At 57.9% G+C, this 115,343-nt stretch carries 91 protein-coding genes, 4 tRNA genes and 1 pseudogene (1 of these 96 running past the window's edge); 61 read left to right on the top strand and 35 right to left on the bottom strand.

Features of this window, described 5'->3' with window-relative positions; all coding sequences use genetic code 11:
• Positions 1 to 91: 91 nt before the first annotated feature.
• The 32 genes and pseudogenes from rpsJ to rplQ form a co-directional block, all read left to right on the top strand.
• Positions 92 to 409 carry a 30S ribosomal protein S10 gene (rpsJ, locus tag HB393_RS09085; RefSeq protein WP_013581294.1) on the top strand — a complete coding sequence of 106 codons (318 nt, stop codon included), beginning with the start codon at positions 92 to 94 and terminating at the stop codon, positions 407 to 409.
• A 66-nt stretch (positions 410 to 475) separates the two neighbouring features.
• Entirely contained in the window at positions 476 to 1,213 is a 738-nt protein-coding gene (gene rplC / locus HB393_RS09090) for a 50S ribosomal protein L3 (RefSeq protein ID WP_213804866.1), read from the top strand.
• 97 nt (positions 1,214 to 1,310) lie between these two features.
• Positions 1,311 to 1,988, top strand: a complete 678-nt coding sequence (gene rplD / locus HB393_RS09095) for a 50S ribosomal protein L4 (protein ID WP_213804867.1) — start codon at positions 1,311 to 1,313, stop codon at positions 1,986 to 1,988.
• Complete coding sequence (locus tag HB393_RS09100) at positions 1,988 to 2,281, top strand: 50S ribosomal protein L23 (protein WP_213804868.1); 294 nt, start codon at positions 1,988 to 1,990, stop codon at positions 2,279 to 2,281. The genes rplD and HB393_RS09100 overlap by 1 nt, the downstream gene beginning before the upstream one ends.
• A gap of 92 nt (positions 2,282 to 2,373) precedes the next feature.
• Positions 2,374 to 3,198, top strand: a complete 825-nt coding sequence (gene rplB, locus HB393_RS09105; protein ID WP_213804869.1) for a 50S ribosomal protein L2 — start codon at positions 2,374 to 2,376, stop codon at positions 3,196 to 3,198.
• A 113-nt stretch (positions 3,199 to 3,311) separates the two neighbouring features.
• On the top strand, positions 3,312 to 3,599 hold the full coding sequence (gene rpsS / locus HB393_RS09110; protein ID WP_213804870.1) for a 30S ribosomal protein S19: 288 nt from the start codon (positions 3,312 to 3,314) through the stop codon (positions 3,597 to 3,599).
• 49 nt (positions 3,600 to 3,648) lie between these two features.
• Entirely contained in the window at positions 3,649 to 4,161 is a 513-nt protein-coding gene (gene rplV / locus HB393_RS09115) for a 50S ribosomal protein L22 (protein WP_213804871.1), read from the top strand.
• Positions 4,162 to 4,240: 79 nt separating this feature from the next.
• The gene (gene rpsC / locus HB393_RS09120) at positions 4,241 to 4,915 is read left to right on the top strand and encodes a 30S ribosomal protein S3 (RefSeq protein WP_213804872.1); all 675 of its coding nucleotides are present in this window, start codon (positions 4,241 to 4,243) and stop codon (positions 4,913 to 4,915) included.
• Positions 4,916 to 4,984: 69 nt separating this feature from the next.
• Complete coding sequence (rplP, locus tag HB393_RS09125) at positions 4,985 to 5,419, top strand: 50S ribosomal protein L16 (protein WP_213804873.1); 435 nt, start codon at positions 4,985 to 4,987, stop codon at positions 5,417 to 5,419.
• A gap of 27 nt (positions 5,420 to 5,446) precedes the next feature.
• Positions 5,447 to 5,722 (top strand): 50S ribosomal protein L29, encoded by a 276-nt coding sequence (rpmC, locus tag HB393_RS09130; RefSeq protein ID WP_213804874.1) that lies wholly within the window; start codon positions 5,447 to 5,449, stop codon positions 5,720 to 5,722.
• 2 nt (positions 5,723 to 5,724) lie between these two features.
• Positions 5,725 to 6,069 carry a 30S ribosomal protein S17 gene (gene rpsQ / locus HB393_RS09135; RefSeq protein ID WP_213804875.1) on the top strand — a complete coding sequence of 115 codons (345 nt, stop codon included), beginning with the start codon at positions 5,725 to 5,727 and terminating at the stop codon, positions 6,067 to 6,069.
• Positions 6,070 to 6,161: 92 nt separating this feature from the next.
• On the top strand, positions 6,162 to 6,533 hold the full coding sequence (gene rplN / locus HB393_RS09140; RefSeq protein ID WP_158790617.1) for a 50S ribosomal protein L14: 372 nt from the start codon (positions 6,162 to 6,164) through the stop codon (positions 6,531 to 6,533).
• Positions 6,534 to 6,640: 107 nt separating this feature from the next.
• Positions 6,641 to 6,970 carry a 50S ribosomal protein L24 gene (gene rplX / locus HB393_RS09145; protein ID WP_213804876.1) on the top strand — a complete coding sequence of 110 codons (330 nt, stop codon included), beginning with the start codon at positions 6,641 to 6,643 and terminating at the stop codon, positions 6,968 to 6,970.
• A 128-nt stretch (positions 6,971 to 7,098) separates the two neighbouring features.
• A complete protein-coding gene (gene rplE, locus HB393_RS09150; protein WP_213804877.1) occupies positions 7,099 to 7,647 on the top strand; it encodes a 50S ribosomal protein L5 in 549 nt (182 codons plus the stop codon).
• Positions 7,648 to 7,691: 44 nt separating this feature from the next.
• Complete coding sequence (locus tag HB393_RS09155) at positions 7,692 to 7,877, top strand: type Z 30S ribosomal protein S14 (RefSeq protein WP_213804878.1); 186 nt, start codon at positions 7,692 to 7,694, stop codon at positions 7,875 to 7,877.
• Between the two features lie 178 nt (positions 7,878 to 8,055).
• Complete coding sequence (gene rpsH, locus HB393_RS09160; RefSeq protein WP_158790620.1) at positions 8,056 to 8,454, top strand: 30S ribosomal protein S8; 399 nt, start codon at positions 8,056 to 8,058, stop codon at positions 8,452 to 8,454.
• 156 nt (positions 8,455 to 8,610) lie between these two features.
• Positions 8,611 to 9,156 carry a 50S ribosomal protein L6 gene (rplF, locus tag HB393_RS09165; protein WP_213804879.1) on the top strand — a complete coding sequence of 182 codons (546 nt, stop codon included), beginning with the start codon at positions 8,611 to 8,613 and terminating at the stop codon, positions 9,154 to 9,156.
• Between the two features lie 119 nt (positions 9,157 to 9,275).
• Positions 9,276 to 9,641 carry a 50S ribosomal protein L18 gene (gene rplR, locus HB393_RS09170; protein WP_213804880.1) on the top strand — a complete coding sequence of 122 codons (366 nt, stop codon included), beginning with the start codon at positions 9,276 to 9,278 and terminating at the stop codon, positions 9,639 to 9,641.
• Between the two features lie 62 nt (positions 9,642 to 9,703).
• Positions 9,704 to 10,210, top strand: a complete 507-nt coding sequence (gene rpsE, locus HB393_RS09175) for a 30S ribosomal protein S5 (RefSeq protein WP_213804881.1) — start codon at positions 9,704 to 9,706, stop codon at positions 10,208 to 10,210.
• 56 nt (positions 10,211 to 10,266) lie between these two features.
• Positions 10,267 to 10,443, top strand: coding sequence for a 50S ribosomal protein L30 (rpmD, locus tag HB393_RS09180; RefSeq protein ID WP_345945136.1), 177 nt, complete (start codon positions 10,267 to 10,269; stop codon positions 10,441 to 10,443).
• Between the two features lie 84 nt (positions 10,444 to 10,527).
• Positions 10,528 to 11,010 carry a 50S ribosomal protein L15 gene (gene rplO / locus HB393_RS09185; protein ID WP_213804883.1) on the top strand — a complete coding sequence of 161 codons (483 nt, stop codon included), beginning with the start codon at positions 10,528 to 10,530 and terminating at the stop codon, positions 11,008 to 11,010.
• Positions 11,011 to 11,112: 102 nt separating this feature from the next.
• Positions 11,113 to 12,525 (top strand): preprotein translocase subunit SecY, encoded by a 1,413-nt coding sequence (gene secY / locus HB393_RS09190; protein ID WP_213804884.1) that lies wholly within the window; start codon positions 11,113 to 11,115, stop codon positions 12,523 to 12,525.
• Positions 12,526 to 12,575: 50 nt separating this feature from the next.
• Positions 12,576 to 13,292, top strand: a complete 717-nt coding sequence (locus HB393_RS09195) for an adenylate kinase (RefSeq protein ID WP_213804885.1) — start codon at positions 12,576 to 12,578, stop codon at positions 13,290 to 13,292.
• Positions 13,293 to 13,329: 37 nt separating this feature from the next.
• Positions 13,330 to 14,079 (top strand): type I methionyl aminopeptidase, encoded by a 750-nt coding sequence (map, locus tag HB393_RS09200; protein ID WP_213804886.1) that lies wholly within the window; start codon positions 13,330 to 13,332, stop codon positions 14,077 to 14,079.
• Between the two features lie 122 nt (positions 14,080 to 14,201).
• Positions 14,202 to 14,420 (top strand): translation initiation factor IF-1, encoded by a 219-nt coding sequence (gene infA, locus HB393_RS09205; RefSeq protein WP_013581270.1) that lies wholly within the window; start codon positions 14,202 to 14,204, stop codon positions 14,418 to 14,420.
• A 180-nt stretch (positions 14,421 to 14,600) separates the two neighbouring features.
• Positions 14,601 to 14,714 (top strand): 50S ribosomal protein L36, encoded by a 114-nt coding sequence (gene rpmJ, locus HB393_RS09210; protein ID WP_013581269.1) that lies wholly within the window; start codon positions 14,601 to 14,603, stop codon positions 14,712 to 14,714.
• A gap of 131 nt (positions 14,715 to 14,845) precedes the next feature.
• Positions 14,846 to 15,226 carry a 30S ribosomal protein S13 gene (gene rpsM / locus HB393_RS09215; protein ID WP_213804887.1) on the top strand — a complete coding sequence of 127 codons (381 nt, stop codon included), beginning with the start codon at positions 14,846 to 14,848 and terminating at the stop codon, positions 15,224 to 15,226.
• A 3-nt stretch (positions 15,227 to 15,229) separates the two neighbouring features.
• Positions 15,230 to 15,652 (top strand): 30S ribosomal protein S11, encoded by a 423-nt coding sequence (gene rpsK, locus HB393_RS09220; RefSeq protein ID WP_179585612.1) that lies wholly within the window; start codon positions 15,230 to 15,232, stop codon positions 15,650 to 15,652.
• A 135-nt stretch (positions 15,653 to 15,787) separates the two neighbouring features.
• Entirely contained in the window at positions 15,788 to 16,420 is a 633-nt protein-coding gene (gene rpsD, locus HB393_RS09225; protein ID WP_213804888.1) for a 30S ribosomal protein S4, read from the top strand.
• A gap of 202 nt (positions 16,421 to 16,622) precedes the next feature.
• Positions 16,623 to 17,726 (top strand): DNA-directed RNA polymerase subunit alpha, encoded by a 1,104-nt coding sequence (locus tag HB393_RS09230; RefSeq protein WP_213804889.1) that lies wholly within the window; start codon positions 16,623 to 16,625, stop codon positions 17,724 to 17,726.
• A 56-nt stretch (positions 17,727 to 17,782) separates the two neighbouring features.
• Complete coding sequence (locus HB393_RS09235) at positions 17,783 to 18,133, top strand: four helix bundle protein (RefSeq protein ID WP_213804890.1); 351 nt, start codon at positions 17,783 to 17,785, stop codon at positions 18,131 to 18,133.
• Between the two features lie 88 nt (positions 18,134 to 18,221).
• Positions 18,222 to 18,569 (top strand): annotated as a pseudogene (rplQ, locus tag HB393_RS09240) (50S ribosomal protein L17); the annotation flags it as partial.
• 215 nt (positions 18,570 to 18,784) lie between these two features.
• Here rplQ and HB393_RS09245 read toward each other — a convergent pair.
• Positions 18,785 to 20,248, bottom strand: coding sequence for a diguanylate cyclase (locus tag HB393_RS09245; RefSeq protein WP_213804892.1), 1,464 nt, complete (start codon positions 20,246 to 20,248; stop codon positions 18,785 to 18,787).
• 712 nt (positions 20,249 to 20,960) lie between these two features.
• Between HB393_RS09245 and HB393_RS09250 the strand changes: the two genes are divergently transcribed.
• On the top strand, positions 20,961 to 21,764 hold the full coding sequence (locus tag HB393_RS09250; protein WP_213804893.1) for an SDR family oxidoreductase: 804 nt from the start codon (positions 20,961 to 20,963) through the stop codon (positions 21,762 to 21,764).
• 89 nt (positions 21,765 to 21,853) lie between these two features.
• Here the strand turns inward: HB393_RS09250 and HB393_RS09255 are convergent, their stop codons facing one another.
• The 6 genes from HB393_RS09255 to rimP all read right to left on the bottom strand — a co-directional run bounded on the left by HB393_RS09255 (position 21,854) and on the right by rimP (position 29,513).
• Positions 21,854 to 22,030, bottom strand: a complete 177-nt coding sequence (locus HB393_RS09255; protein ID WP_213804894.1) for a hypothetical protein — start codon at positions 22,028 to 22,030, stop codon at positions 21,854 to 21,856.
• Complete coding sequence (locus HB393_RS09260; protein ID WP_213804895.1) at positions 22,027 to 22,443, bottom strand: DUF6677 family protein; 417 nt, start codon at positions 22,441 to 22,443, stop codon at positions 22,027 to 22,029. Before HB393_RS09260 ends, HB393_RS09255 begins: the two co-directional genes overlap by 4 nt.
• A 47-nt stretch (positions 22,444 to 22,490) precedes the next feature.
• Positions 22,491 to 23,669, bottom strand: coding sequence for a M24 family metallopeptidase (locus HB393_RS09265; RefSeq protein WP_213804896.1), 1,179 nt, complete (start codon positions 23,667 to 23,669; stop codon positions 22,491 to 22,493).
• A gap of 89 nt (positions 23,670 to 23,758) precedes the next feature.
• On the bottom strand, positions 23,759 to 27,040 hold the full coding sequence (gene infB / locus HB393_RS09270; RefSeq protein WP_213804897.1) for a translation initiation factor IF-2: 3,282 nt from the start codon (positions 27,038 to 27,040) through the stop codon (positions 23,759 to 23,761).
• A 137-nt stretch (positions 27,041 to 27,177) separates the two neighbouring features.
• Positions 27,178 to 28,800 (bottom strand): transcription termination factor NusA, encoded by a 1,623-nt coding sequence (nusA, locus tag HB393_RS09275; protein ID WP_213804898.1) that lies wholly within the window; start codon positions 28,798 to 28,800, stop codon positions 27,178 to 27,180.
• Between the two features lie 131 nt (positions 28,801 to 28,931).
• Positions 28,932 to 29,513: a ribosome maturation factor RimP gene (gene rimP / locus HB393_RS09280; RefSeq protein ID WP_213804899.1), complete on the bottom strand. Its 582-nt coding sequence runs from the start codon at positions 29,511 to 29,513 to the stop codon at positions 28,932 to 28,934.
• 998 nt (positions 29,514 to 30,511) lie between these two features.
• Between rimP and guaB the strand changes: the two genes are divergently transcribed.
• Positions 30,512 to 32,038, top strand: coding sequence for an IMP dehydrogenase (gene guaB, locus HB393_RS09285; protein WP_213804900.1), 1,527 nt, complete (start codon positions 30,512 to 30,514; stop codon positions 32,036 to 32,038).
• On the opposite strand, the gene HB393_RS09290 is transcribed toward guaB, so the two are convergent.
• The 5 genes from HB393_RS09290 to HB393_RS09310 all read right to left on the bottom strand — a co-directional run bounded on the left by HB393_RS09290 (position 32,004) and on the right by HB393_RS09310 (position 36,683).
• The gene (locus HB393_RS09290) at positions 32,004 to 33,014 is read right to left on the bottom strand and encodes a GNAT family N-acetyltransferase (protein ID WP_213804901.1); all 1,011 of its coding nucleotides are present in this window, start codon (positions 33,012 to 33,014) and stop codon (positions 32,004 to 32,006) included. The two genes, guaB and HB393_RS09290, sit on opposite strands and share 35 nt — an antisense overlap.
• Before the next feature lie 75 nt (positions 33,015 to 33,089).
• Entirely contained in the window at positions 33,090 to 34,814 is a 1,725-nt protein-coding gene (locus HB393_RS09295) for a glycosyltransferase family 39 protein (RefSeq protein ID WP_255550940.1), read from the bottom strand.
• A 109-nt stretch (positions 34,815 to 34,923) separates the two neighbouring features.
• On the bottom strand, positions 34,924 to 35,883 hold the full coding sequence (locus HB393_RS09300; protein ID WP_213804903.1) for a bifunctional oligoribonuclease/PAP phosphatase NrnA: 960 nt from the start codon (positions 35,881 to 35,883) through the stop codon (positions 34,924 to 34,926).
• The gene (gene rbfA, locus HB393_RS09305) at positions 35,880 to 36,296 is read right to left on the bottom strand and encodes a 30S ribosome-binding factor RbfA (RefSeq protein WP_213804904.1); all 417 of its coding nucleotides are present in this window, start codon (positions 36,294 to 36,296) and stop codon (positions 35,880 to 35,882) included. Before rbfA ends, HB393_RS09300 begins: the two co-directional genes overlap by 4 nt.
• A 90-nt stretch (positions 36,297 to 36,386) precedes the next feature.
• On the bottom strand, positions 36,387 to 36,683 hold the full coding sequence (locus tag HB393_RS09310; protein ID WP_213804905.1) for a DUF503 domain-containing protein: 297 nt from the start codon (positions 36,681 to 36,683) through the stop codon (positions 36,387 to 36,389).
• Positions 36,684 to 36,996: 313 nt separating this feature from the next.
• Between HB393_RS09310 and HB393_RS09315 the strand changes: the two genes are divergently transcribed.
• Positions 36,997 to 38,226: an acetate/propionate family kinase gene (locus HB393_RS09315; protein ID WP_213804906.1), complete on the top strand. Its 1,230-nt coding sequence runs from the start codon at positions 36,997 to 36,999 to the stop codon at positions 38,224 to 38,226.
• A gap of 49 nt (positions 38,227 to 38,275) precedes the next feature.
• Here the strand turns inward: HB393_RS09315 and HB393_RS09320 are convergent, their stop codons facing one another.
• Together HB393_RS09320 and HB393_RS09325 are read right to left on the bottom strand one after the other, a co-directional pair.
• Entirely contained in the window at positions 38,276 to 40,729 is a 2,454-nt protein-coding gene (locus HB393_RS09320) for an ABC transporter permease (protein ID WP_213804907.1), read from the bottom strand.
• A gap of 201 nt (positions 40,730 to 40,930) precedes the next feature.
• Entirely contained in the window at positions 40,931 to 43,354 is a 2,424-nt protein-coding gene (locus HB393_RS09325; RefSeq protein WP_213804908.1) for an ABC transporter permease, read from the bottom strand.
• 396 nt (positions 43,355 to 43,750) lie between these two features.
• On the opposite strand from HB393_RS09325, the gene HB393_RS09330 reads away from it, so the two are divergent.
• Positions 43,751 to 46,165 carry a phosphoketolase family protein gene (locus tag HB393_RS09330; protein ID WP_213804909.1) on the top strand — a complete coding sequence of 805 codons (2,415 nt, stop codon included), beginning with the start codon at positions 43,751 to 43,753 and terminating at the stop codon, positions 46,163 to 46,165.
• Between the two features lie 108 nt (positions 46,166 to 46,273).
• On the opposite strand, the gene eutC is transcribed toward HB393_RS09330, so the two are convergent.
• The 8 genes from eutC to HB393_RS09370 form a co-directional block, all read right to left on the bottom strand.
• A complete protein-coding gene (gene eutC / locus HB393_RS09335; RefSeq protein WP_213804910.1) occupies positions 46,274 to 47,032 on the bottom strand; it encodes an ethanolamine ammonia-lyase subunit EutC in 759 nt (252 codons plus the stop codon).
• Positions 47,033 to 47,126: 94 nt separating this feature from the next.
• The gene (locus HB393_RS09340; RefSeq protein WP_213804911.1) at positions 47,127 to 48,749 is read right to left on the bottom strand and encodes a DHA2 family efflux MFS transporter permease subunit; all 1,623 of its coding nucleotides are present in this window, start codon (positions 48,747 to 48,749) and stop codon (positions 47,127 to 47,129) included.
• An 87-nt stretch (positions 48,750 to 48,836) separates the two neighbouring features.
• Positions 48,837 to 49,460, bottom strand: coding sequence for a TetR/AcrR family transcriptional regulator (locus HB393_RS09345; RefSeq protein WP_213804912.1), 624 nt, complete (start codon positions 49,458 to 49,460; stop codon positions 48,837 to 48,839).
• Between the two features lie 79 nt (positions 49,461 to 49,539).
• Positions 49,540 to 50,916: an ethanolamine ammonia-lyase subunit EutB gene (locus HB393_RS09350; RefSeq protein WP_213804913.1), complete on the bottom strand. Its 1,377-nt coding sequence runs from the start codon at positions 50,914 to 50,916 to the stop codon at positions 49,540 to 49,542.
• A gap of 64 nt (positions 50,917 to 50,980) precedes the next feature.
• Positions 50,981 to 51,667, bottom strand: a complete 687-nt coding sequence (locus HB393_RS09355; RefSeq protein WP_213804914.1) for a hypothetical protein — start codon at positions 51,665 to 51,667, stop codon at positions 50,981 to 50,983.
• Between the two features lie 153 nt (positions 51,668 to 51,820).
• Positions 51,821 to 51,894 (bottom strand) — tRNA-OTHER (locus tag HB393_RS09360).
• Positions 51,874 to 52,716, bottom strand: coding sequence for a prolipoprotein diacylglyceryl transferase (gene lgt / locus HB393_RS09365; protein WP_213804915.1), 843 nt, complete (start codon positions 52,714 to 52,716; stop codon positions 51,874 to 51,876). Before lgt ends, HB393_RS09360 begins: the two co-directional genes overlap by 21 nt.
• A 45-nt stretch (positions 52,717 to 52,761) precedes the next feature.
• Positions 52,762 to 53,481: a hypothetical protein gene (locus HB393_RS09370; RefSeq protein WP_213804916.1), complete on the bottom strand. Its 720-nt coding sequence runs from the start codon at positions 53,479 to 53,481 to the stop codon at positions 52,762 to 52,764.
• Positions 53,482 to 54,268: 787 nt separating this feature from the next.
• Between HB393_RS09370 and HB393_RS09375 the strand changes: the two genes are divergently transcribed.
• The 5 genes from HB393_RS09375 (at position 54,269) to HB393_RS09400 (ending at position 63,500) form a co-directional block, all read left to right on the top strand.
• Positions 54,269 to 55,627 (top strand): GTP-binding protein, encoded by a 1,359-nt coding sequence (locus HB393_RS09375; RefSeq protein ID WP_213804917.1) that lies wholly within the window; start codon positions 54,269 to 54,271, stop codon positions 55,625 to 55,627.
• 1,528 nt (positions 55,628 to 57,155) lie between these two features.
• Entirely contained in the window at positions 57,156 to 59,906 is a 2,751-nt protein-coding gene (locus HB393_RS09385) for a TonB-dependent receptor (protein ID WP_213804919.1), read from the top strand.
• Between the two features lie 278 nt (positions 59,907 to 60,184).
• On the top strand, positions 60,185 to 60,583 hold the full coding sequence (locus tag HB393_RS09390) for a BlaI/MecI/CopY family transcriptional regulator (protein ID WP_213804920.1): 399 nt from the start codon (positions 60,185 to 60,187) through the stop codon (positions 60,581 to 60,583).
• A gap of 16 nt (positions 60,584 to 60,599) precedes the next feature.
• Entirely contained in the window at positions 60,600 to 61,934 is a 1,335-nt protein-coding gene (locus tag HB393_RS09395) for a M56 family metallopeptidase (protein WP_213804921.1), read from the top strand.
• A 27-nt stretch (positions 61,935 to 61,961) separates the two neighbouring features.
• Complete coding sequence (locus HB393_RS09400) at positions 61,962 to 63,500, top strand: Do family serine endopeptidase (protein ID WP_213804922.1); 1,539 nt, start codon at positions 61,962 to 61,964, stop codon at positions 63,498 to 63,500.
• Positions 63,501 to 63,553: 53 nt separating this feature from the next.
• Here the strand turns inward: HB393_RS09400 and HB393_RS09405 are convergent, their stop codons facing one another.
• Positions 63,554 to 66,268 (bottom strand): TonB-dependent receptor, encoded by a 2,715-nt coding sequence (locus HB393_RS09405; RefSeq protein ID WP_213804923.1) that lies wholly within the window; start codon positions 66,266 to 66,268, stop codon positions 63,554 to 63,556.
• Positions 66,269 to 66,706: 438 nt separating this feature from the next.
• Here HB393_RS09405 and gnd point away from each other — a divergent pair, with 438 nt between their 5' ends.
• Both gnd and zwf read left to right on the top strand, forming a co-directional pair.
• Positions 66,707 to 67,729, top strand: a complete 1,023-nt coding sequence (gene gnd, locus HB393_RS09410) for a phosphogluconate dehydrogenase (NAD(+)-dependent, decarboxylating) (protein ID WP_213804924.1) — start codon at positions 66,707 to 66,709, stop codon at positions 67,727 to 67,729.
• 24 nt (positions 67,730 to 67,753) lie between these two features.
• On the top strand, positions 67,754 to 69,160 hold the full coding sequence (gene zwf / locus HB393_RS09415) for a glucose-6-phosphate dehydrogenase (RefSeq protein ID WP_213804925.1): 1,407 nt from the start codon (positions 67,754 to 67,756) through the stop codon (positions 69,158 to 69,160).
• A gap of 80 nt (positions 69,161 to 69,240) precedes the next feature.
• On the opposite strand, the gene HB393_RS09420 is transcribed toward zwf, so the two are convergent.
• The 4 genes from HB393_RS09420 to HB393_RS09435 all read right to left on the bottom strand — a co-directional run bounded on the left by HB393_RS09420 (position 69,241) and on the right by HB393_RS09435 (position 72,811).
• Positions 69,241 to 69,325, bottom strand: a tRNA-Leu gene (locus HB393_RS09420).
• A 1,030-nt stretch (positions 69,326 to 70,355) separates the two neighbouring features.
• Positions 70,356 to 71,477 (bottom strand): uridine diphosphate-N-acetylglucosamine-binding protein YvcK, encoded by a 1,122-nt coding sequence (gene yvcK, locus HB393_RS09425; protein ID WP_213804926.1) that lies wholly within the window; start codon positions 71,475 to 71,477, stop codon positions 70,356 to 70,358.
• 48 nt (positions 71,478 to 71,525) lie between these two features.
• Positions 71,526 to 72,089 (bottom strand): tetratricopeptide repeat protein, encoded by a 564-nt coding sequence (locus tag HB393_RS09430; RefSeq protein ID WP_213804927.1) that lies wholly within the window; start codon positions 72,087 to 72,089, stop codon positions 71,526 to 71,528.
• 101 nt (positions 72,090 to 72,190) lie between these two features.
• Positions 72,191 to 72,811 carry a DUF4254 domain-containing protein gene (locus HB393_RS09435; RefSeq protein ID WP_213804928.1) on the bottom strand — a complete coding sequence of 207 codons (621 nt, stop codon included), beginning with the start codon at positions 72,809 to 72,811 and terminating at the stop codon, positions 72,191 to 72,193.
• A 260-nt stretch (positions 72,812 to 73,071) separates the two neighbouring features.
• On the opposite strand from HB393_RS09435, the gene HB393_RS09440 reads away from it, so the two are divergent.
• Entirely contained in the window at positions 73,072 to 74,283 is a 1,212-nt protein-coding gene (locus tag HB393_RS09440) for an ATPase (RefSeq protein WP_213804929.1), read from the top strand.
• Between the two features lie 135 nt (positions 74,284 to 74,418).
• Here the strand turns inward: HB393_RS09440 and HB393_RS09445 are convergent.
• Positions 74,419 to 74,494: transfer RNA gene (locus tag HB393_RS09445), tRNA-Lys, on the bottom strand.
• A gap of 443 nt (positions 74,495 to 74,937) precedes the next feature.
• Here HB393_RS09445 and HB393_RS09450 point away from each other — a divergent pair.
• The 4 genes from HB393_RS09450 to HB393_RS09465 all read left to right on the top strand — a co-directional run bounded on the left by HB393_RS09450 (position 74,938) and on the right by HB393_RS09465 (position 88,263).
• Positions 74,938 to 77,292, top strand: a complete 2,355-nt coding sequence (locus HB393_RS09450; RefSeq protein ID WP_213804930.1) for a cellulose synthase operon protein YhjQ/BcsQ — start codon at positions 74,938 to 74,940, stop codon at positions 77,290 to 77,292.
• On the top strand, positions 77,289 to 81,863 hold the full coding sequence (gene bcsA, locus HB393_RS09455; RefSeq protein WP_213804931.1) for a UDP-forming cellulose synthase catalytic subunit: 4,575 nt from the start codon (positions 77,289 to 77,291) through the stop codon (positions 81,861 to 81,863). Before HB393_RS09450 ends, bcsA begins: the two co-directional genes overlap by 4 nt.
• Positions 81,864 to 81,868: 5 nt before the next feature.
• Positions 81,869 to 83,077: a cellulose synthase complex periplasmic endoglucanase BcsZ gene (gene bcsZ / locus HB393_RS09460; protein ID WP_255550945.1), complete on the top strand. Its 1,209-nt coding sequence runs from the start codon at positions 81,869 to 81,871 to the stop codon at positions 83,075 to 83,077.
• 200 nt (positions 83,078 to 83,277) lie between these two features.
• A complete protein-coding gene (locus HB393_RS09465) occupies positions 83,278 to 88,263 on the top strand; it encodes a cellulose biosynthesis protein BcsC (RefSeq protein ID WP_213804932.1) in 4,986 nt (1,661 codons plus the stop codon).
• A 556-nt stretch (positions 88,264 to 88,819) separates the two neighbouring features.
• Here HB393_RS09465 and HB393_RS09470 read toward each other — a convergent pair.
• Positions 88,820 to 90,418 (bottom strand): hypothetical protein, encoded by a 1,599-nt coding sequence (locus HB393_RS09470; protein WP_213804933.1) that lies wholly within the window; start codon positions 90,416 to 90,418, stop codon positions 88,820 to 88,822.
• 284 nt (positions 90,419 to 90,702) lie between these two features.
• On the opposite strand from HB393_RS09470, the gene HB393_RS09475 reads away from it, so the two are divergent.
• Together HB393_RS09475 and argS are read left to right on the top strand one after the other, a co-directional pair.
• The gene (locus tag HB393_RS09475; RefSeq protein ID WP_213804934.1) at positions 90,703 to 91,767 is read left to right on the top strand and encodes a lysylphosphatidylglycerol synthase transmembrane domain-containing protein; all 1,065 of its coding nucleotides are present in this window, start codon (positions 90,703 to 90,705) and stop codon (positions 91,765 to 91,767) included.
• 41 nt (positions 91,768 to 91,808) lie between these two features.
• On the top strand, positions 91,809 to 93,842 hold the full coding sequence (gene argS, locus HB393_RS09480) for an arginine--tRNA ligase (RefSeq protein WP_213804935.1): 2,034 nt from the start codon (positions 91,809 to 91,811) through the stop codon (positions 93,840 to 93,842).
• A 29-nt stretch (positions 93,843 to 93,871) separates the two neighbouring features.
• Here argS and HB393_RS09485 read toward each other — a convergent pair whose 3' ends face one another.
• Together HB393_RS09485 and smpB are read right to left on the bottom strand one after the other, a co-directional pair.
• The gene (locus HB393_RS09485) at positions 93,872 to 95,416 is read right to left on the bottom strand and encodes a leucyl aminopeptidase (protein WP_213804936.1); all 1,545 of its coding nucleotides are present in this window, start codon (positions 95,414 to 95,416) and stop codon (positions 93,872 to 93,874) included.
• Between the two features lie 92 nt (positions 95,417 to 95,508).
• Entirely contained in the window at positions 95,509 to 96,048 is a 540-nt protein-coding gene (gene smpB, locus HB393_RS09490) for an SsrA-binding protein SmpB (RefSeq protein ID WP_213804937.1), read from the bottom strand.
• A 388-nt stretch (positions 96,049 to 96,436) separates the two neighbouring features.
• On the opposite strand from smpB, the gene HB393_RS09495 reads away from it, so the two are divergent.
• From HB393_RS09495 to HB393_RS09525, 8 genes are all read left to right on the top strand, one after another.
• Entirely contained in the window at positions 96,437 to 98,809 is a 2,373-nt protein-coding gene (locus tag HB393_RS09495) for a cohesin domain-containing protein (RefSeq protein ID WP_345945114.1), read from the top strand.
• Positions 98,809 to 99,279: a type II secretion system protein gene (locus HB393_RS09500; protein ID WP_213804939.1), complete on the top strand. Its 471-nt coding sequence runs from the start codon at positions 98,809 to 98,811 to the stop codon at positions 99,277 to 99,279. The genes HB393_RS09495 and HB393_RS09500 overlap by 1 nt, the downstream gene beginning before the upstream one ends.
• Before the next feature lie 2 nt (positions 99,280 to 99,281).
• Positions 99,282 to 99,698 carry a prepilin-type N-terminal cleavage/methylation domain-containing protein gene (locus HB393_RS09505; RefSeq protein WP_255550946.1) on the top strand — a complete coding sequence of 139 codons (417 nt, stop codon included), beginning with the start codon at positions 99,282 to 99,284 and terminating at the stop codon, positions 99,696 to 99,698.
• A gap of 71 nt (positions 99,699 to 99,769) precedes the next feature.
• Positions 99,770 to 100,006: a hypothetical protein gene (locus HB393_RS25645; protein ID WP_345945141.1), complete on the top strand. Its 237-nt coding sequence runs from the start codon at positions 99,770 to 99,772 to the stop codon at positions 100,004 to 100,006.
• The gene (locus HB393_RS09510; RefSeq protein WP_345945137.1) at positions 99,951 to 101,051 is read left to right on the top strand and encodes a M48 family metallopeptidase; all 1,101 of its coding nucleotides are present in this window, start codon (positions 99,951 to 99,953) and stop codon (positions 101,049 to 101,051) included. The genes HB393_RS25645 and HB393_RS09510 overlap by 56 nt, the downstream gene beginning before the upstream one ends.
• A 697-nt stretch (positions 101,052 to 101,748) precedes the next feature.
• Entirely contained in the window at positions 101,749 to 102,180 is a 432-nt protein-coding gene (gene queF, locus HB393_RS09515) for a preQ(1) synthase (protein WP_255550947.1), read from the top strand.
• A 274-nt stretch (positions 102,181 to 102,454) separates the two neighbouring features.
• Positions 102,455 to 103,726 (top strand): MFS transporter, encoded by a 1,272-nt coding sequence (locus tag HB393_RS09520; RefSeq protein WP_213804942.1) that lies wholly within the window; start codon positions 102,455 to 102,457, stop codon positions 103,724 to 103,726.
• An 85-nt stretch (positions 103,727 to 103,811) separates the two neighbouring features.
• Positions 103,812 to 104,978 carry a glycosyltransferase gene (locus tag HB393_RS09525; RefSeq protein WP_255550948.1) on the top strand — a complete coding sequence of 389 codons (1,167 nt, stop codon included), beginning with the start codon at positions 103,812 to 103,814 and terminating at the stop codon, positions 104,976 to 104,978.
• A 17-nt stretch (positions 104,979 to 104,995) separates the two neighbouring features.
• Here HB393_RS09525 and ispG read toward each other — a convergent pair whose 3' ends face one another.
• Complete coding sequence (ispG, locus tag HB393_RS09530; protein ID WP_213804943.1) at positions 104,996 to 106,228, bottom strand: flavodoxin-dependent (E)-4-hydroxy-3-methylbut-2-enyl-diphosphate synthase; 1,233 nt, start codon at positions 106,226 to 106,228, stop codon at positions 104,996 to 104,998.
• A 96-nt stretch (positions 106,229 to 106,324) separates the two neighbouring features.
• On the opposite strand from ispG, the gene HB393_RS09535 reads away from it, so the two are divergent.
• From HB393_RS09535 to HB393_RS09545, 3 genes are all read left to right on the top strand, one after another.
• Positions 106,325 to 106,401, top strand: a tRNA-Arg gene (locus HB393_RS09535).
• A 230-nt stretch (positions 106,402 to 106,631) separates the two neighbouring features.
• Positions 106,632 to 107,363, top strand: coding sequence for a DUF6088 family protein (locus tag HB393_RS09540; protein ID WP_213804944.1), 732 nt, complete (start codon positions 106,632 to 106,634; stop codon positions 107,361 to 107,363).
• On the top strand, positions 107,356 to 108,414 hold the full coding sequence (locus tag HB393_RS09545) for a nucleotidyl transferase AbiEii/AbiGii toxin family protein (protein ID WP_213804945.1): 1,059 nt from the start codon (positions 107,356 to 107,358) through the stop codon (positions 108,412 to 108,414). Before HB393_RS09540 ends, HB393_RS09545 begins: the two co-directional genes overlap by 8 nt.
• A gap of 365 nt (positions 108,415 to 108,779) precedes the next feature.
• Here HB393_RS09545 and HB393_RS09555 read toward each other — a convergent pair whose 3' ends face one another.
• From HB393_RS09555 to HB393_RS09565, 3 genes are all read right to left on the bottom strand, one after another.
• Positions 108,780 to 109,232, bottom strand: coding sequence for a hypothetical protein (locus tag HB393_RS09555; RefSeq protein ID WP_213805145.1), 453 nt, complete (start codon positions 109,230 to 109,232; stop codon positions 108,780 to 108,782).
• 941 nt (positions 109,233 to 110,173) lie between these two features.
• Positions 110,174 to 110,458 carry a hypothetical protein gene (locus HB393_RS09560; RefSeq protein ID WP_213804947.1) on the bottom strand — a complete coding sequence of 95 codons (285 nt, stop codon included), beginning with the start codon at positions 110,456 to 110,458 and terminating at the stop codon, positions 110,174 to 110,176.
• An 8-nt stretch (positions 110,459 to 110,466) separates the two neighbouring features.
• Positions 110,467 to 115,343 carry the 3' portion of an RHS repeat-associated core domain-containing protein gene (locus tag HB393_RS09565; protein WP_213804948.1) on the bottom strand. The gene runs 559 nt beyond the window's last position, so only the last 4,877 of its 5,436 coding nucleotides appear in the window; its start codon lies beyond the right edge, outside the window; its stop codon occupies positions 110,467 to 110,469.

The following is a 115,343-nucleotide window of genomic DNA, read 5'->3' on the forward strand; positions in this document are numbered from 1 at the left end:
GTATTGAGACTCACGAGGGCTGCCGGCAGGTGTAGAGGTTCATCGCCGGCAGTCACTCCAAACGATCTTTGCACTACGAAAGAGACACACCATGGCTGGACAAAGAATCAGAATTCGTTTGAAGGCGTATGACTACCGCGTGCTGGACACGTCTACCGGCGAGATCGTCGAGACGGCAAAGCGCACCGGAGCTCAGGTCGCCGGACCCATTCCTCTGCCGACGATGAAGAACAAGTACTGCGTTCTGCGCTCGCCCCACGTCGACAAGAAATCCCGTGAGGCATTTGAGATTCGCACCCACAAACGTCTCATCGACATCCTTGAGCCGACCCAGCAGACCGTAGACGCGCTGATGAAGCTCGATCTGCCTGCGGGCGTCGACGTCGAGATTAAGACCGTTCAGAAGTAGTTCACGCACGACTAACCCGGCAGTGCTGCTGCAGTCCGAACAGCATGATGAGGAAAGGAAATTGAAATGTCAGTAGTCGGAATTCTCGGTAAAAAAATTGGCATGACCCAGTTGTTCGATGACCGCGGCGACGTTCACCCGGTTACCGTGCTCAAGGCTGGCCCCTGCGTCATCACTCAGCTCAAGACTCTTGCGAAGGACGGCTACGAGGCTGCTCAGATCGGCTACGTCGACTTCATCAAGGCCTCCAAGGTGAACAAGGCCATGACCGGCCACTTCGCAAAGTCAAACGTTCCCCCTGTTCGGATGATCAAGGAAGTCGGCCTCGAGGCCGTCAAGACGGTCGAAGGCGAAGAGAAGGTCGTCGCCAAGGCTGGCGATCGCATCCTCGTAGACATCTTCTCCGACGAGAAGTTCGTTGACGTCATCGGCACCTCCAAGGGTCGCGGCTTCGCTGGTGTTATTCGCCGCCACGGCTTCGGCGGTGGACCCAAGTCTCACGGACACATGTTCCAGGTGCAGGGTTCGATCGGGGCCTCGTCCTTCCCGTCTCGCGTATTCCCCGGTCAGCGTATGCCTGGCCATATGGGTCACGCGCAGATCACGGTTCGCAACCTTCGCATCCGCGGCATCGATCTGGAAGATAACCTCCTCCTCGTCGAAGGCGCAGTTCCGGGACCACGGGATGGATACGTCCTCATTTCTAAGGCTAAGGCTCCGCCGCGTGAGCGTCGTGGCTTCGCTGGAAGCACCACTCTCGATCCGTTGAAGGCTTCGAAGAAGGCTGCTCCGAAGAAGAAGTAAAGAAACCAAACAGAGCGGCTCTAGTTTTGGCCTCGAACCGCCTGTAAACAAAGTTTTGGCCCGCCGCATCGATGGCGGGCACGAAGAGAGAAGGACGATGGCAAACATCAACGTAGTAAATCTCGGTGGAACCAAGGTCGGTGAGTTCGAACTCGTCGACGAGATCTTCGCCGGTGAAATCAACGATGCGCTCCTCTGGGAGTCGGTCAAGCACTATCGTGCTGCCCTCCGTCAGGGAACCGCCGCCACCAAGACCCGTAAGAACGTCTCCGGCGCTGGCAAGAAGCTCTGGAAGCAGAAGGGAACCGGTCGCGCTCGCGTCGGCTCCATCCGTACTCCACTCTGGCGCGGCGGCGGTACGGTCCACGGACCTCAGCCTCGCAGCTACGAGTATGCCTTCCCGCAGAAGAAGCTGATGGGCGCCCTGCGCTCTGCTATCGCAGCTAAGATCGCCGACGGTAAGTTCACCATTGTCGACTCGTTCGAAGTAGCCGAAGCAAAGACCAAGCTCTTCCGCACCGCACTCAACAAGCTCGAAGCCGGCAAGACCACTCTGCTTGTCGAGTCCAGCCGCAAGCTGGACGAGAAGCTCTACCTTGGTTCGCGCAATCTTGACGGTGTCGAGCTTGTGCTCAGCTCTGAGGTTCACCCCTACGATCTGCTCCGCTACGAGCATGCCATCTTCTCGAAGGATGCGATCGAGGCCCTGCAGGATACGCTCAAGAAGTTCGTTTCCAAGCGCAGCAAAGCCGCCGCGCAGAAGGAGGTTGCGTAATGCCAACTCTCTATACCGTCATTCGTCGCCCCCTCATCACCGAGAAGGGCATGACCGTCAAGGAGACGCAGAACACCCTCGTCTTCGAGGTCGCCCTCAAGGCTACCAAGACCGAAGTCAAGCAGGCCGTCGAGACGCTCTTCAAGGTCAAGGTCACCGGTGTTCGCACCGCGACCGTCGAAGGCAAGGAGCGTCGCCGTGGAAAGTTCTCCGGCTACCGCCCCGACTGGAAGAAGGCTTACGTTCGCCTCAAAGAGGGCGAGAAGATGCCGGAATACCTCAACAGCCTGTAACCGCGAGCAGCCACTAGACTCAGCCGCACGTATCAGATATCAGGAACCGAAGCGCAGCAGGGAAGCCAGCCGCGCGGGCAAGGAATAAGACGATGCCGATCAAATCATTTCGACCGATTACACCATCCCTCCGCTTCGCGACGAAGCTCGTCAACGACGACATCACGACGGATACGCCGTACAAGCCTCTGCTCGCGGTCAAGCAGCGTACCGGCGGACGTAATAACGCCGGTGGCATGACCATGCGTCACCACGGTGGCGGTCACAAACAGAAGCTTCGCCTCATCGACTTCAAGCGCGATAAGTTCGGCATCCCCGGCACTGTTGCTACCATCGAGTACGATCCCAACCGCAGCTCCCGCATCGCGCTCATCAACTACGCGGACGGCGAGAAGCGCTACATTATCCAGCCGGTTGGCCTCACCGTCGGCCAGTCGATCATGAGCGGTCCGGACGCTGACATCCTCGTCGGCAATGCCCTTCCTCTGAAGAGCATCCCCTCCGGTACGACCGTGCACAACATCGAGCTTCGTCCTGGTAAGGGCGCGCAGATGGCCCGCTCCGCTGGCGCCGCTGTTCAGCTCGTCGCCAAGGAAGGTGACTACGCTCTGCTCAAGCTGCCCTCGGGCGAGACCCGTAAGGTGCTCGTCGAGTGCATGGCCACTATCGGTCAGGTCGGCAACACCGACCACGAGAACGTCACCATTGGTAAGGCGGGACGTAATCGTTGGAAGGGTATTCGTCCTTCTAACCGGGGTGTCTCGATGAACCCTGTCGATCACCCGCACGGTGGTGGTGAAGGTAAGACCTCGGGCGGACGTCACCCGGTTACCCCCTGGGGTCAGCCGACTCGTGGTTACAAGACTCGTAACAACAAGCGCACCGATGTATTTATCGTCAAGCGCCGCACCAAGTAAGAAGAAGCAATTCGGCAAAGTTTTAGTTTTCGGATCTTTAGCAACACCAAGTCTCGCAAGCAAGAGATTCGTCGTATCCAGCATCGCAACAAAGAAAGTCGGAGCTCAGCACAATGTCACGTTCAGCGAAAAAAGGTCCTTTCATCGACGAGCACCTCATGTCCAAGATCACCGGCATGAACCAGATCAACGAGAAGAAGGTCCTGCGCACTTGGTCCCGCCGGTCCACGATCCACCCGGACTTCGTCGGTCACACCATCGCCGTTCACAATGGCCGCAAGTTCATCCCGGTCTACGTGACGGAGAACATGGTCGGCCACAAGCTCGGCGAGTTCTCGGCCACCCGCACCTTCAAGGGCCACTCCGCACGCGCTGCTGAGACCTCCGCGAAGCCAAAATAAGAGCTTCATAACAAGATCTTTGCATTTTCGATTTTAGGAAGAAGAAGTCATGGCTAAGACAGTAGAAAAAATTCGAGAGTTCCGCGCCGAGGCGAAGTTCCAGCGCACCAGCCCGCAGAAGGCCAAGCTCGTCCTCGACCTCATCAAGGGCCTCCGCGTGGAGCAGGCGCTCAACACCGTCCACTTCAGCACCAAGAAGATGGCTCCGGTCATCGAGAAGGTCCTCCGTTCCGCGATTCAGAACGCCAACTACGTCTCGCAGGAGCAGGGTCTGGATGTCGATGTCGACAACCTCTACGTCCGCACCGCGATCGCGAACGAAGGCCCGCGCATGAAGCGTATCCGTCCTGCCCCAATGGGTCGCGCGTTCCGCTATCAGCGCAGGATGGCTCACATCATCGTGACGGTCGCGGAAAAGACCTCAGAAGCCTCGCAGAGCGCCTCGAAGGCAGATACTACCGCCGCCCCGGTCGCGAAGAAGGCCGCCAAGAAAACTGCCGTCAAGTCCGCAGCCAAGAATCCGGCCGCGAAGAAGGCAGCCTCCAAGAAAGCCGCGAAGTAAGCGGAGTTCTTGTAAACTTAAAGTTTTGCAATACTGCCCGCCGGCTCAACCGGTATCGGGCACGGAGTAAAGGGAAGCTATGGGACAGAAAGTCCATCCGTATGGGTTTCGCCTCGGCATCAATAAGCCGTGGAAGTCACGCTGGTTCGTAGAGCGCGGCTATGACAAGCTGCTGGTCGAGGACGTCAAGCTCAAGGCTGAGCTACGCGAGAAGCTGAAGGCAGCCGGCGTCAGCTCCGTCGAGGTCGAGCGTCCAGGCAACAAGCTGCGTCTGATCATCCGTACCGCACGTCCGGGAATCATCATCGGCCGTAAGGGCGCCGAGATCGACAAGCTCAAGGCCGACATTCAGAAGCGTACCAGCCGTGAGGTCTTCATCGATATTCTCGAAGTCAACAAGCCTGAGCTCGATGCCCAGCTTGTCTCCGAGAACATCGCCCTCCAGCTCGAGAAGCGCGTCAGCTTCCGCCGGGCCATGCGCAAGTCGGTCGACTCCGCTCTCCGCTTCGGCTGCAAGGGAATCAAGGTCCGCGTCTCCGGCCGTCTCAACGGCAACGAGATCGCTCGCTCAGAGTGGTACTTGCAGGGCCGTCTGCCGTTGCACACGCTGCGCGCCGACATCGACTACGGCTTCTCTGAGGCTCACACCACCTACGGGATCATCGGCGTCAAGACATGGGTCTATCGCGGCGACATCTACGAGCAGAAGAAGCGTCGCGACCAGGGCGTTCCTACCAGCGCGTTCGCATCGTAATTTTTCCCCGGCCTTGCCGGAGTTTTCAGGGGAGCCAAGCCTCCCCGATAGAGTGAAGAGGGTTTTCTTATGTTGATGCCAAAGAAGGTCAAGTATCGCAAGCAACAACGCGGTCGTATGTGCGGCAAGGCGTGGCGCGGATCCGATCTCTCGTTCGGCGACTTCGGCCTCAAGGTCATGGAGTGCGGTTACATCACCGACCGCCAGATCGAGGCCAGCCGTATCGCCATGACACGTTTCATTAAGCGTGGCGGAAAGGTATGGCTGCGTCTCTTCCCGGACAAGCCCATCACCAAGAAGCCTGCCGAAACCCGTATGGGTAAGGGTAAAGGCGCTCCGGATCACTGGGTCGCCGTTGTTCGACCCGGCAAGATCCTGTTCGAGATGGAAGGCGTTACGCCCGAGTTGGCTCGTGAGGCCATGCGTCTCGCGTCCCACAAGCTCCCGCTTAAGACCAGCTTCGTTATGCGCCACGACGTCAAGGCGACCGTTGCTGCCAAGTAGTATCTACAAGTTTGAAGGAAGATAACCATGGAACTCGAAAAGATCCGCAATCTCAGTGACGAAGAGCTCATCAAGCAGCAGGCCGTAGCCGGCGAGCAGCTCTTCCGTATCCGTTTTCAGAAGTCGCTCGGCAATACCGAGGGTCTTAAGAAGCTGCGCACTCTGAAGCTCGATATCGCACGCATTCAGACCGTCGCCCGCCAGCGCACCCTCGCAGCCGACAAGGCAGCGAATCCGGTCGTTGCTAACGTCGCCCCGGCCAAGAGCACACGCACCGCCCGCAAGAAAGCGAAGAAGGTCTAATTATGGCAGACACTACCAACACCCCCGTAGCTGCGTCCTCCGAGACTCCAGCCTCCCGTCGTAACGAGAAGGTCGGGCTCGTCGTCTCCACCAAGATGCAGAAGACCATCGTGGTCGAGATCGAGATGCGCAAGGCTCACCCGAAGTACAAACGCGTGCTCAAGTCCAACAAGAAGTTCTATGCCCACGACGAGCAAAACTCCGCTCGCGTCGGTGACGTCGTCCGCATTCGCGAGGCCCGTCCGCTCTCCAAGCTCAAGCGCTGGTCGCTTGAGGAGATCGTTCGCCGCTCCTCGCTCTCGCTCGCCGACGACAAGAAGGCAGCCGCTGCGGCGGAAGCCAAGTAATTCGGTCGGTGCCATGCAGTTCGGCACCAGCCAGGTAACACCCAGATTTCACGCCGGGCCCATGCCCAGGCCGCATTACCAGGAGAATAACGATGTCAGTACAAATGAGAACGATGCTTGACGTGGCCGACAACTCCGGCGCCCGCAAGTTGCAGGTGATCCTGCCTCTCGGTGGTGGACTTGGCAAGAAGGCCGGCCTCGGCGACGTCGTCACCGCCGCGGTCAAGGAAGCCTCCCCCGATGGCACTGTAAAAAAGGGTAAAGTAGTAAAGGCTGTCATCGTCCGTACCCGCAAGGAATACCGTCGCCGGGACGGCACCTACATCCGCTTCGACCAGAACGCCGCTGTCGTGATCAACGATGCGAACGAGCCGGTCGGAACCCGTGTCTTTGGACCGGTCGCCCGTGAGCTTCGCGAGAAGAAGTTTCTCAAGATCGTCTCCCTCGCCCCCGAAGTCATCTAGTCTTTCGCCGTCGCCCTCGGGCGGCGCCAAACCGGAGTCCGGCTCCGTGGTCGCTTATTAGAGGACATCCTCTGCTGCTACCGGTTCGTCGAGAAAAAGAGAGAATCATGGCAAGCTTCAAGATCAAGCGCAACGATAAAGTCGAAGTCATCGCAGGCAAAGACAAGGGCAAGCAGGGTCGCGTTCTCCGCGTCATCGCGGAGAAAGACCGTCTCCTGGTTGAAGGCGTCATGATGGTCAAAAAGCACGTCAAGCCCAACCCTCAGCGCAACATCAAGGGTGGCATCGCCGAGCAGGAATCGACGATCCATATCTCGAACGTGATGTTGCTCGACGCCGAAGGTAATAAAACTCGCGTCGGCTTCCGCATCGAAGGCGACAAGAAGGTTCGTTTCGCGAAGTCCAGCGGCAACTCGATCGCTGAGAAAAAGAAGTAAGGCTTCAAAGAGTATACGGATGAGGTTTTGTTAGCTAAGACCTAATCCCTAACCTCTAATCCCTGAATAAAGGTTCACCCCACGAAACGGTACCCACTCCGGAACCGTGGAGAAAGCGAAGAGCAATCATGGCAGCACGTTTTAGAGAGAAGTACGACACTGAGATCAAGCAGTCTCTGGCCAAGGAACTCAACATCACGAATACGATGGCGATTCCCAAGCTGGAAAAGATCGTCATTAACATGGGCCTCGGCGAAGCCACCCAGAACGTCAAGATCATGGATCCCCTGGTCGCCGACCTTGCTGCGATCGCCGGTCAGAAGCCTGTAACCACCAAGGCCAAGAAGTCCATCGCCGCTTTCAAGGTCCGCGAAGGTATGCCGATCGGCGCCATGGTTACCTTGCGTGGCGACAAGATGTATGAGTTCCTCGACCGCCTCATCTCGATCGCTCTTCCTCGCGTTCGCGACTTCCGTGGTGTCTCCTCGAAGAGCTTCGATGGCCGCGGCAACTACACCTTGGGCCTGCGCGACCAGCTCATCTTCGCCGAAATCGATTACGCCAAGGTGGACAAGCTCAAGGGTATGAACGTCACCATCGTTACCACCGCGAAGGACGATAACGGTGCCCGCGCTCTCCTCAAGGGATTTGGTATGCCCTTCCGCGTCGGCGCATAAAGAATTCAAATAGAATTAAGACTTACAGATAGCGAGCACAAAACATGGCAACTACCGCAAAACGCGTCAAAGATGCAAGACCCCCGAAGTTCAAGTCCCGCCAGCACAACCGTTGCCAGCTCTGCGGTCGTCCTCGCGCGTTCCTGCGCAAGTTCGGCTGCTGCCGTCTTTGCTTCCGTTCTCTCGCGCTCAAGGGCGAGATTCCGGGCGTCGTCAAATCGAGCTGGTAAGACTTTAGCTACGTCTGCTGATAGGATAGAGCTACCAATCGGCTACTCCAGAGACCTCATTCGAGCTCACGCTTAGGATGCAGCAGTCTGGAAGCACCGCAACAGCATCACCGCAGTAACATCCCCGCTGGTTCTCTCGAGAGATACTCGTGAGCGAACGGGGGATGAAGGAGAATGAATGAACCTCACCGATCCTGTAGCAGACTTCCTGACCCGCATCCGTAACTCTATCCGCGCCCGTCACCAGAAACTCGACGTGCCTGCCTCCAAGCTGAAGGCCGAGATCGCCCGTATCCTCAAAGAAGAGGGCTACATTGCGAACTACAAGCCCACGGAAGAGAACGGCATGAAGGTCATTCGCGTCTACCTCAAGTACGGCCCGAACAACGAAGCCGTAATCCGCGACCTGCAGCGCGTCTCTCGTCCCGGCTGCCGCGTATACCTCGGCCGCGATGAGATTCGCCGCGTACAGGGCGGTCTCGGCATCTCCATCATGACCACCCCCAAGGGCGTCATGACCGGCCGTCAGGCCCGCCGCGAAGGTGTTGGCGGCGAGATCCTCTGCGAAGTCTGGTAGTTCGATCCTGGAATTTGAACTCGAACTGATTCGTGGTGCCTTGGCTCTACGAATCAGTCGCAATAAAAAGGGGCTTTGCCCCGGGCGCTAACCCGCCAGGCTGCAGTGGAACAGGTCTCAACCCTGCGACTCGCAAGCCATAGAAAAGGATTCATCATGTCCCGTATTGGCAAAAAGCCGATCCCCATGCCTGCCGGCGTCAAGTACACCGTAAGCGAGAACGGCAACACTGTCCTGGTCGAAGGGCCGAAGGGCAAGGTCACTGCCATGCTCCCCGGCGGAATCACGCTGGTCCAGAAGGACGGCCATCTCATCGCCGAGCGCGAGACCGATAAACAGGCAGCCTTCCACGGCCTCGCCCGCGCACTGGTCTTCAACGCCGTTACCGGAGTGACCACCGGCTGGACGAAGGATCTCGACATCGTCGGTATTGGTTACCGCGCGGAGCTCAAGGGCAAGGGAATGGTCGTCTTCACCCTCGGCTACTCTCATCCCATCGAGTTTCCCCTGCCTACCGGCATTGACGTTACCATCGATCCCAAGCAGACCCACCTGACTATCTCCGGTATCGACCGGCAGAAGGTGGGCCAGGTCGCCGCCGACATGCGTTCGCTTCGCAAGCCCGATCCCTACAAGAACAAGGGCGTCCGTTACACCGGCGAGAAGCTCAAGAAGAAGGTCGGAAAGACCGGAGCCAAGTAATCAATCTGCGGGGCAGAGTTTTGAGGATCTTGGTATCCTTAATTCTCCGCCCCGCACAACGTATCAATCACCGAACGTCGTCAGCACTCTGGCGACGCCACTAGGAAGGAAAGCGAACCATGATCAATCCCCGTCAACGCAATGTCATCCGCCAGCGCGTTCACACGCGCATCCGCGAGAAGATGTCCGGCACCGCCGAGCGTCCCCGCCTCAACGTCTATCGCTCGCTCAACCACATCTACACCCAGCTCATCGACGATCTCAACGGGGTAACCATCGCCTCCGCCTCGTCTTTCGGCAAAAAGGGTGTAGAGAAGGTCTACGGCGGCAACGTCGCGGCAGCCGCTGAAGTCGGCAAGCTCATCGCTCAGCGCGCTCAGGAAAAGGGCATCAAGAAGGTCGTATTCGATCGTGGCGGCTATCTCTACCACGGTCGCGTCAAGGCTCTCGCCGACGCCGCCCGCGAAGCGGGTCTCGACTTCTAGTCCAGCCTTACCAAGATTCTCCCGGCGCCCGGAGCGGGTAGCCAGAAAGCGACACAAAGATTATGGTCACCAAGAAAAAGATCGACGCGAATCGCCTCAACCTCAAGGACGAGGTTGTCTCCATCAATCGCGTCACCAAGGTCGTCAAGGGCGGTAAGAACATGTCCTTCGCCGCGCTCGTCGTCATCGGAGATCCCGGTGAAGGCATCGTCGGCTACGGCTCGGGCAAGGCCAAGGAAGTTCCCCAGGCCATCCGCAAGGGCATCGAAGCTGCCAAGAAGAACCTGCACAAGGTCAACCTCACTGAGACCACCATTCCGCACCAAGTACTTGGTCACTTCGGCGCCGGTCAGGTTATGCTCAAGCCCGCTGCAGAGGGTACTGGAGTCATCGCCGGCAAGACGGTTCGCGCCGTCATGACCGCCGCTGGCATCCAGAACGTGTTGACCAAGTCTCTTGGCACCGCGAACCCCCACAACGTTATCAAGGCCACCTTCGACGCTCTCATTCAGCTTCGCAACAAGGCCGAAGTAGCCGCCCTGCGCGGTAAAGCAGTGGAAGAGCTCTAAGCTCAACCCTGTTCCAAAAGATCCAGAGGAGCTCTATCATGGCTGACACCAACGCTATCGCCAAAATCAAGCTGCAGTACTTCCGTTCCAAGATCTGCACCCCGGTCAAGCACAAGCTCGTCATCAAGGGCCTCGGCTTCACCCGTCTCAACCAGATCGTCGAGCGCGAAGACACCCCTTCCGTCCGCGGCATGGTCGCCAAGGTGCCGCACTTGGTCCGCGTCGTAAACTAATCTCTGTGCCAGGGCGTAACCTTAGCCCACTAAAATGCGAGTCGCTGGACCAACGAGTCCACCGGCGTTAAGCGAGGAAACACAATGGCAATTCGTAATCTCTCCAACCTCCGCGCCCCCAAGAAGGCGAACGAAAACAAGAAGCGTGTCGGCCGCGGTATGGGCTCCGGCATGGGTAAGACCTCTACCCGCGGTCACAAGGGCCAGGGTTCGCGTTCGGGCTCTAGCCTCATGCGTGGCTTCGAAGGCGGCCAGATGCCCCTTCACCGCCGTCTGCCCAAGCGCGGCTTCACCAATATCTTCCGCGTCGAGTACCAGGTCCTCGGTCTCGACCGCATCGCCGAAGTCGTAGAGGCTGATTCCGCAAACTCCGAACTGACGCTGGAAAAGATCGTCTCCCTCGGCCTGCTTCGCAAGAAGAATGGTTTGGTCAAGGTCCTCAACAACGGCGAACTCAAGTCCGCTGTTACCGTCCATGCACACAAGTTCTCCGCTTCCGCGAAGGAAGCCATCGAGAAGGCTGGCGGCAAAGCCATCCTCATCGGCGGCGAATCAGTAGCAGCCTAGCTCGCTCCTCTGGGACCGGATGGAGTACAGTCTCCATCCGGTCCTCTCTAGCATCAGGGGCTCCGGCCCTGGTCTCACCGATTTCGATCGAGGTCTACACCGATGTTCGAGAAATTCGCCAACATCTTCCGCATCCCCGACCTCCGCAAGCGCGTCCTCTTTACGCTTGGGTTGCTGGCTGTGTACCGTCTGGGCTCCTTCATTCCCACCCCAGGCATCAACGCCGATCTGCTCGCGCAGTTCTTCAATCAGAACTCCAGTTCGTTGCTCGGCCTCGGCGACCTCTTCACCGGCGGAAACCTTCGCCGCCTCACCATCTTCGCTCTCGGCATCATGCCGTACATCACCGCCTCCATCATCTTCCAGCTGCTCACCGTCATCTATGAGCCGCTCGCGAAGCTCCAGAAGGAGGGCGAGCTCGGCCGCCGCAAGATCACCCAGTGGACCCGTTACGTCACGGTCCTGCTTGCCATTGTCCAGTCCTTCGCCATCGCGCTGACCCTTACGAACACCGCCACCGGCTCGCCGATGGTCACCATCCCTCGCGGCGCCTTCATCCCCATGTGCGTCCTGACCCTCACCACCGGTACGGCCTTCATCATGTGGCTGGGTGAGCAGATCACCGAGCGCGGTATCGGCAACGGTATGTCGTTGCTCATCTTCACCGGTATCGTCGTAGGTCTACCACGCGGTATCCGCGAGCTCTACGACAAGGCCACCACCGCTGCATGGGGTGCCTTCACCCCCGTCGCCATCGTTCTGCTGGTCGCTGGTATGGTCGCCGTCGTTGCCTTCATCGTCTACGTCGAGCGCTCAGAGCGTCGCATCCCTGTTCAGTACGCCAAGCGAATCGTCGGCCGCAAGATGATGGGTGGTCAGTCGACCCATCTGCCCCTCAAGGTCAACTCCGGTGGCGTCATGCCGGTCATCTTCGCCAGCTCGATCCTCTCTGCGCCCTTGCTGCTCTCTGGCATGACCTTCTTCGGCAGCCCCAAGCTCTCCGACACCACCTTCTTCGGCCCGATCCTTCGTGCCATCGCCCCCGGTGAGCCCTGGTACGAGATCCTCCAGATCGCCGCGATCATCTTCTTCGCCTACTTTTACATCTCCATCGTCTTCCGTCCCGACGACATCGCCGACAACATGCGCAAGTACGGCGGCTTCATCCCGGGTATTCGCCCCGGCAAGCGTACCGCTGACTTCATCAACGACGTCCTCACCCGCATCACCCTCGTCGGCGCGGCTTACCTTATCATCATCACCATCATCCCCACCTTCCTCATCAGCGGTATTCATTTCAATCACCTCCCGCTGATCGGTGGGATCTTCGATAAGCTGCCGACCTGGACCACCAATGGCCTTGGCGTAAACTTCTACTTCGGTGGAACCTCGCTCCTGATCGTCGTCGGCGTTGCCATGGACACCGTCCAGCAGATCGAGTCACAGCTCATCATGCGCCATTACGACGGCTTCTCTCCCAAATCTGGCCGCATCCGCGGTCGTAAGAGCTGGTAAAGAAGTCCTCCAACAAGATTCTGCTTCATGCTTCACTTGGAATTGATACATTGACCAACTCCGCAGCACAGACGCAACCGGCCCCGGCAGACACCACCTTCCTGCCCGGGCCGGTTCTCCTTCTCGGAGCCCCCGGTGTCGGCAAAGGCACCCAGGCTCAACTCCTGATGGGACGCTTCCGTATCCCCCAGATCTCCACCGGCGACATCCTCCGCAGCAACATCGCGAAGGGAACCAAGCTCGGGAAAGCCGCAAAAGACCTCGTCGACGCCGGACAACTAGTCTCCGACGATCTGGTCAATGAGATGGTCGCCGACCGCCTGGCCGAATCCGACACCGAATCTGGCTACATCCTCGATGGCTTCCCCCGGACGCTCAATCAAGCCATCTGGATCGATAATCATCTGGCCGGCGCCAAGATCGCGCTTCCCATTGTTGCCGTTCACATCACGGTCAGCTATGACGAGCTTCTCCACCGAATCACCGGCCGGCGTACCTGTCCGGGCTGCAAAAGCATCTATAACGTTTTCTCGAACCCTCCTAAGTTGGAAGGGAAGTGTGATATCGAGGGCGCGGAACTCGTTCAACGTCCAGATGATACCGAGCCAGTCTTCATCGAACGGATGAAGACCTTTGAGGCCCAGACCGCCCCCGTCATCGAACACTACCGCTCTCAGGGCCGATTTCGGGAAATAGACGGCGATCAACCCGTAGAATCGGTAACAGGGGCCATCACCGCCGCCCTTCGATCCCTTCGAGCCACCTAACAGTTTGCTTTCTAACCCTAGACCCTATCACTGCTAAATGGCTATTCTCATCAAATCCGCCGCCGAGATCGAAAAGATGCGCATCTCTGGCGCTATTCTCCGCCAGGTCCACAACACCATCGCGCCTCACGTCGTGCCGGGTGCCTCCACAATGGACCTGGAGCGCATTGCCGTCGCCAAGATAGCCGAACTTGGTGCTATCGCCGCATTCAAGGGCTACCACGGCTTTCCCGCCGCTCTCTGCACCTCGGTCAACAACGAGGTCGTCCACGGCATGCCCAACGAGAAGCGCATCCTCAAAGAGGGCGACATTCTCTCCATCGACTGTGGCTGTATCGTCGACGGCTTCTACTCCGACGCTGCCGTCACCTATCCCATCGGCAAGGTCAGCCACGCCACCCAGAAACTCCTTTCCGTCACCCAGGCCTCCCTCGAAGCCGCCATCGAGCAATGCCAGGTAGGCGGCCGCCTCGGAGACATCTCCGCCGCCGTCCAGGATCTCTGCGAGGCCCAGGGCTTCGGAGTCGTCCGTGAGTTCGTCGGTCACGGCATCGGCCGCGCCATGCACGAAGATCCCCAGGTCCCCAACTTCGGACCCGCCGGCAAAGGCCCCCGCCTCAAGGCCGGAATGGTCCTCGCCATCGAGCCCATGATCAACGCTGGCAAGCCCGAAGTTCGTGTTCTTCCCGACGGTTGGACCGCCGTAACTGTGGATGGAAGTTACAGTGCCCACTTCGAGCACACCGTCGCCATCACGAAAGATGGGCCCCAGGTTCTCACTCGCTAGGAATTTACCGCAAAAGTGGGTTATGATAAGAGGTACTCTGCGCTCAGCGTGCAGAGTTTTTTAAGGAAAAGGTTTTATCGGAATAAGGGGTCTAAAGACCCTGGACCTCCAAAGGAGAGCGTTTGTCGAAGGAAGATGCAATTGAAGTAATGGCGGTCGTCGTTGAGACCCTGCCGAATGCCATGTTCAAGGTCGAGCTTGAGAACAAGCACCAGGCCCTCGCTCACGTCTCCGGGCGCATGCGCAAAAACTTCATTCGCATTCTCCCCGGCGACCGTGTCGCGATTGAGCTCAGCCCATACGACCTCAACCGTGGCCGCATCGTCTACCGGTACAAATAAGCAAAAGCTTTAGCTTTTGTTCTTATTTCCGTTGTAGACGCCTCATCTCAAACGATTTGTCATCCTGAGCGCTATCAAAGGGCTGATATCGCCTTTGTCGTGCAATGAATGCCATGTAGCAGCATCAAGCTGAGCCTCGGGCCATGAGCCCTTGGCCTGGCAGTCCAGAAGGGAATCACCATGAAGGTCCGTGCCTCAGTAAAGAAGATCTGCGACAAGTGCAAGGTGATTCATCGCCGTGGCGTCGTTCGCGTCATCTGTGAAAACGCCAAGCACAAGCAGCGCCAGGGCTAAAGAGTCCCGGTCATTTCGGCCCCACCGGGCTAGTTAGCCGAAGTCAAGGCTTGCGTTGAACCCGGCGGAATCACCGTAAACCTTTCACCCGCTTCCCGGCCAGTCCCAGAAGCCCAACACAAAGGAACCCCATGGCACGTATTGCTGGAGTCGATGTCCCTAACAACAAACAGGCGCGCATCGGACTCACCTACATCTTTGGTATCGGCGACTCTCGCGCCGCCAAGATCCTCGCGAAGGCGGACATCGATCCCATCGTGAAGATCGGCACGCTCGACGAAGAGCAGTTGAACCGCATCCGTCAGGTCATCGAAGCTGAGGGCCAGATCGAAGGCGATCTCCGCAAGGACATCTCGCTCAACATCAAGCGCCTCATCGAAATTCAGTCCTACCGTGGCCTTCGTCATCGTCGTTCGCTTCCCGTCCGCGGCCAGCGCACCCACACTAACGCTCGTACCCGCAAAGGCCCCCGCAAGGGAACCGTCGCCGGTAAGAAGAAAGCGACGAAATAAGCCATGGCCAAGACTCAGAACACCAAGGGCGCAGCAAAGCCCGGCAAGAATAAGAAGTTCAAGAAGCGCGAGCGCAAGAATGTTCCATTCGGCCTCGTCTTCATCCAGGCTTCTTTCAATAACACCATCGTCACCATCACCGATCAGGTTGGCAACACGCTCTCCTGGAAGTCCTCCGGCTCGCTCGGCTTCCGCGGCTCCCGTAAGGGAACCCCGTTTGCGGCGCAGCAGGCGGCCGTCGGCGCTGCCAACGCAGCGCGCGACCATGGCGTTCGTTCGGTCGATGTGCGTGTCTCCGGTCCCGGCTCCGGCCGCGAGTCCGCGATCCGCGCCCTCGCCACCACCGGCATCGAGGTTCGCAGCATCCGGGACGTTACGCCGATGCCGCACAACGGCTGCCGTCCTCCCAAGCGCCGTCGCGTCTGACGTCTTCTCTTTCGGCTTCCCCTCCAGTGGTCGTCTCACTGGAGGGATTCGCCTGTAACCGCAACAGGATCGCGACTGAAGCGCTGCCAGCGTGTAAAACGATCGTCACCCGAAGTTGGATTTAGGAGCAATACCATGGCACGTTACACCGGACCCGTCTGCCGCCTCTGCCGCCGCGACGGAACAAAACTCTTCCTCAAGGGAGCCAAGTGCTTCTCCGAGAAATGCCCCGTAGAGAAGCGCAACTTCCCACCAGGCCAGCACGGTCAGTCCAAGAAGGTAAAGAAGGTCGTAGGCTACGGTCTGCAGCTCCGCGAGAAGCAGAAGGCCAAGCGCATCTACTTCACCCTTGAGACTCAGTTCCGCGCCTACTACCAGAAGGCCTCCAACAAGACCGGTGTCACCGGCGAACTCCTGCTCCAGCAGCTTGAGACCCGCCTCGACAACGTTGCCTACCGCCTCGGCTTCGCACTCAGCCGCCGCCAGTCCCGCCAGGTCGTCCGTCACGGTCACATCACCGTCAACGGCCGCAAGGTAAACATCCCCTCCTTCCAGGTCAAGGTCGGCGACGAGATCGCCATCCGCGAAGGCTCCAAGGCCCTCGTCCTCCTCGAAGAGGCCAAGAACTTCGCCGCCGGTCAGAGCTCTGTTCAGTGGCTCGACATCAATCGCGACAACCTCTCCGGCAAGGTCATTGCTCTGCCGAAGCGTGAGGACGTCAACCTGCCCGTCAACGAGCAGCTCATCGTCGAACTCTACTCGAAGTAATCGTAGCGTTCCTCGAGACAAAGATTTGTCATCCAGGTGCAGCGGAGATATCTTTCCTCTGCACCGAAGATGTCAAAGCACCAAGAGGTTTGCTGGTCCCGGATCCTTAGGCTCTAGTCCTTCCTCTCTACAACTTAACCGCAACCGATTCACCCGCCAGTCCGCAGAATGCATCGCGGCTAGGACGGATAAGGAGAAACACATGCTTTGGAGAGGTTTTCAAAAGCCCAAGCGTCTTGCAGTCGACAACGAAACACTCACCGAAAACTACGGTAAGTTCAGCGCGCAGCCCTTTGAGCGCGGCTTTGGTACCACCATCGGCAACGCCCTTCGCCGCACTCTGCTCTCCTCGATCGAAGGCGCTGCTGTAACCGCCGTCCGTATCGAAGGCGTGCTGCACGAGTTCCAATCCATCACTGGCATCGTTGAAGACGCGACCGACATCATCCTCAACCTCAAGCAGATCCCGTTCAAGCTCAACGGCGAAGGCCCCAAGGCCCTCTACCTCCGCGCCGACCAGGCCGGCGTCATCACCTCCGGCTCCATCGAGGCGGATGGCGACGTTGAGATTCTCGACAAGAACGTCTACATCTGCACCGTCTCCGAGGGTGGCAAGATCGACATGGAGATGCGCCTCAAGCGCGGCCGCGGCTACATCTCCGCCGACAAGAACTTCGATGCCGATCTCGGCCTCGGCTTCATCCCCGTGGACTCCGTTCACTCGCCCGTCCGCAAGGTCAACTACCTCGTTGAGGCCGCTCGTCTCGGTCAGATCACCGACTACGACAAGCTCACCATCGAGATCTGGACCAACGGCACCGTACTCCCGGCAGACGCGCTCGGCCTCTCCGCCAAGCTCCTCAAAGACCACATGACCATTTTCATCAACTTCGAAGAAGAGATGGAAGCCGGTCACGATGGCAGCCACGACGGTCCCGCCCTGCGCAACGAGAACCTCAACCGCTCCGTCGAAGAGCTCGAGCTCTCCGTACGCAGCTACAACTGCCTGAAGAACGCCAACATCGCCACCATCGGCGAGCTCATCCAGAAGACCGAAGCCGAGATGTTGAAGACCAAGAACTTCGGCCGCAAGTCCCTGAACGAGATCAAGGAAATCCTCGCGCAGATGGGCTTCTCCCTCGGTATGAAGATCGACGAGAACGGCAACCCCGTCCCAGGACCCACCTCGGTCCTGCCGGCAGCCACTCTCGCCGCCAGCTTCGGCAACTTCGACGACGACGATGAGGACGAAGACGAGGACGAAGATGACCTCGACCTCGCCGCCACCGAACCCGAGAACTTCTAGTCCAAAGGTGAGGGGTTGGTTAGAGATAACGAATTCTTCACCTTTAGCTTTGCATTATGGCAGAGTCTTATCGCGACCTTCTTGTCTGGCAACGTTCGATCCAGCTTTCTTTAGCGATCTACAGGCTCACCATAGGTTTTCCGAAAGAAGAGCTGTTCGGCCTCACGAGTCAGATCCGTCGGGCCGGCGTATCGGTAGCAAGCAATATCGCAGAGGGGCATGGGCGCCTATCTACCGGGGAGTACAGGCAGTTCCTCGGAATGGCCCGTGGTTCGAATGCAGAAATTGAAACACAGCTAGTAATAGCTAAGGAATTGGGCTACGGAAACACCCAAGTGCTGAACGAAGCAGAAGGTTTGGCGGGAGAAGTAGGAAAGATGTTAAACGCTCTCCTCAAACGCCTCTAGCTCGTCATCGCTTGCTAATCCCTAACCACTAATCCCTAATCCCTGTAGTTCCGATGCGCCACAAGGCGTCATCGAAGGAGATTACACCATGCGTCACCGTAATGCAGGATTCAAACTAGGCCGCAACACCAGCCATCGCCGCGCCATGCTGCGCAACCTCGTCACCTCCGTCATCCTTATGGACCGCGTGGAGACTACCATCACCAAGTGCAAGGCCACCCGGCCCATCATCGAGAAGATGATCACCCTCGGCAAGCGCGGCACCGTCCACGCCCGTCGCCAGGCTGCTGCCTATCTCATGACGCCCGAGTCCGTCGATCGTCTCTTCGGCACCGTCGCACCCCGTTACAGCGACCGCCAGGGCGGCTACCTCCGCATCACCCGCACCGGCCCCCGCAAGGGTGACGCCGCCGAGATGGCCTTCATCGAACTCCTCGGAGCCGAGCACGAACTCAACGAGAAGGCACAGAAACGCGCCGAAGCCCGCACCAAGAAGCGCGAAGAGCTCGCCAAGCAGTTGGAAGAGCGCAACCCCGGCGAAGCGCCGGATCCCAACGCCGAAGCATAGACCTCACAGCATCGCATCAGTCAAAAAGGTACGGCGCAAGCCGTACCTTTTCTTTGTTCCATCCGAAACCGAAATGCTACGCCTTAACCCGAAATCTCAACTCCACCATGCAGCATCGCGCGATTCTTACCCGCCCGCTTCGCCGCATACAAAGCCTCATCTGCCAGCGCGACCAGCTGCAGCCCATTCACGAGCGACTCGTTCATAGCCGCCATCCCAATACTGACCGTCATCCGCTCGTTGTTCCACTGCTCTTCCGCCACCCGTTCCATAAGGCGCCGCGCCAGCCCCAGAGCACCCTCTTCGCCGCTCTCCGGAAGCAACACGATAAACTCTTCCCCACCATATCGGGCGGGCAGATCCGGCAGCCTCACCGTCGTCCGCAACAGCATTCCTAGCTTCTGCAGCACATCGTCGCCTGCGGCATGCCCGTACCGGTCGTTGATCTGTTTGAAGTTGTCGACGTCCAGCAGCAGCACGGCCAGCTCCCGCCTCCGCCGTCGTGCCATGGAGAACTCCGTCACCAGCCGCTCCTCAAACGCCCGCCGGTTCTTCAGCCCGGTAAGCACGTCCGTCACCGCCAGCTTGCGAAGCTTCTCGTTAGCCCCCTCCAGCTCCAGGTGGTAGCGCTCCAGCTCAGATTTGCGGGCTACCTCTTCCGTCACGTCCACCGCAACTCCGGCCAGCATGACGTTCCCCGCCGAATCGTGACAGGGAAACTTGAACGATCGCCACGTCGAGCTCGTTCCATCCGCCCCGCGAATCCGCTCCTCGGTCTCTACCATGCGCCCGCCCGCCATCACCTCCAGGTCGTGCGATCGCGCCGAACGCGACAGGTTCGGCGACCACAGCCGCTCGTCCGTCCGTCCCAGCCACGTATACTCGCCCACGCCAAACCGCTTCGCAAAGCTCTTGTTGTAGAACAGCAGCCGCCCCGCCGCGTCTTTGATGTAGCTCAGGAAAGGACTAGCGTTCATGAACGCTCGGAACAGCTCCTCGCTGGCGTTCAGGCTCGCAATCGCCTTCTCCTTCTCCTTCAGGGCCTCTTCGAGTTGTCTCCGCTGCATTCGCAGCTCAAGCCGAGCACTCGCCTGGCGCCCCAGCACCTGCAGCGCACCCTCTTGCTCCACGCTCAACATGCGCGGCACGATATCCATCACGCACAGCGTCCCCACCGGCTGACCCTCCGCGGTATGCAGTGGCATCCCCGCAAAAAATCGGATCGAAGGTTCGGCGGCTACCAATGGATTCGTTGAAAATCGAATATCGATGAGCGCATCTTGGACGACAAACAACTCCGTCTGCCGGATCGTGTAGGCGCAAAAGGCAACCTCTCGGGGAGTCTCTTCCAGCTTGAATCCGTCCGACACCCGGAACCACTGCTGCCGCTCATCCAGAAGAGTCAGGAAGCCCACCGGCGTTCCACAGATCGTCGCTGCAAGACGAACGATTTCGTCGCACTCCGCCTCCGGCGCAGGATCTAGCCCCCCGTGGGTCCACTGCGATCTAAACCTCGCATCTTCACTCTCTACCCGGCGTAAAGTCATCAAGCACCATCAATCGTTACAGTTAGAACATCCTTGAGGATATCCTGTCACTTCTATGTTTGTGAAATTGCAATAATCATACTCCGTGCACGCACTATACACAGATCTATCGTCGCTGTCCTTTATTTTCTGAAACTTGCGGCCTTACTTGAGCGATTTTTCCCGTTGCGCCGAATCTTCCATTCCCAAAACGACACAAAATCGCCTCAGTTCGATCGGTCCTCAAGACTCATGTCTGTAGCGCCACTGACGCTACTTTTGTTCCTGCTGGAAGTCCTTGGCGTTTCCAATCGTGCCTGAAGGGGTCTGCACTTTCTGCCACACGTCCCATCTGAATGGTCCAGGTCTCAGGAGAAAAATACTGTCTCTCTGTGAGACGAACGCCGTCATCAAACGAAGCAATAAGAGGCTTTTTATCTTTATAGATAGATGCCAAACAGAGCCCCATCTTTGCTTACTGGGTTATCTTTCCTTTGTCTCCGCCGGGACTTTCTAAGCCAAATCATTATTTTCATAACTCTTAAAGCCATCCTGAACCTGCGGTACTTCTCGCCTATTTCAGCAGCGACAGCCCTGATAACAATCTCCTTGCCCTCACCGCGTGGCCCGCAAAGTTAGGAATAAAGCAAGGGCTGGGGATTTACTCTTTGGAAAGACAGACCCAAGCCATAGGGCTTTGATAGGCATCCCCAAGAGAGCAGAGTAATCGACGATGAGCAAGACTCTATTGATCACTGGCGCAGCCGGCACGATCGGTACAACGACGGCACAATACTTCCTTCAGCAAGGTTGGAACGTGGTGGCAACGGCACGAAATTCAGACAAGCTAGGCACATGGGCCCAATCGCCAAATGTTGCGGTATTGAGCCTTGATGTGACGAATGAACAGTCCGTCGCCTCGGCGGTCCGCGAAGCAGAACGAAGCTTCGGTTCGATCGACGTGCTCCTCAACTGTGCTGGAGTGGGCTTCGGTGGCCCCCTTGAGGCGACCTCTACCCAGCAGTTCGAGCAGCACTTTCAGACGAACGTATTTGGATTGGCACGCGTCATTCGAACCATGCTGCCGCTGTTTCGCAGACAGAGGCACGGCACGATTATCAATATGTCTAGTGTCTCGGGCCGCTTCGGTCTTCCTTTTTTATCGCCCTACAACGCCGGAAAGTTTGCGGTAGAAGGTTTGAGCGAATCACTTCGCTTTGAGCTGCGTCCATTAGGCATCAAGGTAAAGTTGATAGAGCCTGGCGGCATTAGGAGCACGTTCAGCCCGGTATTTGTACGCCACGAAGCTTACGAACCGGATCTCTCGGCCGTAATAGAACGTGTAAGGCGACCCGACCCCACATTGCCTGGACCAGAGCCAGTCGCCAAGCTTATATGGCGGGCTGCTACCGACGGTTCACAACGGCTCCGCTATAAGGCTGTGACGAAAGGGGCTCTTGCCATCAACAGAATTCTCTCAGAGGAGCTCTGGTACCGCTTAATCCAGAAATCGTTCAATCTGAAAAAGAGCAAATAGGAATGCGTACGCGGAGGGAAGGCCAAACCAAATCGGTGAAATCCGTGTAGATCGGTGTTAAGCCTTCTCCGACCGGCAGCACATCACCATCAATGCTTGATCAGCCACATCAGCCAACTCGCCGCAATCGTCCCCCCGACGAATAAGGCGAAGCAGAACGCACCGAACCGGATCATCATCCGCGGCTCGGACCGCTGTGTAATTCCAAATACGACTGAGGTAAACAAAGAGAACAGCAGCACAGCCCCAAAATGCGAAATCGTCACGAGCGCTTCCTCCCTGTTGCAAGAGAGTGCGCATCCACCGCGGAGATGACGTTCAACAACCCGGCCACCACGATAAACTTCGTCCCATAGTCGGCAATGGCAATCTGCACCGTACCCTGACCTAGATCGAAGGCCTTGGCCAGCCCATAGAGAAGGCCGTTCCCCAGATCACCGGCAAAGTTAAGAATATCCAGCAGGTCGCCGGTGTTGGGCGAATAGATCTTGCCCTTGAGCGCCAGCCCGATACAAAACATCGTCACAATCGAGATCAGCAGCAGGGAACCGCGAATCCACTTCTTCAACAGAAAGTGGCCTCCGCCGGGGATCAGCCACCCAGCCAACAGAACTGCCACGGCAGGTACCGTCGAAATATTACCGGCGGTCTGCGCCGATGCTTGTACTTTGGTCGTCATCCAGTTGTGATGATATCAGGTGAAATAGCGAGTCGCGGCCAGCTTCATCAAATCCGGACCAGCTCCGTCTGCATCCGTCCCGTCACCTCGGCCCGCCCCTTCGCCGTCATCATATTCACCTCGTTCCGAACCCCGAACTCACCCGGGAAGTAAAGCCCCGGCTCCACCGAAAAGCACGTATTCGGCAAAATCAGGCGTTCGTCATGCGTCTCCAGATTGTCCAGATGCGCCCCGCTGCCATGCAGCTCCGTCCCGATATTGTGCCCGGTCCGATGCGTAAAGAACTCCCCCAGCCCCGCTGCCGCAATTACGCCCCGGGCAGCATCATCCGCCTGCCACCCCGCAATAGGAGTCCCCGCTGCAAACGCATCCTTCACGGCCGCAATCGAAGCGTCCCTGGCCTCCCGCACCGTGTCGAACACGCTTCGCTCCCGCTCCGTAGGCTCCCGATCCACCACTCCGGTCCAGGTAATGTCATACCAGACCGCCTCCGGCCTGCCCGCCAACTTCGCCCAGATATCGATCAGCACAAAATCCCCCCGCCGTATCGCCCGCGACGACTCCCGCGTCGGCTCATAGTGCGAATCCGCCGAATTCGGCCCCACACTCACATTCGGTCCATGCTCGGTCACCATACCCTCTCGCTCAATCGCCTCCGCGAGAAACTGCACCATGCTGAACTCATCGGCCCCCGCCCCGCCCCCACGCGCCCGCCGTCCCATCTCCTTCCATCCCTCCGCCAGAATCCCATCCAGCCGACGCTGCGCCTCATAGTGCGTCGCAATCTGCGCCTCGCTGAGGACCGCCTCGAACTGGCTCACCAGATCCGCCGACGAGACAATCTCCTTCCCCAACCCACGCAGCAGCTCCACCGTACCCGCATCCACCATCGAGACATACATAATCGCGTTCCGTGGAGAGTACTGCATCGCCAAGCGCACCTTCCCCTCCAGCATGCCCGCCAGCTTCGCCTCCAACTCCTGCCACGACGAATACTCCTCCTTCACCCCCGGCAGGGAATCGAGCCGCCCCCCCTCGATCCGATGCACCAGCTTCCGCGCCTCACCCTCTGCCGGAACAAAGTAGTACCAACGCCGCGTAACATGCCCATCCAACGGCAACCCCAAAATCCGCAACCCCAGCGGATCCCGATTGTGATGGTCATAGAACAGCCATCCATCCAGCCCCTGCTCCCGCAACGCCAACTGCACATCTCCAAGATTCATCCGCCCATCTTATCCTCTTGCCCTAGCGCAAAAAAGAGGGACCGGAAATCTCCGGCCCCTCTGATGTTCCTGTTCTCGGATGAAAGAAGCTAAGCGTTAGCAGCCTCGCTGGCAGCCGTCGCCGCCGCAGCAGCGGCAGCCGCCTCCTTCTCCTTCTCAGCCTTCTCTGCCTTGCGTGCAGCTGCCGAGTTCTGTCCCAGCTCAGCAGCCAGAGTCTCCGTGGTGAACGACTCAATCACATCGCCAACCCGAATATCCTTATGGCCTGCCAGATCGATACCGCACTCGACGCCCTGCCGTACCTCGGACACGTCGTCCTTGAAGCGCTTCAGCGAGCTGATACGCCCTCTCCAGACCTCCGTGCCCTCACGCAGCAACCGTACCTGCGCATCGCGCTTGATCAGTCCATCCGTCACGCGGCAACCGGCAATCTGGCCGACCTTCGTGATCTTGAAGACGTTGAGCACTTCGGCGCGGCCCGCATAGTTCTCCTTGAAGACCGGCTCCAGCAACCCGTACATCGCCTTGGTGATCTCGTCCTGCAGCTCGTAGATGATCGAGTGCAGCCGGATCTCGACATTCTCGCGCTCCGCGATCTCAGCCGACTTGCGGTCAGGCCGCACGTTGAAGCCGATAACCACCGCATTCGAAGCCGAAGCCAGCAGCACGTCCGACTCTGTAATCGCGCCGACGCCCGAGTGCAGTACCCGTACGCGAACCTTCTCGGTCGACATCCTCTGCAGCGAATCGGCCAGCACCTCGACCGAGCCCTGCACGTCGCCCTTCAGGATCAGGTTCAGGTCCTTCATTCCGGCCTGCTTGATCTGCTCCGCCAGGCCTTCCAGCGACACGCGCGAGCTCTTCGCCAGCTGTGCCTCGCGCTCCTTCATCTTGCGATACTGCGCAATGCCCTTGGCCTTGTCGCGGTCCGCCATCACCAGGAACGTATCGCCGGCATCCGGCATTCCCTCCAGTCCCAGGATCTCAACCGGTGTCGAAGGTCCAGCCTCCGTAATCGCCCGTCCACGATCGTCGAACATGGCGCGGATCTTGCCGAACGTATTGCCCACGATGTAGCTGTCGCCCAGCTTCAACGTACCGTTCTGCACCAGGATGCTCGCCACCGCACCGCGGCCGCGATCCAGCTTGGCTTCGATCACCGTTCCAACCGCAGGCCGATCCGGCTGCGCCTTCGGAGAAGCAATATCCGCCACGAGACAGATCATCTCCTCCAACAGGTCGAGGTTGATCCGCTTCTTCGCCGAAACCTCGACGAACTCGGTATCTCCGCCCTGGTTCGAAGGCTGCAACCCGCGTGCCGCAAGTTGCTGAATCACCTTCTGCGGATCTGCGCCCGGCTTGTCGATCTTGTTTACCGCTACGATGATCGGCACCTTCGCCGCATTCGCGTGGTCGATCGCTTCGAGCGTCTGTGGCATCACGCCGTCGTCCGCAGCTACTACGATGACGACGATATCCGTCACCTTCGCACCGCGTGCCCGCATCCGTGTAAACGCCTCGTGACCCGGGGTATCCAGGAACACGATCTCGCGCCCGAATGCCGGAGAGTCCGGCTTCGTCACATGGACCTTGTAGGCTCCGATGTGCTGCGTGATTCCGCCCGCCTCGCCCGCCGCCACGTCCGTCATCCGGATCGCGTCCAGCAGCGAAGTCTTACCGTGGTCGACGTGGCCCATAATCGTCACGACCGGCGCTCGTACGATCTCGACCATTCCGGTCGTATCTTCCAGGAAGCCTTCGATCGCCTCGTTCTCCAACTGCTCTTCGACCGAGATGACCTGTGCGTCCGCGCCAAACTGACGTGCCACATCCTTTACCAGCTCGCCCTCGAGCGACTGGTTCACGGTCACGAACACGCCCTTCATCAGCAGCGTGGCGATCAGGTCCTTACCGCGAACATCCAGCTTCTCCGCCAGATCCTTCACGCTGATACCTTCCGTCACCGTAATCGTCTTGGTGATCGGCAAGGGCTCACGCGAAAGCTGCTGCCCGCCATAACGCGGTGGCGGCTGGAAGCCCTTCATCGGGCCTTCCTTGGTCTTCTCGTAGCGCTGTCCGCCACGGCGCGAAGCCGGACGTGCAGCGGGACGCATTCCAGGCTTCTCGCCCGGTCCCGGCATCACGCCAGGAGCGCCTCCCGGACCACCAGCCGGACGCGCACCGAACCCTGGCCGTGGTGGGAATCCCGGACGTGCTCCCGGAGTAAACCCAGGACGCGCTCCCGGACCACCAGGTCCACCCGGCCCGCCTCCCGGTCCACCCGGGAACGTACGTGTCGGATGCATCGGACGCCGTGCGCCCGGAGCCATCGAGCCGCCCATCCCTGGCCGTGAGCCCGGAGCACCCGGTGCGCCTGGCCTTGGACGCTCGAAGATCGGACGGCTGCGTGCCGGCGCCCCTGGAGCGACCGGAGGAGCCGTATAGATCGGACGTGGTCCCGTCTGCGGCATGATCACACGCCGCGCCGGAGGTCCCGGAGGAGGAGGCGGAGCCACAGGAGCTGCAACTGCCTCAACCTGTGCCACAACGCCCTCGACAGGCGCAGCCGCAGGAGCGCTCTCCACAGGAGCGGAGACCGTCGCCGCAGGCGCACTCTCAGCAGGAGGAGGCGCAACCGGAGCCGCAGCCGCTGGAGCAGCAACCGCAGGTGCGGCAGCAGCCTCAACCATAGGCTTCGCAGCCGTAGGCGGAGGAGGAACGGCAGTCGCCGGCGCGGCCACAACCACAGGCCGCTGTGGAGCAACTGGAGCTACCCCAACAGCCGTCACAGGAGGCCGTGCAATCACCGGACCTGTCGGGGTACGGCTCGCAATCGCAGGAGCGGGAGGAGGAGCCACAATATTTGCACCTTGCCGGGGCAGGGGAACGATCCGTCGCGGAGCAGTAACCTCCGGAGCAGCAGGAGGTGTCGCAACTGCGGTCGGTGTCGGAGCAGCCGAAGCCACAACGGGCCTGGGCGCACCAGCAGGAGGAGGCGTAACAACCACGCCCGAAGGAGGAGCCGCCGCCACCGCGGGCGGTGCGGCTACCACAGCCTGTGGCCGCGGAGGAGGCATCGACCGCGCCGTCGCCTCTGCTTGCTTGCGCTCCAGAATTGCCTTCAACGCGTCGCCCGGCTTGGACACCTTGGACAAGTCGAACTTCGGCCTCGCCGCTTCGGCGGCCTGTCTGCTCGTCGACGTACCTCGGCTTCCGCCGTTGAAGTAGTCGCGTACACGCTCGGCTTGGTCGGCCTCGATCGAACTGGAGTGCGTCTTCCCCGTTACGCCAATCGCTTCGAGCGCGTCGAGAATCGGTCTGCTCTTTACTTCCAGTTCTCGTGCCAAATCATTGATTCGAACTTTGCTCATCCGTCCCTTTTCAGTTGCTCCCTGCGCCTTAGCTGTTCATATCAGCCTCATCCACGTAGGAATCTCTATTGTAAGTATTATCCCCGAAATCGCGGCGTTCGCGACTCCGGGGGGTGAGGTCTTCTTGGCCCGTGCAGCTAGCCACGATCATGGTCGTCCGTATCGGGGCCTTCGTCCGCGGTGTCCTGGGCCTGTTCGACCAGTTCATCCACCGCATCGTTATTCAATTCAATCTGTTCTTCCCGCGTGTCCGCATCGCTGAACCCGTCGCTGTCCGAATCGATGTCCTCCGCCGCTTCGATATCTTCGGTGGAAACCTCGCTCACCTCTTCGGCCTCGCCAATCCCAGCCTGCTCCGCCAGCAATCCTTCCGGTGTCTTTGCCACAGTGTCTCCTCCCTCTACAGCACCTTCTGATGCTGTTTCACCCGCCTCGGGCTCAGTCGTTGGCGCTGCGGCAGCAACCACCGGACGCTCCTCGCCCTCTTCGTACTGCCCAAAGTAGTGACGAACCGCAACCGAGATCTTTTCGACCGTCTTCTCGCCGATCCCCGGAACCTCTTCCAACTGTTCCGGAGTCATATCCGCCAGCTCTTCCACAGTTGTAATACCGGCCGCGATAAGCTTCTCAAGAATAGCCTCGCCCAGCTCCGAAACCTGCTCGATAGCCGTCGTCGGACCGCCGCCCATAGCCTGCATCTGCTGCTCGACCTCTTGGCGCTTCTCTTCCTCGCTCTTGATGTCGATCTTCCACTGCAGCAGCTTCGCCGCCAGCCGTACATTCTGGCCCTTCTTGCCGATCGCCAGCGACAACTGCGTATCGTCGACGATCACCTCGATCTGCTTATCCGCCAGGTCCGTAATCGATACCCGGCTTACCTTCGCGGGCTGCAAAGCCTTCTCGGCAAAGGTTGTGATCTCTTCCGAGTACTCGATAATGTCGATCTTCTCTCCGCGCAGCTCGCGGATAATTGACTGCACGCGCATGCCCTTCATACCGACGCACGCTCCCACCGGATCGACGTCCTTGTCGCGGCTCATCACCGCAATCTTGGTCCGCTCTCCGGCCTCACGCGCAATCGCCCGGATCGTCACCGTTCCGTCGTAGATCTCCGGAACCTCGCTTTGGAACAAGTTCTGTACCAGTCCCGGCGCTGCCCGCGAGACGATCACCTGCGGGCCCTTCGCCGCACGGTCCACGCGCAACAGGACCACCCGAACGCGCTCGCCCACGGCAAACTGCTCCAACCGGCTCTGCTCGCGCTTCGGCATCCGCGCCTCGGCCTTGCCCAGGTCGAAGATCACATCCATCGGCTCCAGCCGCTTCACGGTGGCGGTCAGCACCTCGCCCGCGCGGTGGTTGTACTCGTTGAAGACCGTATCGCGCTCAGCCTCGCGCACCTTCTGGAAGATCACCTGCTTCGCCATCTGCGCGGCGATGCGGCCCAGCGGGGAGGTGTCCTTGTAGAACCGTAACTCGCCGCCTACCTCGACCTCAGGAGCCAGCTCTCGCGCCGCCTGCAGCGTCATCTGGTTGATCTCGTCCTCGACCTGCTCCGGCGTCTCGACGACGGTCTTGTACACGTACGCGCGAATCTCGCCCGTCTCGCGGTCCATCTCGGCGCGCATATTCTCCTGCGTCTTGTAATATTTGCGGGTCGCCAGCGCAATCGCGTCTTCCACGGCGCCCACAACAACCTCGGGCTCGATTCCTTTGTCCCGGCTTAACGTCTCAATCGATTGGTACAAAACACTCGCCATGCTTCACACATCCTTCATAGTCAAATACTCAGCGAAGCCAAAACCCCGCCGCTCAAAAAAACAACAACCAAAAACTCCCAACCAACAAACAACAATCGCTGAACCCTAAACCGCCTGCTAATCCCTAACCCCTAAATCTCGGCCACGAGATTAGCCTTCTCCACATTCAGCAAAGCAATCTCGACCGTCTGTTCCGTAACAGCCTTCTTTGCCTTGCCCTTCTGCTTCACTGCCGTCAGGTCCAGCGTCAGAACACCGTCGGCAAACTTCGTCAACCGGCCTTGCCAGTGGCGGTTGTTATTCACTGTGGTAAACGTCTGCAGCTTTACCAGGCTTCCCAGAAAGCGTGTGTAATCCTCCGCCTTCGAGAGCTTCCGTTCCAATCCTGGCGACGAGACCTCCAGCGTATACTCCGCGCCGGGAATCAGGTCTTCGACATCCAGCACCGTGCCAATATCCTGCGCAAACTTCGCGCAATCCTCATGTGTCACGCCAGAGAGCAGCTCTGCCGGAACGCCCTTGGGCAAATCTTCAACCTCACCCGTCGCGGCGGCCTCAGCCAGCTTCGCCCGCTCGACGGCGTTCTTCTCGATGTAGATCCGCAAAGTACGAAACTTAACGCCGCCTTGGAACTCCAGATCGACGACATCCAGGTCATGAGACGCCGCGACCCGTTGCGCGGTACTCCGAATTGCATCGAGTTGAACTGCCATATCCGAACCCCAACAACCTAAAAAGGTAAAAAATCGTAACGTTTGGCCCGAAAGCGGTGTTTTTCTGCCGCCGCGGCGGAGAAACTCGCTTCTTTTGACGACGAATCGTCCAGCTACTCCGCCGTCGCAATAACTCTACTAACGGACGAACCACATAAAACCTTTGGAGCAAATAAAAAGTGGGCTCTCGCCCACTCATTCCCTCCGTCAACCTGCCGGTGCGCTCACGGCTCCTACTGAACGACGGAACAAAATCGCCTGCAACCCATATCTTACATCCAATCCCCTAGTTTCAGAAACCCCTCCCAGCCACCAATCCGGGTGCCCCACCCTTTTTGCAGTCTCATCGCAAATAGGGTGGGGTATCGCGCAACGCGCGACCGCCTTCCTCCCTCAATCGACAAAATCCAAGGTTCCACATCCGTGGCCCAGTCAAAGGAACCCATCGCTCACCCTGACTTCGATTACGGTTCTTCGGCCATCTCAAAAGACCAGCAAAAACACATGTCAAGCCCCCAAAGCGGTCCCAACTGGCCCAGATCGTCTGCAAGACAAAGAAACCAAATCATTTACCAAACAAAAATAACCTCAACCAAAGTGGCATTTTAGTTATGCCCCAATCCATAAAATAAAAGAAGAGAACAAATCAAGGAGGAACGCGCCAGATTGGGAAAGCAGTTGAAGTAAGAAGCAAGAGAAGACCAAAATGAGCCCAGCAGCCATCCCGAGCCAATCAAACTGCCCGTAACTCAAGCTGGCTCTCGTATTTGGACACAACACGTTTAGAATCACGATTTTGGCGCGGGTTAGTGCCTGTAACTGAAGCTGGATCAGCCGCTTAGCCCCAAATAAGGGGGAGGGGTCCCCGGCAGGGAAGGGAGAAACGCCGCAAGGGGACACGGGCTGCATTTGCTCTCCCTACGGCCCGACTCTACAATCGATCAACCGCCGCCTCCAGACGCTTCACACTGGTTCTGAGCACCCGGCCACATAAATCTATGATCGTTTCTCCTATTCCTGAAGCATTGACCTTTGACGATGTTCTCCTCGTCCCCGCATACAGCGACGTAGTACCAACCCAGGTCAGCACGCAGACACGCCTCACCCGCAACATCACCCTCAACACCCCGCTCATGTCCGCCGCCATGGACACCGTAACCGAGTCCCGCCTAGCCATCGCCATGGCGCAGCAAGGCGGACTAGGCGTGGTCCATCGCAACCTCTCCATCGAACAGCAGGCTGGAGAGATCGACAAGGTAAAGCGCTCTGAGAGCGGGATGATCGTAGACCCCGTCACGATCTCGCCCGAGCAGCCGATAGCCGACGCCCTGGACGTCATGCGCCGCTACAAGATCTCCGGCGTTCCCGTCACCAAAAACAAGAAACTCGTCGGAATCCTCACCAATCGCGACCTTCGCTTCGTCTCCCGAACCGATCTCTCCATCGACTCGGTAATGACCAAGACCAACCTCATCACGGTTCCCGTCGGAACCACTTTGGAACAAGCCGAGCAGATCCTCCATCAGCACCGCGTAGAGAAGCTCCTCGTCGTAAACGACGAATACGAGCTGAAAGGTCTCATCACGGTCAAGGACATCCAGAAGAAGCTCAAGTATCCGAATGCCTCCAAGGACTCGCAAGGTCGCCTCCGCGTCGCTGGAGCCATCGGAGCAACCGGAGACTTCCTGGAGCGCGCTGCGGAGCTCATAGCAGCCCGCGTAGACGCTCTGGCCATCGACTCCGCTCACGGTCACTCCTCCCGCGTCCTGGAAGCGGTCCGCGAGTGCAAAGCCCGCTTTCCGCACATCGACCTCCTCGCCGGAAACGTCGCCACCTACGAAGGCGCGATGGCCCTCATCGACGCCGGAGCAGACGCCATCAAGGTCGGCATCGGACCTGGCTCCATCTGCACCACGCGCATGGTCACAGGAGCTGGAATGCCGCAGATCACCGCCATCGCCGAGGCCTATCGCGCTGCCAACGAGCGCGGCATATCGGTCATCGCCGACGGAGGCATCAAGTACTCCGGAGACGTCACCAAGGCCATCGCCGCCGGCGCCAGCGCGGTGATGCTTGGCTCCCTCTTCGCCGGTGTCGACGAGAGTCCAGGCGAGACCATCCTGTATCAAGGCCGCTCCTTCAAGGCCTACCGCGGAATGGGCTCTCTCTCTGCCATGGCACAGGGCTCAGGCGAGCGCTACTTCCAGGGCAAGGAGGATATGAACGAGATCTCCGCCGGAGAGCGTCCCTCCCTCACCGCCCGCGAAGGAGCTACACCGAACCGCTTGGCCAAGTTCGTCCCCGAGGGCATCGAAGGCCGTGTTCCTCACCGCGGACCGCTCGAAGCCATGGTCTACCAGCTCGTCGGCGGCCTTCGCTCTGGAATGGGCTATCTGGGATGCAGCTCGATCACCGAACTCCAAACCAACGCTCGATTCATCCGAATCTCCAACGCCGGTCTTCGTGAGAGCCATGTTCACGACGTGATCATCACCCGAGAAGCCCCAAACTATCACGTCGAGTAGGGCTCGCATCCTTCACCATCGCGTCGAAACGGTGGTGAACGGTGAAGCCCAGGCTCTCGTATAGCTTCACCGCCAATGCGTTCGCCTCCGTCACAGTAAGCGTGATGGCCGAGAATCCGTCTCCGGACAGGTTCTCAATGCAATGCTCCATCAGGATTCGGCCCAGCCCATGTCGCCGGTAAGGAGCAGCGACGCAGAGCTGCGTGATATGCGCCACATCCGGCGCGACACGCGAGCACAGCAGCATGCCAGCCAGCATGTCGATGCGCTTGTCGCGCAGCACCCACGACGAGTTCGCTTCAAAGACACCGCATCCTGGGAACCGCACAATATTGTGCAAAAAACGCAGCGATCCATGCAGCGTTCGATACTGATCGTTGATGCTGGCATCGATATGGTTTGCATAAGCAGCATGGATCAACTCAGCCGCAGGCTGATAGGAAGTAGAAGTCCAGCGGCTCAGCTCCATGTACTCAGGCAGGATCCTTGGAGTTCGCGGCGGTGAAGTAGGCACTGACTCAGGCTGGTCAAACTCCATAAAGAGCCGAGGATGAATACTGAATCCTTCCTCGAGGAAGCTCTTCGACATCGATCCTGTCTCATACAGAAGCATCTGCGACTCAATTCGGTCCACATCCGGAGAGTGCCGAAGAAGCTCCAGCAAATGCCGGAGCAACCTCTCAGTAATCTGCTGCGAATGTACCGGATCGCTGCCGACAGCGTAGACATCGCCGACGACAGCCTTATGCCCTTCGTAGACGCAAAAGGTAAAGCCACAGACGCGGCCGCGATCGAGAGCGACAAAGCCAGGCAAGATGCGGGAGTCGAGATACTGCAGCAGGAGCTCAATGGAACTCTCATAGTTCCAACGCAGCCGCATCTTCCAGAGCCGTGCCTCGTCTTCCAGCAGCGGCCGAAGTTGCCGCGCCGAAAAATGACGTAGATCAAGGATCTCGAGTTGGTTCGCGACAGTCATCCGTACCGAAGTCTTCGTAGAGCTTATAGGAACTTGGGACAAAGAGCGCGTTTCGGGTCTATCTGGAGGATATCCTCAGCGTTCAGCGTAGACTCGGTAGACCTCAAGCCCCTGCGAGTCATACAGGAACAACGGCTCGTAAACCCTTCCAGCGAGCCAGCGGTCCAGCCCTTCCGTATCGTTGGTCCGGATGACTAGGAGATGCTGCTGCTTCGGAACTCCGTCGGTACCGTAGTGAACCAATGGCTCATTCCGGTAAAAGGCAAGTCCATAGTCCATGTCTCGTTTGACGTCCTGGACTGCAACCACCTTGATCTCCGGTGCTAGACGAGCGATCTGCGCAGCAAGCGGACGAGCCGAATAGTTCAGGTCAAGATCCTTGCCGTGAAAGCCGAGCAAAAAGATGAGAGATGCCAGGATAGGCAGAAGAGTAGCGTTTCGTGTTTGGGAGATTCCCCAGCGGCGAATGATGAACCACACGATCGCGCCCATTCCGCCCGCGGATACGATGGCAGCGATCATCCACCCTGTAGAAGGCACCAGAGTCTCGTACTTCATGTGCTGAGGCGCAAGAACCAGGACAAATACCAGCAGCGCGCACAGAAGTGAGTGGGACCACAGCAGCCACGAAGGCATGCCATCTCGTCGAATGCGATTCAAGTAATCTGCAGTCAGAATCGTCAATGGAGGAACGGAGGGGAGAATATAACCCGGCAGCTTTGATCCTGAGAGCGAGAAGAAGAAGATCGGAAAGATAGCCCACAGGACTAGAAACTCTGGAAAGGCATCTCCGGCTCGAGAATGGCCTACATAGCGTTGTGGATCGTGGCGAACCTTCCACTCCGCAATCGAGATCTGGATAGAGTCAATCAAAGCCCGAAGAGCAATGACAGTCCATGGCATCAACGCCAAAAGCCCTACCGCCAGGTAGTACCACACAGGCTGATGGTGTTGAAAGCGGTTCGTTGCGAAGCGCTCCAGATTGTGTTCGAGAAAAAATAACCGGTAGAAGGTCGGGTTCTTTTTTTGGACCGCGATGTACCAGGGCAGGACGATCGCAAAATACAGCAAGACTCCAGGCAGCCAAATCGTTCGCCGAAGCGCCGTCCACTCTCTTCGTAATCCGACAAACGACACGATGATGCAGAGGGCAAGGAACGGTGCGATGGGCCCTTTTGCGAGAGTTGCAATCGCTCCGAAAAAATACAAATCAAAGAGCCAGAACTTCTTGCCTGTCTCGTACCAGGCATACCATCCCAGCATCCCAATGCAGAATGGCGCGGCAAGCTGCATATCGGTGGAGGCGCCTCGCGCAAAGCTGACGACACCGACACAGGATGCCGTGATCAGCGCGGCGTCCAGGTGACCGCCGGGTCGAAAGCGGCGCATATGGAGGAATACGAGAATAATGAGGGCGAAGGTGGCGGAGCTTGAAGGAAGCCGAGCGGACCAATCCGAAACCCCAAATTCCTTGAAGAAGCTCATGGCTCGCCAGTAGTAAAGAGCAGGCTTCTCCAACCATGGTTGCCCGTAGAGGATGGGCGTTACGGTGCCTCCTACAATGCAATGGTAGGAGCGGCGCAGATCCTCCATGTGGAGACTCTTAGGGAGCATGTTGGCTCCGACCTCTGCGCATGCGTGTGCGTGTGCGGCAAGCATCTCGCGAGCGACCTGGGCGTAGCGCGGTTCGTCGGCTCCTACAAGACCTAACTGGTCACCACCAAAGATAGGAACTAAACCGTACAACAGCAGGAAGATCGTCACTGTGAGGAGAATGATGAATTCGCGGGCTGCTGACATGTCCGTGAGCGAACAAAGCCAAGCGGTTAGCTTGAACCGTTTGGCTGGCCGGGAGATAGAAGTTTGTGATGTCTCGTTCATTGATTGAAGAGGCTTAAGCGAGTCAAGGCTAACAGAGTCCGTCTCGAAGCTGGTTTAGGATTCGTTCGGTTGCAACCGCGAGGGGACCATCCAGAGTGCAGCCACTCGCGCTACGGTGGCCTCCTCCTCCCAAAGATTCGGCGATTCGTGCGACATCGACCCTTCCTTTGCTGCGGATGCTCAACCGAAACTCTCCACCGGGCGATACTTCGCGAAGGAAGACTGCTGACTCGACACCAGAGATTCCGATGAGGTAGTTCACTATGCCTTCGCAGTCTTCAGCGGAGGCGCCTGCACGTTCCATTTCGGCATCTGTCACCCAGCTCCATGCAACGGGACCTTCGCACTGCATATTGGAAAGGGCGACTGCCAGTAGTCTGATTTTACTTTCTGGATTGGTGAAGTAGAGATTTCGTGCAATCTGGCTCGGACTCGCTCCATGGGCGGCCAAATCGTGGGCGAGCTTGAAGGTTGTGGCACTGGTGGTGGGATAGGTAAACGAGCCTGTATCGGATAGAACGGCTGCGTAGAGGCAGGTTGCCATGGAGGCCGTGATCTCTACTTCCGCGGCGACGGCGATGCTGTAGACCATCTCCGCCACGGCACAGGCGTGTTCGTCGATCCAGTTGATGTCTGCGTAGTGGCGGCCGCTGGCATGATGGTCGACGTTGATTAGGAAGCGATCGTTTAAATCCTTCAGCCCGGTGCGCTCGGTGCTGTCACACTCGAGGACGATTACGGGAACACCGAGCTCGCCAGCGGTAGAGGCTACTCGGATATTGGCTACGCCGGGAAGGCTCTCATAGATGCAGGGAGGCGGATCGGCGAGGACGATCTGGGTCTTGCAGCCTAGTTGCTCGAGGATCTCGGCCATAGCGAGGACGGAGCCAACAGCATCGCCGTCGGGACGCGCATGCGAGGTGATGATGAAGCGGCTGGTGGAGCGGAAGCTCTTTAGCAGCGCGGCGATGGAGGCTTCGTTCGTCATGCTTTGGAAGGCTTCTCCACGGTTTCAGCGAGTTGCGATGCTGTGCGCTTCGCGTCGCGTTTGCGCATGCGGCCGAGCAACTCGTCCATGCGACCTGTCATTTTTTCGGAGCGGTCGATGGCGAAGGAGAGTTCGGGGACGTGTCGAACTCCCATGCGATCGCGGAGTTGGGAGCGGATGTAGGCGCGGGCGGTGGTGAGACCTTCCAGGGTGGACTGTTCCTCGGCTTCGGAGCCGTGGACGGCGACGAAGATGCGGGCGGATTTGCCGCCTGGCGCGAGCACTACCTCGGTGACGTAGCTGGGGGCGATGCGAGGGTCGGAGAGTTCGCCCTCAAGCATGGCGCCGATCTCTTCGGAGAAGGTGTTGGCGACTCGGTTCCGGTGGTAAGTTCTGGCTCTTTGTTCAGGCATATCGTTTCTTGACGCGGATTCACTAGAGTATCAAAGTCCGGAGCTTTCCGCGCATTCCCTGTGGTTTGACGCCTGGAGGTTCCGTTGTGGCTATTCGGGGAGGATTTCGGACCAGGAGTCGAGGATTTCGGCGGATAATCCGTTGGCTATGCGATGAGCGGCTGAGTCGATCTGCTCCATTTGACAGACTAAGTAACTGGTGGAGTTGGAGATAGCTACTATTCCCAAAGTGGCGCGATTCCAAACGAGAGCTTCGTCGAGTTCGGCGATGGAGAGGTTGAAGCCATGACGGAGTTTGTCTTTCATGGAGCGTACGACTTGACGTCGATCTTTTAATGATTGGGCGTGGGCGATTTCTATCTCTAATGTGAGCTTTGCTATCGGCATTTTGGGATTTGGGACCCTACCCCCCCCAGGGGGGGGGTTGGGCTAAGTGGTTTATTTAGTTGCAGATGTGTCTATGGCGTCTCCGTAAGTCGCTCAAACTAAGTGGCTTATGCCTAAATATGTGATACGGATTCAGTTACGAGGGCAAATCACCCTTCCCGGATGTTTATGGGACTCCTTGGGTGGGGCGCCGTCAAGAGTGTACCTGTTCTGGAGGGAAGATTTGTCAAGTCTAAGGCGCGTGTCCTAGTAGGGCTCTCCGTCTTTGCTGTCTGCTTAGGATGTAGGTGTAAGGTGGCTCTTGGTGGTGAGAATGAATGTCCTGGTGATGAATAGCGGGTCGTCTTCGATCAAGTTTTCTGTCTTTGCGGTGGGTGGAGCGGGACCGCGTTCGTTGTTCGAGGGAGAGTTAAGTGGAGTGGGTGGGGAGACCGCGCACCTGACGTTGCGGGATGCCGAGGGAAAGAATGTGGCGGGGGAGCATCGAGGAGCGGTGGGGGCTGGGAGTACCCAAGAGGCTATTCATGCGGTGATGGATGTGGTCTTTGGCGGTACGCTGCCGAAGATCGGCGCTGTGGGATACCGCGTGGTGCATCCCGGGGCCAAGCTGAAGGCGCATTGCAGGATTACGGAGACGGTCCTGCAGGATCTGGTGGAGGCGGCGGTGTTTGCGCCGCTGCACGATCCGACGGCGCTGGAGGTGATTCGAGCGGTGATGGGGCGGATGCCGCAGGTGCCTCACTTTGCGTGTTTCGACACGATCTTTCACGAGTCGATGAGCAAGGCCGCGATGACGTATGCGTTGCCCGAGGAGGTACGCGCGCAGGGGGTGCGGCGGTATGGGTTCCATGGATTAAGTTGCGAGTCGATTGTGAGGCAGATGCTGGATGCGGCGGATCGCGGCGAGATCGTCTTTCCCAAGCGGATGGTGATTGCGCATCTTGGGAGCGGATGTAGTGTCACGGCGGTGGTGCGGGGGCGGTCGGTAGACACGACGATGGGGCTTACGCCGACGGGTGGGGTGGTGATGGGGACTCGGCCCGGAGATCTGGATCCTGGGGTGATGTTGTATCTGCTCAGACAGGGGCCGGGGGGCAAGGCCGAGGGGTCAGAGAGCCATGAGGAGCAGGTAGCGGCGGTTGAGGAGATGGTGAATCACAGGGCGGGGATAGTGGCGTTGTCGGGGATGGCGAACGATATGAAGGCGGTGCGAGAGGCGGCGGGGAAGGGCGATGAGCGGGCGCTGCTGGCGGTGGAGGTCTTTACGAGGAGTATCCGGAAGGCGATAGGCGGGTTTTGCTGGCTGATGGGTGGTCTGGATGCGATTGTGTTTGCGGGCGGGATTGGAGAGCACGATGCAGCTTCGCGGGCAGAGATCTTGCGGGGGCTTGAGGGGCTGGGAGTGGAGTTGGATCACGCGGCGAATGAAGCGCATGGGGATGGAGTGCGGCGCGTGAGCGGAACTTTTCCTATTGCGGTTTACGTGGTGCCTGCGGAGGAGGACCTGATGATCGCCGTGCATGTGGCGGAGATGATGGGATAAGGTCGGCTGCCGTTCCAAACAGCTATCGACCAACGAATTCTGTCTTCTATTATTCTGCTCTCAACGCTTCCATCGGTTCGATGCTTGCGGCTCGTCTGCATGGAAGGAAGGTTGCTACAATCGCGGCAAAGGCGAAGGTGAAGATTACAGCGATCGATACCAGGGCATTGACCGCTGCGCTTCCATAGAGGAGAGCCGCGATGCTCTTGCCGACGCCGACGCTTGCGAGCCAACCCAGTCCAAGTCCTATTCCAATCGGAGCGACGACCTCCTTCAACGTGACTAGATACACGTTGTTCCGGGTCGCGCCCAGTGCCATTCGGACGCCGATCTCCTGCGTCCGTGCCTCCACGGAGTAGGTGAGCGTCCCATAGATGCCCAGAAGGGCCAGCAGAAAAGCCGCACTACCAAAGGCCGCGAGAAGCATGGTCTCCATGCGTTCCCGGGACAGGGAATCGTTTACCTGCGAGTCGAGGGTGCGGATGTCCGCAATCGTGACCTCCGGGTTATAGCTCCAGATGGCTTTGCGTACCGCGTCCGCGAGCAAGGCGGTATCCTGCGTGCTGCGTACGAGGAAGAAGGTGCCATAGGGTGGCATATCCCAGTAGGGTAGATAGACCATATTGACTGGTGCGGCACGCAGCGAGTTGTTCCTTGCGTCGGCAACGACGCCCACGACTGTGTAGAGCGTTTCGTTGCGTTTGAATTGCCGTCCCAACGCGCTTTGGTTGGGCCATACTGCATTTGCTGTCGTCTGGGAGATGACGGCGTTCTTCTGGGTGCGATCACGAGCATCGAGGTCGCGGCCCTCTATCATGTGCTGCTGAAGCGTAGTGAAGTAGCCCGGACTGATCCAGCGATAGTTCGCGAGGGTATGCTCCTTCTTCGGCTGATCCAAGCGAATCACTCCATCGATCCAACTCTCGCCTTGCAATAACATCGCACTCACCATGGATGCCGACTCGACACCGGGTAAGGCGCGCAACTTGTCGAGTACGCCGTCGTCGAAGTTGCTGCGCTTATCTTCCGTGAAGGCCTTGCCTTGAAGAGGTACCGTAGCGATGACGACGTGACTTGTTGAAAAACCTCTATCGGAGCTCAGGATATGAATCAGGCTTCTAGCAAAGAGTCCCGTTACCAGCAGCAGAGTGGTGCACGCGAATACCTGTCCTCCTATAAGCCAGCGTCGCAGCAGATAGCTTCGGCGTGACCCGGACGAGCGGCCAATTCCCTGTAGAGCCTGCTGCGGCCTGATCCGAAGAAAACGCAATGCGGGAAGGAGTCCGAAGAGGACGGTAGCTCCGACAGTGAGCAGGATGGAGAGCGCAAGCACGCCGGGATTGACCGAGATCGTATCCGTGCGGGGAATGGCAATACGCGCGAAGCTTGCGACATGATCTACTGCAAGCTTTGCGAGGAGTATCCCTAAAGCTCCTCCAACAAGAGACAGGATAAAGACCTCGGCGAGGGAGCTTTGCACCAGACTCCATGCGGACGCTCCGAGCGCGGAGCGAAGTGCGGCTTCTCGGTCCCGCGCAACAACCCGGGCAAGTTGCGCATTCGCAAGATTGACGCAGGCGATCAGCAGAACGCTGAGAACGGCTGCAAATAAAAGCCACAGGCTGCGGCTGGTTCTGCCGACGATGACCTCTTTGAGAGGTTGGACATACGTGGAGAGCGAATTTTTGGGATCTCCATCTAGCTCGTTGACGGGCATCTGGCGGACGATATCGTTTGCGATGGTATCGAGTTGGGATTGTGCCTGTGCCACACTCACACCATCCCCAAGTCTGCCTAGGGCTACGTAGTTGCCATAATCGCTGTTCCATCCAAAGCCGTTCAGGTCGATCGTCAGCGGAGAGATGACGTCGATCTCAGGCATCTGCTGGCTGATCGGCGAAGGCGAAAGCTCAGTGGCCTTGGGAAAATAAAATCTTTGCGGAAGTACGCCTACGACTTGACGCGGTGCTCCGCCTAGTTGCAAGGAGCGGCCGATGACGTTCGGGTCACCCTCGAAGAGATTTTGCCATAGTCGCCAACTGATGAGGACGACATTCCCTTTCCCTTGCACGGACTCCTCATGCAGGAAGTTACGCCCAAGGATGGGCTGGATGCCAAGCGTATCCAACAGATTCGGCTGGGTGATGACGCGGCCCACAAAGCGAGGGTGCTCGTTGCCGAGAGCAACGCCCCCAAAGCCAAATTGCAGCAGGGTGAGATCTTTGAAGACGGTGCTCTGCTTTTGCCACATCTGATAATGCCGCGGATTCGCACCCGTATAAGTGGAGAACTTCTCCAGATATCGCACACGTTCCCAGACCACAACCAGCCGGCCGCTGTCTCGATAGTCCAGCGGCTTCAGCAGGACTCCGTCGACGATGCTGAAGATTGCCGTGGTCGCACCGATTCCTAGCGCCAGCGTCAACACCGCTGTAAGGGTGAAGCCCGGCGACTTGCGTAGCTGTCGCAGAGCGTACCGCAGATCCTGGGCTAGATTTTTCATGTTCTCTCCGGAATGGGAACGACAGATGCCCGATGTTTAGAAAGCAATCGTCTGACCAAACGGGAGGTGTTTTATCCGGCTTGTTTGCAGGGAATTATGGCGTAAGAGCCCATGTGTGTCCGTTGTGGCTGATCGGATTTAGAAAAGCCTGTTCGTAATTGGACAGAATTATTCGGTTGGTGCTGAGAGATTCCTCGCAGGCTATTCGGCGCGGAGGGCCCGCATGGGTTCGACGGATGCGGCTCTGCGGGCGGGGACGAAGCAGGCCACTATCGCGGCGAGGAGCAGGAGAAGAGCTACGGAGGCGAATACGGAGAGGTCGATTTTGCCTACTCCGTAGAGGGTGCTTTGCATTCCGCGGCCTACGAAGTATGCGCCGACGAGTCCGAGAGCCAGGCCGATGCCGGCGAGGGCGATGCCTTCGCGGACGATGAGGGAGACGACGCGGCTGCGGTTTGCGCCGAGGGCCATGCGGAGGGCGATCTCGTGCGAGCGCTGGGCCACGGAGAAGGACATGACCCCGTAGACGCCGAGGGCGGCGAGCAGAAGCGCTACGACGGCGAAGCAGACGAAGAGGATGAGGGTGAAGCGGTCGTTGGAGAGGACGAGGTCGCGGACCTGATCCATGGAGCGCGGTTCGGCGAGGGCGATCTCCGGATCGACGGAGTGGACGGCGGCGGAGATGCTTTTGATCATGGCCTCCGGGTCGTTGGCGGTGCGGACTCCGATGGATGCGCCGGGCCAGGGGATTTGCCAGAAGGGAATCTGCATCTCGGGACGGTCTTCACGCAGGCCGCCGCTACGGACGTTGTGATAGACGCCGACGATCTGCCAGTCTATGGTAGGACCGAGTTTGGTGACGCCGGGGATGAGTTGCTCGACGGAGATGCGCTGCTGGAGCGGGTCGGAGCCTTTGAGGAACTTCTTGACGAAGTCTTCGTTGACGACGGCGACTTTGACGCTGGAGGCGGTGTCTTGCTCGTTGAAGGCGCGGCCGTTGACCAGGCGAATTCCGAAGGTTTGAAAGAAGCCGGGGGTGGACATTCCGAAGCCCGTCAGAGGGCGCATGGAGGGATCGTTGAAGGCGGGTTTGCCGACGATGGTAAAGGGCATGCCGAAGCCGGCGCCGAATAGGGGCATCCCGGTGGAGGCAGAGGTGGCGGAGATGCCGGGGACTGCGTTGATGCTGGAGAGCATTTGTCGGTAGTAGGCGACGATCTTTTCGGGGTCTTTGGGGCGCGAGTCGGGGACGGGGAGGAAGAAGGTGAGGATGTGGTCGGTCTGGAGGCCGAGGTCGACACGGAGGAGGTTGAGGAAGCTGTGGATGGCGAGGCCGGCTCCGGCGAGAAGGGCAAGGGCGAGGGCGAACTCTCCGATAACGAGGCTTTGGCGGAGTCGGTGACGGCTGGCTCCGGTGCCGGAGCGTCCACCCTCTTTGAGGGATTCGCCGGGATCGATGCGGGAGGCGTACCAGGCGGGGGCGCTGCCGAAGAGCAGTCCGGCGAGGGTGGTGGAGGCGAGGGTGAAGATGAGGATGGGGATGTTGAGGTGGAGGTCGGCCTCGGAGGGTAAGGTGTTGCGGGGCATGATGGCCACCAGTGCACGGAGCATCGCGTAGCCCATGCCGATGCCGAGGAGACCGCCGGCGAAGGCGAGCAGGAGGCTCTCGGTGAGGAGTTGGGTGAAGATGGCTCGACGGCTGGCTCCCAGGGCGGTTCGGACGGCGAGCTCTTTTTGCCGGGCCATGCCGCGGGCGAGGAGGAGGTTGGCCACGTTGACGCAGGCGATGAGCAGGATGAAGGCGACGGCTCCGAGGAGGAGCCAGAGGGTCAGCTTGCGGTCGCTGGGAAGGAAGTCGTTCTGGAGGGGTTCGACCATGACTCCCCAGCCTTTGTTGCTCTTGGGGTAGGCTTCGGCGATGTGTTTGGCGACGTTATCCATGTCGGCTTGCGCCTGCTGGATGGTTACGCCGGGTTTGAGGCGGCCGATGGAGAGAAGCCAGTGGAAGTCGTGGTTGAGCTGCTCGGGTTTGAAGACGAGAGGAACGGTGACCTGGGCGTTACCGCGGTCGGCGAGGCCTGGGACTAGGACTCCGACGACGGTGTAGGGTTCGCCGTTGATGCGCATGGTGTGGCCGACAAGCTTTGGATCGGCGCCGAGGTGCGACCAGAGCTTGTGGGTGAGGATGACGACGTGGTTCTTGCCGTCGACGCCTTCTTCGGGGAGGAAGTCGCGGCCGAGAAAGAAGGGGCGGCCGAGCATGTTGTAGTAGCCGGCGGTGACTTGCTGTCCGTCGATGTTTTCGGGCTGCTCGGCGCTGGCGATGTTGAAGGAGCCGCCGGTGACGGCTTTGAGATCCTGGAAGGAGGAGTTTTGCTGCTTCCAGTCGGTGAAGTCTCCGGCGGAGATGCCGTTGCGGAAGGTCTTGATCTTCGACCAGACGACGACCAGTTGTTGGGGCTGGGGATAGGGCAGGGGAGCCAGGAGGGTCGCGTAGTCTACCGTGAAGATGGCGGTATTGGCGCCGATGCCCAAGGCGAGCGTGAAGAGGATGGTGAGGGTGAGGCCGGGATTCTTCCACAGCATGCGCAGGGTGTAACGGAGATTGCGGAGAAGATTCTGCATCGAACGCCTCAGGATTGGTGTCGTATGGAGCAGCTACGGACTTCGAAGGTTCTTTGTTCCGGTTTCAATTAAGATACGGCTAACTTTTTCTGTTTTAAGGCTTTGGGGCTGAGACTTGAGGATTCTTTCCGTAAGACGTCCCGAGGTGGAAATCGTTCGCTGGTCGACTGAAAAAAATGAAGGCGGATTCCCACATAGGCTTTCCGCGGTCGGTCGATGTGATGGGCGTCACAGTGTTGTGATGTTTTGCTGAGCGAGTGGGAGTAGGCTGGGCGTATGGGTTCGTTGTTCTTGGGGATGCCACTCCATACGGCTCGGATCGGATCTATCCTATTTGCAACTCACTGCGGGCGTCTTCGCCTGCCTGTTCGCGAAATGAAGAATCAGGAGATTTTAATGTCACCTATCGCCTCTGAGTCGCCTCTGAGTTCTACCCTCGATCCAAATGCACAACCCTTACAGGCGGATGAGTTAAGGAAGATCGACGCTTACTGGAGGGCTTGTAATTACCTTTGCGCGGGGATGCTGTACCTGCGCGAGAATCCGCTGTTGCGGGAGCCGTTGAAGGCGGAGCACATCAAGAACCGGTTGCTGGGGCACTGGGGATCGGATCCGGGGCAGACGTTTACGTGGGTACATCTGAACCGGCTGATTAAGAAGTACGACCTGAATGTGGTCTATGTCTCGGGGCCGGGGCATGGGGCGCCGGCGACTTTGTCGAACAGCTATCTGGAGGGGGTCTACTCCGAGGTCTATCCGGATAAGAGCGAAGATCTTGACGGGATGCAGCGGTTCTTCAAGCAGTTCTCATTTCCGGGTGGGATCGGGAGCCATTGCACTCCGGAGACTCCGGGCTCGATTCATGAGGGCGGGGAGCTGGGGTACAGCCTTTCGCATGGGTTTGGCGCGGCGTTCGATAATCCGGACCTGATTGTGACGGTGGTGGTGGGCGATGGCGAGGCGGAGACGGGGCCGTTGGCTACGAGCTGGCACTCCAACAAGTTTCTGAACCCGATCCGAGATGGCGCGGTGCTGCCAATACTGCACCTGAATGGTTACAAGATCGCGAACCCTACGATTCTGGCGAGGATTCCAGCGCAGGAGCTGGAGTATCTGTTCAAGGGTTTGGGGTGGACTCCATATGTGGTTGAGGGCGACGACCCGGCGGTGATGCATCAAAAGATGGCCACGGTGATGGAGCATTGCATCAACGAGATTCGCGCGATCCAGGAGAATGCACGCAAGACCGGATCGACCGAGCGGCCTTATTGGCCGATGATCATTCTGCGGACGCCGAAGGGGTGGACGGGGCCGAAGGAACTGGACGGACACAAGATTGAGGGGTCGTGGCGGGCGCACCAGATTCCGATTTTGGATCCGGTGACGAATCCGGCGCACCTGAAGCAGGTGGAGACGTGGTTGCGAAGCTACAAGCCGGAGGAGCTCTTCGATCAGAAGGGCACGCTGATTCCGGAGTTGAGGGAGATGGCTCCGGTGGGGACGAGGCGAATTTCGGCGAATCCCCATGCGAATGGCGGAACGCTGCTGAAGCCGTTGGTGTTGCCGGAGTTTCGCGACTACGCGCTGAAGGTGGAGAGGCCCGGACAGGAGGAGGTCTCTTCGACTGATACGCTGGCGCATTTTTTGCGCGACGTGATGAAGAGGAACATGACGAACTTCCGCGTGTTCGGACCGGATGAGACGGCTTCCAACAAGCTGCAGGTGATCTACGAGGCGAGCGGCAAGACGTGGATGGAGGAGACGAAGCCTGAGGATGCGGATGGAGGCGATCTCTCGCCGGATGGCCGGGTGATGGAGATGCTGAGCGAGCATACGCTGGAGGGCTGGTTCGAGGGGTATGTGCTGACGGGCCGCCATGGATTCTTCTCTTCGTATGAGGCGTTCGTCCACATCATCGACTCGATGTTCAACCAGCATGCGAAGTGGTTGGAGAAGAGCAAGCTGGAGCTGCGGTGGAGGGCTCCGATCGCTTCGATCAATCTGTTGATTACGTCGCTGGTGTGGAGGCAGGATCATAACGGATTTACGCACCAGGATCCGGGTTTTCTCGACGTGGTGACGAACAAGAGCCCGGAGGTAACGCGGATCTATCTTCCACCGGATGCGAACTGTCTGCTGAGCGTGGGAGACCACTGCTTGCGGAGCCAGAACTACATCAACGTAATCGTCGCGGACAAGGCGCCCCATCTGCAGTATCTGGATATGGATACGGCGGTGAAGCATTGCACGAAGGGGATCGGGATCTGGGACTTTGCCAGCAACGACCAAGGGCAGGAGCCGGATGTGGTGTTGGCGTGTGCTGGCGATATTCCTACGTCGGAGTCGCTGGCCGCGGTGGCGATTCTGCGGGAGCGCTGCCCGGAGCTGAAGATACGGTTCGTGAACGTGGTGGATCTGTTCCGGCTGATGCCGGAGACGGAGCATCCGCATGGCTTGTCGGATCGTGAGTTCGACAGCTTGTTTACGAAGACCAAGCCGGTGATCTTCAACTTCCATGCGTATGCTTCACTGATTCACAAGTTGACGTACCGGCGGGCGAATCATTCCAACTTCCATGTGCGCGGATATAAGGAGAAGGGCAATATCAACACACCGCTGGAGTTGGCGATCTTAAATCAGGTCGACCGGTTCAATATCTCGATCGATGTGATCGACCGGGTTCCGGGGCTGCAGGAGAAGGCAGCGCATACGAAGGAGTGGCTGAAGGGCGAGATCATCGACAGCGTTAACTATGCGCATGAGAATGGGATCGATCGGCCGGAGATGCGGGGATGGAAGTGGCCTTTCTAGCCGCAAAGGCTTAACACCGATTTTACGGATTACACCGATAAAGACGGATAAAGTGGCTGCTGGTCTTTGGACTGGTGGCCATTTTTTTGTTTTTGATTGCTGTGGTTTCTATGTTTTTAGGAGGGTTGGGGCGAGATCTTTTAGGGCGATGCCGGCGAGTTGGCGGCGGTGGGCTTCGTTGGCGAGGGCTGCGATTTTGATGGCGGCGGTTGGGTAGTCGAGGCCCTGTGGACGAATGTTGGAGACGCAGTTGCGTTCGGCGTCGGTTCGTCCGGGACGGGGGGCGAAGGTGAGGTATGCGCCAAGGGAGTCGGGGGAGCTTAGGCCGGGGCGCTCGCCGATGAGGAGCAAGCTTAGGTCAGCGTGGAGGGCTTGACCGATGGGGTCTCCGATGGCGACGCGTGCTTGTTCGACGATGACGATAGGGGTGAGGATGAATTGGGCGATGAGAGGTAGGAGTTCGTCGAGGAGAGGGATGACGTGGCGGTCTAAGGCGAGGGCGGAGAGACCGTCGGCGAAGATGATGGCGAGGGTGTCGCGCTGCGAAGATGGGACATAGGTGGCGAGTTGGGTCACGGAGGCTGGGTTTAGGGTGCGGCCAAGGTCGGGGCGGCGGAGGTAGGTAGCGCGGTCGGGGGCGGCGGACTTGAGGGTGATGACCGGGAGGTTACGGGTGCGGAGGGCTTCGAGGAGCGAGGGGAGGCTGAGGGTTGCGTGGACGGCGTCGCGGGCTTGAGCGTGGGCGAGTGCGAAGTCGAGGGAGTCGCGGGTAGAGAGACTGACGCCGTTGCGGGTGAGGGCGACGCGGGCGGAGGTGTAGTCGCGCAGGTCGAGCGACGGTATGGGGACCGAAGGTAGTTCGCTCATCGCGACTCCGAGAGAGTGGACTTATACCGATCTCAGTGTAGACGGTGTCGCACCTGCCGAGAGTAATTCTCCTACAACCTTGCAGGAGAATGCTCTAGTGGCCGGCGGGAGCTTTGCCTCCGACTTTGAAGTATTTCGTGACGAGGACGAGGGGGGCAACGATGAGAGTAATGATGCCGATGAGATGAAAGCAATCCATGAAGGCCAGAAACTGGGTTTGGGCGTGGAGCTGATTGTAGTAGCGCGCGTATGCGGCGTTGACTGCGTCTGCGTGCGAGAAGCCCTGCGACTGGAGGTAGGCAGTAGTCCGATGGATGGACTGCTGGAGGTAGTGTGTGGAGGAGGTGAGGTTGGAGCCGACGCTGGACTGATGGAAGTTCTGACGGCGCTCGCTGACGGTTGTGAAGAAGGCGATTCCGAAGCTACCACCCCAGTTGCGGAAGAAGTTGGTGAGTGAGGAGGCGCGGTTGTTCTGGGCAGGACTGAGTTGGGAGTAGCTGATGACGGTGAGCGGAACGAAGAAGAAGGCGTAACCCAGTCCCTGGAGTCCGCGGGCGAGGGCATAGTGCTGATAGTCGGTGTCGAGGTTGAAGTGACTGAAGTGGAGGAAGGAGATGCCCACGACGAGGACGGCTCCGAAGAGCAGAAGGCGCGGGTGGATGATGCCGCGCTGGACGAGTTGGGCGCCGACAGGGGAGAGCAAGGTGATGACGAAGGCGCCAGGCCCGAGGACGAGGCCAGCGTCGGTGGCGCGGTAGCCGTAGAGGGACTGCAGCATCTGCGGAATCATGGTGGTGGAGGCCCACAGACCGAATCCGAAGAGAAAGTAGAAGACGTTGGATATGGCGAAGTTGCGAATTTTGAGGAGACGCAGGTCGATGATGGGGTCTTTCTGATTGAGCTCCCAGAAGACTGCGGCGGTGAGGCTGGCAGCGCCGATGACGAACATCCAGATAATGAAGGGAGAGCCGAACCAATCGTCGATTTGACCGCGATCGAGGAGAATCTCAAGGCAGGCTGAGCCCAGGCCGATGAGGCCGATGCCGACGCCGTCGATGTGAAGCTTGCCGTTGACGCGGACATTTTTACGCTCTTCTTCGAAAGAAGGTGGGTCGTGAACGAAGCGGTTGGTCAGGAAGAGGGAGAGGATTCCGATGGGGATGTTGATGAGAAAGACCCAGCGCCATGTGTAGTTGTCGGTGATCCAACCGCCGAGGACGGGGCCGATGGCGGGGGCGGTGACGATGGCTACGGTATAGAGGGCAAAGGCTGAGGCGCGTTGCGCGGGAGGAAAGGTGTCGACGAGGATGGCCTGTTCGACGGGGGCGAGGCCTCCTCCTCCGATGCCCTGAAGGATGCGGCTGATGAGCATGATGCCGAGGCTGGGGGCGAGGCCGCACATCAAGGATGTGATCGTGAAGAGAGCGACGCAGGCCATGTAGTAGTTCTTGCGGCCGAAGACGCGGCTGAACCACGCGCTCATCGGCAGGACGACGGCGTTGGCGACGAGGTAGGTGGTGATGATCCAGGTGACTTCGTCGAAGCTGCGGCCGAGACCTCCGGCGATGTGGGGCAGTGAGACATTGGCGATGGAGGTATCGAGCAACTCCATGAAAGTCGCGAGGGTGACGGTGAGTGCGATTACCCAGGGATTAACGGCTCGTCTGGTCCGCGGTGGAGAGGTCGTGGCCTCTCCTGTCGTTGCTGTTGCGGGCATAGCATTTTTATCCTAATCAGCCTCGATTTGGAACCGGGCGGTCTCTTTGGTTTAGAGGGTCTCGGGAAGGGAGCGGATGTTTTTAATTTATCTGACGGGCTGGTCCGATTTTTTGCTGATTTTTATGGGGTTCCGGACTTCCATTTCGAGATAAGCGTCCAGGAATTCGAGGGTGTTGTGGAGGCCGCGGTCGGAGCGCTCGATGCGACTGATGAGCATTCCGCCTTCCAGACCTGCGATGAGGACGGAAGCGACTTTCAGGGGATCAATATTGGGGCGTATGGTTCCCGCAATGATGCCTTCGTTGAGGATGTTTTCCAGAAGCGACTTCCAGTTACGAAGAGCCTTCCGGACTTTTTCACGGAGGATCGGGTTTCCATCGTCGGAGTCTACGGCGGTGTTTAGCAGAGGGCAGCCACCGGGGAGACGAGGGCGGGAGACGAAGTTGGCAATGTATTGTTTGAGGCGGTCGACGTGGTTTGGGATCTCGTCGAGCTTTTGGCGGCGATGGGTCGAGGTAAGAGTCCATGCGAAGTCGAAGGCTTCAGCAGCGAGTTCTTCCTTACTGCCGAAGTGCCGGTAGATGCCGCCTTTTTCGAGGCCGGTCGCAGACATGATGTCCTGGATGGAGCATCCTTCGTAGCCACGTTGATTGAAGAGCGGAGCAGCTTGCGCGATGATGCGTTGCCGGGTTTCTTCGCCTTTACTCATGGGCACCTTAGGTGATTTTGCCGAGACAAGATGAAACCGTCCGGTCTCTATTTTAGCATCTCGGTAGAGTAGGTTTTGATTAGAGTTTTGAGATCAGGTTCGGGAGGGAGAGGCGTTTGGGGTGCGAGGAGGTCAGCCACGTTTCGAACTCGGGGGCGGGACGAAGGTGGAGGAGGGTGCGGAGGTAGAGGGCGTCGTGGAATGAGGTGGACTGGTAGTTGAGCATGATGTCGTCGGCTCCGGGGACGCCCATGATGTAGTTGACGCCTGCGGTCCCGAGCATGGTGAGGAGAGCGTCCATGTCGTCGTTGTCGGCTTCGGCGTGATTGGTGTAGCAGATGTCGCAGCCCATGGGCAGGCCGAGGAGCTTGCCGCAGAGATGATCTTCGAGTCCGGCGCGGAGGATCTGCTTGCCGTCGTAGAGGTACTCGGGACCGATGAAGCCGACGACGGTGTTGACGAGCATAGGAGAGAAGTGGCGAGCAACAGCGTAGGCGCGGGCTTCGAGAGTTTGCTGGTCGACTCCGTGGTGGGCGTTGGCACTGAGGGAACTGCCCTGACCGGTCTCGAAGTACATGATGTTTTCGCCGCCTGTTTCGTCCGAGATGCCGCCGCGTTTGAGGCTGCGGGCCATCTGATGAGCCTCGTCGATGAGAGAGAGGCTGACGCCGAAGCTGGTGTTGGTAGCTTCGGTGCCGCCGATGGATTGGAAGAGGAGGTCGAGGGGAGCGCCCTGCTGCATGGCTTGCATCTGGGTGGTGATGTGCGCGAGGACGCAGGATTGGGTGGGGATGGCGAAGCGGCAGCGAGCTTGATCGATGAGGCGCAGCAGCGTGGTGACGGTGGCGGGGGAGTCGGAGACGGGGTTGATGCCGATGACGGCGTCGCCGGAGCCGAGGAGGAGGCCGTCGAGGATGGAGGCGGCGATGCCTGCGGGGTCGTCGGTGGGGTGATTGGGCTGGAGGCGCGTGGAGAGACGTCCGGGGAGGCCGACGGTAGTGCGAAAGCGGGTGACGACGGAGATCTTGCGAGCGACGAGGACGAGGTCCTGCAGGCGCATGAGCTTGGAGACGGCGGCTGCCATCTCTGGCGTGAGACCGAGGGCCAGGGCGGCGAGGCGCTCGGTGGTGGCCTGGTCGGAGAGGAGCCAGTCGCGGAGTTCGCCTACGGTGAAGGAGGCGATGGGGGCGAAGGCTTCTACGGAGAGGGTGCTTTGGCTGGTATCCAGGATGAGGCGAGTGACTTCGTCGGACTCGTAGGGGACGATGGGCTCATGGAGGAAGGCGGTGAGGGGAAGGTCGGCGAGGGCGATCTGGGCGGCGATGCGGTGTTGGGCGCTGGAGGCGGCGATGCCGGCGAGGATGTCTCCGGAGCGTGCGGGGGTGGCCTTGGCGAGGAGGTCGGCAAGGGTAGCGAAGGTGTAACGGACGCTGCCGATGGTGTGGGCGTAGGGCATCTGGCTCCTACGCTAGCAGATAGCGTGGGGGGCAACCGTCTTGGCAACCGGATATTAAAGATTTTTAGTGTGGGGTTGTTGTGGTGCTGCCTTGGGAGGTTGCCGGCGCAGGGGTGGGCTTTGGAGCTGCCTTCTTGCGTTTCTTTGGTGGAGCCGGAGGTGGTGGCGCAGGTGGCGTGGGCGGCGGCGGAGGGGGAATTGCACGGAGAGCGGCCTGAAGGTCAGCGACCTGTTTATCTTGAGCTAGAGCGGCAGATTGCAGGCGGTCGCCAAGAGCGCGGCGAGCTTCGTCGAGACTGGCTGTGGCTTGATCGAGTGCGGCGCTCTGCGGACCGGGAGAGGCTAATTTTGCCACTTGCGTGACGCGCAGAAGGACGTCGTAAAGCGCTTCGATGTTGCGAAAGGCAGGCAAGATTCGGGAGACGGAGTTGGGTGCCGCGTCTGCGGTGGAGAGTAACGAAGGGAGGGTGGTGTCCAGATCGCGGTGGATGGAGCTGAGGTTGGCGTCCGTCTCCTCGCGTATGACGTTGGAGGCCTTCCACTTTTCGAGCCGTAGGGTTCCGAGTGTCTGTTGAAGATTATCTAAGGCAGGTTGAAGGATCGAGGAGGCGGTTAGCGCTGGCTGTTGGGGTGGCGCCGAGGTAGGTGCGGCCGCAGCGTTGGTGGGAGTCTGGGCCTTCGAGATGGTCGTGATCTCGAAGGATGCGAGGAGAAGGGCTGATGTAAGGAATCGTGTGACGATTACAGTCATCGGAATATCTTGCGACCTGCCGACCTGCAAACGCAACCTCGACTGTCGTCAATCGCAACAGCGACGAGGCTTCAGGCAGGATCTTCTTTGAGTTAGTTAGTGCAAACTACTGCATCTAAGTGAGTTACTTATTCGTAAAATTAGACTTGAAGTTGGCGGCGCGGACCGGACTCGAACCGGCGCATCAGGGCCGATCGACCCTTCCCTTACCCCTTGGGTACCGCGCCTTGTTTGTACGTATGAATTGTCCATGCGATGCCAATTGCAATGACGGGTATCGTCAAGAGTTGGCCCTTGCTCATCCATGTCCAGTACACTGGTTGCCCAAGATCTGGCTGACGCCAGAACTCATCTATGAAGCGGCCCACTCCGTAGGCGATGCATACGACGGCGGTGGTCAGCCCGGGCTTGCTAGTTCTGGCATAGGTCCATTGAGCGATGAGGAATACGAGTAAGCCTTCCATAACGGCTGCATACAGTTGACTCGGATGTCGAGGGGCATCGATTCCGTTGACGAGTGGCGCATCAGGAAAGATTACGGCCCAGGGAACAGATGCGGGCCTGCCCCATAGCTCTCCATTGATAAAGTTTGCGATGCGCCCAAACGCAATCCCAAGTGGACCTACTACTGCCGCCGCATCGAGGAAGAGCCGAGGATCTAGATTCTGCTGATAGGCGTAGATGCAGATGGCAAGAACAAGGCCAAGGATGCCGCCGTGACTGGCCATTCCGCCATGCCAGATGGCGACTATCTCCATTGGATGAAGGAATACTTCGTGGGCGTTATAGAAGAAGCAGTAGCCAAGTCTTCCACCTATCATGACTCCTATTGCGCAATAGGTAATGAATGTCGGAACCTGATCGTCGGAGATTGGTAGACGACCTTGCCTTGCCCATCGTGAAAAGATCCAGGCTGCAACGATGAATGCTAGAAGGTAGGCAAATCCGTACCATCGGATACCGAGACCTCCAGAGAAGTGAACTATCCAGGGATCGAGATCGTCGACCCAGTATTGCCGGTGCGTAATGTCGTCAACTAATACGTGCATGTGAGAACTCCAGGAAGAGGTACAAGTCGTATGAAAGCAACAGCCCTAAAGCATCTTGGGTTTACCCGGCAACATGGACGTGGCTGTCTTTGTCTCGACTTGCCCGCGCGAACCCCAGATTCGAAGTGCTACCAAGCCGGCAAAGACGGTGCAGCCCATCGGTAAGGCGATACGATCCATGTCCATTTGCAATAGTTCCGCACCACCCAATCCGAAGGAGAAGATGACCACGAAGATTCCCAAAGCTTGCGACGCACGCAAAGCCCGTTTTTCTCCGGAGATGGAATTGCTTTGCGTTCGAGAGGCCAGGTATCCATCGGCTCCATCGACGAGCATCATGCCGCTGGAGAACATGATGCCGAGTATCCAGGGATTCAGATCGGCGGCGAGGACAAGGGCAGAGAGCTGGCTTGCTGTCTCAAAGCCGGCTCCGAACATGATCCCGACGATGAGGGGACTTGTGAACCGAAGTCGAGAGATGCCAAAGTGGCGATGGGTGGCTGGGTATTTCAAGCGCCAAAGGTTAAGCATACCCAATGAGATCAGCAGCCACGGAGCGTAGGGCTCCACCTTCCGGGCGAGGAGACCACCTATGCCGACAGCCAGCAAAGTGACTAGTGCGCCGTGTCCTATGGCGAACAGGATGCCGTTCCAACGTGAGGGCCTGATACGGGAGAGCCCGTCGATTGCTGCGAGGTGATCTGGATCGACACCATGACGCAGACCCAGGGCCACTGCAAAAGTAAGAAGGGCGGAGTGAGTCATTGGAGGCTCCCCGCAATCTGATAGAGCCAACGATCGTTCGTTACATGGCTACCGTGCATCGCAGGTTGCTCCGTCTCGATAAGCAGCCAGCCGATGTGAATCGAACTCCTTTGGGAGAGAAAGTAACTCGTCTGCAAGTTTGGATTGCTCCGCCCAGTCAGCAAGCATCGCGTACTGTTTTTGTTGCGAGATGTTAGCGAGCCATTGGGTTCCTTCAGCGCTGGTAATCAGGATTACGTTCGGCACATCGCAAGGACCGAGGCATCCGCTGATTGTCAGATGAACCCGTTTTAGGAGTCCACGATACTTCCACTCCTGCTTAAGCCATTCGACCGGAACCTCAGGATGCCCTTTATGAGTCTGTCCGCAACAGCAACCGTTACAGATGTTGATCTGGCCCAATAATGGGCGTTTGGTTGAGACGGGTGCGAGGGGTTGAGGGAACATGACTAGACTTGACATATTGATAACGATACATCAATCTCATTAAAGAGGAAGTGTCTGATGGATTTATTTACTCCTCGCGATGCCCGGTACTCCAAGCGTGTAAGCGAGATTAAAACGCAGGTCCAGAACCAGCTTGGGCTGACAGAAGACGCGACTGTCATGGTCACTGAGCTGGCTTGCCTAGAGGATGGATGTCCGCCGATCGAAACCGTCATTGCCGTCTTTCAGACCGCCACGCCGCGGCTCCAGTTCAAGTTGCACCGCTCTATAGATCAAATTACAGAGCGGGGCGTACAGGAGATATGCAAGAGGAAAATCAACCAAGTATCGGAGATGGATCATGGAAGTTGCCGTAGCTAAGAAAGACTCTCGCGTTCCTGTAACTGTACTTACAGGGTTTCTCGGTTCAGGGAAGACCACCTTATTGAATCGCATCCTTACGGAGGAGCATGGGAAGCGCATCGCCGTTATTGAAAATGAGTTCGGCGAGGTGGGCGTAGACCAGGAACTCGTGATCGGGGCCGAAGAAGAGATCTTCGAGATGAACAACGGCTGCATCTGTTGCACAGTGCGGGGAGATTTGATTCGCATTCTAGGTAACTTGATGAAGCGCCGCGATAAATTCGATTACATCCTGGTCGAAACTACCGGCATGGCGGATCCTGGCCCCGTTGCGCAAACATTCTTCGTCGATGACGAGATGCAGACTAAGCTTCGGCTCGACGGTATTGTGACGCTTGTGGACGCGAAGCATGTCTGGCAGCATATCGACGATTCTGACGAAGTGAAGGAGCAGATCGCCTTCGCGGACGTGATTCTCCTTAACAAGATCGATCTCGTTACGCCGGACGATTTGAATCGATTGGAGGCTCGCATTCATTCTATGAACGCTGCCGCGAAGATCTATCGCACACAAAATGCAGAGACGGAGATCGATGCCGTCCTTAACGTGGGAGGCTTCAATCTCGACCGTGCACTTGAGGTCGATCCGAAGTTTATGGAGCCTGAGTATCCGTTTGAGTGGGCCGGTATTTATTCGCTCTCGGCTGGCTCCTATCGACTTAGCCTTGAGATTGGTCCCGACCCGACGATGTCTTTCGCTTGTCTTCCGGTTGGAGCCTCTACCCGAGAGGCACTAGCATCCGTCGAGATGGATGCGGTACTCCTCTTCTCGGAGAAAGAGAAATCGATAACTTCGGGGAGCAAGATTGTGTCCGGTGGAACCCACTACGAGCTGCTGTTGAGTGGAAAGGCCGCTGAATTCGAGATTGAAATTGTGATGGATGGACAGTATGCGTTCTTTACCGAGCATCGTCCGGAGGAGTTTCAGACCGCTCTCTATAGCCGGGATGTTCTTGTTGCACCAACGCTGCAACATGAATACAAGCCGGATCACGAACATGATGAAGCAGTTTCTTCCGTAGGAATTACGACTCCGGGTGACTTAGACAAGCGCAAGTTCAATCAATGGATGAGCGGACTTCTCCAAACTCAGGGAACGGATATCTTTCGTATGAAGGGGGTTCTGAGCTTTCAAGGAGAGCAAGCCCGCTTTGTCTTTCAGGGGGTACACATGCTCTTCGATGGACGCCCGGATCGTCCGTGGAAAGAGGCAGAACGACACAACCAGCTTATTTTTATTGGACGAAACCTGGATCGGCATGCACTCAATGAGAGGTTCAAGGCATGCCTGGTGTAATCAACAAGCATTCCCCAGAACATACTGAGTCGCTCTCTCCCTTCTGGCATACGTCACTGGATGAATCCGCAATCTCAACGGCGTGGTCTTCGGATGGAGCGTTACTTGCCGCAGCGTCTGCGAGTGGTTCTATCTATGTCGTTGACGTCCCGAACCAGTGGCGAGTTCAAAAGTGGCTGGGGCATCAGTTTGGTGCTACGGCAGTAGTCTGGCATCCGCAGGATGCGTTGCTCGCCAGTGCCGGTCAAGATGGCAAAGTGCGATTCTGGAGAGCGAACGAGCATCGTTCGGTGAAGGTCCTAGATTGCGGGGATGAATGGGTGGAGCATGTTGCCTGGTCTTCTTCCGGTCGTTACCTTGCTACTGCGGCTGGACGCAAGCTGAAGTTGTGGAATAAGGATGGCGAGTTAGTTCGAACTTATCCAGACCATCCTCATACGATCGCCGCAATCGCATGGAAGACTGACTCTGACGAACTTGTGTCTGCCTGTTACGGGCTACTGCAGTTCTGGCGACAGGAGGCGGAAAGACCTCACCAGACATTTTCGTGGAAAGGGTCGATGCTATCGCTTGCCTGGAGTCCTGATGGCAGATATCTCTGCCATGGCAATCAGGATGCTACGGTCCATTTCTGGATTGTTCGATTTGGCAAAGAACTCCAGATGTGGGGTTATCCGACTAAGGTGAGAGAGTTAGCCTGGGATCGCCGTTCCCGCTATCTTGCGACGGGCGGAGGTTCTTCCATTACAGTGTGGGATTGCTCAGGGAAAGGGCCGGCACATACAAAGCCGACTGTGCTCCATCATCATAGGGTTCCTGTTACCAGGTTGGCCTATCAACGGTCGGGTTCGACTTTGGCGTCCGGGTGTGGGCAAGGGATGCTGGCTCTCTGGAAGCCAAGCAAGCGGGAGAGTCCTGATGCTATCGGCTTTTTAAAGGGTTCCATCACAGACATGGCGTGGTCTCCAGGCGACAGCTTTCTAGCTGTGACTGCGGAGGACGGGAGTCTGGCTGTTTACTCCTGCCCTTGATGGATCTTTCGTTCAGGCTGAAGCTTTTTCGACGAGGATAGAAGCCCGTCGAATAAGTGCATGTTAGCGTTTCATTTGAATATATTGTCTTCACAACCTGCTACCAATTTGATCTAAGTCGCGCTATAGTTTGAGGTATGTACGCAAAAATGACAACCCTGCCCGGAAGAATATCGTGGAGATTGCTCCTCGGTCTTTTGTGCATTGGATTGGTCATTCTTGGAGGCACGTTATCCGTCTCACACTCCCATACACAGGGTGATGAGACACATGCCGATTGCGCGCTCTGCGTGACGGCTCATGTGGTGGTTCAACCAGTAACTGCTTATGTCGTGGTTGATATCGCCCAGGTTTTTACACCTATAGAAGTCCCGCCCTCTTCGGCCCCTTCTCAGAACATCTTTCGGTTTGCGCTCTTCACTCGCCCCCCACCTGTAAACGCCCTTCTCTCGTAGAACGCGTTTTTAAAAATCAGGTTTAGCTCTGGGAGGTAGTGTATGAACACATCGATCCGACGTGTCTTGTCGTCGATAATTTTCTTCGTTTTTTTGTGGCCAGTTATAGGTCTTTTTGCTCAATCTGCTGGTAACTCGGGTTCCATTTATGGAGTTGTTACCGATAGTTCCGGGGCGGCTTTATCCGGTGCTAACGTTACCATCGAAAACGTTGTTAGTGGTTATAGAAGAGATACAAAGGCAGACACGGCGGGCCACTATCAATTTACTAACCTTCCCCTGAATCCTTACCATCTTGTGGTCTCGTCCTTCGGCTTTGAGAACTCTGTACAGGATATCGATGTTCGTTCGTTGGTTCCGCTTAATCTGACGACTGGGTTGAAGGTCGGTACGGCATCGACCGTTGTCACCGTCGATAGCGGCGATCTGCTGGAGAACGATTCCACCTTTCACACGGATGTGGATCGTGGTCTCTTTGACAAGCTTCCACTTGAGAGCCAGTCTTCGTCGTTGAGCTCGTTAGTGACCCTGGCGTCTCCTGGCGTTGCCGCAGATTCAAATGGACTTTTCCACGGGTTGGGCGATCACGCTTCGAATTCGTTCTCAATCGACGGCCAGCCGATCACTGATCAGCAGAGCAAGGTGTTTTCGAATCAGATCCCTTCCAAATCGGTTCAGTCTCTTGAAGTAATCTCCGGTGCTCCTCCGGCTGAGTTCGGGGGCAAGACCAGCCTGGTGATCCAGGTGACTACCCGGTCAGGCCAAGGCGTGACGACTCCAACGGGCGCGATTACTAGCTCCTATGGAACCTTCGGCTCGGCTACAGGATCCGTTGACCTTAGTTATGGTGGACCGCGATGGGGGAACTTTATCGAGGTCGATGGCCTTAACACCGGCCGATTTCTAGACCCTCCGGAGTTTGCGGTTTTCCACGACAAGGGAAATGAATTGAACGTCTTTGATCGTGTGGATCGCCAGTTGTCCGCAAAGGACTCCATCCACGTAAACTTCGGAGTAAGCCGTTCCTGGTTTCAGACTCCGAATGCCTTCGATAATTTGAATGTTTCTAACGTGGTGAGCGGGGGAGCAGGTAGTAACCCAATCTTCGGCAATTCCGGCGATACGGATCAACGCTCTAAGATTGTTACCTTCAATATTGCTCCGACTTACACACGTACCGTCGGTGCTTATTCGGTCTTCAATTTTGGTGCCTTCGTGCGTCGCGACGCTTATAACTACTACCCAAGCGCAAACCCGCTCGCGGATTTGGGTCCTATTCAGAGCCAATCCATCTCCCAGGATCGTTCCTTGACAAACACTGGCCTGCGTACGGACTACTCGTATGTGAAGGGTATTCATAACATCAAGATCGGTGCGGTCTATACGCAGACGTTTCTACGGGAACATGACAACCTGGGCATTGTGAACCCCACGTTTAATTCTCCGTGCGTCGATGGTACGGGTGCATCGCAACCCGGCTTTACCAGTCCGACCCAATGCGAAGACGCGGGCTTCGTCTCGAATGACCCTTCAATTGGAGGCTCTTATAACCCGGACCTCACTCCCTTCGATCTCACTCGTGGCGGCGGTCTTTTCAACTACTTCGGTCACACTGATGTGAAAGAGCTTGCTCTCTACGTGCAAGATCAGATCAAGACCGGCAACTGGCTCTTCAACATTGGCATGCGTGGCGATCTTTACAACGGTCTTACCGTAGCTCGCCAGGCAGAGCCAAGGGTCGGTGTGGCTTACACCATTAAGCAAACTGGCACGGTTTTGCGGGTATCGTACGCACGTACGCTGGAGAGTCCGTTCAACGAAAATCTAGTGCTTTCAAGCCAGGGTTGCGGGAACAACGTTCTAGCTCCTCTCCTGGCTTGCACTCCTGGTGTATCCACGACGCTTACGCCAGGCTTTCGCAATGAGTTTCATGCCGGACTGCAGCAGGCGTTTGGTAAGAATCTTGTTATAAGCGGCGACTACATTTGGAAATATACTCACAACGCATTCGACTTCAGCGTGTTGGGTAATACCCCGATTACCTTTCCTATCGATTGGCATAACTCCAAAATTCCAGGATTTGCTCTTCGTGCCGATGTCCCTAACTTCCACAATATCTCTGCCTTCGTCGTCATGTCCTCTGTGGCAGCGCGCTTCTTCCCGCCGCAAACTGCGGGTGCGGGAGCTACGGTTGGGAACGGAGGATTCCCTTTCCGAATCGATCACGATGAGAGGTATAACCAAACGACGCACGTTCAGTATCAGGTACCTGTAAAGCGTGGACCATGGATCGGTTTCAATTGGCGGTTCGATAGTGGTTTGACTGCCGGATCAGTGCCTTGCTACAACGTGACCGATCCTAATAGCCTTTGCAATCCTGCGAACAATGGACCTTCGATCACAATCAATGGGCAGCCGGGAGTTAATCTAACCGGGCTGACGGCTGACCAACAGTTTCAGGCTGGACTTACTTGTGCTGGTGTTAGAGCAACACCCACGGCAGGACTTACGCAGTGCCTTGCTGCGCAGCTTACTTCCAAACTGGTCGCCATCCCGGCGCCCGGTACGGAGAACGATGATAAAGACCCTCCGCGCATCCAAGCTCGAAACCTCTTCGATGCTTCTATTGGCGAGGACAATCTCTTCAATGGCGATAAGCGAAAGTGGAGCCTGCGTTTGACGGGTGTAAACATCACCAACAAATATGCCCTGTACAACTTTCTTTCAACTTTTAGCGGTACGCACTATGTGACACCGCGCGCGTTGACGGCTGAGTTGGGATTCCATTTTTAGCAGCTAAGGATAGAGCGCGTCTGGGCGTGATTTGAATCACGCCCAGACGCGTTTGTCGTTTCTTTTACAGAGATCTGCAGTTCTTCGCGATTTTCTCGCATCGCTGTAGAAACTATCGCCCCACGCCGTAAATTCCGTAACGGTCTCCCTTCGAATAGGCAATAAAATTAGTAAGATACTGAACGTTTTAGAGGATAGCGTTAAATTTTAGGGCGTGCTAACTAATCTTCTAGTTGCTTCGTCCAACTTTTGCGTCCAGATTTTTGGACATGCAAATCATGCCTCCGAAGCCCTCCAATACGTTGACCGAAGCCGAACTTCGCATCATGCGAATCCTATGGGCTCGAGGTGAGTCGCTTGTCAGCGATCTAGTCTCGGCCATGCCAGAGAGTGCGCCGCTTGCGTACACCTCAGTGCTGACTACAGTGCGCATTCTTGAGCAGAAGGGCTATGTAAAACACCGGCAGGAGGGGCGTGCTTTTCTGTACAGTCCTACCATCGCTGAGCACGACGCCAGCCGCTCCGAGGTACGCCACATGCTCGACCGCTTCTTCGGCAGCTCGCGGGAGCGGTTGATGCTCTCATTGCTGGGCGATGGCGAGATTACGCCCGATGAACTACAGCGTCTCAAGAATGCCATCGCCGAAGCGGAAGCCGCGACAGAGGAAGAGGCGTGACGATGGGGATGCCGCGATGAAACTGCTCCTCGATCTCTCGCGTTTCACTGCCCAGGCGTTCGTTGCCGGTCTTTGGCAAGGGATTGTATTGACCTCGGCGGCTGCGATTTGCCTTCGTCTGCTGCCTCGATTGAGTGCCTCCATCCGGTTCGTTGTGTGGGCGTTCACCTTTATATTGGTCGTCACTTTCCCGCTCCTGCATCTTCACATCATCGCTCTTCAACAGACACAGCCTGCGGTAATTCATGTCGGCGCAGTATGGGGATCCACAGTGGCAGGTCTTTGGCTCTTGCTTATGGCTGCACGCGCGATTCAGCTTCTGGCGCAAGTCATTCACATGCGCCGCATTTGGGGGCGGGCAAAATCTACGTCTGCTGTGGGTGAAACACTTGCACTGCTGCAAAGTGGTAGACGTACAGCCGAACTCTGCACGTCCGTGGATGTGGATTCTCCAAGCGTGATCGGCTTCCTCTCGCCACGGCTGCTGATTCCGGAGCAGCTCTTTGCGAAGCTTACAGAGCCGGAACTACGGCAGATTGTGATGCACGAATGCGAACATTTGCGCCGTCGCGACGATTGGGTAAATCTACTTCAGAAGATCGGGCTCGTGTTGTTTCCGTTGAATCCTGCGCTTCTCTGGATGGATCGCCGATTGAGCCTGGAGCGTGAACTGGCCTGCGATGCAGGGGTGGTGGCCTCCACTGCTGCCCCCTTTGACTATGCGCATTGCCTTACAAGTCTGGCAGAGCATCGTATTCGCTGCCGCCGGGTCGCGCTTTCCCTCTCCGCATGGAGCCGCCAATCGGAGCTCTCATGGCGTGTGCGCAATCTGATAAAGCCAGTGCGTACGATGTCACCGTCGCAGGCAAGAGTATCTGTCGCGCTGGTGGCCCTGGGATTAGCCGGAGGGGCGCTGGAGATGGCTCGTGTACCTCATCTGGTCTCATTCTCGGATGGAGCGGCGCAGTCTGTTGAGCAAGCTGCCGTTCCCGTGCTGACCCCGGCGACAGTACAGGTACAGCCCGTAGTCTATCGTGAATCCGCACAACCTCACGCGACTCTACTAAAAGACATTTCATTGTCGAAGGCGTGTCCTATCGCGCACCCACAGAAGTCCCCTATTCAGCAGATGCGGCAGACAGGGTCGCGTCGGGTGGGTGCGATAAGAGTGCAAAAGCGTATTGGCATGGTCTTAAGGACCGCATCGCACTCACTTCCTTCGGCTCCGATAGTGCAGAATCGCCGGTCTATTCGTGAAGGCAGCCCGTCGAGTTACGCACTCTACGTACAGTTTTCAACTCCGTATGCCGCCGTCCCCTTTGGAGATGGTTGGTTGATCTTTCAACTCTAGTCATTACACAACTGTTTTAGGAGCGTTATGTCTATATCAACTAATCAATTAGTTTCAATTGCCAGGAAGCTCACCTTGTCTGGCAGCCTCGCTACCATTGCCGTGCTGGGAACGGTGCACTTCCTCCACCAGGACAATGTTCATGCAGCCCACGTCACGGCTTCTCCTCTGGACGACAACAGCGTTGCCGCATTGACTTCGATGGATCGTGCGATGCAGTCGCTGGCTGCCCGCGTAACTCCTGCTGTGGTCAACGTTGCAGTGACCTCCAAGGCAGAGGAGCAATCGGTAGAGATGCAAGGAATGGATCAACAAGACCTACCTCCCGGCTTCGCTCAGTTCTTCGGCGGTGGCAGACATATGCAGATCCCGCAACGGCCGGAGTTACAACACGGTATTGGAAGCGGCGTCATCATCTCGCCCGATGGATATATCGTGACCAACAACCATGTAGTGGATGGAGCAACGCAGATCAAGGTGACTCTGCACGACCGTCGTGTCTTGAGCGCGAAGGTGATCGGAGGAGATCAGTTGACGGACCTAGCGGTCATCAAGGTGGATGCCCACGATCTACCCGCCGTCTCGTGGGGTGATTCAACAAAACTGGAGCCAGGACAGACAGTCCTCGCCTTTGGCAGTCCGTTCGGATACTTCCAGTTCTCGGTGACACGCGGCATCGTCAGTGCAGTGAACCGCCAGAACCCTTACTCGGAGGATGCGCGGAAGCTGGGTGGCTACATTCAGACAGATGCTGCGATCAACCCGGGCAACTCCGGTGGGGCGCTGGTCAACTCCCACGGTGAACTGGTCGGCATCAACACCTTCATTATCTCCAACAGTGGCTCGTTCGCCGGCGCAGGCTTCGCCATCCCAGCTCAGATAGCGAAGGCGACTGCAGATCAGATCATTAAGACCGGCGGTGTGCATCACGGTTATCTGGGCATCGGCATGAACGATGTCACACCGGAGAACGCCCATTTCTTCAACCTCACGGAGGCGACCGGCTCCATCGTATCGCAGGTCACACCGAACTCCCCGGCCAGTCGCGCCGGGCTGCAGAATGGAGACGTGATTGAGCAACTGAATGGACAGAAGGTGCTGGACGGGAGCTCTCTGCAGGTCGCGATAGCCGGGGTAACACCGGGAACGAAGATACAACTCGGAATTCTTCGTAATGGTCATCCTCAGACCGTCGATCTCACCGTTGGTGAGTACCACGCCAACGGTCAGGTCGCCAAAGCTGAAAGAGATGCCGATGGGGCTGCAAAGCAGGGCAGCAAACTGGGGCTTGCGATGTTGGATCTAACCCCGGAGGTCCGGCAACAGCTCAATCTTCCAAACGATGTGAAGGGTGCGGCGATTGAAAGCGTTCGCCCAGGCAGTCCAGCGGAAGATGCAGGCCTTCAGTCTGGCGACATTATCGTGCAGGTGAACAGGCATGACATCGATTCCGCTAATCAGGCTGTAACGAGCGTTCGCGCAATTCCGAGCGGACAGGATGTGCTGCTTCTGGTCTGGTCGAAGGGTGGTACGAGTTATCGCATCGTCCATCAGGATCAGGGGTAAGTCATAAGTTGTCAGCAAGAGCCGCGCATGTTCTGTGCGCGGCTCTTCTTTGGTCAGAAGCTGTAACGGAGGCCGGCCTCGACACGGCGGCCATTATCAGCGGAGAAGGGAACACCAAACAAAGGCGAGCCCAGCACTCCGCCGACCCCAGTGACATTGGTGTGGTTGAGCACGTTGGAGGAGCGGAGGTTTACCGTCAGAGTCTGCTGATGCTCTGCCTTGGCATTATGCGTGAGTCCGAAGGTGCGTTGTAGATTGGTATCGAGATAAAACTGCCAGGGCAAGACTCCCATGTTGCGTGGGAAGACACCAGCCCCGCCGGTCGCTACAAGCAGACCGTAAGGTGTTGCAATGGCACTGGGAGTTCCCGGCGTAGCGTACTGTGGACGGTCGTTGAAGTTGCCGTCGCCGTTGTTATCGAAGCCGGTTGTAATGTTGTAGCGCGCCGCGCCGCCGGCGTGAAAGTTGCCGCTGAGTTGGATCTTCTTAGGAAAGGCAAGCGTACCGTTGCCGAAGAGATTCCACATGGGCTGGTTAGTGCGACGTGCAAACTCACCAGCGTTCGAGGTAGAGCTTTGAGGAGTAAAGAAGCTACTGTCGTCCGTATCGTCGACCAGGTTGACGCGTACTCCTCCGAAGAAGAGTTGCAGATGCTTCAGGGTATGTTGCTCGATCCCCACGAACGTCGCATTGATTCTGCCCTGGCCGCTATTCTGCATCTGAAGCACGTTGAGGTTCGGGGCACCCGGTCTCGGCCCTGTGGGTATACCGTTTAGCGGCGAGTTGATATTCGCCGAACGCGTATCGTTCCAGATGCGGCCGATGTAGTAGTCGACCGAAAGGTTCCAACCCCGAGGCAGCATGCGCGTGCCTCCAATGTTGCCCGCGCCCCAGGTGAGATTCGAGATGTGCGGAGAGAACTGGCGGATGCTGTGAATCGGCGTTGCATCCGCGAAGGGATCTCCATAGGTTGGGTTGTAGATGGTACTCGTGATGCGGGCAACGCCATCCTCGCGTTGCACCTCGGCTTGGTTGCCTTTGCCGAAGCGTCCAGAGAACATGCCTCCGTGAGCGTGAAGGGTCCAGGTCCCCTTCTTCGTGGGCGACCACAGAATGCCGGCTCTCGGAGTCAGTGAGTTGAGCACTGTGGGGTTATTCTGCAGGAAGTAACGTACGCCAGCGGCGATGTGAACGCCGTGACCGACGTTCCAGTCGTCCTGTATAAAGACGGCGTTTTGTATCAGGGTGAAGTCGACCTCAGGCGTGCCAGCAACATTGCTGAAGGCGGTGGGTGTTCCTCCAGGAAGATGGAGTAGAGCGCGCCGATATTGCTCAAGGCCGCTGATCGTCGTGGACTGTCCAGGGACAGGATGCCCATTTGCATCAAGGACTGGAGCGGTGCCTCCACCGAAGGTGTAAGTGCCGTTGAAGTTGGTGGTGAGCTGCTGCCGTTCTCGGTACATCATCCATTGGGTACCGATCTTAATCGTGTGTTTCTTCGTCGTGAAGATGGCATCGTCGACAGCCTCCACGTTGAACTCTCGGAGGTGTTGCGGACCAAGGGTGGTCCCGCCTCCGGTGAAGGCGCCAGCTACCTGTACTTGTGGGGTAATGGTGGCGGGAGCATCCGTCTCTCCGTCCCAACGAAGGCTCAGGCGTGCCTCATGCATCAGGTGAGAAGATGCGGTGGTGATGTCGCTGAGACGAAGGACATGTTCGTACCGCTGGCTGTCGTAGCCGCTCTCCGCGAGAGTTGTGCCTCCGACACCTACGTTCTGCAGGTGATTTACATTGGGACTATAACTCGCCATGAAGGTATTCTTTGGGCCGAGCTGCCAGTCTATTCGGGCTGTCCCGATCCAGAGGCGCTGCGGTGTTGCGACGTTAGAGACGGCTCTCTGCGATGTGCCACCACTGTCCAGCGTTACGGCATTCACTACGGCAAAGTTGTCAATGCTTCGATGCTCGAGAGTCACGGAAAAATCGCTGCCCTTCTTGCGGATAGGACCGGTCAGTTCAAAGCCGTATCGCTGCTTTCCTATTGAGGCCTTACTCGTGGAGAATGGATCGCGCGCGTTCTCCCACGGACTGCCGTTAGTGGTAAAGAGAGCGCCGTGATAGGCGCTCTGGCCAGGCTTGGTGTAAACCTCAACACGGCCACCGTCGAAGGGCGGCTCACGGTATTCGGCGGAGAACTGATCGGGATTGACTCGAATATAGGCGATGGTGCTCTTCGGAGGTAGCTTGCTCGTGTCCTGAAAGCCATCGACGGCGATGGTCGTATTAGAAGGATTGCCGCCGCCCGCAGCGGCCAGTTGCTGCAACTCTCGGAGAAGATCGTCAGGATCGTCAGCCAATAATTGCAACTGATTGCCGGAGATAGTCTGTGTAGGACCGCTGGATGCGGGACTACTGTTCGCTGCTTCGTCGCCGTTTACGTCGACCTGAGTCTCAACGTCTTCCGGACGCAGTACGAGATCTAGAGAGCTTGTGTGCGGCGTCGTTAGGGACAGATCTTGCTTAGCAAATCCCGGCGCGGCTGTGGATAGATGATGTGGCCCGTTGGAGACACACGCAAATCGAAAGCGGCCATCTACACCGCTCTTCTCAATCTCAGTCCCGTCCAGTGTAAGCGTGGCCTCTGGAATAAGTGCGGACGTGGTATCGCGGATGATGCCGGTGAGCGTTGTCCCGCGGCAGGCGTTCTGGGCTTGAGCGTGCGATATCGTAAGCGCTGCAATACCTGCAGCGGCGGCGAGAAGCTTCATAACTAGACCTCGTGTCGCGGGAGGGGCGCATACGAAAGAGAAATATCGCCGCGCGAAAGTGAACCCGCAATTGTTTTGAAGCTGTATTACGTCGCCTGATGTGCGGAAGTTCCCTGGCAAAATACAAAACATCTATGCCGTTCAACTTTTACGTCGATCAAGCTGTCGCTGCACGTCTATTTGATTAACCCAGTGAGGGGCAACCACGGTCGAGATAAATGGGGCCGTCGCGGATAACTCCTCGCGGCTATATTTTCTTCGACCTGGGTTGGACTTCTTGAATTCACAAAGTCACATTCCGTTTTCACCTGTTCACCGTGGTTTCATTTTTAATACGAGGCGTGGATAGCATCCACACCCGGAAGAGGGTAATCTCATTCCAAGAGTTCGATGACGCCCGATTGGATATTTGGCCGGGCTCCTTGAAAGGGGGAAGCAATGCAACTGGGAATGGTTGGATTGGGAAGAATGGGAGCGAACATGGTTCGTCGACTGGCGAAACGCGGTCACGAGTGCGTCGTCTTCGACATGTCGCCTAAAGTCGTCGGAGAACTGGCGAAGGAAGAAAAAGTTACCGGCTCGTCCTCTTTATTGGATCTTATAAATAAGCTGACAGCTCCCCGCGCAATTTGGTTAATGATTCCGGCTGGGGTCGTCGAACAGACCATCGCTGAGATCGCTCCTCATCTTGCATCGGGCGACATTTTGATCGACGGTGGCAACTCTTACTATGTGGACGATATCCGTCGGGCCAAGAATCTCGCCGCTGATGGAATTAATTACGTAGATGTCGGTACCAGCGGCGGAGTGTGGGGTCTGGAGCGCGGCTACTGCATGATGATCGGCGGACCCGAGGCTGTAGTTGAGCATCTTGATCCTATCTTCCAGGCGATCGCTCCTGGTATCGGAGATATTCCTCCAACTCCTGGTCGAGAGAAGGTTGGTGGAACTGCCGAACAGGGATATCTGCACTGTGGTGAGAGTGGAAGCGGACACTTCGTCAAGATGGTCCATAATGGGATCGAATATGGCATGATGGCTGCATACGCTGAGGGCTTGAGTATCCTTAAATCTGCCAATGTCGGAAAGCTGACTGGTGAGATCGATGCCGAGACCACGCCACTTCGCGATCCCGAACATTATCAGTATGACTTCAACCTCACTGAAGTGGCGGAGGTCTGGCGTCGCGGAAGCGTGATCGCATCCTGGTTGTTGGATCTGACTGCAACTGCGTTAGTAGAAGATCCTGCGCTCGCGAAGTTTAGCGGAAGAGTCTCGGACTCGGGAGAAGGGCGATGGACGGTGAAAGCCGCAATCGACGAAGGAGTGCCAACTCCAGTTCTCACGACCGCGCTCTACGAAAGATTTAGCTCTCGGGGACTGGGAGATTTTTCCGACAAACTTCTGTCGGCGATGCGCTACGAGTTTGGTGGCCATCTCGAAAAGTCAGTTCCTAAATAACCTTGCAATTTAGAAAGTGAGTCTATGGATCTACATTCCGATGCGCTCGTCTTCTTCGGCGCCACTGGCGATTTGGCCTACAAGAAGATCTTTCCAGCATTGCAGTCCATGATTAAGCGCGGCAATCTCAATGTTCCGGTCGTCGGAGTGGCGAAGGCCGGATGGAACCTCGATCAGTTCAAAGCTCGTGCGCAAGACAGCCTCGAAAAGCATGGTGGTCTCGATCAAGCAGCATGGGAGAAGCTTAGTTTGTTGCTGCGTTACGTCGATGGCGATTACGCGGACTCTGCTACTTTCGCCGCAGTGCGAAAGGAGCTTGGTGCAGCGAAGCGGCCTGCTCATTATCTGGCGATTCCACCTTCGCTTTTTGAGAAGGTTGTCGAACAGTTGGTGGGTTCGGGTTGCGCCGAAGGAGCGCGCATGATTGTGGAGAAACCCTTCGGTCATGATCTCGCTTCAGCTCAAGAGCTCAATCGAATCCTGCTCTCAGCGTTTCCAGAGTCGTCTATCTTTCGTATCGATCACTATCTTGCCAAAGGTCCTGTGCACAACATGGTCTCCTTTCGCTTTTCGAACTCCTTTCTTGAGCCGTTATGGAATCGGGATCATATCGAGAGCGTCCAGATCACGATGGCGGAGGACTTCGGCATTCAGGGACGAGGCGCATTTTACGACCAGACGGGCGCGATACGGGACGTGATTCAGAACCATATCTTCCAGGTGATGTGCAACCTCGCGATGGAATGTCCGGCGCGAAGGGATAGCGAGTCGATGCGCGATGAAAAGGTTAAAGTCCTGAAGGCGATCCCTCCTTTGGACTCGAAGAACCTGGTTCGCGGCCAGTTTCATGGCTATCTGGACGAGAAAGGGGTCGCTCCGAACTCACAGGTCGAAACCTTTGCCGCGCTTCGTCTGGAGATCAAATCCTGGCGATGGGATGGCGTTCCTTTTTACATTCGCGCGGGAAAGAATCTCCCGGTTACCTGCACGGAGGTTATGGCTCGCTTTCGAAAACCTCCCGCAACCAACATGACCGAGACTGACGTTCCCCAAAACTACGTGCGTTTTCGCATCAGTCCCGAGATGACGGTTGCGATGGCAGTGTCGGTCACCTCGCCTACCGGGGCAGGGAACCGGCAGGCGGTGGAGCTGGTTGCGACTCGTCATCCGCGTCCGGAGGAGATGGAGGCGTATGAGCGGGTTCTGAGCGACGCTATGGCGGGTGATGCCACGCTGTTTGCGCGACAGGATTACGTGGAAGAGGCCTGGCGGATCGTCGATCCGGTGCTGAAGGAGACGACTCCTGTCTTCGCCTATGAACCTCATACGTGGGGTCCTGAGGAGGTTGAGCAGAGTATCTTGCCGGCTGGTGGATGGGATGAACCCCAGGCGGAAGAGCAGGAAGACTTTCGGGTCGTTGGACCGCGGTAGTCGCGACTTTTATAACCATTTACGGTGACGAAGAGAAGGCCAGCCCGTTGGGCTGGCCTTCTCTCTTTAATTCTTTGGATTGGTGCGGAGGAGGGGACTTGAACCCCTATGCCTTGCGGCGCTAGCACCTCAAGCTAGTGCGTCTGCCAATTTCGCCACCTCCGCTTTGCGCCTTGTGAATGAGCACAGGTTGCGGTGAGCAATCCGAAGGTAAGTATAGCATTCCATCCGTGTTGCACCAATCTCGGCTGTGGGTTGTGTGGTGATGCTCATTTTTCCTGACTTACCTTTCTGTTTGCTGTTGTTTCTGCCGCTGTGCTGTCTTGCTGGGCTCTCACTCTCTTCCTTGACAGTGTGGCCGGTGTCTCTCTTACGCCCATGCCTCGGGGGGTGCCCCCCCCTTGCCTGGGTGTAAGCGATTTGGTTTGAGTTGGATATGGCGGGGTGGGCTCCGCAAAATATTCTAACCAAATGGGTTGCTTCCAAATATGGGAAACAAAGGGGATAAGGCTGCCGGGCTATGGTTCACTTTGTTTTTCTTTTCACTATTTCTATTTTAAGAGATTGACCGTAACTTAAGTGCCACTTGGATCTCTCTCATTTGGAATGGGTTAGGTTGTTTTGGGGCTTAACATGTAATTTTGCTGGGGTTTTGCGGGTAAAAATAACGGTGATCTTTCTGTTGTTTCGGCTTGGTCTTTTGGGAAGGTGAACGCTTTGTTCTTCGACTCTGTGGGTGGTTGAGGTTGTTCGCGTGATCTTTCTTTGATTGGGTGGATTCAGTGCTGTTGCTGGGATTTGTGGAATGCTTTCTTGCAGCTTCTATGGGTTGTGATTCCCACCCTTCGCGAGAAGCAAAGGCGCGAAGGATGGGGCACCCGGGCGGTGGTGGTGGGTTGAGGAGAACGACGGCGAGAACAAGCAACTGCAACCGCAGGTCTTTCGACTACGCCCCTCGCGATGAGACTGCGAGGGGCTTCGCTCAAGATGACAAATTTGTGGGGTGCCCGGGCTTTGTGTGTGTAACCAGGTAAATTGTGTGGTACCTGGGAGATAGTGTGTGGCACACGGGTGATTGTGCGTTAGGAAGGAAGGAAGGCGGTCGGGCTTTCGCCCGATACCCCACCCTATTTGCGATGAAGCTGCAAAAAGGATGGGGCACCCGCGGTTGTGCTGCTTCGGGTTTGGTGGTGGTTTAGCGGGATAGGGTTAGGGCCAGGAGGGTGTCGGCTACGCGGTCGTAGTCGTGGCGGAGGACGTCGCCCTCGTGGACGAAGTCTCCGGTGATGGGTTCCACGCCCAGGGCGCGGATGCGGTCGAGGTCGGGCTCGACGGGGCTTTGGCCTTCGCGGGCGTATTGTTCGAGGCGTTCGGGGGAGATGGGGGCGGTGTTGATGAGGGCGTAGTCGAAGACGGGTTTGCCGGTGGTCACGGCGTGTTCGAGGATCTTCTCGATGTGCTGGGAGGCGGTGAGGCCGATGGACTCGTTGGCCTGGGTCATGAGGTTGCAGATGTAGACGCGGGCGGCCTTGGACTCTGCGAGCGCCTCGGGGATGCCGCGCACGAGCAGGTTGGTGATGAGGGAGGTGTAGAGGGAGCCAGGGCCGAGGGTGATGAGGTCGGCGTGGGCGATGGCCTCCAGGGTGTCGGGCAGGGGATCGGCGGTGGCGGGCTCGAGCATGAGCTCGACGATGCGACGGCGGCTGGCGGTGATGTTGGTCTCACCGTGGACGGTGGAGCCGTCGTCCATGAGCGCGGCGAGGCTGACGTTGGTGTTGGTGGCGGGGAAGATGCGTCCGCGGGTGGCGAGGATCTGGGAGGACATCTGCACGGCCTGGGCGAAGTCTCCGGTGATGTGGGAGAGGGCGGCGACGAAGAGGTTGCCGAAGCTGTGGCCTTCGAGCTCGCCCTGGCCGAAGCGGAACTGGAAGAGCTGGGAGAGGAGGTGTTCGTCTTCGGAGAGGGCGACCATGCAGTTGCGTACGTCGCCTGGGGGGAGCATCTGGAGGTCTTCGCGGAGGCGGCCGGAGGAGCCGCCATCGTCGGTAACGGTGACTACGGCGGAGAGGTCGCGGATGGCGCAAGGGACGGTGGGGCAGGGCGCGGCCTTTGCGCCGTTGAAGGCGGACGGGGTCTCGATCCTGATCCCACGGCGGCGGTCGGGGCTGGCGACGTAGCGTTTGAGGCCGCGCAGGAGGGTCGAAAGCCCGGTTCCTCCGCCGATGGCTACGACGCGGAGGGACCGGGTTTCAGTCTTGCTGGAATGAGTAGGGGTCGGACTCGGCTGGGCCGAGGGGGAGTCGCCCGGGATTTGCATGTTTTCGATTCTAATGGGTCCGGTTTCGAGACGACTCCCTGGGGAGACTCATACCTCGGGGTAGAGGAGTTCGGTGAAACGTGGATCGTCGGCCATGTCCTGGAAGTCGGAGTCCGCGCGAGCTTGAATCCGGTTGCGTGGATTCTGGCGGATGGCTTCGGTGAGGTGCTCCAGGCAGGTGTGCGAGTCTCCGGTCATGCTGGAGAGTACGGCGAGACCGTAGAAGGCGTAGTCGGCCTTGTCGTTGGTCTTGAGGATGGCGTTGAAGTGTTCGCGGGCGTCCTCGTAGTGGCCGTCGTTGAGGAGAGAGACGGCGTAGTCGTAGTGCTCCTCGGTGCTGGCGAAGCTCGTCTTGCCTTTGGCGGCCTGCTGGAGGCAGGCGTTGATGTACATGCGGATACGATCGGCGAGATCGCCGGGGCTGGAGGCCAGCATCCCGTCGAAGGCCTGACGTGCCTCTTCGAACTTGCCTGCCTGCATGAGACGGAGTGCGGATTCGTAAAGTCCCAGAGCCTGGGCGCGATTGGTATCTGAAGTTGGGGGCATGGTTCCGGCCAGTGTTCGGGGAATACGTTTCGTGGTGGGGAGGGGTGTCGTTTTGGTCTGTGCCATGTAAGTCCTATCGCCGATGGCGCTCCGACCGTCAGGGTTCGACGGTCAATTTCTTGCTGATTGTACTTGTTCCGGTTTTATACGCAGACGGAGGGCGGAGGTCAACTGTGCCCATGTTTGTAGACCACCGGGTTGAGGTCAGGGTCGTTGTACATCTTCAACTGACGGTAGAGTTTGAAGCGTCGTGTGCCATTGACTACTTCGTTGAGGAGGGACTCCAGGCAGCCTGCGAGATCGCTGCATTGGTGTTCGAGAAGGCTCAGCCGAATGGAGTTGCGGAGACGGTGAGCTTCGGAGGCGGTGTCGCGATGGGCCTCGATGCGCGTGTGAAAGATTTTCAGGGCAAGGATGGAGAGACGGTCGATGATGAGGCCGGGCGTCTCGGAGTTGAGAGGCGCCAATGGGTTCTGTTCGGGCAGGTTAGCGAGGAGCCACTCGTCCATCTTTTCGACGAGGTCGTTACGACGTTGATTGAAGCGGTCGATGGCGTGTTTGACGCAGCAGATTTCGGTGTCGGAGGCATCGGGGTCGCGGGCCTTATCTTCCTCGTGCCAGAGATCGAAGTTCTCGCGGTGGTGCGAGGTGATGAGTGTGATGATGGGGGCTAACGGATCGTCCGACATGGGTTTAGCCGATGGGGGAGAGACGGTTTCGTACCAGTCCTCGTGCCAGTCGATGGTAAGGGTTTCGTGAAGGCGGGTTATGGAGGTGGCTAAGAGCATAGGTGCTTCGGATACGGTACCGCTTTTGTGCATCAGCATAGAGACTGTATCAGTTGCGGGCTTAGATGTTGATAGCACGGATGATGCATGGAGTCCACAAGGATGGTGATTGACTTTTGGAGAACGAGGGAAGATTGCGGCGTTTGCGAGGGTTCGAGAGACGGTGTGAGCGCATTTTTCTGCAAGAGAGGACGTAAGATAAGGCACGCTGTGGCGAAGTTGTTTGCGGCGGGATGCACTTTTGATTCAGGGGAGCCAACGTGACCGATTCGTCCGCGAAGCCCACCATTCTCTGCATCAGCACGTATGAAAAGGGACAGGCCTTTTTGCGTGAGGCGGCTCTGCTGGGCTGCCGCGTGATTCTGTTGACTGTAGCCGACCTGCTGGAGGCGAGTTGGCCGCGCGAGTCGCTGGCACGGCTGATCACGATGCCAAAGGGCCTGCTGCCGCAGCAGGTGCTGAATACGGTCAGCTATCTGGCTCGCGAGGAGCAGTTTGCGGCGATTGTCGCGTTGGACGAGTTCGACCTGGAGGTGGCGGCGCTGCTGCGGGAGCATATGCGGCTGCCGGGGATGGGGGAGTCGAAGACACGGTTCTTCCGCGACAAGCTGGCGATGCGGGTGCGGGCACGCGATGCAGGTGTGGCTGTGCCGGAGTTTACGCCGGTCTTCGCCTACAGCGCGTTGCGCCGGTTTATGGAGGAGGTTCCGGGGCCGTGGCTGCTGAAGCCGCGCATGAATGCTGCGGCGATCGGGATCAGGAGGATTGAGTCGGCGGAGCAACTGTTCGGCGTGCTGGGGGAGTTGGGCGACCTGCAGAGCCACTATGTGCTGGAGCGGTTTGTGCCGGGGGAGATCTTCCATGTGGAGGGGATTACCTGGAAGGGGAGGCTGCAGTTCAGTGCGCCATTTCAATATGGAGCTCCGCCAATGCAGACGATGCATGAGGGTGGCGTGTTCAGTACGCGGGCTCTGGCGCGGGATTCGAGCGATGCGATGGAGTTGAGGGAGATCCATGCAAGGGTGATCGCGGCGCTGGGGTTGGAGAGCGGAGTGACACATACGGAGTTCATCAAGTCGAGGGCGGACGGGCGGTTCTACTTTCTGGAGACGGCGGCGCGGGTGGGTGGAGCCTATATCGCCGAGGTGGTCGAGTTTGCGACGGGAGTGAATCCGTGGGTTGAGTGGGCAAGGCTGGAGGCGGCGGCTTTGTTTGGGCGGGAGTACAAGGCGCCGGAGGTTCGGGAGGCGTATGCCGGAAGCGTTATCTGCCTGGCACGGCAGGAGAGGCCGGACACGATCGCTTATGACGACGCCGAGATCGTTATGCGGCTGGAGAAGTACCACCATGCGGGGTTGATCGTGCGGTCCAAGGACGCGGGGAGGGTGGAGGCTTTGGTGAGGGAGTATAGCGGTCGGTTTCTGGAAGAGTTCTGCGCTGTGGAGCCTGTGCCGGATCGACCTACGGCTTAGTGCGGGCTTTAAGGCTTAACACCGATTTGCACGGATGACACCGATTTAGGAGCGGCACGGCGGATTTCGTGTGCGCTGGGGTGCTGCATCGGGGTGCAACTATTGGGGCAGAGTTCAGTTGGAGAAGAGGGATGATGGTGAGAGCGCTGGGGCTCGAACCCAGGACCAACGCCTTAAAAGGGCGATGCTCTACCAACTGAGCTACGCTCTCAGACCATACTTCCAAGTTAGCACATTTAGAGGGGTTTTACAGGTGGGGCGACGTGCGGTGGACGACGCTAAGCGGGACGCCTGAATGAGGGATTGAGCGCATGGTGGGCTTGTGGGACTAGTCTGCATGTAACGCCGAGAGATTAAGGGGCGGCAACCAAAGCTTGTTCCAGTTCTTCCAACCCAAGGATGCATAACAAAGATCCAAGCGGCGAGATGGATGGCAGGCGAGGCGGTTGCGGCTTCGTTTCCAGGAGGTGGATTGACGCGAATCCCCGCGTAGAGCTTGAACGTCGTGACACTAAAGTGTCATCGAGGATTCATTGACTTGGGGTAGCGGCCACAGTAGCCTCAGCCTATCGCACAACCCAGGGTGCAATTCGATTCATGCGACTAAGAGCGGTCCCGACTTAGAGGATCGCTAGAAGGTTATAGGACTACATTATGGACTCCCGCGGTTTAGACAGAATCGACGAGACACAGGTAGCGGATACTCCCGAAGATGTTGCGGTGCTTTACTCGTGGGCGAATCTGCATGGAGCGAAGTATCGCGATTTTTCGGCGTCGCGCCGGGAGTATCGGGCCCAATTGCGTCATCGCGCCGCGGAGCAGGTTCGCGAGCAGGAGCTGCAGGCACAGGCCGAGGCTGAGGCAGCGGCTTCGTCCGCCGATGCGGCCGCGCAAGCCGCGGTGAAGCAGGCGGAGGCGACCGAGACGTCGGAGGGAGTTTCGGCTGCGGACTCGAACCGGGAGCAGGCTTTGCGGGAGGCAGACCGCGCTTCGCGTATTGCCGCTGCTGAACGGGTTGAGGCTGCTCGGCGTGCAGAGGCCGCCGCCGTTGCTGAAGCCGCCGCTCGTACGGAGGAGCGTGAGATTGCGGAGGCGCAGGCTTCCGCACGCCGCCAAGAGGCGCAGTATGCCGAATCGGAGATTCGCAGCCGGAGGAGCAGGTCCAGCGCCATCTTCGAGGTGCCGGGAGAGACCTCGGATCCTTATACTCCAAATTCTCCAGCGGAGATTCAGGCCGAGCGAACGCATGAACGGCTTATTTCGCTTCGCAACCATTCCGGGTCGACTTCGAACTTTATTGTGCCCAGGGGCGTGATTGGTGCGGAGGCTGCGGCTTCGGATATGCCGATTCAGTATCAGGATCGCAGGGGTGTTCCTGTTTCAGAGACGGAGCGTGTTTCGGAAGGGTCGATCGAGAGTTTTGCGCAGTACTCCGCACGGACCTCCGGGCAGCGGCGTCCGCAGGGATATCGGCCTGACGATGCTTCGGGGGTGCGGCAGATCTATCGCGCTCCGGAGTCCGAGGAGCCGAAGGGCGAGTATGTGGGAGCGGAGCCGGTACGGCATCTGACGCCAGCCCGGGTCTCTTATAAGGCTTACGATGACGATGCTTTTGTCTCTCCCGCGGTGACAAATCCGGTTCGTGGGGTCAGTGAGCAGGCGGGACGAGGCATCGCTGCACGGTCCGTGGTTCCACAGGAGCAGGCGGCGTGGCCGTTCTCTTCGGACGACTCCGCTCCTGCAGATTTCGGTACGGGTGCTCCGCAACGCAGGGAGGGCACTGGCGTTGGAGGGCGTATAGGGCAGGAGCCGACGCGTGGTATCTCTCCTTCGCTGCCGATCTTTGGCGCTCGTACGGTCTCTTCACCTCCTACGGGAGGGGATCCGGCCCGCGGACGGCGTGCTCAGGATGATATGGCCTATAAGGCGACTCCGGTTGAGGCGAGCAGGCAGTCGGGTCCACCTTCGACCAAGGGCAAGGTCAACGCAACGCCCCGTGTGCCGTATGTGGCGGACCCCAGCGGGCCGGCGTGGCTGTACGCGCCGCAGACTCCGGTTGTCGCTGTAACTCCCCAGCCGGTGGTGAGTTCGCCTATCGCTTCGACGCCGTCCATCCCGGTTCAGTCTTCGGTGGCGGATACTCTGCAGCATAGCCGCGAGCGGGTGGCGGCGCGGTGGTTCGCCTTGAAGGGCGTGTTCGAGCAGCCGGGACAGGATCAGTTAGAGGCGCCGATTCGGCAGAAGGAGACGCGTACGCCGGTGCTGGCGGTGTTCTCGCTGGCTGGAGGCGTGGGGAAGACCAGTCTGGTCGCGACTCTGGGGCGCGCACTTTCTTCGCTTGGGGAGAAGGTGTTGCTGACGGATACGACTTCGCATGGTCTGCTGCCCTTTTACTTTGGGGCCAGCGAGCTTCGTCAGGGTGTGGTGCGGACGTTCTCGCCTCCGAGTGGAAGCACCGATGCGCCGATCTATCTGGTGAGCTATGACGTGGATCAACGGAGCGCGGATGATGCGGTCCAGGAGCAGTTGGTGGAAGAGATCATCGCCAACAGCAAGGGCACACATCGTATTCTGCTGGATCTGACGCCTGCGTCGGGGTGGGTGGCGCGGCGGATGGCGGGGATGAGTCCGACGGTGCTGGTGCCTTTGGCGCCGGATATGAATTCGGTGATCAGTCTGCAAGCGGTGGAGAAGTACTTCCATGGCGTGGTAGATTCTGATGGCCGGCCGCTGCAGCCTTATTTTTTGATCAACCAGTTCGACGCTTCGCTGCCTTTGCACCTGGATGTGCGTGAGGTGTTGCGGCGTCAGCTTGGTGACCGGCTGCTGCCGTTCGTGATCCGCCGGGCACCTGCGGTGAGCGAGGCGCTGGCAGAGGGCATGACTGTGATGGATTATGCTCCAGAGACACCGATTGCAGAGGACTATCAGAACGTAGCCGCATGGCTTCGTACGATTGCGGCGCCAGCGACAGCGGGTTTCCGTAATGTGCGCTGGAGTGAAAGATGACTGGCTCTCCCCTGTGGAGGAAGTTTGAATCAGGTGATGGGTTTCTGCTGAGGTTGCTTCGTTTCGTGGTGCTTGCCGGGGGTGTCTTTGTGCTCGGCTTCACCGGGATTCTGGAGCTTACCTGGCCGCAACAGTTGGTGCTGGGGATCATGACGGTCCTACTGGCGATCTGGATGGATCGCAGCTCCAGCTCCTATCTGGTTACTCTGACGCTGATGCTGGCATCGATGTACTCGACCTTTCGATATGGATACTGGCGTATCTCTTACACGGTTAAGTTCTTTCTGGATCCGGGCAATACGTGGAGCTATCTCGACGCGTTCTTTATCTGGATGCTGGTTGGGGCAGAGGCGTATGCGTTCGCCATCCTGTTTCTGGGCTACATGCAGACGCTGTGGCCGCTACGCCGCACGCCGGTGCCTCTGCCCGACGATATCGATCTATGGCCTTCGGTCGATCTGCTGATTCCGACGTATAACGAGCCGTTGAGCGTGGTCCGCTACACGGCGCTGGCGGCGATGAATATCGACTGGCCGGCGGACAAACTGAACGTCTATATCCTTGACGACGGCAAGCGCGATGAGTTTCGCAGGTTCGCCGAAGAGGCAGGCATCGGCTACATGACCCGCGACGACAACAAGCATGCGAAGGCGGGCAACATCAACCGCGCACTTGCCCGGCTTGAGTCGCCGTTCGTGGCGATCTTCGATTGCGATCACGTTCCTACGCGCAGCTTCATGCAGGTGACGTTGGGCTGGTTCCTGCGCGACCGCAAGCTGGGGATGCTGCAGACGCCGCACCATTTCTACTCTCCCGATCCGTTCGAGCGCAATCTGAGCAAGTTTCGCGTTATTCCGAATGAGGGCGAGCTGTTCTACGGCATTGTGCAGGATGGGAATGACTTCTGGAACGCAACGTTCTTTTGCGGTTCTTGTGCCGTGCTTCGCCGTACTGCGCTCGATCAGATTGGCGGTATTGCGGTAGAGACTGTGACCGAAGATGCACACACTTCGCTGCGTATGCAGATGAATGGATGGAACACGGCCTACATCAATATTCCGCAGGCTGCGGGCCTGGCGACGGAGCGGCTGAGCGGCCATGTGAAGCAGCGTATTCGCTGGGCGCGCGGCATGATCCAGATTCTGCGCACGGACAATCCTTTGTTTGCGAAGGGGCTGAAGCTGGCGCAGCGCATCTGTTACTTCAATGCGATGTCGCACTTTCTGTATGCCTTTCCGCGACTGATCTTTCTAACGGCTCCATTGATCTATCTGATCCTGGGGCATACGAATGTGCCGGGCTACTGGGCTGCGATTCTGGCGTATGCGTTTCCTCACTTGATTCTGTCGAATATCACCAACTCTCGCATTCAAGGGCAACACCGGCACAGCTTCTGGAACGAGATCTACGAGACGGTCCTGGCTCCGTACATTCTGCTACCTACGATGCTGGCGATCGTCAGCCCGAAGCTGGGAAGCTTCGACGTGACGGCGAAGGGCGGTGTGGTGAATCGCAAGTTCTTCGACAACCGCATTGCACAGCCGTTCCTGTTGATGATCGGAATGAATATCGTCGGCATCCTGATGGGGATCATTCGAGCCTTTTACATTCCGCTCTGGCCTTTCAATACCTGGTATGACGGCACTCACCCAGGAACGATCGTGATGAACCTGATCTGGGTGGGCTTCAACATGGTGATTCTGGGCGTCTGTGTGGCTGTGGCGTGGGAGAACCAGCAACGGAGACAGACGGTTCGCGTGACGATGGCGGTGCAGGCCGATATACGGCTGGCAGATGGAACGATGGTGCCAGGCGTGACGGCGGACATGTCGAGCGGCGGCGCGATGATCAATGTTGACCACGACTTTACCGTGGCTGCGGGCGAGCCCGTCCGGATTACCTTCCCAGTGCTGGACGGAGAGGCTACACTGCCCGCTACGGTGATTGGCGTAAAGGATAATGTGCTGCGAGCGCAGTTCGATCCGCTGACGCTGCAGGAGGAAGAGGCGCTGACGATGGTGCTCTACTCCCGCGCCGATACATGGCTGGGCTGGGGTGAGGCCCGCGAGGCGGACAGGCCGCTGAGGAGTCTTGGTCTTATCTTTCAACTTTCCTATCACGGGATGTCGCAGACGGTACGAGGTTTCATGAAGACGAAGAAGAGCGTACCGCCTAAAGGAAAGTTAGCCGCAAACGTTATTCCGCTGCTGCTGCTGGCTGCGTTGTCGACGAGCGTCGGCTCTGCCAAAGCGCAGTTGCGCTCGATGCGAGGCTCGCAGGTTTCGCCTCAGATGCTGCCGGTTACTATTCAGACTTCGCCCGATTCTACCCAGAGTGGAACAGGTCTTCCTGCTGTGCCTACGGACGGCGGGATCGCACGCAGCGTCGCTCCGGGAACCTTCGACAATGTCTTTACGCTGGCCGATGTAGGGGTTCAGGACACTATTGTGTTGCATGGGGTAGATGCTTACCACTCGGTGTATTTCTCTCTGCCGCAGACGCAGGTGGTGAAGACGGCGACGATGAAGCTTCGGTACCACTTTTCGCCGGGTCTGTTGCCTGCGCTAAGCCATCTGAAGGTCAGCTTGAACGGGACTCTCTTTGCGACGCTGGCGGTGAATACTCCGGCTAGCACGCAAGGACGTGTGGAACCGACGGCTGAACAGAAGGCTTCCGATCAGCAGACGCTGGTGGTGACACGCAGCGAAAATAACGCGCTGCTTGAGGCGACGCTAACGATGCCCGCCGAGATGCTGGTGCATAAGAATGAGTTGACCTTCGAGTTCGTAGGGCACTACACGATGAGCTGCGAAGACCCTTCGCATACGACTTTGTGGAGCCATATCGACACGACTTCTTCCATCGAGATCGCCGGCGCACTGTTGCCGCTCCAGAACGACCTGAAGCTATTGCCGCTGCCTTTTTATGACGAGGCGGTCAATCTGCATCCGGTGGTTTCGATTGTGTTTTTGACTCCGCCGACTCCCAAGGCGTTGCAGGCTGCGGGAATCGTGGCTTCGTGGTTCGGGATGATGACGGACTTCCGGTCGGTGCGTTTTGCGATTTCTATTGGGACCATTCCGAGTGGAAACGCGATCGTGCTGGGGGAGAACAGCGGGGAGTTGCCGGGGCCGTTGAGGATCGGCGATAGCTCGGGTCCGACGATCGCGATGCGGACTAATCCGATCGATCCTTATTCGAAGGTGCTGGTGCTTACAGGCGATTCGGCGGACGATCTCTTGACCGCGGCCACGGCGCTTACGCTGCAACGCGATATGTTCCAAGGCGATAAGGTGAGCATCCGGGCACTGAAGATGCCTACGCCGCGGGAGCCTGATGATGCGCCGCGCTGGCTGAGCACGGAGAAGATGACGAGCATCGGGGATATCGCTCAGACGGACGATCTGCAAGGCGATGGCTCGGTTCCTTTGCGGGTCTACATGCGTATGCCTCCGGATCTTTGCTACGAGTGCACGCAGCAGAACCTGGGCTTCCATATGGGCTACCGGTACAACGGGATTCCGCTGGCAAGCGAGAGCACCCTACAGGTGTACATGAACGACGGTTACGTCAGCTCGACTCCGCTGCCGCATACGGATAAGGCTTCGTCGGTGCTGGAGACGATTGTGCCAGTCCCGCGGGTCAACATGCGGCCGTTCTCGAACTCGTTGTCGATGAAGTTCATCTTTCTGCTGCATAAGAAAGGTAAGTGCGAGGATACTGCACCTTACAACCTGCAAGGCGCAGTGTTGAAGGACTCTTACCTCGATATTCGCGATATTCCTCACCTGGCGGTGATGCCGAACCTGGAGATCTTTGCGAATGCGGGATATCCGTTTACGCGGAAGGCCGATCTGTCGGATACGGTGGTCGTGCTGCCGGATGCGCCAGGGACGGGCGAGATCGAGGTGTTCCTGACATTGATGGGACATTTCGGTGCGCAGACCGGATATCCGGTGCTGCATGTCGGGGTCACGAACGCGGATGGCATGAAGACCGATGGGCGCAAGGATTATCTGGTGCTGGGTACGGTGGAGGATCAGCCGGCCCTCTCCAAGTTGAGCGCGTCTCTGCCGGTGATCGTCGATGGCAGCGGCCTGCACATCCAGGACACGCAAGGTTTCTTCGCCGGGCTGCAGCATGCCTGGTGGAAGGTGCGCAGCTCCGACCATATTCAATCGGGACAACTGGAGACCGCGGGCGGTCTGCCGGATGCGCTGATCGAAGGCATCGAGTGGCCCAGCGGATCGAACCGGTCGGTGGTGATGATTGCGCTGCGCGACCATACGGTGGTGCCGAACTTCCTCACGGTGTTCCTGAAGACCTCGCAGTCGTCGGATATCTCTCAGTCGGTAAGCGTGTTGCATGGAGCGCGATTCGACTCGTACCGCATCGGTAATGATGTGTATAAGGTGGGCTCGCTGTCGCTGTGGACGCGGGTGAATCTTTTGTTCTCGCAGTTTCCGTGGTTGATCGTGGTCTCGACGCTCTTCTTCTGCTTCTTCATGGCCGTGCTGATTCGAGCCATGCTGCGACGGCATGCGCGAGCCAGACTTCAGGGAAGTGACTAACTCTCATGGAGCGTCTTGGGAAGCACCGGCCTTTGAAGATGGGGCGGAGTGGACTTAGCGGGCTTACTACGCTGCGGAGCTTCATCGTGCTTGGAGTTACGCTGATGGCTTGCCTGCAAGGGGGTTGCCGTGCGGAGCAGCCCTGGCCGTTGTGGGAGAGCTATGCACGCAGCGCGTTCGATTCGCAGGGACGGATCGTCGACCATAGTGCCGGGGACAGGACGACCAGCGAGGGGCAGGCTTATGGGATGTTCTTTGCCTTGGTGGCGAACGACAGGGCGCGCTTCGACAAGCTAGTGGGTTGGACGCAGGACAATCTGGCGGGAGGAGATCTGGCGGCGCGGCTGCCGGCCTGGAGTTGGGGCAAGGCTCCTGACGGAGGCTGGAAGGCGCTGGATCAGAATCCGGCGTCGGATGCGGATCTTTGGATGGCGTACTCGTTGCTGGAGGCGGGACGCCTTTGGCACGATCCTCGGTACGAGCGGCTTGGGACGGCGATGGCATCGCGCATCGCGCAGCGGGAGGTGGCTCTGGTGAGTGTGGGGACGACCATTCTGCCGGGGCCGCAGGGCTTTCATCCGGATGCGGCGACGTGGATCTTGAATCCGAGCTATCTTCCTCCTTCGGTGTTGAGTTATCTTGCTACGACGTTTCCGCGAGGGCCCTGGGGAGCGGTGCTGGCTTCGTTGCCGGTAGTGCTGACACAAGGCGCCGGAGGTGGATTTGCGATGGACTGGGTGGCGGCTGGAGGCGCGTTGAGTCCGATGGCTTCTACTACAGAGCAACGCGCAGGGGAGCGGTCTGGTCCGGCGGCGGGAAGCTACGATGCGATCCGGGTTTATCTGTGGCTGGGGATCGCCGATCCTGAGACGCCTGGGGTACGAGAGGCTTTGGCGGGACTGGCCGGGATGGCCGCATACATGAAGCGGCATGCGACTCCGCCGCGCCGTGTGGATGAAGCTGGAGCGGTGGTGGAGGCGGATGGTCCAGTTGGATTTTCGGCAGCCATAATACCCTACCTGCACGCAAATAACATGAAGGCCGAAGAGAAGGTGCAGATAGACCGCATGGCTGCGATGAAGAATCCCGCAAGCGGTCTGTACGGAGCCGACGGTCTGTATTACGACCAGAATCTGGCTCTTTTCGCGGACGGATGGTTGGAGCAGCGCTTCCGTTTTGACCGCCAAGGAAGGTTGAAGGTGAAGTGGCGATAGGGAGGCGAGCTTCCGATCGTATGCATTCGCGGGTGCAATTCAGCGGAAACCCTCGAAAAAAAGGGTACAAATCGGCAGAAAAGGGGTAAGCTTCGGAAGGGGATTGGGGTATCATCTGTGATTCCTCTCAAGAACCGCCTTCTCACCGACACATTATGAAGAATGTTTGGTCAAAACGGCCCGTAGTATCTGCCATCTTGATGAGCGCACTTGTATGGGCTCCGATGGTGGAGAAGTTGCGCGCCCAGACCGGTGCGGGAGTTCAGTCGGCGACACAATCTCTCCTGGACAAGGCGCATGCGCTGGAGGTTCGTGGCCGCATGGATATGGCGGCGCAGACGTGGCAGCAGGTGCTGCTGGCCGATCCGCAGAATACGACGGCGTTGGCGGGGCTGGCGCGGTCGGCGAAGCTTAGCGGCAATAATGCCCTGGCGACGACTTATCTGGATCGTCTGAGAGCGATCAATCCGAACGATACGAACATCTCGCGCGTCGAGACCATGGGGTCGCAGCAGAATCAAGCAGTGCAACTGAAGCAGGCGGGCAAGTTGGCTGAGTCTGGGCAGTACGCGCAGGCGATGGCGATCTACCGGCAGATCTTTGGGGCGGCGCCGCCGGCGGGCGATTGGGCGCTGACGTACTACGAGACGGAGGCCGCAACCGATGATGGGCGGGCACATGCTATCTCGGGCCTGCGCGGCCTTATGGAGAAGAATCCCAGCGACTCGCGTTATCAGGTGGCGCTAGGCCGGATTCTGACCTACAGCCCGAAGACTCGCGAGGAAGGACGCCGGTTGCTGGAGCGGCATTCCAGCGATCCTGCTGCGGCGGCGGCGCTGCGACAGTCTTTGGTGTGGGATTCGGCGAATCCGGCGAGTGCCGCGGATATTCGTGCCTATCTGGCGAAGCATAGCGATGCGCAACTGGCTACAGCTCTGAAGAACCAGCCGAAGGTGAATCCGCGGGCGGTCCCACAGACGCCTGAAGAGATTGCAGCGGCAGCAGAGGTACGAGCGCGGAGCGCTGCCGAGCAGGAGGCGTATAACTCGCTTAATGCCAAGCGGCTTGATGACGCGGAGTTGCGATTCAAGGCTATTCTGTCGAACAGCCCGGAGAATGCCCGAGCCTTGGCTGGCTTGGGTTATGTGCGGATGCAGCAATCGAATTTCGGTGGTGCGATCAGTTTTCTGGAGCAGGCGAAGCAGAACGGAGCCCGCGATCCTGGGGTCTACACCGCACTTGAGACGGCGCATTTTTACTACACGATGGGCGAGGCATCGACGGCGCTCAACGAGAACGATCTGACGACGGCTGAGAAGCAGTATCAGGTTGCTCTTGGGATGCGGGCCAATAGTCCGGAGGCCTTGGAGGGCTTGGGCGGTACGTTTTTGAAGGCGCAACAGTCCGAGGCGGCGATCCAGGTCTTTGAGCGCTACGTGAAGGTGAAGCCTACCGCTCCCGCTGGTTGGCGTGGTCTGATCATGGCTTACTACGGGGCTGGAAATGCTCCGCAGGCTCTGATGACGGAGAAGCGCATCCCGCCAGCAGTTCAAACGCAATTGATGAAGGACCCGGAGTTTCTGCGCTCGCTTGCCTCGGCTTATACGGCCGTGGGGCGCGATGCGGACGCGCAGCGTGTGCTGCGAAGCGCGCTCGATCTGCCGTTTCCGACTGGGGCCAGAGGGCTCAAGGTGGAGACGCAGTTGCAATATGCCAGCCTTCTGCAACAGGCGAACCGGCTGGATCAGTCGGGTGCGTTGTTCCGGCAGGTCCTGGCTGCGGACGTCTCCAATACTGCGGCCTGGCAGGGCCTGATTCGCGTTCAACATGCGATGAAGCAGGATCCACTCGCGCTGCAGACGCTGACCAGCATGCCGCCAGCGAGTTATGAGATCGCGATGCGCGATCCGGGGTTCCAGACGACCGTGGCGTCGATCTACCAGAGCCAGAACAAGCTGGATGCGGCGCAACAGATTCTGGAGCGCGCGGTCAACCAGCAGATTGCCGCGAACCAAAGACCTCCAACTCCGCTGCTTCTGCAACTCGCTGGGATCTACCTCACACGGAGTAACTCGGCTAAGGCATTCCCGATCTATCGGGAGGTGCTGACGGAGAATCCAGATCGTCCCGATGCGTGGAAGGGTCTGCTCTCCGTGCTGCATGGCGCTGGGCGTGATCAAGAGGCGCTGGCGCAGGTTCAGCAGATTCCGTCCTCGGTGCGGGGCCAGTTGGAGAACGATGTCGAGTATCTCCAGACGATCGGTGCGATTTATAACTCGCTTGGTCAATCTCAGCAAGCGATGATCTTCATGAACCGCGTGCAACAGCACTATGCGACGCAACATAGCGCTGCTCCGGTAGACGTCGATGTTCAAGATGCGTGGCTCCTGTTCAATGGTGGAAATGATGCAGGGTTGTATCGCCAGTTGATGTTGCTGGGAGGCAGGACGGACCTGACCGACGAGCAACGGCGGACGGTGCAGACCATCTGGACCAACTGGGCCGTTCGGCGGGCGAATCAGGCGGGAGCCAACGGCAACATCAAGCGGTCGCTGGCGATTCTCAATGCCGCGGCGAAGTCCTTCCCGGATAATCCCGGTGTGTTGAGGGCGCTGGCTTCGGGCTATGCTCGCGCGGGACTACCGAAGCAGGCGGTGCTGATCTTCAAGTCGCAGGATATGACCGCGGCTTCAGCCTCCGATTACAAATCAGCGGTAGGAGCTGCGCTTGCCTCTGGCGACACCAAGGTGGCGGAGACCTGGCTGCGTTATGGCCTGGACGCTTATCCACGGGACGCTGAGATGTTGAATCTCGGTGCGAAGTTTGAACAGGCGCGTGGCGATAGCGGACGCGCGGCGGAGTACTATCGCGCTTCGCTGGCTGCGCTTCCTCCGGGCGATCCGGGCGCGGAGCTGGCTGCGGAGTTGAGCCAGCCGCTTCCTGTGACGCGCCTTCCGAAGTCGTTAGAGCCGCAGGATCTCGCTACGCTGTTGCGCGCTCCTGACGATTCGGCGGTGAGCATGCCCGAGGTTCCGCAGCCGACGAAGCCGTATCTGCCTAGCTATGGCAATGTGAACGGTCAGGCTCCGGTGCAGATTACGGGGCGCGGCTATAACGGACAGTCGAGCGTGGTTCCTCCGTATATGGGCAATCCGGCGTCTCGAAGTGCGCGGGCGGCGGCCAGCAGCAGCCGTCTTGGAGACTATGATCCGCGAGCCTCGGTAGAGGTTCCTCCTATGGATAGCGGAGCGATTCCGCCGACGCAGCCGAGCTACGATGCTCGTAATTCGTATCCCTCGACCTCCAGAACGCTGGGGGATTCGTCGTATCCGGAGCAGCAGCGGATGCAGATATCTCCGGAGCAGCCATATCAGGGGCAGGGACAGCGGGCTAACAATGCGATCCCGCAGCAGGAGATCTACGGTCCTTACGTTCCGTATGTTCCTCCGACCTCCGGATATACTCCTTCGCCGGTGCCGGTGCAGCTGGGCGATGCTTCTCCTCGTGTGGGACCGGCGCAGCGCGATGTGACCGATGTGCTGCCCACGGCGCGCTATATGCCGAATGCTCGGGCGGGGCGGGGCAAGTCTCCAGCACCGATGATGGGGCAGAGCAATCCTCCGTCGGATGATCTGAGTGGTGCAAGCACTGAGAATATGCAGTTCAGGCAGAGTCCGGCTGCTGCCAGCAATCAACAGGCTGGGGACAGCTATGGCCAGCAGTATCCGCAGCCTGGGACGACGCGCGGGGGTACGATAGCACGGCGGGCAACTTCGCCCCGGACGCAGGCGGCTCCTCCGGCGCTACCTGCGATGAGCTATCCGGGCGTAAGTCAGCCTTTGAGCGGTTCGACTGCTTACCCTGAGATCGGTCCTGCTACCGATGTTGGGACGCCTCCGTCGGATGCTGATCTTGTCGCGAAGAATGTTCCTCCTCTGCGGAATGGGTTCGATCCTGCCGGCGCTGCTGGACCGCCGCTGTCGCAGCGGGCGCAGACGGAGCTTGAGCTTGCGACGCTGGAGTCTTCCTACAGCAACTGGGTCGGTGGAACAGGGTATGGACGCTACCGCAGCGGCACACCGGGCTTTGACCGCCTGACTGATTTCGAGGCTCCGTTTGAGGCCTCTGCTGTGCTGGGCAAATCGGTTCGGGCGACGGTCATTCCACGGCCAGTGTTCCTCAGTTCGGGGACGGTGAATACGGCTTCGTTTGCGAACGCGACGGGTACGATTCCGGTGCTGGGTACCGCGAGCGGAGCGGTTCTTGCGACTCCGGCGCAGCAGTTTTCAAGCGGCATCGGGGGCGAGTTCCAGTTGACGGCCAAGAACATCGGCGTGGCGGTGGGTTATACGCCGTACGGCTTTCTGGTCACGAATGTTACGGGCCGATTTCAGTGGAGCCCGCTGGGCGGTCACTTTACTCTCTTCGGCGACCGGGATTCGGTGAGGGATACGCAGCTTTCGTATGCCGGTATTCGCGATCCGGGCACCGTCACCGCGGTCTATGACGGCAATATCTGGGGCGGCGTGATCGCTACCGGCGGCGGAGTGCGGGTCGACGCGGGGACGGAGCGCTCCGGACTGTACGTGTCGGGTGGAGGGGCGGTCCTGACCGGCTACCATGTGCTCGAGAACCGCAAGTATGAAGGCACGATGGGAGCGTACTTCCGGATCAAGAGCTGGCCTGCTTATGGGAGCCTGAACGTTGGCACCAGCTTTTACGGGATGCACTATGACCATAATGAGCGGGGTCTCTCGTATGGGCAGGGTGGTTATTTCAGCCCGAACGTTTACTTCCTCGCGGGCGTTCCGGTCACGTTCAATGGGCACTACAAGCATGCGCTGCATTACACGATCAATGGCAGCATCGGTTTGCAGACGTTCCAGGAGGATAAGGCTCCTTACTTTCCGCTGGATGTGTTTCTCCAGACCGGCGCCGCAAATCCGCTCTATCCTTTGAACAGCAATACGGGGTTGAACTACGGGATCAACACCCAGGCCTCTTACCGGATTGCGGATCACTGGTATGTGGGCGGTTTTCTGACTGGGAACAATACGAATAACTACAACATGGTCTCGGGTGGATTCTTTGCACGCTACCTCTTCAAGTCGCAGCCTGATTCGGAGAGTAGCCCGGCGGGTCTGTTTCCGACGAATGCTGGTTTCCGGCCTCTTCGTGTTCCGTAGAGGGTGTCCCCTCCGTTCACACCCCCTCCCCCCGTCTTATTGCATAGATTCTTCATTCCAATTGGTTTGGGTGGGGAGTTGGTGTGCCCTTGGTTGCTGTCCAGATGTCAATGATCGTACTCAGCCTCCTGTGGTGGCTGGTTTGAAATATCTCTACTTCTATTTTAGCTAGGGGAGCATAACTGTAGTGCCACTTGGATGTTGTTGGTTTTGAATTGGTTAGGTGGTTTTGGGGCTTGACATGTGATTTTGCTGGGTTTTTGGGGGATTTAAAAAGCGATGGCTCTGCCGTTTCGTTGTCTTTGGTTGGTTTGGAGATTGTAAAGGCTTCGAGGTCGGGGGAGGGTTGTGGTTCCCCGGTCATCGGGCGATCAGGTGCCCTCAGGATGGGCACCCGGGCTACTGGGTTTTGGAGAGGAAGGCGGTCGGGCTTTGCCCGATACCCCACCCTATTTGCGATGAAGCTGCAAAAAGGGTGGGGCACCCGGATTTGTGGCCGTGGGAGAGGAGGCGGTCGTCGTCTCTATTTCTATTTAAAATTGTCTGTTGATTGGGCTTATGGAGTGCGTAGGGGGAGGCGGCAGACCTTTACGGAGTCGTCGGCGTAGGCGCAGTGGAAGTCTGTGATGGCGATCTTTGGGAGTACGACCCAGCTTACGCCGAGGGGGCGGAGCATCGCTAGGCGGGCTGCGTCGGAGGCGGTGTTGAGGCCGGTTTGGGCTGCCTGGCCGATGGTCCAGGCGGCGGTGAGGGCGGGGGTGATGGAGGCTTCGCCGCCGTCTTTGGAGTAGTCGGCGAGGGCGCTTCGCTCGGAGATGGCGCGGAAGGTCTGGGCGTCTTCGCCGGGTTCGGTGACGTAGTTGGCGTCGAGGGCGAAGAGGGCGTCGACGGGGGTGTTTGCGCTGATCCAGCCGAAGGCTCGCTGCCAGCGGTTGGTGGCTTCGTACCAGGGCAGTTCCAGGTGGGAGGAGTGTGGGTAAGTTTGCCGCTCGGCGTAGAGCATGATGGAGGCTACCAGAGCGAAGGTGGCGACCCAGCGCCATGCTTTGCGGTGGAGTAACTTTTCTCCCAGAGCGGCTCCCAAGGCGAGGATCATGAAGATATAGACGAACTGGAAGATTCTTAGCGGTTGAAGGCGTGCGACCACGTAGCTGGGGGCGTTGGTTCGGGCGAAGAGGATGGCGACTACCAGGGAGACTGTTCCTGCCACGATTCCCGTCCGGGCCAAACTGCCAGCGGCGAGGCGGGATATGCGGCGGCGTTGCAGTCCGAAGAGGGCGAGGATCGCGAGGGGCGCGGCGAGGCCGAACTGTTCGTACCACTGCCATTGGCTGATGAACCAGTAGGAGCGGGTGAGGGCGACGTGCATGTACGCGTTGTTTTCGGGCGGAGCGGCCAGGTAGAGAAGTGCTGCGAGGCAGATGGCGAGAGCCGCCATGACGGCGCTTCCGGCGATACGAAGTTGACGACTGTTTGAGAGGAGGATCGCCAGCAGCAGGGCGAAGCCGAAGGCGTAGGAGGCCATGAGAGGGTGGACGAGCATGGCGATGAGCAGAGAGCCGAAGCAGAGGGCTATGGCTTTTGTTCGACTGCGACTGCTCTCGGGGGGGGATCGGAGTTGGAAGAGGTCCAAGATGCCGACCAGGGTGAGGAGGGCGAAGGGGGTGGAGATGCTGCGGGCGGAGAAGTAAGGGTCCATCAGCATCAGGGACGTTCCGGCGATGGGGATGGTGAGGCCTGCGGCGAGGAGGGCGACCGCGCCGCAGCGGGATGCGCGGCGGGAGTAACAGCGGAGGGCGAGGAGCCAGCCAGCGTAGAGCGTCAGCCAGAAGGTGGCGATGTAGAGGATGAGCCACACGGTCATCAGGGGAAGATGGGAGATCCGAACCAAGGCGGCTACGAGCGGTGCGAAGAGGGAGAAGCGCAGATGCTCGGTGACGAAGGCGGACCACTGCGGATAGAGGGAGGGGTTGAGAAGCCGTTTGACGCCCGCCATGTAGAGGCCGCCGTCTTCGGCGTAGGGATGATAGCCGTGTACTGCCAGGGCAAGAGTGGTGAGCACCGTCACTAAGGCAATCCCGAAGCTTGGTTCGGATAGTCGCCGTTTTTCCTGGGACGCTTTTTCAAGCGTGGGTAGCGCGAGCGTCGATGCCAAAAAGCAGCTCTCCGGAGGGCGGATGTTACGCCAAGGTCAGTGTAGGGCAAGTAAAGCGCGGTTCGTACTTGTTATTCACGCATACCCAAAGTATGTAAGACGGATGTGATTTGCCAACGTTATAGTGGTAAAGCGATTCGGAGCAGGAGCGGTGAGGTGTCTCTAGTGCCGAGGGTTATAAGGTAAGAGACGTGAGAGTGGGGCCGCGAGGCTACAATGGATTTGCCTATGTTTCTTTATGCAGCCTTTGATCTGGACTCCTTTAACGTGTCTCGCGAGACTGCATGACCGGTTCTGTTTCCCCTTCCAATTCGCGTGTTCGTCCAACGCGTAGCCGAGGCCTGGCGAAGACTCTTCCAGGCGTTCTTATTAGTATCTTTTTTCTTTGGTACACCTTCAAGGGCATCTCGTTCGCGCAGATGCGGTCTCTGCATGTCGTGCGGCCAGTATGGCTTGCCGGTGTCGTTGCGTTTACGGTGGGCAGCTGTACGCTGCGATGCGTTCGGTGGACGCGGATGATGCGTTCGACGAGGGCGCGGTTTGGGGTGTGTGCGCGGGTGTTGATGACCTCGCTGGCGGCGAACAATATTCTGCCGTTGCGGATCGGCGATATTATGCGGGTCTTCACCTATGCGGGCGATCTGGGGGCTTCGCCTTCGGTGATTCTGAGCACGGTGATTCTGGAGAAGCTGCTGGATATCTTTGTGCTGGTGCTGCTGTTTGTGAGCTTTATGGGGCCTGGGGTGGCTCCTCACTCGCGGCAGTTGGCGGAGACGCTGTTGGCGATCTCTTCGGTGGGTTTGCTGGTCCTGCTGGTGGGGGCGAGGGCGTTGGAGGCGGTCTCGCGCAGGTTGTTTGCGCGGCTTCCGCAGAGCCCGAAGCTGGCGAAGGTCGAGAGTTGGCTGCTGCTTGCGCTGGGGTGCATTCGGGAGATCGGGGTGACGGGATCGCTGCTGCTGCTGATGCAGTCGGTGGTGATATGGGGATGTGAGGGGATGATCTTCGTCTCGGCGGCGCGGGCGATTGGGTTGGTGACGGATCGGATTGGGCCGTGGCAGGCGGTGTCGGTGGCGAATTTGTCTTATCTGATTCCGAGTTCTCCGGGAGCGATTGGGACGTTCGAGTGGGCGGTGAAGACTTCGCTGGTGAGCCATGGGGCGCAGACGGCTCCGTCGGCGTTGTTTGGGCTGGCGCTGCATGCGTGGCTGCTGATATCGGTGACGGGGGCAGGGGGAGTGATCTTTCTTATCCATCGTGCGCGGATTCATAATCACAAGCCGCTGCTCGATGAGATTGAGACGCTGCCGACTGAACTGCCGCTGGATACGCAGTTGCCTCGCGTAGACTGAATGCAGTCTTATCTACTTCTTTAAAGCGGTGAATCGCAAGCATGTATCGCACAATTCAGCAGTCGTTGCTGGCCCGGATCCAGGCCATTCTTCTTACCAAGTACGAAATTACCTTGACTCAGCTTGCGGTGGAGCAGCCGCCGAGCATCGCTCTTGGAGAGCTGGCGCTTCCGGTGGCGTTCGAGCTGGCCAAGCGTCTGCGAAAGGCTCCGCGGGCGATTGCCGCTGAGCTGGGTGCGGAGTTGAGCGCGGAGCTGGCGGCGGGGCAGCCGGAGCTGCGGGGGATCGCCAGTGTCGAGGTGGCGGGTGCGGGGTATCTCAACATTCGGCTGGATCGTCCGGCGGCGGTGCGGGAGAGTGCCGCGGACCGGCATGCGGATATCGGTGGGCCGGGGTTCCGGCTGGTGGAGCATACCAGCATCAATCCGAACAAGGCCGCGCATATTGGGCATCTGCGGAACGCTATTCTGGGGGACACGTTTCAGCGTCTGCTGCGGCGGGATAGCTATAAGAGCGGCTACGAGGTGGGGGTTCAGAACTACATCGATAACACCGGGGTGCAGGTCGCGGATGTGGTGGTGGGGCTGGTGCATCTCGAGGGCAAGACGGTCGAGAGCACACGCGAGCTGCTGACGGAGTTGATGGAGACCAACACGCGGATCGACTACTACTGCTGGGATCTGTACGCTCGCGTGTCGCAGTGGTACACGGCTACGACGGATGCCGCGGAGCTGGCCGCGAGGAAGCAGCTTCGTCTGGATACGCTGCATGCACTGGAGGTGGGCGGCAATGCGACGGCGGAGATCGCGGACCTTATCTCGACGGCTGTGCTGCGGCGGCATCTGGAGACGATGGAGAGATTGGGGATCGAGTACGACTTTCTGCCTCGCGAGAGCGAGATTCTTTCGCTGCATTTCTGGGATGCGGCTCGAACGCTGATGATGGAGCGGGGTGTTCTGTATCTGGAGACGGCGGGCAAGAATAAGGGCTGCTACGTTATGCGGCGGGCTGGGGTGGAGGCGCTGGAGGAGGGAAGCGATGCTCCGGATGAGGACGCGAAGGTGATCGTGCGCTCGAACGGGACGGTGACGTATGTCGGCAAGGACATCGCGTATCACCTCTGGAAGTTCGGGTTGCTGCCGGGGAAGGACTTCGGCTACGAGCGGTTCCATGAGTATCCGACGCATACGTGCTGGATCTCGACTGCCGGCCCGGTTGCTGAGCCTCAGCCGCCTACCTTTGGGAAGGCGGATGCGATCTATAACGTCATCGATTCGCGGCAGAACGATCCGCAGACGCAGGTGGTGCAGGCGCTGCGGGGGATGGGATTTACCGAAGCGGCGGACCACTACACGCACTTCAGCTATGAGATGGTGGCTCTGACGCCGCGCTGTGCGCTGGACCTTGGCTACACGGTGAGCGAGGAGGACCAGAAGAAGGCTTATCTTGAGGTAAGCGGGCGGAAGGGCTTCGGGGTGAAGGCGGACGATCTGCTGGACCAGTTAATTGCAGCGGCGAAGGCGGAGGTGGATACGAGGCATCCGCAGATCGTCGAGGAGGAGCGGCTTGCTATCGCCACGCAGATCGGTATTGGAGCGCTGCGGTACTTTATGCTGCGATTTACGCGCAATACGGTGATCGCTTTCGACTTCAAGGATGCGTTGAGCTTTGAAGGGGAGACGGGACCTTACGTTCAATATGCGATCGTCAGGGCGGCGAATATCTTTCGCAAGGCGGGTACGACGGCGGAGGAGTCGCTGGCGGCGATGTCGACTCTTGAGCTGGGAGGAGCGCTGGACGGCGAGGAGGGTGCGAGCCTTTGGGAGACATGGCTGTTGGCTTCCAAGCTGACGCTGGTGATCGAACAATGCATCGCTACGGCGGAGCCTGCTTATCTGGCCAAGTACGCCTTTCAACTGGCGCAACAGTTCAATAACTTCTACCACCGTCATCATGTATTGAATGAGGCGGACCCTGACCGGAAGACTTTGCTGCTGGCTACGGCTGCGGTGGCGCAGCGCGAGATGGTGCGGGCGCTGGGGTATCTGGGAATCGTGGCGCCGCCGGTGATGTAGGGTGCGGCGGGGCACAGGATTGGGTCGTTTTAGTTGCTGTAACCGCGGACCCACTCCACGATAGAGCGCACTGCGATGCCGGAGGGGCCGTAGGCGATCCAGGGTTTGGACTCTTCGTTCCAGGCGCAGCCCGCGATGTCGAGGTGGATCCAGGGGGTGTCGCCGACGAACTGCTTCAGAAACATTGCGGCGGATGTGGCTCCGCCGGCACGGTTTTTGCCGGTGTTCATGATGTCCGCGATCTGGCTTTTGATGTGGTCGTGGTAGTCCTCGGTGCAAGGCAGCCGCCAGAACTTCTCGCCCGAGACTGCGAGGCCCGCCTGGAAGCTTTCGGTGGTGGCGTCGTCGTTTGAGAAGAGGCCGCCGTTCAAGGTTCCCAGCGCGACGACGCAGGCTCCGGTGAGGGTCGCGGCGTCGATGAGGTGAGTGCAGCCGAGGGTCTTCGCGTAGTGCAGGCCGTCGGCCAGGACGAGGCGGCCTTCGGCGTCGGTGTTGATGATCTCGATGGTCTTGCCGGACATGGCTGTGACGACGTCGCCGGGTTTGAAGGCCTTTCCATCGGGCATGTTTTCGGCGGAACAGACGACTCCGATGACCTTGACCTTCGGTTTGAGCTGCGCGATGGCGCGCATGGCTCCGATCATGGCGCCTGCACCGGCCATGTCGTACTTCATCTTCTCCATGCCCTCGGAGGGTTTGATGGAGATGCCGCCGGTGTCAAAGGTGATGCCTTTGCCCACGAGGCCGAAGACCGGCGAATTGGGCCGGCTTCCGCCTGCTGGTTCGTAGGTCATCACGATGAGGGCTGGAGGCTCGACCGAGCCCTGGGCTACGGCCAGGAATGCGCCCATGCCGAGCTTTTTCAGCTTTTCTGTCGAATGGACTTCGCATTTGAGGCCGAATTCGGAGCACATGGCTGCTGCCCGCCGGCCGAGGACGGTGGGGGTCAAGACGTTTCCAGGCTCGTTTACGAGCGAGCGGGTGAAGTTTTGCGCGCTTGCGAGGATGAGACCCTCTTCGAAGCCGATCTGGATCTCTAATTTCGTGGAGGGCTCAACCACGGCGGCGAGGATGGTAAGGCTGTGGACGGCTGTGTCCTTACGGTCACTCTTATAGGTGTCGTAGTCGATCTCGCCCAACTCAGCACCTTCTACCAAGGCGCGGGTTAGAACGGTGCAGGGAAGGTTTTCGAGGTGCTCGTCGGAGAGAGCTTCATCCTGGGGAAAGACGATGGCCAGGTCGCGGATGCCGCGGGGCTTCAACGCACGCACGGCGGTTCCGGCTCCCTTGCGGATCTCATTAATAGAGAGTGTCTTGACTTTGCCCAGGCCGACGACCAGCAGCCGTTCTGCCTTCAGACCATTTGGGGCGTGCAGAAGCAGGGTCTCTCCGTGTGCGGCCTTGAACTCGCCGGTTTCAAGGACCTTTGCTACGGCGCTGGAGATGGCGTCCGAGGTCGTCATGAGCGCGACGAGGGGCTCGTCGTCCTTGCCGGTTGCAACATCTACCGCTAGCACGGCCAGGAGTGGTGTTGCGAAAGCAGTGGCGTCCTGAAAGGAGAGGCGAGTTTCCATAGCCTCTATCGTAGCGCGACTCACGACCGCAGCGGCGGGGCAGGAGCCGCTTTCTTTTGATTCAAGTTGCAGTGGTGAGCGAGTTGGGGGAGTTATCTGCGCTGACTGCGTGCGATGGCGGCTTTGGCTTCATTGTCCGCCTCGCGTTTGCGCTCTGTGGCGCGTTTATCCCACTCCTGCTTGCCTTTGGCTAGGGCGATCTCGCACTTTACCCTGCCGTTACGGAAGTAGAGACGGACCGGAATCAGGGTAAAGCCCTTTTGCTTGGTCAAGGCTTCGAGCTTGTAGACTTCGCTCTTGTGCAGGAGTAGCTTTCGGGTGCGGAGCGCGTCGTGATTCATCGCGTTGCCATGTGAGAACGGGCCGATATGAGCGTTCAACAGGAAGCACTCGCCATCTTTGAGCAGGCCGTAGGCGTCCTTGAGGTTGGCCTTGCCTTCGCGGATCGATTTGACCTCGGTGCCGCGGAGAGCGACGCCGGCCTCGAATTTGTCCGTGAGGAAGTAGTTGAAGGTGGCGGAGCGGTTGAAGGCGGCGTCCCTTTTTCCTGCGGCGACCGGGTCGCGGTCTTTCTCCTTGACGACAGGTTTAACCACATTGGCTACGGTCGGATTGGAGAGGGAGCGGGGCATCGGAGTTAGAACTTTCAATTTTAACATGCGATGGCAGGATATTAAGATTTGGCGACAGCGACTCACCTGTCCTCTTATGCCACGTCTAAAATTCAGGTCTCCCACCGCATCGTCTTTGGAAGCGACGTATGTCGAAGTGTCGCATCCGCCGGCAAGACGGCGAGGGTATTCCGTACGTTATTGGAAGAGATGAGGTTTCCCCCTGGGCCGAATGCTATACTCACGCGAGCGCAACAGCCTGTCCGATCCCGCCAGAACAGGTAGCGTCCGGCTCATTCTCACGACAGGCGGGTGCTTCGGCAATCACCGCACTCTTCACCGTGTAAAGGACGCAAACGAAAGCAGTATGGATCGCGGAAAATCCCCCCTCAGAGCATTAGGATCGCTTTTGTTTGCCCGGGTTCTTCCCGTGGCGCTTATGGTCGCGTGTCTTTCGGCGATCCACGTCACTCCAGCGCAGGCGCAGTCTGCTTCTACCTGGAACAAGCGGGGCGAGAACGCGGAGGTTCGGGAAGATTTCGATGGGGCCTATGAGGCGTACCGGAACGCACACCTGAAGAAGCCGAAGGATCTGCGCTACAAGGGACGTTATGAGCGCATGAGGTTCCAGGCGGCGGTCTCCCATGTGGACCGGGGACGAGTGGTGAAGCAAAGTGGTGACGCCGCGGGCGCGCTGGCGGAGTTTGGCCGTGCACTTCAGATCGATCCAGGCAATCAGACAGCCCAGCAAGAGATTGACCTTATTAAGAAAGAACAGTCTGGACCTCCGCCTCCTCCCTCGCCTGCAGCTATGGAGCAGATGGCCGGACAGAATGAGGTGTTGTCCACGATTGGGAGCATGTCCGGTCCAGTCCAGTTGCAGCCGATGTCAAATGACCCGATTACGCTCCACATGGTGGAGGACGTCAAGGTCATCTATCAGGCGATTGGGAAGGCTGCGGGACTGAATGTTCTGTTCGATCCGGACTTTCAGTCCAAGCGAATTCCCGTCGACCTGACAGCCGTTACCTGGTCGGATGCACTGCGGATCGTAGGAACGGTCGGGGGCAGCTTTTACAAGCCGGTGACAACCAATACGATCTTTGTTGCTCAGAACAATCGCACCAAGCACACCGACCTGGATCAACTGGCGGTGCAGACGTTTTATCTGACGAATGCTATCCAGCAGAATGATGCAAACGAAGTAACGACGGCGATCCGCAATTTGCTCGATCCGAGCGTCAAGGTCTATCCGGTATTGAGCCAGAATGCGATCGTGATGCGGGCCACCCCCGACCAGCTCATGCTGGCTCAGAAGCTGCTGAACGACCTGGACCGCACTCGTGCGGAGGTCGTGGTCGATGTTGCGATCCTCGAAGTCAGCCGCATCAAGATGCGAAATCTTGGCATCACGCTGCCGCAGTCCTTCGGACTTACACCGCAGGCGAGCCCCACCAGCACGAGCAGTAGTACTACTCCTGCCACAGGGACGCCTTCCAACTTCACCTTGAACTCGCTGGCGCATCTGAATGCGACGAACTTCGGTGTGAGTCTTAGTGGCGGAACCTTGAATGCTCTGCTGACCGATGCGGATACCCGCGTTCTACAGAATCCACGCATCCGGGCGACCGATGGCCAGCGCGCCACGGTGAAGATTGGCTCAAAGATTCCAGTGGCTACAGGTTCTTATAGCGCCGGCGTCTCTACTGGTACAGCCAGCCTCGGAGTTCAGACACAGTTCACGTATCTTGACGTAGGCGTCAACATCGATATGACTCCTACGGTTCATTATGACCGTGAGGTGACGCTGAAGATGAAGATCGAAGTGTCTACCCAAAGCAATACGGTCGTCATCTCCGGCGTCGCTGAACCGATTATTTCGCAACGTGTGAGTGAACAGGTCATTCAGCTCAAAGAAGGCGAGCCAAGTATTCTGGCGGGCATTATCACCAAGACAGATTCCCTTAACGTTCAAGGGACGCCTGGCATCGCCGAACTTCCGCTGTTGAAGTACATCTTTGGAAGCCGAAGCACGGATAACGAACAGGATGAGATCGTCTTCCTGCTGATTCCGCATATTGTGCGCGAGTCTCTGCTGACGCGGTTGAACACGCGGGCTATCGATACTGGTACTGGGCAGGCGATCGAGCTTCGCCGGGATACGTCTCCCAAGGCGGATTTAGAGGCCAGCTTGAATCCGGCTCTAAGGCCGGTGGCGAACCAGGCGACCAGCGCGGCGAATGCGGCCTCCGCGATGGTGCAGCAGATGCGTCAGCAGGCAGCGCCGCTGCAGCCTGGATCTACGGGTCCGGTTCCGGCTCAAGGTGCTAATCCGGCTGCTGTTCCGGCTCCGACTTCGGACGGTCCGCCAGTGAGCCTGACTGTCGTTGCAGGTAGCCCGAACCAGTCGGTTGGAAGTACGTTCCAGGTGGCCGTGATGCTGGCAAATGGACGAGATGTCTATTCCGTGCCATTGCAGATGCAGTTCAACCCGGCGGTTCTGGAGCTGGTCAATGTAGATGCGGGCGACTTCCTGGGCCGCGATGGGCAAGCGGTTGCCATGGCGCATCGGGAGGAGGAAGGTCTTGGCTTGGTGACTATTTCCAGCTCACGTCCTCCAGGAGTCGCGGGTGTGACGGGGCAAGGCAGCCTTTGCACGCTTACGTTCCGGGCTAAGGCTGCAGGTGACTCCAATCTCGCTCTCGTCAAGGTGAGCGCGAAGAACAGCGCCCAAGCCACGCTTTCGGCCGTCGGTTCGCAGACCGTGGTGCATGTGAAGTGATGCGGAGGTTTGGGCCAAGGCGGAGCGGCGAGGCGGGTCTTACGCTCGTCGAGCTGATCATCACCGTGGCGATCGTCGGCATTCTTGCCGCCGCTGCTGTGCCGATTGCGCGCTTCCAGGTGAAGCGCACCAAGGAGCGTGAGCTGCGGCGGGACCTGTGGGAGATGCGGGATGCGATCGACCGCTACAAGGACGCCGCGGAGAAGGGCGCGTTTGTGACCAAGGCTGACAGCTTCAACTATCCTCCGGACCTGGAGTCGCTGGTCAACGGAGTCGAGGCGCAAGGTGGCAAGAAGGTGAAGTTCCTGCGGCGCATTCCGGTGGATCCGATGACTGGAACCGCAGAGTGGGGTTTGCGGTCGAATCAGGACGATCTAGATTCGGACTCGTTCGGAGGGCAGAACGTGTTCGATGTGCATAGCAAAAGTTACGGAACGGCGCTCGACGGGACCAAGTACTCGACATGGTAGAGATGCTCCCAATCCGAAGGACCGAAGCAAGCGGCGGCGAGAGCGGCTTTACGTTGCTGGAGCTGATGATCGTGATGGTCGTGATCGGTCTGCTGGCGGCGATTGCGATTCCTTCGTATACGAACAATGTTCGAAATGCGAAGGAGGCGGTCCTCAAAGAGGATCTGCATACGCTTCGGGGGGCGATCGATGCTTACACGGTGGATAAGCAGAAGGCTCCGCAGACGCTGGACGATCTGGTGCAGTCTGGCTACCTGAAGGTGATGCCGGTGGATCCGTTTACGAAGCGGAGCGATAGCTGGGTTCCGGTGCAGTCGGACATGCTGTCGACCATGGACCAGACGCAGTCGGGGATCGACGATGTTCATTCCGGGGCGCAGTTGAGTGCGGCGGATGGGACGTCGTACGCCAGCTGGTAGAGGGTTTTTCGGTGTAAATCGAGGTCAATTCGACCGGGCTCACCAAAAGGGCGCATACTACGTCCAAAGGTGTGGAGCTGCGTTCGGTAGGGAAGCGGTTCCAAATTCAGGAGAGTTCCCATGCGTTTCGTCGCGCAGTTCGGTTTGGCCGCATTCGTCGCCCTTTCCACGCTTTCGTATGGGCAAACTCCAGCACAGGCACCTTCGACTCCTTCGCCAACGCCTTCGGCCCCTCCGTCAACGCCTTCTTCGATCCCTCCGGCCACTCCCTCTCCGACTCCTACTACTCCCCCGGCGACGAGTCCTGATGCTGATAAACCACCTGCTCCGTTAGACGATAAGGAGGCTCGGGAGATTAAGGACAAGGCTGTGCCTAAATCCGATTCCTTGCCTTCTCCCGGCGAGGCGCTGGATCCGCATATCAAGGCGGGCAGCGAAGACGATGTGAATGCGATCGGCAACCGGAATATCGGCGGCCGCGGCATGGGGAACTGGTACTCGACGGATTGGGAGATCCGCAACGGCAAAGCTTACTCGATGGAGATCGAGAAGTCTGCGCACCTGGTGACCGATCCGGTGGTTGTGGAGTACGTGAACCGGGTTGGGCAGAACATCGTCAAGAACTCCGACTGTAAGGTTCCTTTCACGATCAAGGTGATCGATTCGGACGAGATCAATGCCATGGCGCTGCCTGGCGGCTTCTTTTACGTCAACTCCGGTCTTATCCTGGCTGCAGACGAGGAGGCGGAGCTTGCGGGCGTTATGGCGCATGAGACGGCGCACGTCTGCGCGCACCATGCTGCCCGCCAGATGACCAAGATGAACTACGCCCAGATTGGGTCTATTCCCTTGATTATCTTTACTCAGGGGTCTTGGACCGGTTATGGAATCTATGAGGCGACTCAGCTTGCCATTCCCATCGCGTTTCTGAAGTTCTCCCGCGGTGACGAGGCGCAGGCGGACTGGCTTGGTCTCCAGTATATGTATAAGGCTGGATATGATCCGCAGGCGTTCATCCAGTTCTTCGAGAAGATCGACGCGTTGGAGAAGCATAAGCCGGGGACGCTGGCCAAGGTGTTCTCCGACCATCCTCAGACTCCGGACCGGATCGACCGTTCGGAGGATGAGATTGCCACGATCATGCCGGCGCGTCCGGACTACGTCGTTACGACTTCGGAGTTCGACGATGTGAAAGCCCGGTTGGCCCGCATCGAGAATAAGCGGAAGCTGAACGATGGCAAGGGTGGGAACAAACCCACTCTGCGGCGTGCTGGCGGGACGAACAATGACCCGAATAATCCGAACTCCCCTAGCAGTACGGATGACCGGCCCACTTTGGGGCGACGGAATTAGTCGTTCGGGGGGAGTCCCTCCCCCCCCTTGCCTGGGTATAAATGGTTTCGTTTGAGAGAGATATGTGGCTTGGCCTCCGCTAAATTATTCTGTGCAAATGGGTTGTTTCCAAATGCGTGCAGGGAATAGGGTTATGTCTGTTGTCTGCTCTCTCTGTTTGTTAAAGAACGAAAGGCCCTTTGGGGCCTTTTCTTTGTTTGATCTCTGTTTCTATTTTATGGGTTTGAATATAACTAAAGTGCCACTTTGGTTGGGAATATTTTTTGGGTGTAAGTCTTTATTTTTGTTTTAGTTGTTGAGCTGCGGGTGGGTTTTTGGGGGGGGACAGGATTTTTGATGGGAGATTTGCGTTCTCGGCTGTTGCTGGAGTGATGGTACCGGAGAGCCGAAATGTGGCGAAGGTGGTGCACCCGTTGTGGCTGTGGGAGAGCAGGGCTCCCACCCTTCGCCAGAGACAAAGGCGCGAAGGATGGGGCACCCGGGCTTTGGTGCGTTATGGAAGGAAGGCGGTCGGGCTTTGCACGATACCCCACCCTATTTGCGATGAAACTGCAAAAAGGGTGGGGCACCCGGATTTGTGGCGGGGAGAGAGTAGAGATTCCAGCCCGCTACCCCCTTTCAGACGATGAAGCTGTTGGATAGGGGGCACCCGTTTTTGTGGAGGATTTTGGGTGGGGCTCGCGGATAAAATAGGGGTATGACTACGACGATGCAAGATGCGGTTCCTGTAAAGCGGACGACGGGGTATACGGACGACCATGCGGCGGCTGGGCTGGATGCTACTTTTCCGGAGATTGAGACCTGGCGGAATCAGTTTGCGGCTTATGAGATTCTGGTCGACGATCCGGAGTTCACCAGTGTTTGTCCCAAGACGAGTCTGCCGGACTTTGGGCGGATTACGATTCGGTATATGCCGCGGGAGAAGTGTCTGGAGTTGAAGAGTCTGAAGGAGTATCTGTTTACGTACCGGAACCTGGGGATCTTTCAGGAGAACATCGTCAACCAGGTTTTGAACGATGTGGTGAAGGCTTGTGATCCGGTTTGGTGCAGGGTGGTAGGGGACTTCCGGCCTCGGGGTGGGATCTCTACGGTGGTGGAGGCTTATTATCCGCGGCCTGTGGTCTCTTAGATTGTGGCTGTGGTGAGGACGGCTTAACACCGATTTTCACGGATTCCACCGATTTGGTCTTGACTCAAGGTGAATTGTTGCAGTAGCTGTTCTGTGAAATCGGCGATTGTTTTTCTTGTTTTCTGGTTTGGGTGCGCTAATTTATTCCTTGGACGAAAGGCGTTTTAGCGTTCTTTCTTCTGATCTGTTTTTGTGTCCGTATCAAGATGTTGAGTCGGTGATATGTGGCATTTGCAGTCCGGGCTGCAAGGGGCAAGCTGATATCCTTCGGCTGATGACTTCTGCGATTAAGCCTCGCCCTTCTGTTGCTTCTGTTGCTGGAGCTACTACTGCTCTGGTGTTGCTGACCGCGCTGAACTTTGTTAATTACATCGACCGTTACATTCTGCCGGGTGTTCAAGAGCAGGTGAAGGGCGAGTTTCGTATTACGGATGCGCAGATTGGGTCGCTGACGCTTTGGTTCATGGTGGCTTATATGGCCACCTCGCCGATTACAGGTTGGCTGGGCGATCGGTTTCCGCGTAAGCCGATGATCGTGATTGCGGCGTTGTTCTGGAGTGGGATCAATTTTCTTACGGCTACGGTTCACTCGTATGACTCGCTGAATCTGCGGCACGCGGCGCTGGGGATTGGCGAGGCGAGCTTTGGGATCTTCGCTCCGGCGCTGCTGGCGGATTTTTATCCGGAGGATCAGCGGAACCGGGTGCTAACGATCTTCAATGTGGCGATTCCGGTGGGAGCGGCACTGGGGTATCTGGTGGGTGGGACGGTGGGAGCGCACTTCGGGTGGAGGATGTCGTTTATCGTTTCGGCGGTGCCGGGGGTGATTCTGGCGTTGCTGATTGCGGTGCTGATGAAGGAGCCGGCGCGGGGTAAGAGCGAGGGCAGGGCAAAGCTGGAGAAGGGAACTGTGCTGGGGCTGGTGCGGAACAAGCCTTACCTGTGCTCGATTCTGGGGTATGCGGCGGTTACGTTTTCGATTGGTGGGATCTCGTGGTGGATGCCGTCGTTTCTGCAACGGGTGGATGGGCGGAGCCAGTCTTCCGCGGCGTTCCTTATGGGGGCGATTACGGTGGTGACGGGTCTGCTGGGGACGATTGTGGGTGGGACGATCGCGCAGCGGTGGTCGCGGACCAATGGGAAGGCGCTGTATCTGGTGCCGGCGATTGGTTCGCTGCTGGCGGTGCCTCCGGCGGTGGTATGTTTCTTTGGGCCGCAGCTTTTGGGGACCAAGGCGTTTACTTTGCCGGGGCTGGCACTGGCGGTGTTTCTAATCTTCCTGGGGACTGGCCCGATCAATGCTTCGACGATCAATGCGGTACGTCCCGAGGTGAGGGCGACGGCGATGGCGGGACAGTTGTTGATGATTCACCTGCTGGGGGATGCGATTTCACCGCGGATTATCGGAGTGGTTAGCGACCGGTCGAACCTGGCGTTGGGGTTGGGGTCGACGCTGATTACGCTGGTGTTGGGGAGCGTTATCTTTTTCATTGGATCAAAGGTTGCGCCTCCGTTGAGGCACAGCGATGGGCCGGTTGTGGCATAGTTTTATAAGTCTGAAAGTATGGACTTGAACGCAACCTCTGACCCTGAACGTAACCCTCCAATTCGCTGCGGTCGCTGTCGCATGGTTGGTAGCAGCTGCCTGGGTGTGGGTGGTGGTCGCGGCTGTTCGTGGGTTGCCGGGGGTTCCGAATCTACTGGAGGCGCGGTTCGACGTTGAGCCGGAGGGGGCACCGTGGGTTACGGTGATAGTGCCTGCCAGGGACGAGGCGGCGAATGTGGGAGAGTGTCTGAGGACGCTGCTCGACCAGGACTATGCGCGGGTGCGGGTGATCGCGGTGGACGACCGGTCAAATGATGAGACTGGCGGGATTATGGATGCTTTGGCGGCTACTGCTCCGGAGAGGCTGCGGGTGATGCATGTTCGCGAGCTGCCGCCGGGGTGGCTGGGTAAGACTCATGCGATGGCGATGGCGGCGCGGTCGGCGATAGCGGTGGATGCGCCGGAGTTTTTGCTGTTTACAGACGCGGATGTGATGTATCGGCGGGATGCGCTGCGGCGCTCTGTGGCGTATGCGGTGGCGGGCGGGGCGGACCATCTGGTGACGGTGCCGACGACGATCATTCGACGGTGGGATGAGGCGGCGTTGCTGGGGTTTCTACAGATCTTTGGGGTTTGGGGGCCGAGGCCGTGGAAGGTCGCGGACCCGAAGGCGCAGCGAGATGCGGTGGGGATTGGGGCGTTCAATCTGGTTCGGACTGCTGTGTATGAGGCGATCGGGGGATTTGAGGCGCAGCGGATGGATATTCTGGAGGATCTGACGTTGGCTCGGCGGATCAAAGGGGCGGGGCTGGCGCAGCGGATCGCGTTTGGGCGCGGGCTGGTTAGTGTCCACTGGGCTTCGGGTGTGTGGGGAATCGTGGATGTGATGACGAAGAACGTCTTTTCGGCGTTTCGGTTTCACATCTCGCTGGTGCTGGGTGCGTGTCTGTGGGTGGTGATCTTCTGCGTTGCGCCGGCGGGGGGAGTGGTTTTTGGACCGACGAGAGTGCCGGCGGCGATTACGTTTGCAGCGATTGGATATGGGTACTGGCTGTTTCAGCGGACGTCGGGGATTTCAGCGTGGAATGCTTTGCTGGCGCCGGTGAGTGCGGTGGTGTTTGTGTTTGCGCTGCTGCGGTCGGCGGTGATCACGCTGTGGCAGGGTGGAGTGTGGTGGCGGGGGACGTTTTATTCGCTTAAGGAGCTACGTAAAAACGCCGCTCCGTTGTTTGGACGGGGCGGCGTTTTGTAAGGCTTGGGTGAGCTTGCTTAGACTTCGACGAGGACGTTGCCGTAGCGCTTCTGGACGTACTCGTCGAGGATGACCTGGAACTCTTCGACGATGCGGTCGCCCTTGAGGGTGGTGAAGAGCTTGCCGTCGACGTAGACGGGGGCCTTGGGTTCCTCGAAGGTGCCGGGGAGGGAGATGCCGATGTTGGCGTGCTTGGACTCTCCGGGGCCGTTGACGATGCAGCCCATGACGGCGAGCTTGAGCTCTTCGACGCCGGGGTACTGTTTTTTCCACTCGGGCATGGACTCGACGAGGTAGTTCTGGATGCGCTCGGCGAGCTCCTGGAAGTAGGTGGAGGTGGTGCGTCCGCAGCCGGGGCAGGAGGTGACCTGAGGCATAAAGGAACGGATGCCGAGGGACTGGAGGATCTGCTGGCCGCAGCGGACCTCTTCGGAGCGGTCGCCGCCCGGGGTGGGGGTGAGGGAGACGCGGATGGTGTCGCCGATGCCGGCGAGGAGCAGGGGAGAGAGGCCGGCGGTGGAGGCGACGACGCCCTTCATGCCCATGCCGGCTTCGGTGAGGCCGAGGTGGAGGGCGTAGTCGCAGCGGCGAGCGAGCTCGGTGTAGACGTCGATGAGGTCGCGGACGCCGGAGACCTTGGCGGAGAGGATGATCTGGTCGCGACGGAGGCCGTAGCGCTCAGCGGCGGCGGCGTTGTCGAGCGCGGAGACGACCATGGCCTCCATCATGACGTCGCGGGCGTCGAGGGGGGAGGCGGATTTGGAGTTCTCGTCCATCATCTTGGTGAGGAGGGCCTGGTCGAGCGAGCCCCAGTTGACGCCGATGCGGACGGGCTTCTGATGCTCGACGGCGACCTCAACCATGGTGCGGAAGTTGTCGTCGTCCTTGCGGCCGATGGAGACGTTGCCGGGGTTGATACGGTACTTGGCGAGGGCCTTGGCGCAGTCGGGATACTTCTTGAGAAGCTGGTGGCCGTTGTAGTGGAAGTCGCCGATGATGGGGGTGTTCCAGCCCTTCTTGGCGATGCCTTCGACGATGTAGGGGACGGCTTTGGCGGCGTCGTCGTTGTTGACGGTGACGCGGACCATCTCGGAGCCGGCACGGGCGAGGGAGGCGATCTGCTGGATGGAGGACTCGACGTCGGCGGTGTCGGTATTGGTCATCGACTGGACGACGACGGGCACGTCTGAACCGACGCGGACTCCCCCGATTTGAACGGTGGCCGAACGACGGCGCTGTATGGATGGCATAGATTCTCCACCTTTAAGTTTACCATCGGCGGGAGCGCGTAATGAGTGTAAGTGGTTGCTTTCAGGTTGGGATGTCGCGTTACACTAGGGTGATGTGGCCCGGTAGCTCAGTTGCATAGAGCAGCGCACTCCTAACGCGAAGGTCGCAGGTTGGACTCCTGCCCGGGCCACCACAACTTCAATAAAATAGGATACTTACTAGCTTGCACGTAGGCCCGATTTTCAGCCAGCATAGGCTGGTACAACCTTTGGTACACCTCTCTCTTTTTTCGACTCATTGCAACTCGTTGCTGCGGGCTGCGGGTTAGCGATAGGAATTAAGTCAGAAGTTTGTCGCATTTATCTTACGCGTGCTACACTCCGGATGTAAGATAGTTGCTGCATTTATCTGACATTAGCCTCTATGTCCATTTCGGAATCTAGTATCCCAGCCGCCATCCGGAACCGAATCTTTGCCCCGGCGCAGCCTCGCGTCTGGACGCCGGAAGACTTCGCGGACCTAGGGCCGCGTACTGCAGTCGATCAGGCTCTCCATCGGCTGGTTGCTTCCCACGACCTGCGTCGGATCGCGCGCGGCTTCTACGACATCCCACAGAACAACCGGCTCACCGGAAGGCCAACCTATCCCAACCCGCGCGACGTGATTGACGCGCTCACTCGTAAGGGCAAGGTACGGGTGGTAGTCGATGGCCTCACCGCCGCCAACGACCTTGGACTTACCGACGCCGTTCCGGCGAGCATTGGCGTACTCACGGACGGACGGATGCGGCCCATTACCCTAGGCAACCTCACCCTCGACTTCCAGGCCGCCGCTCCGAGCCGCCTCTACTGGGCTGGACGTCCCGCTATGCGATTTGTCCAAGCACTCCATTGGCTGCGCGACATGCTCCCGTCCGATGACGGAAGCCTTCAGAAGCGCCTAGTCTCCATCCTCAAAGACCCCGATCATGGACGGGCGATTCAGGATGACTTGCGCACCGGCCTGTCGGCATTGCCGGAGTGGATGCGGGTAATCGTGCGTAACCTGCTCCAACAGGCGAATGTTGCAGCGCAGCCGGCGGTGGGAAAGGCGAAGCCTCCAAAAGCGCACGGACCCCGGCTCAGATCATCAAAAAGGCGAGCGACCGATGACTGACGGTTTTCAAACCGTGCTCGCAGCCAGCGACGAAGAGCGCAGAGACCTTTTTGTCGGGGCTGCCGATCGGCTACGCACCAACGAGCAGAACATTGAAAAAGACTTCTGGGTTTGCTGGACGCTCGACGCGCTTTTCAACGGACTGAAGGCCGGTGGGCCACGCCTACTCTTCAAAGGCGGCACTTCGCTATCGAAGGGCTATGGCCTGATCGAACGCTTCTCCGAGGACATTGATATCACCGTCTTTCGGGAGGACATTGGACAGCCCGCGACCGTCGAGGAACTGGAAGCCCTGAGCGGCAAGAAACGCAACGCTCGCATAGAGGCCATCAAAAATGCCTGCCAGGCCCATATTCAAGGATCGATGCTGGAGCAGTTGAGCGAGCTGCTACAGCAGACACTCCAATCTGCAAAAATGAATGCGAATCGGGCGCGTGTGGAACCCGATCCTGATGATTCCGACGGCCAGAGCTTGCTTCTCTGGTATCCCACCACAACGGCGGGAGGAAATGAGTACATCCGTCGCGCCATCAAGATCGAATCAGGAGCAAAGTCCGCGCTCGATCCTCATGCTCCCGTCGTCGTCAAGCCGTACATCGCGGACGATCTTCCAGGTGTTGACCTGTTGGTCAGCAATGTAACGACCGTTGATTCCAGCCGCACCTTTTGGGACAAGATCGTTATCTTGCATGGCCTGCGGCGGTGGTGGGACCGCCGTGGCGAGTTGAAGGGAGGCGGGCAGCGCGTCTCGCGGCATTACTATGATGTCTACCGGCTCCTGGCTGCGGATATAGGCCGGAGAGCAAGCGGAGATATGGCAATGGCCGAGGACTGCGTTCGACACGCGCGGATGTTCTTCAGTCGACCTGATCTTGACCTTGCTTCTGCCATTGCCGGGAGCTTTGCCCTAATGCCTCATGACGGGATGCTCGATGCTCTGCGTCAGGACTATGAAGCTATGTCTGGCATGGTATTCGGCAAGATACCGAATGTTGATGAGGTTCTCGCTGGAATTGAGGAACTGGAGCAACGTATAAACAGGGGGAACTAATTCATGGGGCACAGGAGCTTCTACGCTCATTCCAAACGAAATTCCGATACTAAGGAGTGGCAGAAGCTGAGCTTGCATCTCTCTTCCGTCGCAGAGCACACTTCATCTCTGGCTGAAAAGATTGGGCTGGCTCATGCGGGAGAATTGATCGGTCTTGCACACGATCTTGGGAAGTACTCGCAGGCATTTCAGCAGTACCTTAAAAAGGTTGCGAATGATGCCGCAATGGAAATGGAATCGGATTTCTCACTCAAGGGAAGTGTCGATCACTCCACGGCTGGAGCGCAGATTATAGAAGCTGGGCTCGCTAGCGGCAACGGAGGAATCGCGAGCCAGAATCCTCGGTCGCAGGGAGTTAGCGGGGCTCAGTTCACCGACGTTTCCAGCCTTGCTGGGAAGTGCTCTACAAGAGTGCTCAGTTCTTTAACCGCAGCTGCGAGTGCACCAGCATCGATTTCGAAGCGGAAGTGAAGCGAGGCCTTGTACGACGCGGAAGGTTGGATCACACCCTCAAGCGTGGCGGTCCCATTACTAGCGAACTTCACTTCGAGAGACAGGTTGCCCTCTGTACTTTGAAAAAAGACGCTGCCTGAGAAAGCCATCGTGACTGTCTTCAGTTTTTCGTACAGAGCCAACAAATCGTAGGCCGTAAAAGCTACTCGGAACTTTCCCGCGAACGGCCCTACGACTGCCGAGAGTAAAACTGCCAACCAGTTCGCATCGTCTACGTTCGAGGCCTGTGGATTTTCATAACCTAGCACTTCGACTATTAGCTTGCCGTCTTGTCCAGCTATCGATGCAATGTTGTTCATCTTCATTCCCCTTACTGCCTCACTGAGAGCGAGGTATGGCGGTCACTACGCCACCTTGACTATTGGTTACTACCCTGGCCTGCCCACTTTGAAACACGGAGGTTCCCGGCGTATTTCCAGGTGACTTTATACCGGTCTGATTGTGTCCTCTACTACTGAAGGTACGAGACCCCTACCCTGCATCTGATCAAGAGCGTGCCCCGAGTAATATGTTCCGCCTATAGTCGTTCGCGAATTTGTTCCGGGAGCTATATTTGTAGTGCGCCCTTTCTGCCAACCACCGTTGCCGCGTCGGACTCGGCCCCTGCAGCTTCTTCTCCTTTGCTCAAGACTTTGCCAACCATTTCGCCAACTTTTCCAAGAATAGGGCCTGCCATAGCCCCGACCAGTTTTCCAATCGGAGCGGGCATTAGGAGTTGTCCGGCACTTACATCCTGCAGACCTCGCTCAGAATAAGCGGCGATCCCACACGCTGACCCGCCGCACATGATTGTCCCGGGTCCCAAGAACCCCTTACCATCGACAGTCGCTCCCTGCTGTTACCAGCCGCGATTCGTCGCTGTATCGCATTCCATTGATCATCGTTAATGGTGGTGTAATTCGCTGCTTGGCCGTTGGTGCAAAGGGTCACATCATGCCCGTCTTGGTCGACCGAGGTTAGAGGGTTATTTTCGAACGTAGCCGTAGAGATTGAGACTTTGAGTTTTTAGGTCTGCATAGGGAAGAGCATCCAAATCAGCTCCAACATCCGGCGACATGAAGCGGCCCATATTGCTGGCATAGTAGCTTGCCCCGAAGTAATCGAGCCCCGACTCTCCATCTTTCCTTGCCGGTATAGTGGAATTGGGGCTGCGTGTGTTGTATGGCAAAAACGGCGGATGTAGTCATACAGATTGCCGAAGCAAATCAATACCATCACCGAACCGCATCACCGCAAGGTCAATCAATTATTCGTTGTCTTTGAGAATCGTTAGAGCACTTTCCCAGATCGATCCGCCTCGATACGGGCCCTCTCCGTCTGCATCATATTGTGGTTCGTCGAACCAAACCCAGTAAACGGTATTTGTTCCCAGAGCGCTAATCTCTTGTCGAGTGAGTTCTCCGTCCCACGTTCCAGAAATTCCGGTAATTTCGCCGGGCGGCTTTGAAATCATTCCGCTCGCGCCAAAAGCCCAGAAGAAGTCGTCAGAAATCCGCACTCTATCTCCCGCAGCGAACTTTTTTTCGCCCATTCCTTCTCCTACTTAAGTTTAAAGTCAGCAGCTGCGCCGGTTATGGTGTTGTATACCCAATGAACCACAACGCCACCCGGAGACGTAAGCTCTTTCTTTACCCATCCTGCTGTTGCAGGCCATCTTGGATCTTTAAGGACTATATTCGTTAATACCTTACCAGTAGTAGGATTCGATGCCGCTTCTTCGAGCGCTAGTTGTTCGGCAACTGTGGTAGCCAGCCTTGTACCGGTCAGCCCATGTCCAAGGGTTCCAAGGCCACCCGACAGCCCAGCTAAACCTACGCTTCCGACACACGATGCATTGACAGAGTTGCAACCGGACAACGCCCCAGCAAGAGCTGCAGGTGTTGAAATAAAGCTTGCTGCTATTAATTCAGCTGTGCCAGCCGCGTTTACTACTCCTGCTGCATTCCTCCAAGTCGATGCACTCCCAGCCCCAAAAACACCGGCGGCCAAGCTGCCAGCCCCGAAGCCACCATTTAGGTTCGGCCCTTGAATAACTCCCGTACCTATTGCGCCCGGGCCTGCACCATCCGGTGTATAGCTAAATGAAGAACTATTGTTGCTCGGATTGTACTTGAAAGAACTCGCGTCAACAGTTCCGTTTACGAAACTGCCGTTATCTGAGTCGCTATCACAATCCCCACGCACCAAATAGCCGCCGCCATTACCGAGACCACTGGCGTAGATGCAGTCTTGCCCGCTGGGATCGATGTTAGTCAATGGATTGTTTCGAGCATAACCATACAGATTCCAGCTCTGTGGGTCACTTCGGTCCGGGTCGTTCCCGTCATCAGGGCTCATGAACCTTCCCAGATTGAAGTTGTAGTATCTAGATCCGAAGTAATCGAGTTGGGATTCTGAGTCTCGTTCTTTGCCGGTAAATCTATAGGCGTTTCCTGTCCCTGGAGTAATCTGGGGTTGCACTGCTCCCTCGACTCCAAAGGGATAGTACTTGGTCGAAAAAATCGGCCAGCCAGCGGTATCTGTCATCACCTGGTTAGAACCGACCTGATCGCCATGAAAGTAAGCCGTGTTGAGGAAAGATGGATCGGTGACCTTCTCAGTAATTACGCTTACATTGCTTTCTGCTGCTCCCGGACCGAAAGGGACTATTCCGCCCAAAGTGCGGTAGTAGAGAGGAATGGCTGTCCCGTCCGCGTGAACCAACGTGATATCTCCCAGATAGATGTCCCAATTGCCCGGAGCACCTCCCTGATAATTGTAGAGATTAACACTTGAGAAGGTCATTCCCTGGTATTCACTTAGGTCAAGCTCTCGGAAGAACCAGCCACCAGTCCTCGTATCCGCGTCCGCCAACTGACCGTCGAGGGCAAGTTTTACACCAGAGCTACCCACCGTATTATTGTTGAAGGCGACGCTGATTCCGCCCCTCCCCACCCCATCCTGAAACTGCCTCCAGGTGAGCAGGTCGCCATTCTGAACAACAGTTCCAAGGACGGCACCCGTCAGAGATACGGTGCCAGCAAAGGTGTTCGTACTGCCGCAACCCGAACAGTTCGTGCCGCTCATATGGATGCGGATATCGTAGTCGTCAGCCCGTGCCAGACGTTGACCGTTGGCGAAGATATAGTCTCTCCATGTGCCATCCTGGTTCTTCTCCGCAAGCGTTTGACCATTGAACTGGACGTACTCCTCCCAGTTGCTGCCCACATCCTTACGGGCTCGATTTCCACTCGCGTCGTAGGTATAAGTAGCAGCGCCCCCGTTGACGATGCTGAGCTTGTTCTCAGCATCGTAGGTATAACTCGTCGTGAAGACCCCATTGTCGTAGGCCGTCGTATTCCCCGAGGCCCCGTAGCCGACTCCCTGGAGTTGATTGTTCGGCAGGACTGTTATGTCATCCTGAAATGTACCTGGGGAAGTTTGGTTGAGATTACCAAAGGAATCGTACTTATAGGTTTGTTGCATGCTCCCATCTGCTTGAATAAAGGAGGTAAGTCGGTTCAGGGGGTCGTAGCTGAAGGTTTGAGTGCGCGAGGTGACGGGGTCAATGATCTGCCAAATGTTGCCGCTATTGGCGACTCCGAATGACGGACAGGCGGGAATAGCGTTAGGACTGGGGGATGCTATTGCCGGACCATAGCACAGCTCCTTCAAGAGGAGACCGGTGTTCCCACTGAAGCTTCCTAGTGCATTCGGTCCCTGCCGGACGACATTCCAGGCCCAGGTCTGCAAGCGATTATTCAGGAGAACCCCGCTGGCCACCCCGTTGCCACGCCAGACTGTATTGGAAGTTCCATCCGGATAATAGGTACTCTGCGGCGTCATATATGCGTAGCCGCTACCATCCGTCACCTGCGTGAGTTGCCCCGCTCCGCTCCATTGCTGATTAACGACCCGCCCGTCAGGGTACGTCAAGGAAGTAACATTGCCCGCCAGATCATAGGTCGCTGACATAGTGACGTGGGCGTCCGGGGTCGATGGCAAAGAGGTTGTCTGAGTGATCAGCCTTCCCATCGTGTCGTAGAAATACTCTATGCCGACCCCACCGATGACACCAGGGTCCGTCGCAGTAAATAGCAGATGACCAATACCATTCGGGTTTGCTCCCCCACCCACAGTGTCATAGCCGTAGAGATAGTTGAATCCGGGAATCCCGCTAACTCCTGCCGAACTCTTAGTAGTCAGTCGATTCAGGGCGTCATAGACGTAGTTAACTGTTACTCCCCGCGCATCCGACTTGCTAGTCATGTTCCCATTTGCGTCATAACCATACCCAATCGTGCCCGTCTCGGGATTCGCGGCAGAGGTCAAACGGGACAAACTGTCATAGACAAAGCTACGCGTGCGTGGAGTCTCGCCCGGTACACCAAGTTGATTCACGGTAACCAGATTATTCAACGCGTCGTAGACATAGCCGGTTGAAGCCCCGGTGGGCTCTACCACATTGGTCAAGCGTCCCAGCGCATCCGATGTTCTGCTCCACGAGTGGCCTGCCTCGTCTCTGAACGTCGTCAAATTTCCGCTGTACGACCATTGCTGGTAGCCTGTCCCCGGCTGACACTTCCCAGGTTGACTTCCGTTATCTGGCTGGCACTGCAACAGCCTCCGACTCAAAGCATCGTAGGTAAAGGAAGTCACACCATACGTTGGGTCCGAGGTCGAACGGTACGGATTCGACACAGCGACCACACGACCTAGTCCATCGTAGGTTGTATCCGCGAAGACGGCACCCTCTGGATCGGACTGCCTTTGCGTCTGAATGACTCTTCCGAGTCCATCATAGATCGACTTTTGAACCATAGGCCCACCGGTTTCTCCAGTAGCTACGGTTTGAGTTACGGCAGGAGGATTGTCAGATGAAATTGATCCCTGATCCTGAGAATATACATACTGAACACTGCCGCCATCAGGATACTGCGTCGACTTTAGCCACCCATACGGATAATAACTATTTGTAGTGGTTTGATTATTGGCGTCTGTCGCACTCGCTAGTTGCCCTGTATTGAAATCGTACCCATAATTGGTTGACTGCCCAGCAGCATTGGTCAGTGTAGTAGGGTAGAGCCCGTCATATTGAGAACTATACGCGTACTGTGCAGCTGTATTCCCCCTGGCGTCGATGACGTGATCCACCATGCCAGTCGCATTCCATGCAGTGTGGGTGACAACCGGAGCTCCGTTATTATTAGCCATTGACACAGTTGTCGCGTGTCCATGAGCTCCTGTGTAAGGAACATAGGAGGATTCATCGAACGATGTCGTCGTTTGACTCATCTGGTTGCCACTGCCATCCAATACTGTTGAGATATTTACCGCAGCCATGATATTGGCGGTGAGATACGACGGGTTGCTCTGCCATATATAGTGCGTGGTAATGTCCCGAATTTTCTTGCCGCTATAGTCAATGATGCTCTCGTCCGTCTTCATTCCAAAAGGAATCACTGTAACGATGTCTGGCTGGCAGGTCCCGTCGTCACAAAGCGCTTCTGCAGCGCTGAATGATTGTTCATATTGATAGCTCGTCGTAGTGCTAACTCCTCCTTCAATCGTAATAGTGTCCTTCGGAAGAACACTATCTGCTCCCGTAAAGAGTCCCGTTGATACCCTAGGATTAGTATTGAAATAGTCGGTATTAACCTGGCTAGCAATCGCACCTCCCTGCATCGATCCTTGATACCGAATATCAGAAATCTCGTAGTTTTGACACGTCTGAACAGGTATACCCGTGTAGTCTATTTCCTCGTCGTTTCCAGCGGGATCAGTAATAAGAGAGTAATTGACTTCATTTCCGCTCTTAGGTATTAGATAAGAATACTGCCATTGTGCGCTGCTTCCCGTGACAGTGCTCAACACTTTACTCTTAACTCCATAAATTTGGACGCTTCCGGTTCCGCCTGAACAAGGAAGGACACCCGCATAAGTATAAGTGGCGCTGGCTCCCGCAGGATTTGTAATTTTGGTGATATTCCCAAGAGCTAAAGAGGAGAATGAAGAATCAGTAGAGTCATACTGAAACGCCCAGTATGTTCTATTCGGAAGCACAATACTCTGTATTTCAAATGATGAGCCTTGGCCAGAGACAGTGGTACTGATCTTGTAGTTGATTTGTGTGTAGCAGATCAAGAAATCAGCGGCAACCTCATTCACCCCCGGGAGTTGCCAGGTAAAACTCCCGACTGCGGATTGATTAGAGTAACCTAGAGCCGGACATCCTGCGGTTGAGGTTGTAGCCCACGATGGTAACTGAGTATGCGGGCCTGGTCCATCAGTAGCGACTGTCTCGGAGAGATCTTGAATAACTCGACCTACGCTGTCTCGAATTGAACCAAGCACGCCCTCAAACGGTTCCGTCAATTGCATTTGAATGGTATTTCCGTCAAGATCCTGAACGGTCTGTTGAAATCCGTTAGAAAAAG

Origin of the sequence: Granulicella sp. dw_53 (assembly GCF_018449545.1) — a bacterium.
GTDB lineage: Bacteria > Acidobacteriota > Terriglobia > Terriglobales > Acidobacteriaceae > Edaphobacter.

Bases quoted from the DNA above. Each gene is read 5' to 3' on its own strand.
- rpsJ (WP_013581294.1), top strand. From the start codon at position 92: ATGGCTGGACAAAGAATCAGAATTCGTTTGAAGGCGTATGACTACCGC.
- rplC (WP_213804866.1), top strand. From the start codon at position 476: ATGTCAGTAGTCGGAATTCTCGGTAAAAAAATTGGCATGACCCAGTTG.
- rplD (WP_213804867.1), top strand. From the start codon at position 1,311: ATGGCAAACATCAACGTAGTAAATCTCGGTGGAACCAAGGTCGGTGAG.
- HB393_RS09100 (WP_213804868.1), top strand. From the start codon at position 1,988: ATGCCAACTCTCTATACCGTCATTCGTCGCCCCCTCATCACCGAGAAG.
- rplB (WP_213804869.1), top strand. From the start codon at position 2,374: ATGCCGATCAAATCATTTCGACCGATTACACCATCCCTCCGCTTCGCG.
- rpsS (WP_213804870.1), top strand. From the start codon at position 3,312: ATGTCACGTTCAGCGAAAAAAGGTCCTTTCATCGACGAGCACCTCATG.
- rplV (WP_213804871.1), top strand. From the start codon at position 3,649: ATGGCTAAGACAGTAGAAAAAATTCGAGAGTTCCGCGCCGAGGCGAAG.
- rpsC (WP_213804872.1), top strand. From the start codon at position 4,241: ATGGGACAGAAAGTCCATCCGTATGGGTTTCGCCTCGGCATCAATAAG.
- rplP (WP_213804873.1), top strand. From the start codon at position 4,985: ATGTTGATGCCAAAGAAGGTCAAGTATCGCAAGCAACAACGCGGTCGT.
- rpmC (WP_213804874.1), top strand. From the start codon at position 5,447: ATGGAACTCGAAAAGATCCGCAATCTCAGTGACGAAGAGCTCATCAAG.
- rpsQ (WP_213804875.1), top strand. From the start codon at position 5,725: ATGGCAGACACTACCAACACCCCCGTAGCTGCGTCCTCCGAGACTCCA.
- rplN (WP_158790617.1), top strand. From the start codon at position 6,162: ATGTCAGTACAAATGAGAACGATGCTTGACGTGGCCGACAACTCCGGC.
- rplX (WP_213804876.1), top strand. From the start codon at position 6,641: ATGGCAAGCTTCAAGATCAAGCGCAACGATAAAGTCGAAGTCATCGCA.
- rplE (WP_213804877.1), top strand. From the start codon at position 7,099: ATGGCAGCACGTTTTAGAGAGAAGTACGACACTGAGATCAAGCAGTCT.
- HB393_RS09155 (WP_213804878.1), top strand. From the start codon at position 7,692: ATGGCAACTACCGCAAAACGCGTCAAAGATGCAAGACCCCCGAAGTTC.
- rpsH (WP_158790620.1), top strand. From the start codon at position 8,056: ATGAACCTCACCGATCCTGTAGCAGACTTCCTGACCCGCATCCGTAAC.
- rplF (WP_213804879.1), top strand. From the start codon at position 8,611: ATGTCCCGTATTGGCAAAAAGCCGATCCCCATGCCTGCCGGCGTCAAG.
- rplR (WP_213804880.1), top strand. From the start codon at position 9,276: ATGATCAATCCCCGTCAACGCAATGTCATCCGCCAGCGCGTTCACACG.
- rpsE (WP_213804881.1), top strand. From the start codon at position 9,704: ATGGTCACCAAGAAAAAGATCGACGCGAATCGCCTCAACCTCAAGGAC.
- rplO (WP_213804883.1), top strand. From the start codon at position 10,528: ATGGCAATTCGTAATCTCTCCAACCTCCGCGCCCCCAAGAAGGCGAAC.
- secY (WP_213804884.1), top strand. From the start codon at position 11,113: ATGTTCGAGAAATTCGCCAACATCTTCCGCATCCCCGACCTCCGCAAG.
- map (WP_213804886.1), top strand. From the start codon at position 13,330: ATGGCTATTCTCATCAAATCCGCCGCCGAGATCGAAAAGATGCGCATC.
- rpmJ (WP_013581269.1), top strand. From the start codon at position 14,601: ATGAAGGTCCGTGCCTCAGTAAAGAAGATCTGCGACAAGTGCAAGGTG.
- rpsM (WP_213804887.1), top strand. From the start codon at position 14,846: ATGGCACGTATTGCTGGAGTCGATGTCCCTAACAACAAACAGGCGCGC.
- rpsK (WP_179585612.1), top strand. From the start codon at position 15,230: ATGGCCAAGACTCAGAACACCAAGGGCGCAGCAAAGCCCGGCAAGAAT.
- rpsD (WP_213804888.1), top strand. From the start codon at position 15,788: ATGGCACGTTACACCGGACCCGTCTGCCGCCTCTGCCGCCGCGACGGA.
- HB393_RS09230 (WP_213804889.1), top strand. From the start codon at position 16,623: ATGCTTTGGAGAGGTTTTCAAAAGCCCAAGCGTCTTGCAGTCGACAAC.
- HB393_RS09235 (WP_213804890.1), top strand. From the start codon at position 17,783: ATGGCAGAGTCTTATCGCGACCTTCTTGTCTGGCAACGTTCGATCCAG.
- HB393_RS09245 (WP_213804892.1), bottom strand. From the start codon at position 20,248: ATGACTTTACGCCGGGTAGAGAGTGAAGATGCGAGGTTTAGATCGCAG.
- HB393_RS09250 (WP_213804893.1), top strand. From the start codon at position 20,961: ATGAGCAAGACTCTATTGATCACTGGCGCAGCCGGCACGATCGGTACA.
- HB393_RS09260 (WP_213804895.1), bottom strand. From the start codon at position 22,443: ATGACGACCAAAGTACAAGCATCGGCGCAGACCGCCGGTAATATTTCG.
- HB393_RS09265 (WP_213804896.1), bottom strand. From the start codon at position 23,669: ATGAATCTTGGAGATGTGCAGTTGGCGTTGCGGGAGCAGGGGCTGGAT.
- infB (WP_213804897.1), bottom strand. From the start codon at position 27,040: ATGAGCAAAGTTCGAATCAATGATTTGGCACGAGAACTGGAAGTAAAG.
- nusA (WP_213804898.1), bottom strand. From the start codon at position 28,800: ATGGCGAGTGTTTTGTACCAATCGATTGAGACGTTAAGCCGGGACAAA.
- rimP (WP_213804899.1), bottom strand. From the start codon at position 29,513: ATGGCAGTTCAACTCGATGCAATTCGGAGTACCGCGCAACGGGTCGCG.
- guaB (WP_213804900.1), top strand. From the start codon at position 30,512: ATGATCGTTTCTCCTATTCCTGAAGCATTGACCTTTGACGATGTTCTC.
- HB393_RS09290 (WP_213804901.1), bottom strand. From the start codon at position 33,014: ATGACTGTCGCGAACCAACTCGAGATCCTTGATCTACGTCATTTTTCG.
- HB393_RS09295 (WP_255550940.1), bottom strand. From the start codon at position 34,814: ATGTCAGCAGCCCGCGAATTCATCATTCTCCTCACAGTGACGATCTTC.
- HB393_RS09300 (WP_213804903.1), bottom strand. From the start codon at position 35,883: ATGACGAACGAAGCCTCCATCGCCGCGCTGCTAAAGAGCTTCCGCTCC.
- rbfA (WP_213804904.1), bottom strand. From the start codon at position 36,296: ATGCCTGAACAAAGAGCCAGAACTTACCACCGGAACCGAGTCGCCAAC.
- HB393_RS09310 (WP_213804905.1), bottom strand. From the start codon at position 36,683: ATGCCGATAGCAAAGCTCACATTAGAGATAGAAATCGCCCACGCCCAA.
- HB393_RS09315 (WP_213804906.1), top strand. From the start codon at position 36,997: ATGAATGTCCTGGTGATGAATAGCGGGTCGTCTTCGATCAAGTTTTCT.
- HB393_RS09320 (WP_213804907.1), bottom strand. From the start codon at position 40,729: ATGAAAAATCTAGCCCAGGATCTGCGGTACGCTCTGCGACAGCTACGC.
- HB393_RS09325 (WP_213804908.1), bottom strand. From the start codon at position 43,354: ATGCAGAATCTTCTCCGCAATCTCCGTTACACCCTGCGCATGCTGTGG.
- HB393_RS09330 (WP_213804909.1), top strand. From the start codon at position 43,751: ATGTCACCTATCGCCTCTGAGTCGCCTCTGAGTTCTACCCTCGATCCA.
- eutC (WP_213804910.1), bottom strand. From the start codon at position 47,032: ATGAGCGAACTACCTTCGGTCCCCATACCGTCGCTCGACCTGCGCGAC.
- HB393_RS09340 (WP_213804911.1), bottom strand. From the start codon at position 48,749: ATGCCCGCAACAGCAACGACAGGAGAGGCCACGACCTCTCCACCGCGG.
- HB393_RS09345 (WP_213804912.1), bottom strand. From the start codon at position 49,460: ATGAGTAAAGGCGAAGAAACCCGGCAACGCATCATCGCGCAAGCTGCT.
- HB393_RS09350 (WP_213804913.1), bottom strand. From the start codon at position 50,916: ATGCCCTACGCCCACACCATCGGCAGCGTCCGTTACACCTTCGCTACC.
- HB393_RS09355 (WP_213804914.1), bottom strand. From the start codon at position 51,667: ATGACTGTAATCGTCACACGATTCCTTACATCAGCCCTTCTCCTCGCA.
- lgt (WP_213804915.1), bottom strand. From the start codon at position 52,716: ATGCACGTATTAGTTGACGACATTACGCACCGGCAATACTGGGTCGAC.
- HB393_RS09370 (WP_213804916.1), bottom strand. From the start codon at position 53,481: ATGACTCACTCCGCCCTTCTTACTTTTGCAGTGGCCCTGGGTCTGCGT.
- HB393_RS09375 (WP_213804917.1), top strand. From the start codon at position 54,269: ATGGAAGTTGCCGTAGCTAAGAAAGACTCTCGCGTTCCTGTAACTGTA.
- HB393_RS09385 (WP_213804919.1), top strand. From the start codon at position 57,156: ATGAACACATCGATCCGACGTGTCTTGTCGTCGATAATTTTCTTCGTT.
- HB393_RS09390 (WP_213804920.1), top strand. From the start codon at position 60,185: ATGCCTCCGAAGCCCTCCAATACGTTGACCGAAGCCGAACTTCGCATC.
- HB393_RS09395 (WP_213804921.1), top strand. From the start codon at position 60,600: ATGAAACTGCTCCTCGATCTCTCGCGTTTCACTGCCCAGGCGTTCGTT.
- HB393_RS09400 (WP_213804922.1), top strand. From the start codon at position 61,962: ATGTCTATATCAACTAATCAATTAGTTTCAATTGCCAGGAAGCTCACC.
- HB393_RS09405 (WP_213804923.1), bottom strand. From the start codon at position 66,268: ATGAAGCTTCTCGCCGCCGCTGCAGGTATTGCAGCGCTTACGATATCG.
- gnd (WP_213804924.1), top strand. From the start codon at position 66,707: ATGCAACTGGGAATGGTTGGATTGGGAAGAATGGGAGCGAACATGGTT.
- zwf (WP_213804925.1), top strand. From the start codon at position 67,754: ATGGATCTACATTCCGATGCGCTCGTCTTCTTCGGCGCCACTGGCGAT.
- yvcK (WP_213804926.1), bottom strand. From the start codon at position 71,477: ATGCAAATCCCGGGCGACTCCCCCTCGGCCCAGCCGAGTCCGACCCCT.
- HB393_RS09430 (WP_213804927.1), bottom strand. From the start codon at position 72,089: ATGGCACAGACCAAAACGACACCCCTCCCCACCACGAAACGTATTCCC.
- HB393_RS09435 (WP_213804928.1), bottom strand. From the start codon at position 72,811: ATGCTCTTAGCCACCTCCATAACCCGCCTTCACGAAACCCTTACCATC.
- HB393_RS09450 (WP_213804930.1), top strand. From the start codon at position 74,938: ATGGACTCCCGCGGTTTAGACAGAATCGACGAGACACAGGTAGCGGAT.
- bcsA (WP_213804931.1), top strand. From the start codon at position 77,289: ATGACTGGCTCTCCCCTGTGGAGGAAGTTTGAATCAGGTGATGGGTTT.
- bcsZ (WP_255550945.1), top strand. From the start codon at position 81,869: ATGGAGCGTCTTGGGAAGCACCGGCCTTTGAAGATGGGGCGGAGTGGA.
- HB393_RS09465 (WP_213804932.1), top strand. From the start codon at position 83,278: ATGAGCGCACTTGTATGGGCTCCGATGGTGGAGAAGTTGCGCGCCCAG.
- HB393_RS09475 (WP_213804934.1), top strand. From the start codon at position 90,703: ATGACCGGTTCTGTTTCCCCTTCCAATTCGCGTGTTCGTCCAACGCGT.
- argS (WP_213804935.1), top strand. From the start codon at position 91,809: ATGTATCGCACAATTCAGCAGTCGTTGCTGGCCCGGATCCAGGCCATT.
- HB393_RS09485 (WP_213804936.1), bottom strand. From the start codon at position 95,416: ATGGAAACTCGCCTCTCCTTTCAGGACGCCACTGCTTTCGCAACACCA.
- smpB (WP_213804937.1), bottom strand. From the start codon at position 96,048: ATGCCCCGCTCCCTCTCCAATCCGACCGTAGCCAATGTGGTTAAACCT.
- HB393_RS09500 (WP_213804939.1), top strand. From the start codon at position 98,809: ATGCGGAGGTTTGGGCCAAGGCGGAGCGGCGAGGCGGGTCTTACGCTC.
- HB393_RS09505 (WP_255550946.1), top strand. From the start codon at position 99,282: ATGCTCCCAATCCGAAGGACCGAAGCAAGCGGCGGCGAGAGCGGCTTT.
- queF (WP_255550947.1), top strand. From the start codon at position 101,749: ATGACTACGACGATGCAAGATGCGGTTCCTGTAAAGCGGACGACGGGG.
- HB393_RS09520 (WP_213804942.1), top strand. From the start codon at position 102,455: ATGACTTCTGCGATTAAGCCTCGCCCTTCTGTTGCTTCTGTTGCTGGA.
- ispG (WP_213804943.1), bottom strand. From the start codon at position 106,228: ATGCCATCCATACAGCGCCGTCGTTCGGCCACCGTTCAAATCGGGGGA.
- HB393_RS09540 (WP_213804944.1), top strand. From the start codon at position 106,632: ATGTCCATTTCGGAATCTAGTATCCCAGCCGCCATCCGGAACCGAATC.
- HB393_RS09545 (WP_213804945.1), top strand. From the start codon at position 107,356: ATGACTGACGGTTTTCAAACCGTGCTCGCAGCCAGCGACGAAGAGCGC.
- HB393_RS09555 (WP_213805145.1), bottom strand. From the start codon at position 109,232: ATGAAGATGAACAACATTGCATCGATAGCTGGACAAGACGGCAAGCTA.
- HB393_RS09560 (WP_213804947.1), bottom strand. From the start codon at position 110,458: ATGGGCGAAAAAAAGTTCGCTGCGGGAGATAGAGTGCGGATTTCTGAC.